The sequence below is a fragment of the uncultured Aquabacterium sp. genome, assembly GCF_947366995.1.
Classification (GTDB): Bacteria; Pseudomonadota; Gammaproteobacteria; order Burkholderiales; family Burkholderiaceae_C; genus Aquabacterium.
In genome coordinates this window covers 1-98,777 of record NZ_CANBCC010000005.1, presented here as the reverse complement: position 1 = coordinate 98,777, position 98,777 = coordinate 1, and the positions used below count along the sequence as shown (strand labels likewise).

The 98,777-nt window shown below is 68.1% G+C and carries 84 protein-coding genes, 1 tRNA gene and 1 riboswitch; of the genes, 41 read left to right on the top strand and 44 right to left on the bottom strand.

All coding sequences use genetic code 11. From position 1 onward, the window contains the following. Both Q0Z44_RS03100 and Q0Z44_RS03095 read left to right on the top strand, forming a co-directional pair. Positions 1-1,614 (top strand): FAD-dependent oxidoreductase (locus Q0Z44_RS03100; protein WP_298010123.1); only part of this gene is annotated, 1,614 nt, incomplete at its 5' end. Between the two features lie 28 nt (positions 1,615-1,642). Further along, entirely contained in the window at positions 1,643-2,488 is an 846-nt protein-coding gene (locus tag Q0Z44_RS03095) for a crotonase/enoyl-CoA hydratase family protein (RefSeq protein WP_298010118.1), read from the top strand. On the opposite strand, the gene Q0Z44_RS03090 is transcribed toward Q0Z44_RS03095, so the two are convergent. The 5 genes from Q0Z44_RS03090 to Q0Z44_RS03070 are packed head-to-tail and all read right to left on the bottom strand — an operon-like array spanning position 2,478 to position 7,606. Further along, entirely contained in the window at positions 2,478-3,002 is a 525-nt protein-coding gene (locus Q0Z44_RS03090) for a hydrogenase maturation protease (protein ID WP_298010114.1), read from the bottom strand. The two genes, Q0Z44_RS03095 and Q0Z44_RS03090, sit on opposite strands and share 11 nt — an antisense overlap. Then, complete coding sequence (locus Q0Z44_RS03085) at positions 2,999-4,501, bottom strand: Ni/Fe hydrogenase subunit alpha (protein WP_298010111.1); 1,503 nt, start codon at positions 4,499-4,501, stop codon at positions 2,999-3,001. The genes Q0Z44_RS03090 and Q0Z44_RS03085 overlap by 4 nt, the downstream gene beginning before the upstream one ends. Before the next feature lie 6 nt (positions 4,502-4,507). Then, positions 4,508-5,077, bottom strand: a complete 570-nt coding sequence (locus Q0Z44_RS03080; RefSeq protein WP_298010106.1) for an NADP oxidoreductase — start codon at positions 5,075-5,077, stop codon at positions 4,508-4,510. A 7-nt stretch (positions 5,078-5,084) separates the two neighbouring features. Beyond that, positions 5,085-5,825, bottom strand: coding sequence for a 2Fe-2S iron-sulfur cluster-binding protein (locus tag Q0Z44_RS03075; protein ID WP_298010103.1), 741 nt, complete (start codon positions 5,823-5,825; stop codon positions 5,085-5,087). Continuing rightward, on the bottom strand, positions 5,822-7,606 hold the full coding sequence (locus Q0Z44_RS03070; protein WP_298010099.1) for an NAD(P)H-dependent oxidoreductase subunit E: 1,785 nt from the start codon (positions 7,604-7,606) through the stop codon (positions 5,822-5,824). The genes Q0Z44_RS03075 and Q0Z44_RS03070 overlap by 4 nt, the downstream gene beginning before the upstream one ends. A gap of 84 nt (positions 7,607-7,690) precedes the next feature. On the opposite strand from Q0Z44_RS03070, the gene Q0Z44_RS03065 reads away from it, so the two are divergent. From Q0Z44_RS03065 to Q0Z44_RS03040, 6 genes are all read left to right on the top strand, one after another. Beyond that, positions 7,691-8,122 (top strand): hypothetical protein, encoded by a 432-nt coding sequence (locus Q0Z44_RS03065; protein WP_298010095.1) that lies wholly within the window; start codon positions 7,691-7,693, stop codon positions 8,120-8,122. A 124-nt stretch (positions 8,123-8,246) separates the two neighbouring features. Beyond that, on the top strand, positions 8,247-9,545 hold the full coding sequence (locus Q0Z44_RS03060) for a TolC family protein (RefSeq protein ID WP_298010092.1): 1,299 nt from the start codon (positions 8,247-8,249) through the stop codon (positions 9,543-9,545). Next, positions 9,542-10,183, top strand: a complete 642-nt coding sequence (locus Q0Z44_RS03055; RefSeq protein ID WP_298010087.1) for a hypothetical protein — start codon at positions 9,542-9,544, stop codon at positions 10,181-10,183. Before Q0Z44_RS03060 ends, Q0Z44_RS03055 begins: the two co-directional genes overlap by 4 nt. Positions 10,184-10,186: 3 nt before the next feature. Further along, a complete protein-coding gene (locus Q0Z44_RS03050; protein WP_298010082.1) occupies positions 10,187-11,329 on the top strand; it encodes an HlyD family efflux transporter periplasmic adaptor subunit in 1,143 nt (380 codons plus the stop codon). 9 nt (positions 11,330-11,338) lie between these two features. Continuing rightward, the gene (locus Q0Z44_RS03045) at positions 11,339-14,443 is read left to right on the top strand and encodes an efflux RND transporter permease subunit (protein WP_298010079.1); all 3,105 of its coding nucleotides are present in this window, start codon (positions 11,339-11,341) and stop codon (positions 14,441-14,443) included. A 33-nt stretch (positions 14,444-14,476) separates the two neighbouring features. Continuing rightward, a complete protein-coding gene (locus tag Q0Z44_RS03040) occupies positions 14,477-14,974 on the top strand; it encodes a hypothetical protein (RefSeq protein ID WP_298010076.1) in 498 nt (165 codons plus the stop codon). A 3-nt stretch (positions 14,975-14,977) separates the two neighbouring features. Here Q0Z44_RS03040 and Q0Z44_RS03035 read toward each other — a convergent pair whose 3' ends face one another. After that, on the bottom strand, positions 14,978-16,189 hold the full coding sequence (locus Q0Z44_RS03035) for a PHB depolymerase family esterase (protein ID WP_298010073.1): 1,212 nt from the start codon (positions 16,187-16,189) through the stop codon (positions 14,978-14,980). A gap of 33 nt (positions 16,190-16,222) precedes the next feature. Continuing rightward, entirely contained in the window at positions 16,223-16,642 is a 420-nt protein-coding gene (locus tag Q0Z44_RS03030) for a CopG family transcriptional regulator (RefSeq protein ID WP_298010070.1), read from the bottom strand. Between the two features lie 134 nt (positions 16,643-16,776). Between Q0Z44_RS03030 and Q0Z44_RS03025 the strand changes: the two genes are divergently transcribed. Then, complete coding sequence (locus Q0Z44_RS03025; protein WP_298010067.1) at positions 16,777-17,337, top strand: DNA-3-methyladenine glycosylase; 561 nt, start codon at positions 16,777-16,779, stop codon at positions 17,335-17,337. Positions 17,338-17,403: 66 nt separating this feature from the next. Here Q0Z44_RS03025 and Q0Z44_RS03020 read toward each other — a convergent pair. Both Q0Z44_RS03020 and Q0Z44_RS03015 read right to left on the bottom strand, forming a co-directional pair. Beyond that, positions 17,404-17,479 (bottom strand) — tRNA-Ala (locus Q0Z44_RS03020). A gap of 37 nt (positions 17,480-17,516) precedes the next feature. Beyond that, complete coding sequence (locus Q0Z44_RS03015) at positions 17,517-18,404, bottom strand: NAD(P)-dependent oxidoreductase (RefSeq protein WP_298010063.1); 888 nt, start codon at positions 18,402-18,404, stop codon at positions 17,517-17,519. A 259-nt stretch (positions 18,405-18,663) separates the two neighbouring features. Here Q0Z44_RS03015 and Q0Z44_RS03010 point away from each other — a divergent pair, with 259 nt between their 5' ends. Further along, complete coding sequence (locus tag Q0Z44_RS03010) at positions 18,664-19,656, top strand: sensor domain-containing diguanylate cyclase (RefSeq protein WP_298010060.1); 993 nt, start codon at positions 18,664-18,666, stop codon at positions 19,654-19,656. 348 nt (positions 19,657-20,004) lie between these two features. On the opposite strand, the gene Q0Z44_RS03005 is transcribed toward Q0Z44_RS03010, so the two are convergent. Together Q0Z44_RS03005 and Q0Z44_RS03000 are read right to left on the bottom strand one after the other, a co-directional pair. Beyond that, a complete protein-coding gene (locus Q0Z44_RS03005) occupies positions 20,005-20,340 on the bottom strand; it encodes a cell division protein ZapA (RefSeq protein ID WP_298010057.1) in 336 nt (111 codons plus the stop codon). Between the two features lie 4 nt (positions 20,341-20,344). Then, on the bottom strand, positions 20,345-20,584 hold the full coding sequence (locus Q0Z44_RS03000) for a DUF904 domain-containing protein (RefSeq protein WP_298010054.1): 240 nt from the start codon (positions 20,582-20,584) through the stop codon (positions 20,345-20,347). Positions 20,585-20,649: 65 nt separating this feature from the next. Next, a riboswitch (cobalamin riboswitch) is annotated at positions 20,650-20,895 on the top strand. Between the two features lie 77 nt (positions 20,896-20,972). Between Q0Z44_RS03000 and Q0Z44_RS02995 the strand changes: the two genes are divergently transcribed. The 13 genes from Q0Z44_RS02995 to Q0Z44_RS02935 are packed head-to-tail and all read left to right on the top strand — an operon-like array spanning position 20,973 to position 34,282. Beyond that, on the top strand, positions 20,973-22,865 hold the full coding sequence (locus Q0Z44_RS02995; protein WP_298010051.1) for a TonB-dependent receptor: 1,893 nt from the start codon (positions 20,973-20,975) through the stop codon (positions 22,863-22,865). A 29-nt stretch (positions 22,866-22,894) separates the two neighbouring features. Next, the gene (gene cobU / locus Q0Z44_RS02990) at positions 22,895-23,452 is read left to right on the top strand and encodes a bifunctional adenosylcobinamide kinase/adenosylcobinamide-phosphate guanylyltransferase (RefSeq protein WP_298010049.1); all 558 of its coding nucleotides are present in this window, start codon (positions 22,895-22,897) and stop codon (positions 23,450-23,452) included. Between the two features lie 47 nt (positions 23,453-23,499). Then, positions 23,500-24,384, top strand: a complete 885-nt coding sequence (locus tag Q0Z44_RS02985; RefSeq protein ID WP_298010046.1) for a helical backbone metal receptor — start codon at positions 23,500-23,502, stop codon at positions 24,382-24,384. A 20-nt stretch (positions 24,385-24,404) separates the two neighbouring features. Then, complete coding sequence (locus tag Q0Z44_RS02980) at positions 24,405-25,364, top strand: iron ABC transporter permease (RefSeq protein WP_298010150.1); 960 nt, start codon at positions 24,405-24,407, stop codon at positions 25,362-25,364. After that, positions 25,361-26,143, top strand: coding sequence for an ABC transporter ATP-binding protein (locus tag Q0Z44_RS02975; RefSeq protein WP_298010043.1), 783 nt, complete (start codon positions 25,361-25,363; stop codon positions 26,141-26,143). Before Q0Z44_RS02980 ends, Q0Z44_RS02975 begins: the two co-directional genes overlap by 4 nt. 1 nt (position 26,144) lies before the next feature. Continuing rightward, the gene (locus tag Q0Z44_RS02970; protein WP_298010040.1) at positions 26,145-27,461 is read left to right on the top strand and encodes a cobyrinate a,c-diamide synthase; all 1,317 of its coding nucleotides are present in this window, start codon (positions 26,145-26,147) and stop codon (positions 27,459-27,461) included. 15 nt (positions 27,462-27,476) lie between these two features. Continuing rightward, entirely contained in the window at positions 27,477-28,046 is a 570-nt protein-coding gene (gene cobO, locus Q0Z44_RS02965) for a cob(I)yrinic acid a,c-diamide adenosyltransferase (protein WP_298010037.1), read from the top strand. A 7-nt stretch (positions 28,047-28,053) separates the two neighbouring features. Then, positions 28,054-29,025 carry an adenosylcobinamide-phosphate synthase CbiB gene (gene cbiB / locus Q0Z44_RS02960; RefSeq protein WP_298010034.1) on the top strand — a complete coding sequence of 324 codons (972 nt, stop codon included), beginning with the start codon at positions 28,054-28,056 and terminating at the stop codon, positions 29,023-29,025. Beyond that, positions 29,018-30,175, top strand: coding sequence for an aminotransferase class I/II-fold pyridoxal phosphate-dependent enzyme (locus Q0Z44_RS02955; protein ID WP_298010031.1), 1,158 nt, complete (start codon positions 29,018-29,020; stop codon positions 30,173-30,175). Before cbiB ends, Q0Z44_RS02955 begins: the two co-directional genes overlap by 8 nt. Then, positions 30,172-31,659 carry a cobyric acid synthase gene (locus Q0Z44_RS02950; protein WP_298010029.1) on the top strand — a complete coding sequence of 496 codons (1,488 nt, stop codon included), beginning with the start codon at positions 30,172-30,174 and terminating at the stop codon, positions 31,657-31,659. The genes Q0Z44_RS02955 and Q0Z44_RS02950 overlap by 4 nt, the downstream gene beginning before the upstream one ends. 35 nt (positions 31,660-31,694) lie before the next feature. Beyond that, positions 31,695-32,753, top strand: coding sequence for a nicotinate-nucleotide--dimethylbenzimidazole phosphoribosyltransferase (cobT, locus tag Q0Z44_RS02945; RefSeq protein WP_298010026.1), 1,059 nt, complete (start codon positions 31,695-31,697; stop codon positions 32,751-32,753). Positions 32,754-32,780: 27 nt separating this feature from the next. Further along, the gene (locus Q0Z44_RS02940) at positions 32,781-33,650 is read left to right on the top strand and encodes an adenosylcobinamide-GDP ribazoletransferase (RefSeq protein WP_298010024.1); all 870 of its coding nucleotides are present in this window, start codon (positions 32,781-32,783) and stop codon (positions 33,648-33,650) included. After that, a complete protein-coding gene (locus tag Q0Z44_RS02935) occupies positions 33,647-34,282 on the top strand; it encodes a histidine phosphatase family protein (RefSeq protein WP_298010021.1) in 636 nt (211 codons plus the stop codon). Before Q0Z44_RS02940 ends, Q0Z44_RS02935 begins: the two co-directional genes overlap by 4 nt. Here the strand turns inward: Q0Z44_RS02935 and Q0Z44_RS02930 are convergent. From Q0Z44_RS02930 to Q0Z44_RS02860, 15 genes are all read right to left on the bottom strand, one after another. Next, positions 34,195-35,286 (bottom strand): ligase-associated DNA damage response exonuclease, encoded by a 1,092-nt coding sequence (locus tag Q0Z44_RS02930; RefSeq protein ID WP_298010018.1) that lies wholly within the window; start codon positions 35,284-35,286, stop codon positions 34,195-34,197. The two genes, Q0Z44_RS02935 and Q0Z44_RS02930, sit on opposite strands and share 88 nt — an antisense overlap. A 20-nt stretch (positions 35,287-35,306) precedes the next feature. Beyond that, on the bottom strand, positions 35,307-36,608 hold the full coding sequence (gene clsB, locus Q0Z44_RS02925) for a cardiolipin synthase ClsB (protein ID WP_298010015.1): 1,302 nt from the start codon (positions 36,606-36,608) through the stop codon (positions 35,307-35,309). A 6-nt stretch (positions 36,609-36,614) separates the two neighbouring features. Beyond that, a complete protein-coding gene (locus tag Q0Z44_RS02920; protein WP_298010011.1) occupies positions 36,615-37,427 on the bottom strand; it encodes an endonuclease/exonuclease/phosphatase family protein in 813 nt (270 codons plus the stop codon). Between the two features lie 17 nt (positions 37,428-37,444). Beyond that, positions 37,445-37,921, bottom strand: coding sequence for a dihydroneopterin triphosphate diphosphatase (gene nudB / locus Q0Z44_RS02915; protein ID WP_298010008.1), 477 nt, complete (start codon positions 37,919-37,921; stop codon positions 37,445-37,447). Positions 37,922-37,933: 12 nt separating this feature from the next. Beyond that, positions 37,934-38,260 carry a P-II family nitrogen regulator gene (locus Q0Z44_RS02910; protein WP_298010005.1) on the bottom strand — a complete coding sequence of 109 codons (327 nt, stop codon included), beginning with the start codon at positions 38,258-38,260 and terminating at the stop codon, positions 37,934-37,936. Between the two features lie 18 nt (positions 38,261-38,278). Further along, positions 38,279-41,368 (bottom strand): CusA/CzcA family heavy metal efflux RND transporter, encoded by a 3,090-nt coding sequence (locus Q0Z44_RS02905; RefSeq protein WP_298010002.1) that lies wholly within the window; start codon positions 41,366-41,368, stop codon positions 38,279-38,281. A 4-nt stretch (positions 41,369-41,372) separates the two neighbouring features. Beyond that, positions 41,373-42,566: an efflux RND transporter periplasmic adaptor subunit gene (locus Q0Z44_RS02900; protein ID WP_109037140.1), complete on the bottom strand. Its 1,194-nt coding sequence runs from the start codon at positions 42,564-42,566 to the stop codon at positions 41,373-41,375. Between the two features lie 12 nt (positions 42,567-42,578). After that, complete coding sequence (locus Q0Z44_RS02895; protein ID WP_298009995.1) at positions 42,579-43,922, bottom strand: TolC family protein; 1,344 nt, start codon at positions 43,920-43,922, stop codon at positions 42,579-42,581. A gap of 116 nt (positions 43,923-44,038) precedes the next feature. After that, on the bottom strand, positions 44,039-44,416 hold the full coding sequence (locus Q0Z44_RS02890) for a hypothetical protein (RefSeq protein ID WP_298009992.1): 378 nt from the start codon (positions 44,414-44,416) through the stop codon (positions 44,039-44,041). A gap of 249 nt (positions 44,417-44,665) precedes the next feature. Beyond that, positions 44,666-46,468 carry an aspartate--tRNA ligase gene (gene aspS, locus Q0Z44_RS02885; protein ID WP_298009989.1) on the bottom strand — a complete coding sequence of 601 codons (1,803 nt, stop codon included), beginning with the start codon at positions 46,466-46,468 and terminating at the stop codon, positions 44,666-44,668. Between the two features lie 74 nt (positions 46,469-46,542). Continuing rightward, complete coding sequence (locus tag Q0Z44_RS02880) at positions 46,543-47,217, bottom strand: DUF502 domain-containing protein (protein ID WP_298009985.1); 675 nt, start codon at positions 47,215-47,217, stop codon at positions 46,543-46,545. 143 nt (positions 47,218-47,360) lie between these two features. Beyond that, a complete protein-coding gene (locus tag Q0Z44_RS02875; protein WP_298009982.1) occupies positions 47,361-47,696 on the bottom strand; it encodes an FmdB family zinc ribbon protein in 336 nt (111 codons plus the stop codon). Between the two features lie 100 nt (positions 47,697-47,796). Next, positions 47,797-49,245, bottom strand: a complete 1,449-nt coding sequence (locus Q0Z44_RS02870; RefSeq protein ID WP_298009979.1) for a sodium:solute symporter family protein — start codon at positions 49,243-49,245, stop codon at positions 47,797-47,799. A gap of 129 nt (positions 49,246-49,374) precedes the next feature. Continuing rightward, the gene (gene ubiB, locus Q0Z44_RS02865) at positions 49,375-50,937 is read right to left on the bottom strand and encodes a ubiquinone biosynthesis regulatory protein kinase UbiB (protein WP_298009976.1); all 1,563 of its coding nucleotides are present in this window, start codon (positions 50,935-50,937) and stop codon (positions 49,375-49,377) included. An 8-nt stretch (positions 50,938-50,945) separates the two neighbouring features. Further along, positions 50,946-51,488: a hypothetical protein gene (locus tag Q0Z44_RS02860; protein WP_298009972.1), complete on the bottom strand. Its 543-nt coding sequence runs from the start codon at positions 51,486-51,488 to the stop codon at positions 50,946-50,948. A 189-nt stretch (positions 51,489-51,677) separates the two neighbouring features. On the opposite strand from Q0Z44_RS02860, the gene Q0Z44_RS02855 reads away from it, so the two are divergent. The 4 genes from Q0Z44_RS02855 (at position 51,678) to Q0Z44_RS02840 (ending at position 56,903) form a co-directional block, all read left to right on the top strand. After that, the gene (locus tag Q0Z44_RS02855) at positions 51,678-53,072 is read left to right on the top strand and encodes an undecaprenyl-phosphate glucose phosphotransferase (RefSeq protein ID WP_298009969.1); all 1,395 of its coding nucleotides are present in this window, start codon (positions 51,678-51,680) and stop codon (positions 53,070-53,072) included. A gap of 29 nt (positions 53,073-53,101) precedes the next feature. After that, the gene (locus Q0Z44_RS02850) at positions 53,102-54,349 is read left to right on the top strand and encodes a hypothetical protein (RefSeq protein ID WP_298009966.1); all 1,248 of its coding nucleotides are present in this window, start codon (positions 53,102-53,104) and stop codon (positions 54,347-54,349) included. A 5-nt stretch (positions 54,350-54,354) separates the two neighbouring features. Further along, positions 54,355-55,386: a UDP-glucose 4-epimerase GalE gene (gene galE, locus Q0Z44_RS02845; protein ID WP_298009963.1), complete on the top strand. Its 1,032-nt coding sequence runs from the start codon at positions 54,355-54,357 to the stop codon at positions 55,384-55,386. A gap of 62 nt (positions 55,387-55,448) precedes the next feature. After that, complete coding sequence (locus Q0Z44_RS02840; protein WP_298009960.1) at positions 55,449-56,903, top strand: mannose-1-phosphate guanylyltransferase/mannose-6-phosphate isomerase; 1,455 nt, start codon at positions 55,449-55,451, stop codon at positions 56,901-56,903. A 70-nt stretch (positions 56,904-56,973) separates the two neighbouring features. Here Q0Z44_RS02840 and gph read toward each other — a convergent pair whose 3' ends face one another. The 3 genes from gph to Q0Z44_RS02825 are packed head-to-tail and all read right to left on the bottom strand — an operon-like array spanning position 56,974 to position 60,463. Further along, positions 56,974-57,675, bottom strand: coding sequence for a phosphoglycolate phosphatase (gph, locus tag Q0Z44_RS02835; RefSeq protein WP_298009955.1), 702 nt, complete (start codon positions 57,673-57,675; stop codon positions 56,974-56,976). A gap of 11 nt (positions 57,676-57,686) precedes the next feature. Then, complete coding sequence (gene ubiG, locus Q0Z44_RS02830; protein ID WP_298009952.1) at positions 57,687-58,391, bottom strand: bifunctional 2-polyprenyl-6-hydroxyphenol methylase/3-demethylubiquinol 3-O-methyltransferase UbiG; 705 nt, start codon at positions 58,389-58,391, stop codon at positions 57,687-57,689. A gap of 44 nt (positions 58,392-58,435) precedes the next feature. Then, positions 58,436-60,463 (bottom strand): sigma-54-dependent Fis family transcriptional regulator, encoded by a 2,028-nt coding sequence (locus tag Q0Z44_RS02825; RefSeq protein ID WP_298009949.1) that lies wholly within the window; start codon positions 60,461-60,463, stop codon positions 58,436-58,438. A gap of 430 nt (positions 60,464-60,893) precedes the next feature. Here Q0Z44_RS02825 and Q0Z44_RS02820 point away from each other — a divergent pair, with 430 nt between their 5' ends. The 3 genes from Q0Z44_RS02820 to Q0Z44_RS02810 all read left to right on the top strand — a co-directional run bounded on the left by Q0Z44_RS02820 (position 60,894) and on the right by Q0Z44_RS02810 (position 63,319). Then, a complete protein-coding gene (locus Q0Z44_RS02820; protein ID WP_298009945.1) occupies positions 60,894-62,417 on the top strand; it encodes an aldehyde dehydrogenase family protein in 1,524 nt (507 codons plus the stop codon). 81 nt (positions 62,418-62,498) lie between these two features. Then, positions 62,499-62,897: a DUF779 domain-containing protein gene (locus Q0Z44_RS02815; protein WP_298009942.1), complete on the top strand. Its 399-nt coding sequence runs from the start codon at positions 62,499-62,501 to the stop codon at positions 62,895-62,897. Positions 62,898-62,959: 62 nt separating this feature from the next. Beyond that, positions 62,960-63,319, top strand: a complete 360-nt coding sequence (locus Q0Z44_RS02810) for an ArsC family reductase (RefSeq protein ID WP_298009938.1) — start codon at positions 62,960-62,962, stop codon at positions 63,317-63,319. A 3-nt stretch (positions 63,320-63,322) separates the two neighbouring features. Here Q0Z44_RS02810 and acnA read toward each other — a convergent pair whose 3' ends face one another. Further along, entirely contained in the window at positions 63,323-66,061 is a 2,739-nt protein-coding gene (acnA, locus tag Q0Z44_RS02805) for an aconitate hydratase AcnA (RefSeq protein ID WP_298009935.1), read from the bottom strand. A gap of 159 nt (positions 66,062-66,220) precedes the next feature. Here acnA and Q0Z44_RS02800 point away from each other — a divergent pair, with 159 nt between their 5' ends. Both Q0Z44_RS02800 and Q0Z44_RS02795 read left to right on the top strand, forming a co-directional pair. Further along, positions 66,221-67,249, top strand: coding sequence for a bile acid:sodium symporter family protein (locus Q0Z44_RS02800; RefSeq protein ID WP_298009933.1), 1,029 nt, complete (start codon positions 66,221-66,223; stop codon positions 67,247-67,249). A gap of 4 nt (positions 67,250-67,253) precedes the next feature. After that, the gene (locus tag Q0Z44_RS02795; protein WP_298009930.1) at positions 67,254-67,970 is read left to right on the top strand and encodes an RluA family pseudouridine synthase; all 717 of its coding nucleotides are present in this window, start codon (positions 67,254-67,256) and stop codon (positions 67,968-67,970) included. An 18-nt stretch (positions 67,971-67,988) separates the two neighbouring features. Here the strand turns inward: Q0Z44_RS02795 and Q0Z44_RS02790 are convergent, their stop codons facing one another. Continuing rightward, a complete protein-coding gene (locus tag Q0Z44_RS02790; RefSeq protein WP_298009927.1) occupies positions 67,989-71,420 on the bottom strand; it encodes a response regulator in 3,432 nt (1,143 codons plus the stop codon). Positions 71,421-71,656: 236 nt separating this feature from the next. Here Q0Z44_RS02790 and Q0Z44_RS02785 point away from each other — a divergent pair, with 236 nt between their 5' ends. From Q0Z44_RS02785 to Q0Z44_RS02775, 3 genes are all read left to right on the top strand, one after another. After that, on the top strand, positions 71,657-72,778 hold the full coding sequence (locus Q0Z44_RS02785; protein WP_298009924.1) for a beta-ketoacyl-ACP synthase III: 1,122 nt from the start codon (positions 71,657-71,659) through the stop codon (positions 72,776-72,778). Positions 72,779-72,877: 99 nt separating this feature from the next. After that, positions 72,878-74,347: an exodeoxyribonuclease I gene (gene sbcB, locus Q0Z44_RS02780; RefSeq protein WP_298009921.1), complete on the top strand. Its 1,470-nt coding sequence runs from the start codon at positions 72,878-72,880 to the stop codon at positions 74,345-74,347. A 51-nt stretch (positions 74,348-74,398) separates the two neighbouring features. Further along, positions 74,399-74,893 (top strand): YgjP-like metallopeptidase domain-containing protein, encoded by a 495-nt coding sequence (locus Q0Z44_RS02775; protein ID WP_298010147.1) that lies wholly within the window; start codon positions 74,399-74,401, stop codon positions 74,891-74,893. 16 nt (positions 74,894-74,909) lie between these two features. On the opposite strand, the gene Q0Z44_RS02770 is transcribed toward Q0Z44_RS02775, so the two are convergent. Further along, complete coding sequence (locus Q0Z44_RS02770; protein WP_298009918.1) at positions 74,910-77,264, bottom strand: PBP1A family penicillin-binding protein; 2,355 nt, start codon at positions 77,262-77,264, stop codon at positions 74,910-74,912. Positions 77,265-77,399: 135 nt separating this feature from the next. On the opposite strand from Q0Z44_RS02770, the gene Q0Z44_RS02765 reads away from it, so the two are divergent. Then, the gene (locus tag Q0Z44_RS02765) at positions 77,400-78,002 is read left to right on the top strand and encodes a 2-hydroxychromene-2-carboxylate isomerase (RefSeq protein WP_298009914.1); all 603 of its coding nucleotides are present in this window, start codon (positions 77,400-77,402) and stop codon (positions 78,000-78,002) included. A gap of 115 nt (positions 78,003-78,117) precedes the next feature. On the opposite strand, the gene acnB is transcribed toward Q0Z44_RS02765, so the two are convergent. The 9 genes from acnB to prpB form a co-directional block, all read right to left on the bottom strand. Further along, positions 78,118-80,709 (bottom strand): bifunctional aconitate hydratase 2/2-methylisocitrate dehydratase, encoded by a 2,592-nt coding sequence (gene acnB / locus Q0Z44_RS02760; RefSeq protein ID WP_298009910.1) that lies wholly within the window; start codon positions 80,707-80,709, stop codon positions 78,118-78,120. Positions 80,710-80,969: 260 nt separating this feature from the next. Beyond that, the gene (locus Q0Z44_RS02755) at positions 80,970-81,509 is read right to left on the bottom strand and encodes a hypothetical protein (RefSeq protein ID WP_298009908.1); all 540 of its coding nucleotides are present in this window, start codon (positions 81,507-81,509) and stop codon (positions 80,970-80,972) included. A 176-nt stretch (positions 81,510-81,685) separates the two neighbouring features. Beyond that, a complete protein-coding gene (prpF, locus tag Q0Z44_RS02750; protein ID WP_298009906.1) occupies positions 81,686-82,873 on the bottom strand; it encodes a 2-methylaconitate cis-trans isomerase PrpF in 1,188 nt (395 codons plus the stop codon). Positions 82,874-82,893: 20 nt separating this feature from the next. Further along, the gene (locus Q0Z44_RS02745; protein WP_298009903.1) at positions 82,894-83,592 is read right to left on the bottom strand and encodes an RNA ligase family protein; all 699 of its coding nucleotides are present in this window, start codon (positions 83,590-83,592) and stop codon (positions 82,894-82,896) included. Further along, positions 83,589-84,137, bottom strand: a complete 549-nt coding sequence (locus Q0Z44_RS02740) for a hypothetical protein (RefSeq protein ID WP_298009901.1) — start codon at positions 84,135-84,137, stop codon at positions 83,589-83,591. The genes Q0Z44_RS02745 and Q0Z44_RS02740 overlap by 4 nt, the downstream gene beginning before the upstream one ends. Further along, positions 84,134-84,970: a DUF3696 domain-containing protein gene (locus tag Q0Z44_RS02735; RefSeq protein WP_298009897.1), complete on the bottom strand. Its 837-nt coding sequence runs from the start codon at positions 84,968-84,970 to the stop codon at positions 84,134-84,136. Before Q0Z44_RS02735 ends, Q0Z44_RS02740 begins: the two co-directional genes overlap by 4 nt. Before the next feature lie 109 nt (positions 84,971-85,079). After that, the gene (gene acnD, locus Q0Z44_RS02730) at positions 85,080-87,701 is read right to left on the bottom strand and encodes a Fe/S-dependent 2-methylisocitrate dehydratase AcnD (protein WP_298009894.1); all 2,622 of its coding nucleotides are present in this window, start codon (positions 87,699-87,701) and stop codon (positions 85,080-85,082) included. A gap of 141 nt (positions 87,702-87,842) precedes the next feature. Then, positions 87,843-89,006 carry a 2-methylcitrate synthase gene (gene prpC, locus Q0Z44_RS02725; protein ID WP_294636298.1) on the bottom strand — a complete coding sequence of 388 codons (1,164 nt, stop codon included), beginning with the start codon at positions 89,004-89,006 and terminating at the stop codon, positions 87,843-87,845. A 63-nt stretch (positions 89,007-89,069) separates the two neighbouring features. Next, the gene (gene prpB / locus Q0Z44_RS02720; protein WP_298009889.1) at positions 89,070-89,954 is read right to left on the bottom strand and encodes a methylisocitrate lyase; all 885 of its coding nucleotides are present in this window, start codon (positions 89,952-89,954) and stop codon (positions 89,070-89,072) included. Positions 89,955-90,195: 241 nt separating this feature from the next. Here prpB and prpR point away from each other — a divergent pair, with 241 nt between their 5' ends. Then, complete coding sequence (gene prpR, locus Q0Z44_RS02715) at positions 90,196-92,232, top strand: propionate catabolism operon regulatory protein PrpR (RefSeq protein ID WP_298009886.1); 2,037 nt, start codon at positions 90,196-90,198, stop codon at positions 92,230-92,232. Here prpR and Q0Z44_RS02710 read toward each other — a convergent pair. From Q0Z44_RS02710 to Q0Z44_RS02700, 3 genes are all read right to left on the bottom strand, one after another. Beyond that, on the bottom strand, positions 92,229-92,669 hold the full coding sequence (locus Q0Z44_RS02710; RefSeq protein WP_298009883.1) for a hypothetical protein: 441 nt from the start codon (positions 92,667-92,669) through the stop codon (positions 92,229-92,231). The two genes, prpR and Q0Z44_RS02710, sit on opposite strands and share 4 nt — an antisense overlap. Positions 92,670-92,879: 210 nt before the next feature. Further along, positions 92,880-93,893: an aldolase/citrate lyase family protein gene (locus Q0Z44_RS02705; protein ID WP_298009881.1), complete on the bottom strand. Its 1,014-nt coding sequence runs from the start codon at positions 93,891-93,893 to the stop codon at positions 92,880-92,882. Between the two features lie 227 nt (positions 93,894-94,120). Further along, on the bottom strand, positions 94,121-95,107 hold the full coding sequence (locus Q0Z44_RS02700) for a malate dehydrogenase (protein WP_298009878.1): 987 nt from the start codon (positions 95,105-95,107) through the stop codon (positions 94,121-94,123). A 198-nt stretch (positions 95,108-95,305) separates the two neighbouring features. On the opposite strand from Q0Z44_RS02700, the gene Q0Z44_RS02695 reads away from it, so the two are divergent. The 4 genes from Q0Z44_RS02695 to sdhA all read left to right on the top strand — a co-directional run. Continuing rightward, positions 95,306-96,145, top strand: coding sequence for a GntR family transcriptional regulator (locus tag Q0Z44_RS02695; protein WP_298009875.1), 840 nt, complete (start codon positions 95,306-95,308; stop codon positions 96,143-96,145). Positions 96,146-96,292: 147 nt separating this feature from the next. Beyond that, positions 96,293-96,712, top strand: coding sequence for a succinate dehydrogenase, cytochrome b556 subunit (sdhC, locus tag Q0Z44_RS02690; RefSeq protein ID WP_298009872.1), 420 nt, complete (start codon positions 96,293-96,295; stop codon positions 96,710-96,712). 22 nt (positions 96,713-96,734) lie between these two features. Beyond that, on the top strand, positions 96,735-97,097 hold the full coding sequence (gene sdhD / locus Q0Z44_RS02685) for a succinate dehydrogenase, hydrophobic membrane anchor protein (protein ID WP_294636289.1): 363 nt from the start codon (positions 96,735-96,737) through the stop codon (positions 97,095-97,097). 3 nt (positions 97,098-97,100) lie between these two features. Continuing rightward, the coding region (gene sdhA, locus Q0Z44_RS02680; RefSeq protein WP_298009867.1) for a succinate dehydrogenase flavoprotein subunit at positions 97,101-98,777 on the top strand (1,677 nt) is incomplete at its 3' end.

The window sequence follows — 98,777 nt, the reverse complement described above, 5'->3', positions numbered from 1 at the left end:
GAAGTCGAGCAGACGATTGCCGACTTCGTGCGCTGCGCCCAGCTGGCCCAGCAGGCCGGCTACGACGGTGTCGAGATCATGGGCTCCGAGGGCTACCTGATCAACGAGTTCATTGCCGCGCGCACCAACCAGCGCACCGACGCGTGGGGCGGCAGCTACGAGAACCGCATGCGCTTCCCGGTGGAGATCGTGCGCCGCACGCGCGAGGCCGTGGGCCCGAACTTCATCTTGATCTACCGCCTGTCGATGCTGGACCTGGTGGATGGCGGCTCGAGCTTCGACGAAGTGGTGCAGCTGGCCAAGGCCGTCGAGGCGGCCGGCGCCACGCTGATCAACACGGGCATCGGCTGGCACGAGGCCCGCATCCCGACGATTGCGACCAGCGTGCCGCGCGCCGCCTTTGCCTGGGTGACGAAGAAGCTCAAGGGCCAGGTCGGCATCCCGCTGGTCACCACCAACCGCATCAACACGCCGGAAGTGGGCGAGCAGGTGCTGGCCGAGGGCTGCGCCGACATGGTGTCGATGGCCCGCCCGCTGCTGGCCGATCCCTTCTTCGTGGTCAAGGCCGAAGCCGGCAAGGCCGATGAAATCAACACCTGCATTGGCTGCAACCAGGCCTGCCTGGACCACACCTTCAGCGGCAAGATCACCTCGTGCCTGGTGAACCCGCGTGCCTGTCATGAAACCGAACTCGTCATCGAACCCGCCAGCCAGCCCAAGCGAATCGCCGTGGTGGGCGCCGGCCCTGCCGGTCTGGCGTGTGCCACCACGGCCGCCAGCCGCGGCCACGATGTGACGCTGTTCGAGGCCGACGCCGATGTGGGCGGCCAGTTCAACATCGCCAAGCAGATCCCGGGCAAGGAAGAGTTCTACGAGACGCTGCGCTACTTCCGCAAGCAGCTGGCGCTGACCGGCGTGAAGGCGCGCTTCAACACGCGCGTGTCGGCGCAGGACCTGATCGACGGCGGCTTCGACGAGGTGGTGCTGGCCACGGGCGTGGCGCCGCGCACGCCGGCCATCCCGGGTGTGGACCACCCCAAGGTGCTGAGCTACCTGGACGTGCTGCGTGACAAGAAGCCGGTGGGCAAGACGGTGGCCGTGATCGGCGCGGGCGGCATTGGTTTCGACGTGTCGGAGTACCTGACGCACGAAGGTGAGAGCCCCTCGCTGGTGCCCGAGAAGTTCTATGCCGAGTGGGGCATCGACACGAGCTACGCCGAGCGCGGTGGCATCAAGGCGCCGAAGCTGGACACGCCGCCGCGCCAGGTGTACCTGCTGCAGCGCAAGACGAGCAAGGTGGGCGACGGCCTGGGCAAGACGACGGGCTGGATCCACCGCACTTCGCTGAAGAACCGCAATGTGGAGATGATCGCGGGCGCCACCTACGAGAAGATCGACGACCAGGGCCTGCACATCACGGTGGGCGGGCAGCAGACCGTGCTGCCGGTGGACAACGTGGTGCTGTGTGCCGGCCAGGAGCCGTTCCGTGCGCTGCAGGACGGCCTGCAGGCAGCGGGCGTGAAGGTGACGCTGATCGGCGGGGCCGACGTGGCCGCCGAGCTGGACGCCAAGCGCGCGATCAAGCAGGGCACCGAAGTGGCCGCGGCGCTTTGATGTTGCGCGTGAAGAACAGGATCACACCATGAGCCAGAACACCGTGGACACGACCCCGCCGCAGCTGGAGACGCTGCGCGTGACGCTGAGCGACCACATCGCCACCGTGACGTTGAATCGGCCGGACAAGGCCAATGCGATGAACTGGGCGATGTGGCAGGACATCCGCAGCGCCATGCAGTGGGTGGACCGCACGCCCGAGGCCCGGGTGGCCATCATCGAAGGGGAGGGGCGCCTGTTCACCTCCGGCATCGACCTGTCGATGATGATGGGGCTGCAGGGTCAGATCAAGGACGACTGCGATGGCCGCATGCGTGAGAAGCTGCGTCAGCTGATCCTCGAACTGCAGGACACGCTGACCAGCATCGAGCGATGCCGCAAACCGGTGATCGCCGCGATCCACGGTGGCTGCATTGGCGGTGGCGTCGACCTGATCAGCTGCACCGACATGCGCTATTGCTCGGCCGATGCCTACTTCACGATCAAGGAAATCGACATCGGCATGGTGGCCGACGTGGGCACGCTGCAGCGCCTGCCCAAGCTGATCGGCAACCAGGGCATCGTGCGTGAGATGGCCTACACGGGCCGCCGCGTGGAGGCCACCGAGGCGCGCGAGATCGGGCTGGTGAACCGCGTGTTCGACAGCCGCGAGGCGCTGCAGGCCGGTGTGCGTGAGGTGGCGGCCCAGGTTGCGGCCAAGTCGCCGCTGTCGATCCGTGGCACGAAGGAGATGCTGAACTACAGCCGCGACCACTCGGTGGCCGACGGGCTGAACCACATCGCCACGTGGAACGCGGCCATGCTGATGTCGACCGACCTGACGGCGGCGATGATGGCCGGGATGGCCAAGCAGACGCCCCAGTTCAAGGACTGAGTGCGGTGTTCGTGGGGTGCGCGAGGTGCGGGGCCAGCCAGGCCTGCAGCGCGCGCCATGCGAGGTCGACCTGAAGGCGTGCGGCCTCGGACAAGGGGGCGCCCAGCGTGAAGTCCGACCCGGGCACCGACAGCACGGTGCAGGGCGGCGGTGCGGTCTGCAACAGCCGGGTGTACAGGCTCAGCAGGTGCGCCGGTGTGAGGTGGTGGCTGGTCCAGGCCGGGCCTTCGGGGGCGGCCGTCACGGCGGTCCATTCGGGATGCGGGGACGGGGTGGCTTGGGCGTCGATCACCAGCACGTGCGTGCGGTCGGTCAGGTCCAGCACATCTTCTGCCGAGAGTTGCATGGTGGTGATCTCCTCGATCTGATCGGACAGCGTGGATGGCTGTGAAGCGAGCCACGCCTGCAGCCGATCGGCCAGCGCCGGGCCGATGCCGTCGTCGCCCCGCGCAGGGTTGCCGATGGCAATGACGAGCAGGGGCGCGCGATCGGGAGGCTGATCCCACAGGCTCATTCGGCGAGCTCCGGTCGTTCCAGGTTGCCGTCCTCGTGCTTGAGGAGCACGTCCTGAAGGGCGCCGTCGGCATCGCGCAGTTCCAGCCGCATCGGCATCTTGCCCAGCGCATGGGTGGCGCACGACAGGCAGGGATCGTAGGCGCGGATGACCACCTCGATGCGGTTGAGCAGGCCTTCGGTGAGCTCGCGCCCATCGAAACACTGCGCGGCCACCTGGCGCACGGCCTCGTTCATCGCGGTGTTGTTGTGCGTGGTGGAGACGATCAGGTTGGCGTGGGTGATGAGGTCGTCTTCGCCGATGCGGTAGTGGTGGATCAGCGTGCCGCGGGGCGCCTCGATCACGCCCACGCCTTCGCGCAGCGGCGTGCCGGTGGCCATGAGGTCGGTGCCGAGCAGCGCCGGGTCATCCAGCAGGTGGGCGATGGTTTCGGCGCAGTGCAGCGTGTCGATCATGCGGGCCCAGTGTTGGGCCAGCGAGGCCGTGACCGGCCGCCCGCCGCCCCAGGCCTTGAAGGCCTGCCTGGCCGCTTCGGCCCGTGGGGTGTCGAGAAAGGTGGCGTTGTTGATGCGGGCCAGCGGGCCCACGCGATACCAGCCCGTGTCCGGGCCGTGTGCGCGCAGGAAGGGGAACTTCATGTACGTCCACGGCTTGACCGCCTCGCCGATCAGGGCGTCGTAGCCGCGCACGTCCACTTGGTCGACCACCAGGTTGCCTGCCGCGTCGGTCACGCGCAGGGCGCCGTCGTACAGGTCGGCCGCGCCGTCCGCACGCACGAGCGACATGAACATCGACGGGAAGTCGGCGAAGGTGCCGTGCTCGGGCAGGTGCTGCACGAAGAGGTCGCGCGCCAGGTCGACGGTCTGCGCGCACCAGTCGATCACCTGGTCGATGTCGGCGCGCATCAGGTCGCGGTCAGCGGCCGACAGGGGCTTGTTGAAGCCGCCGGGCACCGAGCCCGTGCCGTGGATGCGCTTGCCCGTCAGCAGTCGGATCACCTCCTGGCCATACTTGCGCAGGCGGATGCCCTGCAGGCCCAGCTCGCGGTGGTCCTGCAGCACGCCCATCACGTTGCGGTGGGGCACGGCGTCGTCGAAGCCGAACAGCAGGTCGGGCGAGGCGAGGTGGAAGAAGTGCAGCGCGTTCGATTGCAGCACCTGTGCGGCATGCAGCAGGCGCCGCAGCTTCTCGGCGGTGGGCGTGATGCGCGCGTGCCCGATCACGAAGGCATCGCAGGCCTTGCTGGCGGCCAGCAGGTGGCTGACGGGGCAGATGCCGCACAGGCGCTGCACGAGCGTGGGCACCTCCCAGTAGGGCCGGCCCTGGATGAAGCGTTCGAAGCCGCGGAACTCGACGATGTGCAGGCGCGCCTGCTGCACGCGGCGGTGTTCGTCGAGCAGGAGGGTGACCTTGCCATGGCCCTCGACGCGGCTGACCGGGTCGATCACCACGCGGCGCAGGCCGTCGGGCTGAGAGGCGGTTTCAAGCGGGTGGGGCATGGTGGGTCAGTCGAAGCGGCGGGCGTGCAGCGGCAGCTCGGTCGCGATGTCGGGCGTGCGCCGGGCGAGTTCGGCCAGCACCAGGGCGCGAAAGGCGTCGGCCGGAGGGGGGCAGCCAGGCAGGGTCAGGTCCACGGGCACGACCTCGTGCACGGGCAGCACCTTGTCGAGCAGCGGCGGCAGCTCGGGGTCGCGGGGCAGTTGCGGATCGTGCAGCCCCTCGGCCAGGTAGGCGGTCTGCATCAGCTCGGCCACCGGGATGCCGTTGCGCAGGGCCGGCACGCCGCCGTACATGGCACACGCGCCCACGGCGACCAGCACGCGGCAGCGGGCGCGGAAGGCGCGCAGCACCTCCACGTTCTCGTGGTTGCACAGGCCGCCTTCGATCAGGCCGATGTCGATGCCGTCTTCGGACAACGTCTTGATGTCGGTGAACGGGCTGCGGTCGAAGGTGACGAGGTCGACCAGATCGGCCAGGGTCTCGTCGATGTCGAGCAGCGACATGTGGCAACCGAAGCAGCCGGCCAGCGAGCAGGTGGCGATGCGCAGCGGGCGCGGGGCGAGGGGCTGTGACATGGGCGCCTCAGGTGTCGGCCTGCCGTTCGGCGATGTCGGCGTGGTCGTAGGGGCGTGCGCCGATGGGCACGGCAAAGCCCTGGCGTTTGGGCATCAGCGCACCCACGGGGCAGAAGGACAGGGCGCGGTCGGTGGCGGCGACGGTGCTGTCCTTGAGCAGGCCGCTGGCGCTGTTGACGAGCAGCGTGGTCCGGGCCCCGCGGCCGCCGATGGCAAACACGTTCTTGCCGTCGACGTCGCGGCTGGCGCGCACGCACAGCTCGCACAGGATGCAGCGGCTGCGGTCGAGCCACACGTCGGGGTGCGAGGCGTCGACCGTGTGCGGCGTGGTGGCGTGCACGAAGTGCGTGTCGACCATGCCGACGTGGTAGGCCACGGCCTGCAGGTGACACGCACCGCTCTTCTCGCAGAAAGGGCAGTGGTGTTGTCCTTCGACGAACAGCATCTGCACGAGGCGCTGGCGGTCGTGCTGCACGGCCGGGGTTTCGCTGTGCAGCACCAGGCCTTCGCGCGCGGGCAGGGTGCAGGCGGTGACCATGCGGGGGGCTGTCGATGTGTCGAGCTGCATGCTGCACACCTTGCAACTGCCGACGGGCTCGAAGTCGGCGTGGTGGCACAGGTGTGGAACGTAGATGCCGGCGGCGGTGGCAGCCTGCATCACGGTCTGGCCGGGCGTGAAAGGGATGCTGCGGCCGTCGAGCATGAAGGTGGATGTGGCGGCTTCCGCGGCGGGGGGCAGGGCGTTCATGGCGTGGGAACGGTGGGAGGCCGCGTGGCGGGCAGGTGGACGGTGGCCGCATCCACGTCGAATGCCTGGGCATCGGGTACCAGCCGGCGGTGCACCTGGTCCGGGAAGTGCGCGAGGACGTCGAGCAGCGGGTGGGCCGCGGTCTGGCCGAGGCCACAGTGGCTGAGGCGCTGCATCAGTGCCCCGGTTTCCTGCAGCCGGGCGATGTCGCGGGGCCCGGCGCGGCCGGCCAGCAGGCGGTCGGCCGTGTCGGCCAGCTGCACGCAACCTACGCGGCAAGGGGTGCAGAAGCCGCACGATTCATGGGCGAAGAAATGCGTGTACTGCCGGGCGATGTCGAGCATGTCGCGGCGGGTGTCGAACACGGTGAAGGCGCCGCCGGTGGGCAGGTCTTCGAAGGCAATCTGGCGGCCGAGCTGGCTGGCGTCGATCAGCTTGCCGGAGGGGCCGCCCACCAGCACGGCCTGCACGTCGGTGGCGCCGGCATCGGCCATCACCTCGGCCACGGTGATGCCCCACGGGACCTCGTAGAGGCCGGGCCTGGCCACGTCGCCCGCGACGCTGAGCAGCCGCGTGCCGGGCGAGTGTGCCGTGCCGTGGGCGCGGAACCAGGCCGCGCCATGCACGGCGATCTGCGCCACCTGCACGAAGGTTTCGACGTTGTTGTTGACGGTGGGCAGGCCGAGGTAGCCGCGGTCGACCGGGAAGGGCGGTCGGGTGCGCGGGATGCCGCGCTTGCCTTCGACAGACTCGATCAGCGCGGTCTCCTCGCCGCACACATAGGCACCCGCGCCCAAGTGCAAGGTGATGTCGAAAGGCTGGCCGCTGCCGGCGACGTCGGGCCCGAGCCAGCCGGCAGCGCGGCGTTCGGCCAGCACCTGGGTGAGGTGGTGCGCCATGAAGGCGTACTCGCCGCGCAGGTACACGAAGCCATGCGACGCGCCCACCGTGAGGGCGGCCAGCGTCATGCCTTCGATGACCTCGTGCGCCCAGTCCATCAGCAGCAGGCGGTCCTTGAAGGTGCCGGGCTCGCCCTCGTCGGCGTTGCAGGTGATGGCCTTGGTGCCCGGCGCCTGCTGGCAGGCGAGCCACTTCTGCCAGGTGGCAAAGCCGGCGCCGCCGCGCCCGCGCAGGCCGGCATCACGCAGGGTGGCGATCATCTCGGCGCGACCCGTGTCCAGACCGCTGACCAGCATGCGTTGCAGCGCGGTGCCCGGCGCGATGGGGTGGCTGAGGGTCTGCTGGTGGCGCCACACGGGGTTGTCCACCTCGAAAAAGTCGGGGGGCCAGGCCTCGAGCGGGGTGGCGGTGCGGATCAGGTGGGCGATCTCGTCGATGCGGCGGGGCGTCAGGCGCACGAGGGGCCGGTCGTTGACCAGGCCGGCCGGGCCCTGGTCGCACATCCCGGTGCAGGCGGTGCGGTGCACCGACACCAGCCCGTCGGCGCGTGTCTGCTCGGGTGTCACGCCAAGTTGCTCGCACAGGCGGGCCAGCAGCGCTTCACTGCCCTGCATGCGGTCGGTGGGGCTGTCGCTGAGGTAAACGGTGTAGCGGCCGCGCGGCGTGGCGCTGAGGAAATGGTAGAAGCTCACCACGCTGCGAATGGCGGCGTGACCCATGCTCCAGCGGTGCGCGAGCGCATCGACGACCCACTCGGGGACGTGGTGAAGGCGCGCCTGCACCTCACGCAGCACCTGCAGCAACGCGCCCGGCCCGGCGGGCCATGGGGCCAGCAGGGCATCCAGATCCAGCAATTGGGGCGGGGCAGTGTTCGGCGGCATGCGCGGGGGCTTCTGGCGTTCTACAATGAACCCATTCACCGCATCCTGACAAGCCCTGTGCGTCGCTTTCTCGCGATCTTCCTGATGTGCCTGCTGCCCCTGCAGTCGTTGCTGGCTTTTGCCGCACCGACATGCGGGTTGCTGCCTGCTGCATCGGCGCAGACAGGGGCGGGTCATGGCGAGGGGGGGCACGATGCCCACCACGGACACCACGCGGTGATGGCCCACCACGCCGACCACGGTGGTGCGGCCGCCTTCAGTCTGCACGGTGAGCCTTGCCCGCACGCCGGCTTGCATCCGTCAGACAGTGGCAGTTCAGGGCAAGCGTCCGATCAGGCCGATTGTGACGGCCTGCTGCATTGCATGGGATCGCACCTGGTGCCCTTCGCCCGTGTGCTGGACGTGCAGACCGCTGCGCTCACCGCGCGCGACCTGCTGGTGCCTGGCCTGGCCAAGTCGTTCCGCTCGGCCCTGACCGAGCCGCTGCACCGTCCGCCGATCGCCCGCGCCGCCTGAAGCGGTGGCCGGGGTGTCTTCCCGCGTGCCCGACCCTGACTGTTGAACCTGGGCGCTGCCCGGGTCGGTTGGTGCGCCCACCGCTTCCTCGCCGTTTGCGCTTGAGACGCTTTCGAGGAAGCCCATGAAATCATCTGTTTTTTTGACGGGGTGCGCGTGTGCCCTGTCCAGTGCGGCCGTGCTGCTCGCGCGGCCGGTGCTGGCCGCGTCGCCCGCGGGCGCCGAGCCGGCTGTCACGGTGGCTCGCAATGCGTGGCCCGCCGAAGCCGCCGGCCCGCTGCTGCTGCGCCAGGGCGTTGAAGCCGCGTGGCAGCGCCATCCCTGGGCCCAGGCCCTGGCCACCCGCCAGACCGAGCAGCAGGCCGACCTGTCGGTGGCGGGCGCGTGGGTGTCATCCCCGCCGACCGCCAGCCTCGGGCGGCTGAGCGACCGTGCGGGCACGCGTGCCCCGCGCCAGGAGTGGGAAGCCGAGCTGAGCGTGCCGCTGTGGTGGCCGGGTCAGCGGGGAGCCGGTCGCACGTTGGCCGAGCGCAGCCAGGCGCAGCTGGAGGCGGAAGCCGCCGCGCAGAAACTGCTGGTGGCGGAAGCCGTGCGGACAGCCTGGTGGACCGTGCTGAGCGCGCAGGACCAGGTCGCCGTGCTGCAGGGCCGGGTGGAAGCCGCCGAGGCCTTGCAGCAGGATGTGGAGCGCCGCCATCGTGCTGGTGAGCTCGCCCGGGTGGACGCGCATGCGGCCTCGGCCGAGTGGCTGGCTGCCCGCAGCGAACTGGCGGAAGCGCGGCAGGCTCTGCGGGCCGCCGAAGGGCGGTGGCAGGCCCTGACCGGGCTGCCGATGGCGGCCCAGGTACCCAGTGCCACGTGGCCGTCGGCCCAGACGGAAGAGGTAACCGTGGACGCGCACCCCGCGTTGCAGGCCGCACAGCTGGAGACAGCGGTGGCCGAGGCCCGCGTGGACGTGGCTGCCGCGGCGGCGCGCGAGGCCCCGGAAGTGGCGGTGCGCGTGGTGCGCGAGCGGCGTGACACCACCGAGTCCTTCGACAACACCGTGGGGGTGCGCGTGAGCGTGCCCCTCGGCTCCACACCGCGCACCCTGCGGGCGAGCGCCGGCGCGCGGGCGGAATGGATTGAGGCCGATGCGCGGATGGCGCAGCTCACGGCGCGACTCCACGCGGCCCTCACCGAGGCGCGCGAGGCCCTGGCCACCGCACGCACGCGGCTCGGCCTGGCCCGCGAGCGAGCCGAACTGGCTGCCGACAGCGAGCGGCTGCTGCGCAAGGCCTTTTCACTGGGCGAGGTCGACCTGGCCACGCTGCTGCGGGCGCGGGCCGGGGCGTTCGACGCCGACCGCGAACTGCGCCGTCAGCGCCGGGCGCTCGATGCGGCCCAAGACCAACTTCAGCATGCCCTCGGGAGGCTGCCATGACCCTGAACAAGATGCCTCACCCCCTGATGTCCTTTCTGTGTGAGCGCGTGCGGCGTCCCGCGATGGCGGCGCTGCTCGCCTTGACCTGCATCGGCGCCGTGGGCCCTGCATGGGCGCATGGCGGCGAAGACCATGGTGACGAGGCTGCCACGCCGGCCACATTGCCGGGTGTGCTGCCCCGCGCGGTGACCCGCACCGACGAGGTGGAATTCGTGGCGGTGCTCGAGCCCGGGCGCCTGCGCGTGTACCTCGACCAGGCGGCGACCAACGTGCCTCTGGCGGGCGCGCGCGTGGAGGTGGAGGGCCTCGGCGCCACGGCCGTGGCTGCCGAGAGCGAACCAGGCGTGTACGACCTGAAGCTCGCCCAAGCGCCGAAGCCCGGGCACCACCCTCTGACCGTGTCGGTTCAGTCGGGTGACACCGAGGACTTGCTGACGGCCGAACTCGACGTGCCGGAGGCGCCCGCCGCTGCGGACCACGATCACAGCGACCACGACCACCCGGAAGCGGCGAGCGGGTGGACGACCGCCTTGTGGGTGCTGGCCGGGGCTGTGTTCGGCGCCTTGGCGGCCACGGCGCTGCGCGCGCTGAACCGCCGGCGTTTGGCCGCATCGCCAAACGTGAACACCGGGAGCTGACACATGGACCGAAAGATTCTTCCCGTGCTTGTGGGCGCCCTGGTGGTGTCCCTGAGCCTGACCGCCCCTGCGTGGGCCCATGGTGGTGAAGACCACGCCCACGACACCCCGGCGACAGCGCAGGCCACCGTGCCGAACGGCGTGGCCGCCCGCGAGCCGGCCCGGCGGCAACCGGATGGCAGCGTCTTCGTGCCCAAGCCGGTGCAACGGCAGTGGTCACTGCGCACGCAGGCCGTGCAGCCTGGCCCGCTGGCAGGCACCGTCACCTTGCATGGCCGTGTCGTGCCGGATGCGGCCGCCGGCGGGCGGGTGCAGGCCGTACAGGGCGGCACGATCGAGCCGGCCGGCAAGGGCTTTCCGGCGCCCGGACAGCGCGTGCGCCGCGGTGAGTTGCTGGCATGGCTGGTGCCCACAGCCACCGCACTGGAACGTGGTGATCGGCAGGGCGCGCGTGCCGAGTTGGCCGCGCAGGTGGCGCTCGCCGAGCGCCGCGCGGCCCGCCTGGCACAGCTGGACGGCTCCGTGCCGGCCAAGGACATCGAGGCCGCCGGCATCGAGGCGCAGGCGGCCCGCCAGCGTCTGCGCGCCATTGAAGCCAGCCTGGATGCACGGCTGCCTTTGCGTGCTCCGGTCGACGGCATCATCGGTGCCGTCTCTGTCGTGGCAGGCGAGGTCGTCGATGCCCAGGCGCTGCTGTTCGAGGTGCTCGATCCCGCACGCCTGGTGGTCGAGGCGCCGGCTTATGACCTGAGCCTGGCGGGCCAGATCGCGTCTGCCGAAGGCGAGGCGGGTGGGCGGGCCATCGCCCTGGTCGCGCTGCCCACCGGGCGGCAGCTGCAGGGTCAGGCGGTGCCCATGCGCTTCAGGGTGACGGATGCCGGACAGCCGCTGTCGGTGGGCCAGCCCGTGCGCGTGATGGTGCGCCGCCAGGCCGCGGGCGAGGGGGTGGCCCTGCCGGCCTCGGCCCTGACGCGCGACAGCGCCGGCCGCACCATCGTGTGGGTGCACACCGAGCCCGAGCGCTTCGTGCCGCGCCCGGTTCAGCACGAGCCGCTCGGTGCCCGCGACGTGGCGATCCGCCAGGGGCTGGCTGCCGGCGACCGCATCGTCACCCAGGGCGCGAGCCTGCTGTCCCAGGTGCGCTGAGGAGTCCGCATGTTCGATTTCCTCATCCACCTGAGCCTGCGCCAGCGGCTGGTCGTCGCCGGCATGGCGCTGCTGCTGATCGTCTACGGGACCTTCAGCGTGCAGCGCATGCCGGTCGATGTGTTTCCCGACCTGAACAAGCCCACCGTGACGCTGATGACCGAGGCCGGCGGCATGGCGCCCGAAGAGGTCGAGCAACTGGTGACCTTCCCGATCGAGGCCAGCATGAACGGCATGCCGGGCGTGACCCGCGTGCGCTCCACGTCGGGCGTGGGCCTGTCGGTGGTCTACGTCGAGTTCGACTGGGGCACCGACATCCTGCGCAACCGCCAGTTGGTCAACGAACGGCTCAACCTCGTGCGCGAGAACCTGCCGCCCGGCGTGCTGCCCCAACTCGGGCCCATCTCGTCCATCATGGGCGAGGTGCTGCTGCTGGCGCTGCCCGCCGATCCGGGCCAGGTCAGCCCGATGGTCGTGCGTGATTACGCCGACACGGTGGTGCGCCCGCGCCTGCTGACACTGCCCGGTGTGGCGCAGGTCATCACGATCGGCGGGCAGGTGCGGCAGTTCCGTGTCGAGATCGACCCCGTGCAGTTGCAGGCGCTGGGCGTCGAGCGCGACGAGGTCGAGCGCGCGCTGCAGGATTTCGGCAGCAACACCAGTGGCGGCTTTCTGGAGGCACAAGGCCGCGAATGGCTGATCCGCCAGCTCGGGCGCACCACCGATATCAACCACCTGCGCAAGCTTGTGGTGGCGGTGCGCAATGGCCAGCCGGTGCTGCTGCAGCAGGTGGCGCGGGTGCTGGAGGCGCCCGCCGTGCGCCGCGGTGATGGTGGCTACAACGGCCGTCCGGCGGTCATCATGTCGGTGCAGAAGCAGCCCACGGCCGACAGCGTGAAGCTCACCCGCGAGGTCGAGCGCGCCATGGAGGAGCTGGCACGCAGCCGCCCCGCCGGCATCGATGCCCCAGCCTTCCTGTTCCGTCAGGCCGATTTCATCGAGCGGTCCATCGGCAACGTGGTCGAGGCCCTGCGGGATGGCGCCATCATGGTCGGCATCGTGCTGTTCGCCTTCCTGCTGAACATGCGCACCACGCTGATCTCGCTGACGGCCATTCCGCTCTCGCTGCTGACCACGGCCGTGGTGTTCCGCTGGTTCGACCTGTCGATCAACACGATGACGCTGGGTGGCCTGGCCATCGCGATCGGCGAGCTGGTCGACGACGCCGTGGTGGACGTGGAGAACGTGCTGCGGCGGCTGAAGGAGAACCGCGCGCTGGCCGAGCCACGACCCATCATGGAGGTGGTGGCCGATGCCTCCCGCGAGGTGCGATCGGGCGTCGTGTACGCGACCCTGATCGTGGTGCTCGTCTTCATCCCCCTGTTCGCGTTGCCGGGCATCGAAGGGAGGCTGTTCACGCCGCTGGGCGTGGCCTACATCGTGTCCATCCTGGCCAGCATGCTGGTGGCCACCACCGTCACGCCGGTGCTGTGCTACTGGCTGCTGCCGCGGCTCAAGCGGCTGGACCATGGCGACAGCCCGCTGGTGCGGCGCCTCAAGGTCTGGGACACGCGCCTGTTGGGTTGGTCGTTCCGGCACGCGAGGGCGCTGCTCGGCGTGGCCGTGGCGGCGGTGGCGCTCGCGGCGCTGGCGGCAACGCAGTTTCCGCGCAGCTTTCTGCCGCCGTTCAACGAGGGCACGCTGACGGTCAACGTGCTGCTCAACCCCGGCACCTCACTCGAGGAGTCGGCCCGCATTGCGGCGCTGGCCGAACAGATGGCCAGGCAGGTGCCGGAGGTGCACAAGGTGGGCCGTCGCACTGGCCGGGCCGAGCTCGACGAGCATGCCGAGGGCGTGCACTACACCGAGATGGACGTCGACCTGAGGCCGTCCGATCGCCCGCGCGAGGCCGTCATCGAAGACCTGCGCGCGCGGCTGGCGGTGCTGCCGGCGTCGGTGAGCATCGGTCAGCCGATCTCGCATCGGCTGGATCACCTGCTGTCGGGTGTACGGGCGCAGATCGCGCTCAAGGTCTATGGCGATGACCTCGATACCCTGCGTGCCACGGCCGAGCAACTGCGAGCCCGGCTGGCCGCGGTGCCGGGTGTGGCCGACCTCCAGATCGAGAAGCAGGTGCTGATCCCGCAGCTCAAGATCCGGCTGGACTACGACGCGGTGGCGCAGTACGGGGTGGCGCCCGGTGCGGTGCTGCGCAGCTTGCAGCAGCTCATCGAAGGCGAGCGCATCACTCAGGTGATCGATGGCCCGCGCCGCATCGACCTGGTGGTGCGGCTGTCGGATGCGGCGCGTGAGCCGGAGGCCCTGCGCCAGTTGCTGGTGCCCACGCCGCGCGGGCCGGTGCCGCTGTCCCGGCTGGCGTCGGTGGAAGAGGGCGACGGCCCCAACCAGATCGGCCGCGAGAACGGGCGCCGTCGCATCGTGCTGTCGGCCAACGCCGAAGGGCGCGCGCTGTCGGATGTGGTGGCCGACATCCGCCGCACCGTGGCCGACACCGCGCTGCCCACGGGCTACTTCACGGCGCTCGAGGGGCAGTTCCAGGCGCAGGAACAGGCGGCGCGGCTCATCGCCTTGCTGGCCTCGGTGTCGCTGACGCTCGTGTTCATCGTGCTGTACGGGCGCTATCGCTCCACGGTGCTGGCACTCATCATCATGGGGAACATCCCGCTGGCGCTGGTGGGCAGCGTCATCGCGCTGGCCGTGGCGGGGCAGCCGCTGTCGGTGGCCGCGCTTGTGGGCTTCGTGACCCTGGCCGGCATCGCGACCCGCAACGGCATCCTCAAGATCAGCCACTACATCAACCTGTGCGCATACGAAGGCGAGCGCTTCGGGGATGCGATGGTGGTGCGCGGTTCGCTCGAACGCCTCACGCCGGTGCTCATGACCGCACTGGTGGCCGCCTTTGCGCTGGTGCCGCTGCTGCTGGCGGCCGATGCCCCGGGCAAGGAGGTGCTGCACCCGGTGGCGGTGGTCATCTTCGGCGGACTCATCAGCTCGACCCTGCTCGACACCCTGTTGACCCCGGTGATGTACCGCCGCTGGGGTGAGGCGGCCACGCGCCGTCTGGTGGAAGTCCGCACGGGCGAACGTTTCTGACTTCCTGAACCTGAGAGAGAAAGGACCATGACCATGACTTCACTGATTCGTTCGTGCCTGCTGGCCGCCTCGATGCTGCTGGCGGCCCAAGCCGCTTTGGCCCATGACGATGCCACGCTGGATCGCATGAAGGCGCCGCATGGCGGCCAGCTGCGTGCGGCCGGTTCATTGCACTACGAACTGGTGCTGGCGCCGATGGACGCCAGGGGTGCCGCGCTGCCGGTCGCCGTCTACCTGACCGACCATGGCGGCAACGCCGTGCCGAGCGCGGGCGCCTCGGGCACCGTGACGCTGCTGGCACAGGGCAGGAAGACGCAGGTGAAGCTCGTGCCGGCGGGCGACAACCTGCTCAAGGGCGAGGGGGCCTACCAGCCGGGGGCCACACTGAAGGCGATCGTGTCGGTGACCCCGAAGGGCTTGCCTGCCGCCCAGGCCCGCTTCACACCGTATGCCGCGCCGGCGGCACAGCACGTGCATGACCACGGCCACGACCATGCCGGGCACGGCGCCCACGGCACGCACAAGCACTGAGCGTTACCGCTCCGGCAGGGCGTGCCCCGAGAAGAACCGCAGCATCTCGGTGCTGGCATCCGGGCCGCCCGCATCGGTGTACGACCCCCGCGCACTGCCGCCGGACCACGCGTGCCCAGCGCCGTGCACGACCCAGTGCTCGGCCAGCGGGCGGCCTGCGGCATCCGCGTGCAGCCGCCGCGTGTACGCGCGGCCGTTGGGGCTGCGCACGCATTCCTCCGAGGTGCACGCGGCCTCGTCGTTGGCAGCGGGCTGGGTGCAGGCGGCCACAATGTGCTCCCCATTGACCGGGTGCACGGTCTTGTCCCGGTCGCCGTGGAAGACGATGGTGGGCGTGCGCCGGCCGGCGGCCCGGGGCGCGCGCTTCTTTTTCGGTGCAAGGCCTTGGGCGAAGGTCTCCAGACCCGGCAGGTCCGCCAGGCCATGCGACAACGGGCCGTTCGCCGCATCGCCCTTCATGGCGGCGAGCGCCGAAGGCAGGTCGTCGGCTGCGCCCGCCGCCAGACCGGAATGCACGCCGACGGCCGCATACAGATCGGGGTAGGCCTCACCCAGAATGGCGGCCATCGCGCCGCCGGCAGACAGGCCGGCCACATAGACCCGGCGCGGATCGATGGCGTGTCGGGCCATCACATCGTGCGTCATGCCGGCCAGCAAGGCCGGCTCGCCCTTGCCGCGTTGCTGGTGATTGTGCTTGAACCAGTTCCAGCAGCGCTGGGGATTCGCGCTCTGGGCCTGCGCGGGATACAGCACGTAGAAGCCCTGCGCGCGCGCGGCCTCGTCCATCGCCGTGCCGGCCGCGAAGTCGTCGGGGTCCTGCGTGCAGCCATGCAGCATCACCACCAGCGGCCGCGGCGCCGCGGTGTCTCCGGGCGGCACATACAGTCGCCAGTCGCGTTGGCCGGTTGAGCCGGCGTAGGTGCCGCGAAGCACCTCCCCCTCGGCAGGCACCGCGGGTGCGGCCTCTGGTGGGCGTGCCGGGCTGCGCGAAGCGGCCGTTGCCGTGGCCACCGGCTTGGCAGACGCCGGTACTTCGCGCGCCTGGACGTCGATCACAGCGTCGTTGGCCGATGCGTCGTGCGCGGCGCGTTGGCCAGGCGCGCGAAAGGCCGCGGCGCCGAGGGCCTCCTGGATGGCCGCCGTGGCGCGTTGCAGATCGCCCCGGCTGGTGAGGCGGGCCGCCTGGCCCATCAGTTTCTGAAACAAGGGATTCATGAGGTGCTTTCGCAGGAAGGAGGGGAGGACACTTCAGCGCATGCGGCTGGACAGCGCCTGCTTGACCGGGGCGCTGGCCTGCAGCGCACCCAGAACGGTCACAGAGTCGATCGCCGCGAGGGCGAGTTCGGGCGTCACATCGGGGGCGATCACAGCCAGGCCCAGCACGCGGATCTCGAGCTTTTCGCCAGCGGCCTGCACGGCCTGCAGTTGCGCCACGCCGAAGTGATGGATGCCGAGCACGAGCGTTCGCCTGGCCACCGCCTGCCTGACCACCTCGGCGTGTACCGCCAGCTGGTTGCGGATCGCCGTGCGAATCAGGTCGGTCCGGTTGGCATAGAAGCCTTCCTGAACGAGCAGATCGATCTGGCCAAGATCCACCAGGCCGACATTGATGGTGATCTTCTCGTCGGAAGGGCGAGAGGCTGCGGCGGAAGGGGTGAGGGCAGGCACGGGCTCATGTTGATGCCATCCACTTGGATGGCGAAATCGCGAGGTCGTAACCTCCTGACCGTCATGGTCATCACCGTGAGCGGTGACTCGCGCTACCTTGTGCCCAGCCCATCCTCCCCAAGCGCGCTTTGCTCATGCACCTGGCTGGCATCGATTTCTCGGCGGCCGCGCCCGACGTGGCGTACGCCCTCATCGGCACCACGCTGAGGATCGACGGCGTGGGCGGCCTGATCATCGAAACCGAGGCCTACGAGGCGGACGATCCCGCGTCTCACAGCTTCAACGGCCCCACCTTGCGCAACGCGGCCATGTTCGGCGAGCCCGGGCGGGCTTACGTGTACCGCACCTATGGCCTCCACTGGTGTCTGAACTTCGTGTGCGGTCCGGCCGGCCACGGTGCGGCCGTCCTCATCCGGGCGATCCTGCCCGAGCGGGGGGTGGACACCATGCGCGATCGCCGTGGGCTGCAGGAAGCCCATCTGCTGTGTGCCGGCCCCGGGCGCCTGTGCCAGGCCCTCGCGGTGCATGGCGGCATGAACGGGCTGCCGCTGGACGCGCCGCCGTTCGAGCTGCTCATGGCGGACCAACTCCATCCCATCGGCAGCGGCGCCCGCATCGGCATCTCGAAGGCGGTGGCCGTGCCCTGGCGGTTCGGCCTCGCGGGCTCGAGTTACCTGAGTCGACCCCTACGCTGACGATGCGAGGGTGAGGTCCTCGTGGTGCCCGCTACGCCGCCTGATCTTCAAGGATGGTGCACGAGATGGTGGACCGAAGGAGGATCGAACTCCCGACCTCCGCATTGCGAACGCGGCGCTCTCCCAGCTGAGCTATCGGCCCGTGCTGCAAAGTCTAGCAAAAACCTCAGGGGTCGCCATCAGGCGCCGCCCGACTGCTGGCGTGCCTGCAGTTCTTTGAACAGGGCCGACTGGTCCAGCTCGGCCAGCCCATGGTCCACCCCCTGCTGGTACAGCGTGGCCAGCAGGCGGGTGATCGGTCCTTCGAAACCCAGCCGGGCACCCGCGTGCAGCGCGTTGTTGAGGTCCTTGAGCTGGATCGCCATCGACCCGCGCTTGGCGAAGTCGCCCTCCACCATGCGCTGGCCATGCACCTCCAGAATGCGGCTGTCGGCGAAGCCCCCGCGCATGGCTTCTCTCACCTTGGCCGGATCGGCGCCCCCGCGTTCCGCTAGCAGCAGCGCTTCGGCCACGGCGCCGATGGTGATGCCCACGATCATCTGGTTCGCCAGCTTGGCCAACTGGCCGGACCCGGCCGGCCCCACGTGCACCGGCCGGCCCATGGCCTCCAGCACGGGCCGGGCGCGTGCGAAGGCCGCCTCATCGCCACCGGCCATGATCGCCAGCGTGCCGGCCTCGGCGCCCAGCGTGCCACCTGACACGGGCGCATCAAGCGCGGCCGCGCCCGCCACCACCAGGCGTGAGGCATGGGCCTGCGCCTGCTCGGGCAGGATCGAGCTCATGTCGATCACCAGGGCGCCGGCGCGCAGGCCGTGCACGGCCGCATCGGGCCCGTCGAACAGCACGCTCTGCACCACCCCGCCATGCTCCAGCATCGTGATCACGATGTCGGCCCGGGCCGCGGCTTCGGCCGGCGTGTCGGCGACCTGCGCGCCCGCCTCGACCAGTGCGTCGGCCTTGAGGCGCGTGCGGTTCCAGACGGTCAGGGGATATCCCGCGGCAAGCAGACGGCGGGCCATGGGCGCGCCCATGAGGCCGCACCCCAGCAGGCAGATGTGGGTGTTCATAGAAGACAAAGGCCAAAGCCACGATTCTGACCCAGCCCCTGGTCGCCCCAAGGGCTTGAGCACGGTTGTAATCTGCGGACACCCCCGTCCTGCGGAGTGTGAAAAATACCGCGAGGGAGGGGTAAAGTCGCCTTTCATCCCATGTTTGAAGGGCGGCGTCGCGGGTCCTTTTCGGCGAACATTCGCCCGGACCCCCCGTCCATGGCGTGCCGCCTGGCGCCCGTTCATTCCAATAACGACTTCTCCCCTGCAACACACCATGGCCGATTCCCCAGCAACCGGAGAGAGGACCGGTGGCGACCTCGTCGACGCCCTGTTCCAGGCCCTGGACCAGATGGGTCATGGGGCGCTGATCAAGGACCCGACCTCGGGCCGCTACGAGCGGGCCAACGAAGCGGCCGCGCGGCTGCTGCTCCAGCCCGGTCAGCAATGGGTGGGGGCCGCAGACGCCGAGTTGTTCGATGCGGGGCAGGCCGTGGCCTTGCGGGCCGCCGATCAACAGGCCGTGGCCCAGACCGCAGGCGTACGGGCCGAGCACCGGCTGGAGTTGGGCGGTGAGCGCCGCGACTTCGTGGCCTGGCGGCAGATTGCCTCCACCCCGCAGGGGCCCCGCCTGCTGTCCGTGTGGCAAGACCTGACCGAGCAGCGCCGCAAGGACGCGCAACTGCAGACCGCGCTGGCCCAGCTCGAAGAGCAGCAGAAGGCCAATGACGCCCTGCGCCGCGATGTGCAGGACAACCAGGTGCGCGACTCCGTCTCGGGCCTGTATCACCGCGCCCACTTCGAAGAGCAGCTGCGCCGCGAGGCCGACCTGTCAAGCCGCGAGCAACGCGAGTTCGCGCTGGTGGCCGTGGCCATCGACAACCTCGAAGAGATCCTGCGCCTGCATGGGGCAGAAGCCTGCGAGCGCGTGGTCGAGTCCCTCGGCCGGCTGCTGCGCGCCGGCACCCGTGCAATGGATTCGCCGTGCCGACTGGGCGGGGACCGTTTCATCGTGCTGCTGTCGGGCGTCGGGCTCGCCACGGCACATTCCCGCATGGAACAGTTGCGGCGCCAGTGTGCGCAGCACATCGTGGCCTACAACGGCCAGCAGATTCCCTTCACCGTGTCGCTGGGCATCTCGAGCTTCCCGCACACCGCCGGCGTGGTCGACGAACTGATGCGCAGCGCTGACCGCGCGCTGTCCAGCGCACGCGAGAAGGGTGGCAATCGCATCGCGCTGGCGAGCATCCAGTTCGTGCCGGTCACCTGAGCCGCCGGGCGGTCGTGTGCGGCACCGCACCGCGCCTAAGAAAACGGCCAGTTCACCGAGAGGTGACTGGCCGTTGTGATGTAAGGGTCCGTCGCAGACTGGTTGCCGCATTCCTGAACCCAGGGGGATTCAGGTGGGCGAGGTCAGCAGCACTTCGGGTTCATCTGACGCGAGACGATCACACCTGCGCTGCAATGTTCCAAGCCCTGGCTCCAAGAGCATCGGTTCAAGGAAATAAAAGCAACCACGAACGCGACGAACGATTTCATTCTAAGCGTTGCCGCCGCATGCGCCCGTGCAAAAGCACCACGGCACGGGGTTTCATCGCACGATGCTTGACAGCCCGTTTCAGATGAGGTGACCGTCGTTGTCGAGCGCGTGGTCGAGGCGCTGAATCAGGTTGTCGATGTACTCGGGGGGAGGCAACCCCGCGGCCTGAGGCGCCGCGCCCTCGCCAGAAGCCGGCGCGACCGCGGGGGCAGCGGGCCGGTCGGTCAGCACATAGGCAAGGTTCAGCGCCGCCAGCACGGCGATGCGCTCGCGGGCCTTGAGCTTGCCGCTGTCGCGGATGGCGCACATCTCGCGGTCGACCTGGGTCACGGCCTGTCGCAGGCGTTCTTCGCCGCCGTCCGGGCAGCCGAGCAGATAGCTCTGCCCCATGATCGAGACTTCAATCTGCTTCATGCGTTCAGGCCTCGGACGAGGAGGAGGGCGTGTGGGATTCTGCCGCGTCGGTCGGTGCCTGCGGCAGGCGGTCGATCAGGGCGTCGATGCGGGCGCGGGCGGCCGACAGGCGGGCACGCAGCGAGTCGCGCTCTTGAAGCGTGACAGCCAGTTGCTGCTCGAGCAGCGCGTTGGTGCGACGCAGTTCCTCGTGGCGCAGCAGAAGGCGCTCGATGCGTTCCGTGAGTTCGTCGATTCTGGACATGGCGGGAGCCCGCGGGTGGGTGGTGGCCCGGTGCACAGGCCCAGCAGGCATTGTAGGGGGCTTACCTTACAATCGGCCGCGTTGGTGCTCGTGCCGGGGTTCTCTCCGGCGCAGTTAAACGGGAAGCAGGAAGGCTCAGACATCTCCGATGTCGGCCCGACCTGCGCTGCCCCCGCAACGGTCGGCGATCGGGTTCGTCAGGCAACTGCCGCGAACCCCGCTTGTGTTCTCTGCCACTGGGCGCTTGCCTGGGAAGGCCGCACAGGTCGCATCGCCCAGCCCGGATACCGGCCAACAGGGGGACAGCCGTGCACCGCGTGTGCGGCTGGCCATTCCGCCCGGGGCCTGCGGGGACGCTGGCTGGGGCTTCTGTCCTGTTGATCTTTTCATGTCTTTCCTGAACTCGGTGCCGCGTGCACCCGGGGTGCGCTCGGCTTTGGCTGTGGCGTGTGGTTTTGTCCTCGTTGCGCCGTTCGGGGTGCGGGCGGCCGACGCCGACCATGTCGAGCAGGTGGTGGTCACCGCCACGCGCAGCCCGACCCGCATCAGCAACCTGTCCGCCGATGTGACGGTGATCGAGCGCGACCAGATCGCCGCTTCGGCAGGCCGTAGCCTGGCCGACCTCCTGTCGGGCAGCCCGGGGATCCAGTCGGCATCCAACGGGGGGCTGGGGAAGAACAGCAGCGTGTTCATCCGCGGCGGAGATGCCAAGCAGTCCATCGTGCTGATCGATGGCGTCCGCTACGGATCGGCGACCACGGGCGCTCCCTCCATCGACAACATTCCGCTTGACCAGATCGAACGGATCGAGATTGTGCGCGGTGCGCTGGCATCGCTGTATGGCGCGGATGCGGCCTCGGGTGTGGTGCAGATCTTCACGCGCAGGGAAGCCGCCGGCAAGCCGCTTGTCACAGGCAGCGCCACGCTGGGCTCGGACCGCTATCACGGTCTTTCTGTCGGCGTATCGGGCGGTGCCGACCAGCTGACTTACAGCGTGCGGGCGCAGACAGTCGGCACAGCGGGGTTCAGCGCGACCAATCCTCGCGTCGGTGCCAGTTCGTACAACGCGGACCGTGATGGCTTCCGGCAGCAGTCCCTGAGCGCCAACCTCGGCCTCGGATTGAGCAAGGGGTGGCGTATCGAGGGCAATCTCCTGCGCTCCGATGGGGTGAGCCGGTACGACGACGGTGTGGCCGCGTCCGGGGTTTCAAAGGACACCCGAGCCGAGCTGACCACGCAGGTGGCGGGCATCAAACTGCTGGGTCAGCTGGCGCCGGGGTGGAAGTCCAGCGTGCAGGCCAGCCACACGCTGGACGTCTCTGACACAACCGTCGCGAACAAGAGCAGCTATCTCGGGCGCATCGCCACGGCGCAGCAGCAACTGATCTGGGAAAACCAGATCGGCACGCCGCTGGGAACCGCGCTGGTCGCCGTGGAGAGTCTGCGACAGTCCATCGAGAACTCCACGAAGCAGTTTCCAGTGACGCAGCGGCGGATCGATGGTCTGGTGCTCGGGCTTTCGGGTCACCGGGGGGCGCACGACTGGCAACTGAGTGCGCGGCGCGATCGCAACTCGCAGTTCGGTACGCAGGACACCGGGTCAATCGGGTATGGCGCTCACCTGGGTGAGGCCTGGCGCCTTGGCGGGGCCGTAGGCACCAGCTTTGTGGCGCCATCGTTCAACCAGCTTTACTGGCCCGGTTACGGCACGCCAGATCTGCAGCCCCAACGCGGGCTGAACAAGGAGCTCAGCCTGGCGTGGGAGGCCGGAGAGCACGCTGCCCGGCTGACGCGCTACGACAACCGCATCCGGGACTTCATCCTGATCAGCCCGACCTCGGCCAGCAACATCAAGCGGGTAAGCTTGAGCGGCTGGACGCTGTCTTACCAGACCGCCACGCAGACCGGGATCGGTCAGCTGTACGGTGTGGGCAGCCTCGACTGGCTGGATGCGCACAATGAGGCCGACGGGAGCAAGCTGGTGAGGCGAGCCGACCGTTTCGGCACCATCCGGGTGGGCCTTGATCGCAGTGTAGTGAAGTACGAGGTGTCCCTCAAAGGCAGCGACGGTGCGGTTGACACCAATGCGAGCTTTGTGCGGGATCACTTGCCGGGTTACGCGCTCTGGGGCGCTTCCGTGGCATGGCGAGTCCATCCGGATTGGAAGTTGAGCCTGCGTGCCGACAACCTCGGCGATCGGACCTACGAGAAGGTCTGGGGCTACAACCAGGCCGGTGCGCAGGTGTTCCTGACGCTGGCCTACACGCCCGGATCCCGCTGACAGCCCGCCATTTTCACGAGAGGTTGCTCATGTCATCTCATCACCTCGTTGTGGGTGGACAGCGCAGCGGCAAGTCGCGCCATGCCGAGCGGCTGGCGCACCGCTGGCTGGCGGCCGACCCGGCCCACCGTGTCACGGTGGTGGCCACGGCAGAAGCCTGGGATGACGAGATGCGGGAACGCATCGCGCGGCATCGCCTTGAGCGGCCAGCAGGCTTCGACACCGTGGAGGCGCCGCGTGCCTTGTGCAAGGCGCTGCAAGACGAGGCGAAGCCAGGCCGACTCATGGTTGTGGACTGTCTGACGCTGTGGCTCACCAACTGGTTGATGCCGGCGTCCGGGGCGCCCGATCTCGACGCGTGGCGCGCCGAGTGTGACGCCCTGCAGGCCCTGTTGCCTCAGCTCGCGTCGCCCGTGGTGTTCGTGTCCAATGAAGTGGGATGGGGCATCGTTCCCTTGTCTCGCGAGGTGCGGGACTTCGTCGACGAACTCGGCAGGCTGAACCAGGCGGTGGCACGCTGCTGCAGTGACGTCACCCTGATGGTCGCGGGACAGCCGTGGACGCGGCCCGTGATCGAGGAAACGTGATGGCGGCGTGGCGCGTTCGTGGTGGGAGGGAGTCACAGGCTCAACGCATGAGCTTTGTCGCCACGATGCTGCTTGCTGTCGCGTGCGTGGGGTCGCTGGCGCGCGCGGCCGACTTCACGCTGGTGGACGACCGCGGTGCGCGCACGGTGTGGTCAGCGCCCCCGCAGCGCATCGTGAGCCTGTTGCCCTCGCTGACGGAAACTGTGTGCGAGCTCGGGCAGTGCGCCCGGCTGGTGGGCACGGACCGCTATTCCAATCACCCTGCCTCGGTGAAGTCCCTGCCCAAGGCCGGAGGGCTGGACGACGCCAACCTCGAGCAGATCGTGGCCTTGCGGCCGGATGTGGTGTTGCTGGCGCTGTCGGCCCGCGTGACGGACCGCCTGGAGGCGCTCGGCATCCGGGTGGTGGCGCTGGAGCCGCGCACCCACGACGACGTGCGCCGTGTGGCGGGCAAGCTCGCGCAGTTGCTGGGGCAACCTGCAGCCGGAGAGCGCTTGTGGGCCCGCCTTGAAGGGGAGATCGATCAGGCGGCCAGCACGGTGCCGGCCGGCTGGCGCGGGCAGCGCGTGTACTACGAGGTGGACAGCGCGCCCTATGCGGCGGGCACCGCCTCCTTCATCGGCCACACGCTGGCGCGCCTGGGGCTGAAGAACATCGTGCCCGAATCGCTGGGCCCGTTCCCGAAGCTCAACCCGGAGTTCGTGGTGCGCGGTGATCCGCTGCTCATCATGGTCTCGGCCCGCAATGCGGCGGCCTTGCCCGCGCGGCCTGGCTGGTCGCGCATCCAGGCGGTGCAGCACGGTCGGATCTGCACGTTCTCAGCGGAGCAGGGCGATGTGCTGTCGCGGCCAGGCCCACGCATGGGCGAGGCGGCGCGCATCATGGCGGCCTGCCTGCAACGCATGACGCCGCCTGTCGGGAGCGCGCGGTGAGTGCGTGGCGCTGGGGCGGGATGCTGGTGGGGCTGACGGTGGCGCTGTTGGGTGTGAGCCTGATGGCGGGCAGCACCGGGTGGTCCGTGCCGTTCGGCGCGGAGGATGACGCGCTCGTCCGTCAGATCCTGTGGGACATCCGCGCGCCACGCGGCGTGGGGGCGTGGCTGGCCGGTGCGCTGTTGGGGCTGGCAGGTGCGGTGGCGCAGGGCCTTTTTCGCAACCCGCTGGCCGATCCCTACCTGTTGGGCAGCTCATCCGGGGCGGCCCTGGGTGTGGCGGCCTGCCTGGCCGCGCTGGGCGTGGGGCCCGCGGCCACGGGCTGGGCCGTGCGACTCGGGTTGACGGGGGCGGCGTTTGCGGGCTCGGTGCTGGCCGTGCTGCTGACCCTCACTTTGGCGCGAGGCGTGCAGCACACGCTGCGCCTGCTGCTGGCGGGCGTGGTCGTCGGGGTGGTGCTCGGCGCGTGCAGCGCGCTCACCATGCTGCTGGTGCCGGACATCATGCGCGCCATGCAGGCCTTCATGCTGGGCACCACGGGCTTTCTGGGCTGGTCGGCCGTGCAGGTGATGGCGCCGGTGTGCGCGCTGACCCTGTGTGTGGCCTGGGGCGGCGCGCGTGCGCTTGACGCCCTGAGCCTGGGCGATGCCACAGCGCGCAGCCTCGGCGTGCGCATGGGGGCGGTGCGGGTGTGGCTGGTGGGCGCGATGGCACTGGCCACCGGCACGGCAGTGGCACAGGCGGGCCTCATTTCGTTCGTGGGGCTGGTGGCGCCGCACCTGGTGCGGGGGCGGGTGCCAGGTACCCAGGGCGCGGTGTTGATGCTGTCTGCGCTGGCAGGTGGTCTGCTGCTGCTTGCAGCCGATACCGTGGCACGACTGGTGATCGCGCCTCAGGAGCTGCCCGTGGGGGTGTTGACCGCGGTGCTGGGCGGCATCTACCTGCTGTGGCGCATGCATCGCATGGAGGCGTCCGCGTGACCCCGGTGCTGCAGGCCCGCCTTGAACGCGTGCAACTGGGGCGTGTGCCGGTGTTGCACGAGGTCGATGTGGCCCTGCACGCCGGCCGCTGGATCGCGGTGGTGGGCCCTAATGGCGCGGGCAAGTCGACGCTGCTGCGAGCCCTGGCCGGGCTGGTGCCTGTGACGGGCGAGGTCATGCTGCATGGCCGCCCGCTGTCGGCCTGGCCTGCTGCCGAGCGTGCACGCAGGCTGGCGTGGCTCGGACAGGCGGAGTCGGGTGGGGAAGACCTGCGCGCGCAGGACGTGGTGATGCTGGGGCGCCTGCCATATCAGGCATGGCTGGCTGCACCCGACGCCGCCGACCACCTCGCGGTGCAGGCCGCCATGCAGCAGACGCAGTGCTGGGCCTGGCGCGCACGGCGCATGGGCGAGTTGTCGGGTGGTGAGCGGCAACGGGTGCTGCTGGCCCGGGCGCTGGCCGTGCGTGCGCCGGTGCTGTTGATGGACGAGCCCCTGGCCCACCTGGACCCGCCACACCAGGCCGACTGGCTGGACACTGTGCAGGCACTGCGCGGGCAGGGCGTGACCGTGGTGAGCGTGCTGCATGAACTCAACATGGCGCTGCAGGCCGACGAGTTGATCGTGATGGCCGATGGCCGCGTGCGGCACCATGGCGCGGCTTGCAGCCCGGATGCGCAGCAGTCGCTGTGCGCAGTGTTCGATCAGCGTGTGCGGCTGGTGCAGGTGGACGGCCACTGGGTGGCGCTGCCCGTCAGTGGGCGGCATCAAGGATCATGACGTGAGCGCCCTCACTTCCGTTCAGTGCCCCGCACTCCTCATCAGCGCCCCGGCTTCCGGCCAGGGGAAGACGACGGCCACGGCCGCCCTCGCGCGCTGGCATGTGCAGCAGGGTCGGCGTGTGCGCGTGTTCAAGACCGGCCCGGATTTTCTGGACCCGATGATCCTGTCGCGCGCCTGCGGCCTGCCTGTGCAGCAGCTCGATCTGTGGATGGGTGGCGAAGCCCATTGCCGGCAGCTGCTGTGGGAGGCGGCCCAGGATGCGGACGTCATCCTGGTGGAAGGGGTCATGGGCCTGCATGATGGCACCCCGTCGTCCGCGGACCTCGCGACGCAGCTGGGCCTGCCCGTGCTGGCGGTGATCGACGCGGGTGCCATGGCGCAGACCTTCGGTGCGCTGGCCCTCGGCCTGGCCGCCTACCGCCCCGCTTTGCAAATGGCAGGGGTGCTGGCCAACCGCGTGGCCAGTGCAGGCCATGCGCAGATGCTGCGCGAAAGCCTGCCCGCGGGCATGACATGGTTTGGCGGGCTGCCCCGTGATGAGGCCATTGGGTTGCCATCACGCCACCTGGGCCTGATGCAGGCCGACGAAGTGGCCGACCTGGATGCGCGCCTCGACCGCGCGGCGCAGGCGCTGAGTGCGCTCCATCCCGCGATGCCCGCGCCGGTGACCTTTAGATCGCCACCCGAGGTGCCACCCGAGGCCCGCCTGCCAGACGACCGGCCCTTGAGCGGTGTGCGCATCGGCGTGGCGCAGGACGAAGCCTTTGCCTTCCTGTATCCGGCCAACCTCGCCGTGCTGCGCGCGCTGGGCGCCCATGTGGTGATGTTCTCGCCGTTGCACGACGAGACACCGCCCGCCGTGGACGCCCTCTACCTGCCGGGCGGGTATCCCGAACTGCACCTGAGCCGCCTGGCTGGTCACCACGCCATGCGCGAGGCCGTGCGCCACCACCATGCCGAGGGCCGGCCCATTGTGGCGGAATGCGGTGGCATGCTGGCGCTGCTCGACGCCCTGTGCGATGCCGAGGGGCAGCGCGCGCCGATGTGGGGCCTGTTGCGGGGCGAAGGGGCCATGCAGGCCCGCCTCGTGAACCTCGGGCTGCATGCGCTGGCCCTGCCGGAGGGTACCGTGCGCGGACATACCTTTCACCACGCGGCGGTTTCGGGCGACGAACCGGTTGTGTTGCACACCACCGCGCAGCGGCACCATGGTCGGCCCGAGCCGGTGTACCGGAACGGGCGCCTGTTTGCGTCCTTTCTTCACCTCTACTTCCCCTCGAACCCGGCAGCCGTTGCGGCCCTGTTTCAACCCTGATCCCCGAGGTCCCTCATGCAGATTGAAAACCCCCCGGTCGACCGTCAGGTCGAGAAGCCCGACGGCGACCGCCGCGGCCTGGTCCTCATCCACACCGGCGATGGCAAGGGCAAGAGCACAGCCGCCTTTGGCCTGGCCCTGCGCGCCCACGGCCGTGGCAAGGCCGTCAAGATCTACCAGTTCATGAAGGTGCCCTCGGCGCGCTTTGGCGAGCACCGCGTGTTCGAGCGGCTCGGTGTGCCCATCGAGGGCCTGGGCGACGGCTTCAGCTGGAAGAGCAAGGACCTTGAGCACTCGGCGCAACTCGCCCGCGACGGCTGGGCCCGGGCAGCCGCCACCATCCAGGCTGGCGAGCACTTCTTGGTCGTGCTCGACGAGATCACCTACCCGATCCGCTACGGCTGGCTGGACCTGCAGGCCGTGGTCGATGTGCTGACGAGCCGCCCCTCTCACGTCAACGTCGTGCTGACCGGCCGCGGCGCCCCCCAGGAGTTGGTGGACGTGGCCGACACCGTGACCGAGATGAAGTTGGTCAAGCACCACTACGACGCGGGCGTGCCGGCCCAGCGCGGCATCGAGGACTGAGTTGCAGATGGAGGGCCTTGCCGCTTTGCCAGGCACCGTGACGCTGGCGACCGCCCTCGGCGTGGCGCTGGCCATCGACCGCGCGTGGGGCGAGCCGCCGGCGTGGGCGCACCCGGTGGTCGCCATGGGGCGTTATCTGGGGGCACTGGGCCCGCGCCTGTGTGCCTTGCCGACTGCCACGGCGCGGTTGGGCGGGGCGCTGGCCTGGTGGCTCGGGGCCGTGCTGGTGCTGGCGGTGGCACTGGCACTCGACATCGGCGTGGTGGCGCTGACGGCGGACGACGCGCCGCTTGAACAGGCAGTGCTGCGCGGAGCCCTGCTGGGGGTGCTGCTCAAGCCCTTGCTCGCGTGGCGGATGTTGCGCGACGAGGTGGATGCGGTGGATCACGCCTTGAGCCAGTCACTGGAGGCCGGGCGATCCCGGCTGGGCTGGCTGGTGAGTCGGGACACGGCCCTACTGAGCGAGACCGAGGTCCGTGAAAGTGCGATCGAGTCGCTGGCCGAGAACCTGAACGACTCGGTGGTGGCGCCGCTGTGCTGGTTTCTGGTGGCCGGCCTGCCGGGTGCGGCCCTGTACCGTTTCGCGAACACCGCCGATGCCATGTGGGGCTATCGCGACCACCGGCGCTGGATGGGGCAGTGGGCCGCGCGGGCCGACGATGTGCTGTCGTGGGTGCCGGCGCGCCTGACGGCGCTGATGCTGTACCTGGCTGCGTGGCGCTGGCCGGACTGGCGAGCCTTGCGCGCCGAGGCCGTGCGCACGCCATCGCCCAACGGTGGCTGGCCGATGGGGGCCATGGCGCTGCTGCTCGGCGTGAGGCTCGGCAAGCCGGGTGTCTACACGCTCCACGTCCAGGGGCGCCCGCTTCTGGCGCAGGACACCCCGCAGGCCCTGCGCTGGGCCGGCAGGGCCGTGGTTCTGACCGCGGCACTGCTGACGATGGGATACGGGTTGTACGAGGGATACACGCATGTCTGATGGGACCGTGGAGCACGGCGGGCCGGACGCCGGGCCGGCGATTCACTGGGATTTTTCGACCAACGCCAATCCGCTGCCGCTGCCGGATGCGCTGGTGCTGGCATTGCAGACGGCGGACCGGCGCCGCTACCCGGATCCGGCGTATGCCGCGCTGCGGGCCCACCTTGCTGCGCAATGGATGTGCGAGCGTGATGAGGTCCACATCACGGCAGGCAGCTCGGAAGCCATTCGCCGGCTCACGCTGGCGGCTTCGCTTCAGGGCGTGCGTCGGGTGTGGGTGCCCGAGCCGGGCTATGGCGACTACCGCGCCGCGGCCGAAGCCCTGGGCATGACAGTGTGGGGCTGGCGTGACGAGGGAGCGCTGTTCGAGGCAGCGCAGCGGGCGGCCCAGCTGGGCGAGCCGGCGCTGTGCTGGCTGTGTGATCCGAACAACCCGACCGGGGCCAGTCTGGCGGCCGAAACGGTGCACGCCCTGGTGGCCGCGCTCGATGCGGGCGCGCCCCTCATCGTGGCGCTGGACCGGGCCTACACACCGCTGCGCCTGCGGGGGGAAGACCCGGTCGTCACGCGCTGCGCATCGCGTTTCTGGCAGCTGTGGTCGCCCAACAAGGCACTCGGCGTGACGGGCGTGCGCGCCGGGGCGATGCAGGCGCCCGGGCTGCCGGCCGGCCTCGCCACGTCCTCATGGCAGGCGGGGGTGGTCCAGTCGGTGGCCGTGCTGGCGCCGAGCTGGGTGCTGTCGGCCGAGGGCGTGGCCCTGCTGCATGCCTGGCACACCGAGCCGGTGCAGAGCTGGCTGGCCGATGCCCGCCTGACGCTGGCCGAATGGGCGGCGATGCAGAAGGCCATGCTGATCGAGCGGGGCTGGCATTGCGCGCCGTCCGACACGCCGTTCTTTCTCGCCACGCCGCCGTGGTTGCATCACCGCGCCACCGAAGAGGCGGGGCAGGACTGGTCTGCGCAGCTGAATACAGGGCTGCGCGCACGCGGCATCCGGCTGCGCGATGCCACCGGCTTCGGCCTGCCCGGCGTGTTCCGGCTCAGCGTCCAGGCGCCCGTGGCGCAGCGGGTGCTGCGCGATGCGCTGGCCAGCTGGCGCCCGACCCAGCCCGACAGCCATCGCGGCGTGGACAAGGACCGACCGGCATGACTGCCAGGACCGTGATGGTGCTGGGCACCACCAGTGGCGCCGGCAAGAGCTGGCTGGCGACCGCGCTGTGCCGCTGGTATGCCCGCCAGGGGCTGAAGGTGGCACCCTTCAAGGCGCAGAACATGAGCAACAACGCGCGCGTGGTGCCCGGCCTGCGGGGCGCCCCGGGCGAGATCGGCAGCGCGCAGTACTTCCAGGCGTTGGCCGCCCGCACCGTGCCGGATGTGCGCATGAACCCGGTGTTGCTCAAACCCGAGCATGACACCGGCAGCCAGGTCATCGTGATGGGCGAGGTGCGCGACGACCTGCGTGCCATCCCGTGGCGCGAGCGCAGCGAGGCCCTGTGGCCGCACGCCCGGCAGGCGCTCGATGCGCTGCGTGCGTCCCACGACGTGGTGGTGATCGAAGGCGCGGGCTCGCCGGCCGAGATCAACCTGCACAGCAGCGATTACGTCAACATGCGCACCGCCCGCCATGCCGATGCGGCCTGCCTGCTGGTCACCGACATCGATCGGGGCGGCGCGTTCGCCCACCTGTATGGCACACACCAGCTGCTGCCGGCGGACGAGCGCGCGCTGATCCGGGGCTTCGTGCTCAACCGCTTCCGCGGGGATGCGTCGCTGCTCGCGCCGGGCCCCGAGCAACTGCAGGCCCTCACAGGCGTGCCGACCGTGGGTGTGCTGCCCATGTGGCGCGGCCATGGCCTGCCCGAAGAGGATGGCGTGTTCGATGATGCGCCCTCAGGCGCCGGCGTGCCGGGCGTGCAACGCGTGGCCGTGGTGGCCTATCCGCGGCTCAGCAACCTCGACGAGTTCCAGCCCCTGCGCGGCGCCCCCGGCGTGCGCCTCAGCTGGGCGCGGCATCCGCGTGACCTGGACGGCGTCGACTGGGTCATCCTGCCCGGCTCCAAGCACACCCGGGCCGACCTGCGCTGGCTGCGCACACAGGGCCTGGCCGACGCCATCGTGGCCCATGCGCGCGCCGGCCGGCGTGTGCTCGGTATCTGCGGTGGCCTGCAGATGCTCGGGGCGGCCGTGTGCGACCCCGATGGCATCGAGGGCGAGCCCGTGGCCCGCGAGCCCGGCCTGGGCCTGCTGGACCTGGACACCACCTTCGACCACCGCAAGCTGCTCAGCGAGACCCCCGCGCATTTCGTGGCGGATGCGGTCAAGTCCGGGCCGTGGTCGGCGCTGCAAGGCCTCACCGTGCACGGCTACGAGATCCACCATGGCCGCACCCGCCTGACGCAGGCAAGCGGCCCGACCACCGCCGTGCTGCACGACCCACGCGGCCAGGCCCTCGGCTGGCAACAGGGCCCCGTGCTCGGTCTGTACCTGCACGGCCTGTTCGAAGATGCCACCGCAATGCGCGCGCTGTTGGGGCAGGATGCACCGGTGCTCGACCACGTGATGGATGGCCTCGCCGATTTCATCGATCACCACATGGCGCCCGGCGCCTTGCGCCGCCTGCTCGACGCCCGCTGAACCGCGCAGCCCTTCCTTTCTCTTTGGCTCATTCCATGATCCTCACCCGCCTCGACGCCATTGCCGATCTCGCCCAGCCCGCGCTGGCAACCCGCCTGCAACACTTGCTTGACCACAAGACCAAGCCGCTGGGCTCGCTGGGGCAGCTCGAAGCACTGGCCCGCCAGATCGGCCTGGTGCTGCACAGCGAACAGCCCCGCCTGGTGCAGCCCCAGATGGTGGTCTTTGCCGCCGACCATGGCCTGGCCGCCCGCGGCGTGTCGGCCTTTCCCAGCGACGTGACCTGGCAGATGGTGGAGAACTTCCTCGCCGGTGGCGCGGCCGTCAGCGTACTGGCCCGCCAACATGGCCTGGCGCTCACCGTGGTCGACGCCGGCGTGGCCCGCGACATCGCGCCGCGCCCCGGCCTGCTGGTGCGCAAGGTCGCGCCCGGCACGGCCGACAGCACCCAGGGGCCCGCCATGACGGCCGCGCAGTGCGAAGCCGCGATGCAAGCGGGTGCGGAGGTCGTGCGCAGCCTGCCGGGCAACACGCTGTTGCTCGGTGAGATGGGCATCGGCAACACCTCGGCCGCCGCGTTGCTGATGGCGAAGCTGACCGGCCTGCCGCTGACCCGCTGCGTAGGCCGTGGCACGGGCCTGGACGAAGCCGGCGTCGCACGCAAGCTGGCCGTGCTCGAAGCCGCGCTGAAGCGCCATGCCGATGTTCAGGAGCCGCTTGCGGTGCTGGCCGCCGTGGGTGGCTTCGAGATCGCCGCAATGTGTGGCGCGGTGCTCGAAGCGGCAGCGCTCCACCGTGTCATCGTGGTCGATGGCTTCATTGCCAGCAGCGCCGTGCTGGTGGCCCGGGCCCTGCAGCCGCGCGTCCTGCAACGCTGCGTGTTTGCGCACCAGTCCGACGAGAGCGGTCACGCCGACATGCTGGCCCACATGGGTGTGCAGGCCTTGCTCAAGCTCGGCCTGCGCCTGGGCGAAGGCTCGGGCGCGGCGCTGGCCTGGCCACTGCTGGAGTCTGCCTGCCGCATCCTGTGCGAGATGGCGAGCTTCGACTCGGCCGGTGTCAGTCAGGCGGACGACGTCGCGCCTGCCGCATGATGTGAGCTCCGCCACACCCTGGTCCGCATGAAAGCCCTCGTCCACCAGTTGCGCCTGTTCTTCGTGGCGCTGCAGTTCCTCACCCGCGTGCCCACGCCCGCGTGGGTCGGCTTCGAGCCCGCGTGGTTGCAGACCTGTCTGCGCTACTTCCCGCTGGTGGGCGCACTGGTCGGCCTGGCCGGGGCGCTGGTGCTGGCGGTGGCCATCGGCTGGTGGCCGCCGGCGGTGGCCGTGGTGCTCAGCATGACCTTCACGGTGTGGCTTACCGGCGGCTTCCATGAGGACGGTTGGGCCGACACCTGCGATGCGCTCGGCGGCGCGGTCGACCGTGATCGCGCGCTGGTCATCATGAAGGATTCGCGCCTGGGCAGCTACGGCGCGCTGGGCCTCATCGGCCTGCTGTGGCTCAAGGCCACGGTACTGTCGGCGCTCGTCACGCCGCTGCACACCGAACTGGGCAGTGCCGATACCAGCCACATCCGCACCGTGCTGCTGGCGTGGTCGATGATGGCGCTGGTGTGGTGCCATGCGGCTTCGCGCCTTGTGCCCGTGCTGCTGATGACCGTGCTGCGCTACGCCGGCGACCTCGAACACGCCAAGGCCAAACCCCTGGCGCTGCAGGTCGACCGCGCGACGGTGATCGGGGCCGTGATCAGCACGGCGCTGGTGGCGCTGGCCCTTTGGCTCAATCTGTGGGATGCCGCCTGGCCCACGGGCACGCTTGGCACCGCGCTGGCCCGCAGCCTGCTGGCCATGGCGCTGGTGCTGGGCTTCTGCTGGCACTGGTTCCGCCGGCGGCTGGGCGGTTACACGGGTGACACGCTGGGCGCCAGCCAGCAACTGGCCGAGGTGGCCGGGCTGCTCGCCTGGCTCACCGTCGTGCACCCGGTGACATGACGGCGCCGCTGCATGCCTGGGTGGTGGCCTGGCGCCACCCCCGCCCGCACGGCGCGGAAGGCTGTTGCATCGGCCACACCGACCTGCCTGTCGACCGGCGCAAGGCGCGTCGCCTGGCCCATCGGATTCGCCGGGCCGCGCGTCACCACGGCTGGCCGCCGGTCGTCTACACCTCGTCGCTGCAGCGCTGCGCGGCCGTTGGGCGGGTGCTGCGCCGTTGGGGCTGGCGCCATGTGGTCGACGACGCGCTGATCGAAGCCGGCTTCGGCACCTGGGACGGCCAACCCTGGTCCGCCATTCCGTGGGCTGAGGTGGACGCCTGGTGTGCCGATTTCGCCGACCATGCGCCCGGTGGAGGCGAAGCCTTGCGCGCGGTGCTGACCCGGGCGGCTCAGTGGCCTGTTGCATCGCAGCCGGCCGATGCCGTTTCGTCGGGCGCACCTCGGCTGGTGGTGGCGCACGCGGGCTGGATGCTGGCGCGCCGCTGGCAACTCGAGCAGCCGCAGCCGCCCGTACAGGCCGCGCAATGGCCCCGCGCGCCGCGCTACGGGGCCTGCTGGTCGCTGGGCGCAGGTGCTTCGGCTGCCGGTGCCACCGCGTCGGTCGTGTCGTTGGCGGCTTCGTCGCCGTAATCGGTTTCCATCGAGCTCGCGTCGAGGCCCTGCTCCTGCAGCCAGCGCACCAGCACCGCTTCCTGCCCGTGGGTGACGATGACCCGCTCGGCCCCGGTGGCCCCGATGGCACCCACGAGGCCCGGCCAGTCGGCATGGTCCGACAGCACGAAGCCGCGGTCCAGGCCAGCCCGTCGGCGTGCGCCCCGCAGTTGCATCCACCCCGATGCCATCGCATCCGAGGCACCGCTCAGCGTGCGCGACATCGGCCCGCGTGCGGCGCTGGGCGGTGCCACCACCACGGCCTGGCGCCACAGGGCCTTGTCCTTCACCTCGCTGAACCGCAGGGTCGGCGGCAGCGCCACGCCCTCGGCCCGGTAGGCTTCGTTGAGCGGCTCCACTGCGCTGTGCACGACGATGGGGCCGATGGAGGGATCCAGCCCGGCCAGCAGCCGCTGGGCCTTGCCGAAGCTGTAGCCCAGCAGCAGGGAAGGGCGGCCGGCCGCGACATTGCCCTGCCACCACGCATTGATCTCGGCAAACACTTCGGCCGAGGGGCGCCAGCGGTAGATCGGCAGCCCGAAGGTCGATTCGGTGATGAAGCAGTGGCATCGCACCTGTTCGAAGGGCGCGCACGTGCGGTCGGGCTCGGTTTTGTAATCACCCGACACCACCCAGACCTGCCCGCGCCAGGCCAGGCGAACCTGCGCCGAGCCCAGTACATGCCCGGCCGGGTGCAGCGAGACCGTCACGCCCTGCACGTGGATCGTCTGTCCGTACGCCAGCGTCTGCAGGCGGATGTCGCCCAACCGTGCGCGCAACACCCCTTCGCCCGGCGCGGCGCACAGGTAGGCGCCATGGCCGCCCCGCGCATGGTCGGCATGGGCGTGCGTGATGATGGCGCGTGGCACGGCCCGCCACGGGTCGATGTAGAAGTCGCCCGGCGGGCAGTACAGCCCCTCGGGGCGCCGCACAACCAGGTCGCCCGCAGCGGCGGCAGAGGGAAGAGGGGGCGGCATCGGCATGGCGGCCTCGCGTCTTCGGCTCAGTACCGGCCGGTGGCACCGGAAAGCCGCAGATAGGCCTGCGCCAGCCAGGCCACCGCGCGCCGGCGCAGCCGCCCGTGCCATCCCGGGTCGTGATCGGGCCAGGCCGGGACCTCGCGGCTCAGCGCGAAGTCCCGGGCGAGCTCGGCCGACAGGTGGCTGACGAAGGCGCGGTCGCGCACGATGAGATTGGCCTCCAGGTTGAGCACCAGCGACAGCGGGTCGAGGTTGGACGAGCCGACCGTGGCCCACACGCCGTCCACGCACAGCACCTTGGCGTGCAGGAAGGCAGGCTGGTACTCGTGGATGTGCACGCCGTGTGCCTGCAACTCGGCGTACAGCACCTGCGCGGCCACGGCCGCGATCCGGAAATCCGGCCGGCCCTGCAACAGCAGTCGCACCGTCACGCCGCGTGCGGCCGCCTGGCTCAGCGCCAGCCGGAAGGCCTTGCGCGGGTAGAAGTAGGGCGTGACCAGGTCGATGCGCTCGCGGGCCTGGTGGATGGCCTGCAGGGCGGCGCGCTCGATGGTGCGCCGCTGGCGCAGGTTGTCGCGCATCACGAAGGCGCAGCGCACGGGCTCCTGTCGGGTGGCCGCGTGGGCCAGTCGCCCCTGCTCGCTCGGGCGCAAACGCAACCGGGCGTCCTGCCACAGCTGCCGCAAGCGGGCCACGCGGCCGGGGCCCTGCGCCCATTGCAGCAGTTCGTCACGCCAGTCCCGGCCAAACCGGGCGCGCGTCCACATCGCCATGGCCGTGTGCTGGATCGGGATCACCGCAGGTCCCTGCACGGCCAGTGCATAGTCCAGCCGCGGCGTGTGCTGCCACCCGTGGTGCCCATCGTAGCGATCGTCAATCAGGTTGATGCCACCCACAAAGGCGTGTGAGTCGTCCACCGCAAACAGCTTCATGTGCATGCGGCGCCAGGCGCCCGGATCGCTCAGCCCCCAGACGCGGTGCAGCGGGCGGAACTGGGTCAGCTGCACGCCGGCCGCTTTCAGCTCTTGCCACAAGGTGTGAGGCGCGAGGTTGGAGCCCACTGCATCGACCACCATGTGGACCTGAACACCGCGGCGCGCCGCACGCATCAGGGCGGCCAGCACCTGGCCACTGCGCCCCAGGGGCGACACCATGTAGCACGCCACCCAGACCTGCTGGCGCGCCGCATCGATCGCTTCACGCAGGGCCGGGAACAGGGTCTCGCCGCCGCGCAGCAGTTGCACGGCATTGCCGCCTGTGAAGACCGGCCGGCGCTGCGCATACCAGGCCAGCCGCTCCAGTGCCTGGTCGTGGACGGGCGGCATCGGGCGTCAGTCCGCCAGTTCGAGCTCGGCGACCAAGGGCAGGTGGTCGGACAACCGCGCCCAGGTCTGGCCACGCGGCACCATCACCGACAGGCAGCGCATGCCGCGCGTGTAGACGCGGTCCAGGGCCAGCACGGGCACCACGGACGGGTAGGTCGCCACGCGGGGCTCACGATCGCGCCCGGCCCGCTGCAGGCCCACGCCATGCAGGATGTCGTCGAGCTTTTCGTTCCAGTCGTTGAAGTCGCCGGCCACCACCACCGGAGCGCCGGCCGGAATGCGCCCGGCCACCAGCTCGGCCACCTGCTCGGCCTGCCGCACACGGCTGGCGTGGATCAGGCCCAGGTGCACCACGACCACATGCACCTCGATGCCCCGCCACTGCACCGGCACGTGCAACAGCCCACGCTGCTCGAAGCGGTGGTCCGACACGTCGTGGTGCCCGATGTCGCCGATGGGCCAGCGCGCCAGCAGTGCGTTGCCGTGCTCGCCCTGGCGGGTGACGGCGTTGGTGCGGTAGGCCACCTCATAACCGTCGGGGGCGAGGTACTCGGCCTGGGGTTGGTCGGGCCAGGCGCCCGACCCGAAGCGGGTGTGCGAGAACCGGCGCGCTTCGGCATGGTTGAAGCGCCGCACCTCCTGCAGGCACACGATGTCGGCATCCAGCGCCTCGACTGCCAGGGTCAGGTTGTGGATCTCCAGGCGCTTGCCGGGGCCCAGGCCTCGCACGCCCTTGTGGATGTTGTAGGTGGCCACACGCAGGCCGCCTTCGCCCAGGCTGGACGGGGGCAGGTGGGTCGAGTTGAGCGGGTTGAGCACAGTGGAGCTCCGGCGGGTCAGCGGGCGGACTGCCGTTGAGGCAGTTGCAGGATGGCTTCCGCGTTCGACGGCGAGAAGCAGCGATCGGCCGCTTCGCGCCAGGGCAGCCAGACGTGGGCCGTGTGTTCGCCGGGGTCCAGCGTGACGGCCACCTCGCGCGGCACGCACAGCCCGAACACCCGTTCGGTGTTGTGCGTCACGCCCGGTGCATAGCGGTGGCGCCACACCGGGTAGATCTCATAGACATTCTCGATGCCCCAGTCCACCAGCGCCGAGGGCGGCACCGCAGGCGAGCCCACGAGGATGCCGGTCTCTTCCTGCACCTCGCGGATGGCGGTCTCCCGCCAGGGCTCATCCAGTGTGTCGAGCGACCCGGTCACGCTCTGCCAGAAGCCGGGTTGCTTCGCCCGCTCGATGAGCAGCACATCGAGGTTCGGCGCGTGGATCACCACGAGCACCGACTGCGGGATCTTCGGGACGGCGGAGACAGGCATCCGCCTAGTTTGTCACAGCTGTGCGCGGTCCCGGATGCGGTGGATGTTCCCGATGTCGACGGTCCACACCAGCCCGTCGCCAATGGCGCCCGTGCTGCAGGCTTCGATGATGGCGTTGCGGATCGGGTCGACCATCTCGTCGCTGGCCAGCACGCACACCATGAGCTTGCCGGTGAAGTCGGTCAGTTCGTCCTTCACCGTGCGCTTGTCCACCGCGGCGGGGGCCGTGAAGCCCTCCGCCTTGAAGATGGTCACGCCCGGGAAGTTCGGGATGGCACGCAGGGCCTCGCGCAGTCGGTCGAGGCGGTTGGGGCGCACGATGGCGCGGATTTCCTTCATGACGGTCTCCTTGACGGCTCAGGCCTCTGTGGGCTTTTCATCGAACCAACGGTACAGCGTGGGCAGCACCACCAGTGTGAGCAGGGTGGACGAGATCAGGCCACCAATGACCACGATGGCCAGCGGGCGTTGCACCTCGGACCCCGGCCCGGTTGCGAACAGGAACGGCACCAGACCCAGCAGGGCCACGGTGGCCGTCATCATCACCGGGCGGAAGCGCTGCACGCAGCCCTCGCGCACGGCTTCGGCCACGCCCATGCCGTCTTCCCGCAGGCGGCGGATGCAGGTGACCAGCACCACGCCGTTGAGCACCGCAATGCCCCACAGCGCGATGAAGCCCACCGAGGCCGGCACGCTGAGGTACTCGCCCGTCACGAACAGGCCGATGACGCCACCCACCGAGGCGAACGGCAGCACCAGGATGATCAGGCTGGCGAGCTTGACCGAGTTGAACAGCAGGAACAGCAGGAAGAAGATGGCGGCAATCGTCAGCGGCACGATCACCGACAGCGTCTCCATGGCGCGTTCCATGTTCTCGAACTGACCGCCGTACTCGAAGTAATAGCCTTCTGGGACCTTGATCTCCTTGTCCATACGCTGCTGCACCTCGGCCACGAAGCCGGCCAGGTCGCGGCCTTCCACGTTGGCGCCCACCACCACGCGGCGCTTGCCGCCCTCGCGGCTGATCTGCGCCGGGCCGTCCACCAGCTGGATCGTCGCCAGCGACGACAGAGGCACCTGCGCGCCATCCTGAGCGGTGAGCAGCGTGCGGCCGATCGACTCGGGCGAGCCCCGGGCCGATTCGGGGAAGCGCACCACCACGCTGTAGCGGCGTTCACCTTCGTACAGCGTGGTCACGTCCTTGCCGCCAATGGCTGTCTCGATCAGCGACTGCACGTCGGCGACGTTGATGCCGTGGCGGGCAATGGCCTTGCGGTCGATGTCCACCGTCAGCGCCTGCTGCCCCGACAGTCGCTCGATGCGGATGTCCCGGCTGCCCTCCACGCTCTTGAGCAGGCGGGCCACGTCTTCGGACACTCGGCGCAGCTCGCCGAGTTCATCGCCGAACACCTTGATGGCGACCTGCGAGCGCACGCCCGTCACCATCTCGTCCACGCGCTCGGAGATCGGCTGCGACAGCACGATCTGCACGCCCGGGATGGTCGACAGCCGCTGGCGGATGTCCTCGTCGATCTCGTCCTGCGTGCGCTCGGACTTCGGGTCCAGCAGCACGATCGGATCGGACTCGTTCGGCCCTGCCGGGTCGGCCGGCGATTCACCGCGACCCAGCTTGGACACCACCATGCGCACGCCGGGCACCTCGGAAATGGTCTTCATCGCGGCCATCTCCATGCGGATCGATTCGTCGAGCGAGATGCTCGGCACGCGGTTGATCTGCGGCGTCAGCGCACCCTCCTTCATGGTCGGCATGAAGGACTTGCCCAGCAGCGGGAACAGGGCCAGCGAGCCGAACAGCAGCGCCACCGAGGCGGCCAGCGTCACACGGTGGCTGCGCGTCGCGCCGTCGAGCAGGGCCAGGTAGTGGCGCTTCAGGAAGGCGATCAGCTTCGTGTCGTGGTCCGCGCCGCCCTTCAGGAAGTACGAACACAGCACCGGCGACAGGAACAGCGACACCGCCAGCGACACGGCCAGGGCCATGGCGATGGTCAGGGCCAGCGGCGCGAACATCTTGCCCTCGATGCCCTGCAGCGTCATCAGCGGCAGGAACACCAGGATGATGATCACGATGCCGAAGATCGTCGGCGTGGCCACCTCGGTCGTGGCCTGCAGCACGGTCCGCACGCGCGCGCCCATGCTGTCGCCTGCCTGGCCGAGCTTGTGATACACGTTCTCCACCACCACCACGGTCGCGTCCACCATCAGGCCGATCGCGATGGCCAGGCCACCGAGCGACATCAGGTTGGCCGAAATGCCGTAGCGGTTCATCAGGATGAAGGTGGTCAGCGGCGCGATGATGAGCGTGGCCACCACGATCAGGCTGGAGCGCACATCCCCCAGGAACACGAACAGGATCACGACCACCAGGAAGATGCCCTCGATCAGCACCTTGCCCACCGTCCACAGTGCCGCGTCAACCAGGTCGGTGCGGTCGTAGTACGGCACGATCTTCAGGCCATCGGGGAGCATCCCCTTGCTGTTGATCTCGTCGACACGTTCCTTCACCCGCGTGACGATTTCCTTGGCATTGCCGCCCCGCATCATCAGCACGATGCCCGACACGCCCTCGGTGTAGCCGCCCTTGATGATGGCGCCCTGACGCACCTCGCTGCCGATCTTCACCTCGGCCACGTCCTTCACGTACACCGGCACGCTGCCGTCTTCCTTGACGACGATGTTGCCGATGTCCTCCAGCGTGCGGATCAGGCCCACGCCGCGGATCAGGTACTGCTCGGTGACCTGGGGCAGGATGCCGCCGCTCGTGTTCGCGTTGTTCGAGGCGATCGCGTGCACGATCTGCTGCACGGACAGACCATAGTGACGCAGGCGGCTCGGATCCACCAGCGCCTGGTACTGCTTCACGTAACCGCCCTGCGAGTTGATCTCGGCCACACCGGGGATGGAACGCAGCAACGGTCGCACCACCCAGTCCTGCACGGCACGCCGGTCCGCCAGCTCCTGCGGTGTCAGGGCCCGCTTGCCGTCGTCTTCTTTCTCCAGGGTGTACTGGTAGACCTCACCCAGACCGGTCGACACCGGCCCCAGCACGGGCACGATGCCCTCCGGCATGCGGGTGGACACCTCGATGAGCCGCTCGGTGACGAGCTGCCGCGCGAAGTAGACATCGGTGGTGTCGGTGAACACCAGCGTGATGATGGACAGCCCGCTCTTGTTGAGCGAGCGCATCTCCACGATGCCTGGCAGGCCGGTCATCGCAATCTCGAGCGGCACCGTCACGAAGCGCTCGATTTCCTCGGGCGAACGGCCCGGGGCTTCGGTCGCGATCTGCACCTGCACGTTGGTCACATCAGGGAATGCGTCGACCGACAGCTTCATGGCGGCGCGCAGGCCGAAGCCGCACACCACCAGCGCCAGGACGACCACCACCAGCCGCTGGCTGAGCGCGGCCCGGATCATGGATGCAATCATGGGCTTACTCCAGCTCGGCGCGCTTGCGCTCGTTGTTCAGGTGGAAGGCGCCCTCGATCACGATCGGCGTGCCTTCACTCAGGCCCTTGAGCACGGGTCGCTTCCCGCCGCTGGCCGGGCCGAGTTCCACAGGCGTGAGCCGGAACCGGTTCGCGGCCGTCTGCACATACACATGGTCGCGGTCGTTGTCGCGCACCACCGCCCCGGACGGGATCGCCAGGGTCTCGCTGGCCTGACCTGCAATCAGCATGGTCGCCAGCATCTGCGGCTTCAGGGCCTGATCGGCGTTGTCCACCTGCGTGCGGATCGGCACGGTGCGTGTCTCTGGCGACACCGTGTCCGCCACGTACACCACGCGACCGGACAACTGCTTGCCGATGGCCGGCACATCGATCTCGACCGACTGCCCGGCCTTGGCATTGCGCGCGGCCTGCTCGGGCAGCGAGCCCACCACCCACACGGTGTTGAGGTCGGCCACGGTGAACAATGGATCGCCCGGCTGGGCCACCTGGCCCTGGCTCACCTTGCGCTCGATGACCACACCGGCTTGCGTGGCCAGCACGGCTGCGTGCGGGAACAGGCTGCCCGATTCACGCAGCTTGGCCACCGCATCACGCGGGATGCCGACCAGGGCGAGCTGGTCGCCGGCCGCGCGCAGTTCGGCACGGGCGATGGCCAGTTCCGACTCGCGGCGGAGCAGCTCGGCCGACCCGATGACGTCAGCCTGGATCAGCTGACGGGCGCGTTCCACGGCGCGCTCGGCCAGTTGGGTCGACGCGTTGGCGCGCAGGTAGTTCAGCTGGGCGGTGGAGAGCTCCGGGCTGGCGACGTGGGCGAGCACCTGGCCGGGACGCACCCGGTCGCCCACTTCGGCCAGCACCTGGGTCACGCGGCCTGTCACGCCCGCCCCGATGCGCGCCACCTGGCGCTCGTTGGCCTCGATGCGGCCACTGACTTCCAGGATCTGGGCCATCTCTGCGCGGCCCACCTTGTCGACCTTGAACTGACTGACCATGCCGGCAGGCACGTTGACCACCATCGGGTCTTGCGCGGCGGCAGCCGACGCGGCAGAGGCCGCTGCCGCCGGCTTCTGGGCCTCGGCATCCTTTCCGGCATCACCACAAGCCGACAGCGTCAGCGCCAGGACCGAAACCAGGGCGGCAGACCAGGTCAGAGGAAAAGTATGAAGCGTCTTCATGGTGCGTGGAAATCAGGGTTGTGGGGTAGGCGCAGTCGCGAAGCGGCCGGCCAGGGTGTCGAGTTCGATGCTGGCGGCCTGCACCTGGAATCGGGCCAGGAGCAGGTCGGCCCGTGCGGAACGCAGCACACGCTGCGCGTCCAGCACGTCCAGGATCCCGCGCTCGCCGAACTGGTAGGCGGCCTGGGCCACCCTCAAGGCGGCTTCAGCGTCCTTCACGACGCCCTCGCTCAGCGCTTGCACACGCAAGGTGGCGATCTCAAGCGACTGCCATGCCAGGCGGACTTGCTGGCGCAGTTCGGCACGACGGCCTTCCATGCGTCCCCGCAGGCGTTCCAGGTCGGCCGCGGCTTCACCGATAACGCCATCCCGTCGGTCGAACAACGGCACCTGCAGGTTGAGCCCGACGGTGGATTGCCGCACTTCCGGCTCGTTCGTCTGCCCCACCCGCACCTCCACGCCGGGCAGGCGGCTGGCCCGTGCGCCACGGAGCTGGGCTTCCGCGCGGTCGACCTCGGTCTGCAAGGCGCGAAGCTCCGGGTTGGCTTCGTCCGCCTGTTGCTGCAGGTCGGCCAGCGAGGGGCGGGGGGCGCCATCTTCCAGTGACCCCGTGAGGGTCCAGCGCGCCGGGAGCCTGCCCGCCGCCAGCCGATTCAGTGCGATGAGCACTTGTTCTGCATGCAGTCGGGCGGTTTGCAGCCGTTCACGGGCGTGCACGATTTCGGCATCCGCCTTGATCAGCTCGTAACGTGCGGCTTCTCCGCTGCGAACTCGCAGCTGAACCCGTTCGCGAACCTGCTCCAGCAGAGCGAGGTTTTCTGCGCTGACCGTGGCCTCGGCCCTGCGCAGTTGATATTCGCTCGCGCGCAGTCGGGTCTCGCTGATGAGCGCGTTGCGGGTCAAGGCGATCGCATGCTCGGAGCCGCGGGCAAAGGCGTCTGCCGCGTCGATCCGCGCACTGCGGGCCGACGGGTTCTCGATCAGCTGCGAGACCCCCCAACCCTGGACGTTGCCGGCGGCGGTGCCGGGCATGCGGGCCTGGTTGCGACCCGTCTGCCACTCGACCCGTGGGTTCGCGTAGGCCGAGGCGGTCCGCACGCCCGCCAGCGCCCCCACGCGGGCCTGCTCGGCAGCCCGAAGCTCGGTGTTGTGGGCCACCACCGTCTGGATCAGTTCGGTGAGGGTGAGCGGCTGCGCGCGCTCGGACGCATCACGGTCGCCGGTGGCGGGCGGCGCGGCAGACAGGAGGAAATCGGTCGTCTGCGAAGTCTGTGCCCGAAGCGTCGTCGCCGTCGTCAGCAAACACAACGAGACCAGACCCGCCATCAAGGAGGGGGACAGGACAGGATGAGACATGAAAGGAGGGCACCGCGGATGCGGTGAAAGAGCTGAAAACTTGCTCGGCAAGCAATCGTGCGCGGGCCGTCACGGACCGCGGAACCTGCGCGCGCACACTTCGCCCCGAAGGGCGATCAGATTGCGAGTGCGTGCTGCGGCGGGCGCAACGGCAGGCGGAGCCAGGGCCCTGGCTGGGCCAGCGCGGGCGCGGGACGGTGGCGGCCGGACGCCACGGCGTCGGGCCAGCGGCACGATTGCACCGGATAGGGCTCACCGCGGTCTTCGTCTCCGCAAGGGAGATTGGCCGGGCTGTCAGGAAGGCGGTTCTCTTCTGCAGAGGCGCTGTCCGTCTCGGTCAGTTCCGACAAGACCACCGAGGCCATGGCGGCTTCCGCAGGGAGCTGCCCTGCGAGGTCGGCGCCGGTCGTCGGAGTCCACGCGTGCGCGGCCATCACGAGGAACGTGAGGTGGGCCAGCAGCAGGAACTTCAGCCACGACGTGACAGCGCGCATGAAACTGAGAAGAGGTAGAGGGTGATCCTAGGGTAAATCAGCTTGTTCAACCCTGGGAACGAGAGTTTGCAGTTGTAGCCTATTTTTGACACGAGAGCGGGGTCTCGCGCCCCTGGAACACGGGTGCTTTACCTTTGGAAAACAAAGGCGGGCCGATTTGCTGCGCCAAGTGGCTGCCGGCATCGCGAAATGAAAAAAAAGCCACCCGGAGGTGGCTTTCTCGTCCGCAGCCCACATGGGGCGCCGGGATCAGGCCGCAGGGGCCTGGCCCGCCATGGTGTTGCGCAGGCGGATGTGCAACTCGCGCAACTGCTTCTCGTCGACGTTCGACGGGGCGCCAGTCAGCAGGCACTGGGCACGCTGCGTCTTGGGGAAGGCGATCACGTCGCGGATGGACTCCGCCTTGGTCATCAGCGTCACGAGGCGGTCCAGACCGAAGGCCAGGCCACCGTGCGGCGGCGCACCGTACTGCAGCGCGTCCAGCAGGAAGCCGAATTTCACCTTGGCGTCTTCTTCGGTGATCTTCAGGGCGCTGAACACCTTGGACTGCACCTCGGCGCGGTGGATACGGATCGAGCCGCCACCCAGTTCCCAGCCGTTGAGCACCATGTCGTAGGCCTTGGCGATGCACTTGCCCGGGTCGGTGTCCATGTAGTCCTCATGGCCGTCCTTCGGCGCGGTGAACGGGTGGTGCACGGCGTTCCAGCGGTCTTCCTCGTCGTCGTACTCGAACATCGGGAAGTCGACCACCCACAGCGGGGCCCAGCGGTCTTCGAACAGACCGGCCTTCTTGCCGAACTCCGAGTGGCCCACTTTCAGGCGCAGCGCGCCGATTGCGTCGTTGACCACCTTGGCCTTGTCGGCACCGAAGAAGATCAGGTCGCCGTCCTTCGCGCCGGTGCGCTCCAGGATCTTGGCGATGGCCGCATCATGCAGGTTCTTGACGATGGGCGACTGCAGGCCGTCACGGCCTTTGGCGACCTCGTTCACCTTGATCCAGGCCAGACCCTTTGCTCCGTAGATCTTGACGAACTCGGTGTACGCATCGATCTCGCCGCGCGACATGGCGCCACCGCCCGGCACGCACAGGGCCACCACGCGGCCGCCCTTGGTGGTGGCGGGGGTCGAGAACACCTTGAAGTCGACGTCGCCCATCACGTCGGTCAGCTCCGTGAACTGCAGCTTGACGCGCAGGTCGGGCTTGTCCGAGCCGTACAGGTGCATGGCGTCGGCGTAGGTCATCACCGGGTAGGCGCCCAGGTCGACGTTCAGCGCCTTCATGAAGACGTGACGGATCATGCCTTCGAACATGTCGCGGATTTCCTGCTCGGTCAGGAAGCTCGTCTCGATGTCGATCTGCGTGAATTCGGGCTGGCGGTCGGCGCGCAGGTCCTCGTCACGGAAGCACTTGGTGATCTGGTAGTAGCGGTCGAAGCCGGCCACCATCAGCAGCTGCTTGAACAGCTGGGGCGACTGCGGCAGCGCGAAGAACTGGCCGTCGTGCACGCGCGAGGGCACCAGGTAGTCGCGGGCGCCTTCCGGCGTCGACTTGGTCAGCATCGGTGTTTCGATGTCGACAAAGCCGTGCTCGTCCAGGAACTTGCGCGCTTCCATCGCCACGCGGTAGCGCAGCATCAGGTTCTTCTGCATGTAGGGCCGACGCAGGTCCAGCACCCGGTGCGTGAGGCGGGTCGTCTCCGACAGGTTCTCGTCGTCGATCTGGAACGGGGGCGTCACCGAGGCGTTCAGCACCTCCAGCGTGTGGCCCAGGATCTCGATCTTGCCGCTGGTCAGGCCGGCATTCTCGGTGCCGGCCGGGCGGGCGCGCACGACGCCGGTCACCTTCAGGCAGAACTCGTTGCGCACATCCTCGGCCACCTTGAAGGAGTCGGCGCGGTCCGGGTCGAACACCACCTGCACCAGGCCTTCACGGTCACGCAGGTCGATGAAGATCACGCCGCCGTGGTCGCGGCGACGGTGGGCCCAGCCCATCAGCGTCACGGTCTGGCCCATCAGCGCTTCGCTGACCAGACCACAGTAAGTGGTGCGCATTGTCGTGTTCTCTTTCGGAGGTGGATCGGGTGGGGCGCGGCGCGGTCACCGCGTCCCGAACCCTCGATTGTCGTTCAGGATTGGCGTGTCGGCGCGCTGGTCGAGGCCGCTGTGGGGCCGGCCGGGCGGGCCGGTGTCGCGGGCGGCGCCACGACCCCCATCGAGATGATGTATTTCAGGGCTTCGTCGACCGACATGCCCAGCTCGCGCACGTCGGCGCGGGGCACCAGCAACATGAAGCCCGAGGTGGGGTTGGGGGTGGTCGGCACGTACAGCGTCAGCATGTCTTCCGGGAGCTTGTCTGCCACTTCGCCGGAAGGGCGGCCCGTCACGAAGGCGATCGTCCAGGAACCCGCGCGGGGGTACTGCACCAGCACCGCTTCGCGGAAGGCCTGCCCGCTGCTGGAAAACAGCGTGTCCGACACCTGCTTGACCGAGCTGTAGATGCTCTTGACGATGGGGATGTTGGAGAACAGCCGGTTGGACTGGTCGACCAGCCACTGGCCGGCCATGTTCGACACCGCCATGCCCGTCAGCAACAGCGCTGCAACGACCATGATGACGCTCAGCCCGGGAATTTCGCGCAACTGCTGCAGCGCCGGCCGCAGGCTTTCTGGCAGCACGGTCTGAGCCGCGACGACCAGCCAGGCAAACACGCCATCGAGGGCGCCGACGACGCTCATCAGCACCCAGATGGTGATGGTCAGCGGCAGCCAGACGAGCAGGCCGGTCAGGATGTATTTCTTCACGTGTGGAACGGATGAGGGTGGAAAACGGGCCTGCGCATCATGCCCGACAAACGGCCGCGGGCCGCCCGCTGGACGGCCCGAGCAGGGCTTGCTGCCCGGCGGGCGCCCCGAGCGAGATGCCCGGAAGCGCCTTCAAGGACAGATCAATGGCAGGCGCAGGCGCTGCCGCAGCCGCCTGCGGCCGGCGTGTCGCCCCCGCTGCTGCTGCCGCTGTCGCTAGAAGCCGCTGCAGCAGCGGGCGCTGCAGCCGCGGTCGCAGCGCCGCCCGCCGTGGCCGGGGCGCTGGTCCCACCGGAGCCGCCGCGGAAGTCGGTCACGTACCAGCCGGACCACTTGAGCTGGAAGCCGGCTGCGGTCAGCTGCTTCTTGAACGTCTCGGCCCCGCAGGCCGGACAGGTGCTCAAGACCGGGTCGGAGATTTTTTGCAGAACGTCCTTGGCGTGGCCACAGGACTCGCAGCGATAGGCGTAAATGGGCATCTTGACTACCTCGGGCTAACCCGTGAAAACACCATTTTAAATGGGGTCATCGTGCACCGCTTTCAAGGGGCAGGGCGCCCCGCGAAATCGGACGCGGGGTTCAGCTTGCCTCCACCGGGCGGGGGCGCTTGTTGGCGAGCAGTTGTGGCCCCAGCGAGCCCAGCAGCATGCCGAGCAAGGCCATTCCCAGGCCGGCCAGCTGGCCCGGGAAAGCTTCTCCCAGGCCGCTGTGCAGCGTGAACAACGCAAGCGTGCCGATGCCCAGGGTGATCGACAGGAAGGCGCCCTGCGTGGTGGCGCGTTGCCAGTACAGCCCGAAGGTCAGCGGAATGAAGGCCCCCACCAGCGGGATCTGATAGGCGGCCGACACCAGATCGTAGATGGCTGTGCCCTGCATCACGATGGCGTAGGTGAGCACCAGTGCCGTGAAGACGAACAGCGTGATCCGCATGGCAAGCAGCACCTGGCGGTCGCTCATGCCGGGGCGCAGGTGCTTCAGGATGTTTTCCACGAAGCTGGTGGATGGCGCCAGCAGCGTGGCCGACGAAGTCGATTTGATCGCCGACACCAGGGCGCCAAAGAAGAAAATCTGCGCGACCAGCGGCATCTTGGTCAGGATCAGCGTGGGCAGGACCTGTTGCGGGTCGTGTGCGAGCAGCGCCTGGGTCTCGGTCGGCATGACGATCAGGGCGGACGCCACGATGAACATCGGCACGAAGGCGAAGGCCAGGTAGCCCAGGCCGCCGATGATGGCGCCCTTGCGCGCAGTGGCGCCGTCCTTGGCCGACATCACGCGCTGGAACACGTCCTGCTGCGGAATGGAGCCGAACATCATCGTGATCGCAGCCGCAATGAACCACACCCAGCCATGCGGCGTGGCCTCGGGCAGGATGCGGAACCAGTCGCGCGCCTCGGCCAGAGCCAGCACCTGACCCGCGCCACCAGCCTGGTCGGCCGCCATGTAGGCGATCAGCGAGAGGCCCACCACCAGCACGATCATCTGCACGAAGTCGGTCCACGCCACGGCCAGCATGCCGCCCACCAGCACATAGGCCAGCACCAGGGCGGTGCCGATCACCATGCCAGTCGATGTGGCAATGGCACCGCCGGACAGCACCGAGAAAACGAGGCCGAGCGCCGTGATCTGGGCGGCCACCCAGCCGAGGTAGCTGAGGATGATGGCGATGGAGCAGAAGATCTCGACCCCGGGACCGTAGCGGTCACGGTAAAAATCGCCGATCGTCATCAGGTTCATCCTGTACAGGCGCGTGGCGAAGAACGCCCCCACCAGCACCAGACACATCGAGGCTCCGAACGGGTCTTCGATCACCGCATTGAGGCCGCCCTCCACGAACTTCGCTGGGATGCCCATCACCGTTTCGGCGCCGAACCAGGTGGCGAAGGTGGTGGTGATCACCATGGCCAACGGCAGGCTGTGGCCGGCCACCGCAAAGTCGGTGGCGTTCTTGACGCGTGTGCCCGCGTACATCCCGATGGCCATCGTCCCCACGAGGTAGAGGACGACGAAGGCGAGCAAGGTCGTGTTCATGTTCGGCAGAACCTTTCAACTGACAGGCCGAAGAACAAGGGGCGGCCGTAAGGCCGTGTGGAGATCCGGGGGCGGAGTGTAGTGCCCGCGAGGGTGCCTGGCGCGGCGAGCGGGGGGAGAACCTGTGCCTTACAGGGCGCCGGTCCCGTGCAGTTGCAGCAAGAGGCGGGCCACCAGCAGGCCCATCACGAAGCCCAGCCCGATCCACAGCACGGCTGACAGGATGCGGTTGGTGCGACGCTGTTCGATCAGGATGGCCATCAGGTCGCGACGCAAGGCGGTGTCGCCCCGCTCGAGGTTATGGTGAACCAGCCGGGGCAGCTCGGGCAGCAGCTTGGCGTAGCGGGGCGCCTCGCGCTTGAGGCGGTGCAGCAGGCCTCGCCAGCCCACCTGCTCGTGCATCCAGCGTTCCAGGAACGGCTTTGCCGTGCTCCACAGGTCGAGGTCCGGGTCCAGGTCGCGCCCCAGGCCCTCGACGTTGAGCAGGGTCTTCTGCAGCAGCACCAGTTGCGGCTGGATCTCGACGTTGAACCGCCGCGAGATCTGGAACAGGCGCATCAGCACCTGGCCCAGCGAGATCTCCTTGAGCGGCCGGTCGAAGTACGGCTCGCACACGGTGCGCACGGCGCCTTCGAGTTCGTCCACCCGCGTGGCGGCCGGTACCCAGCCACTCTCGATGTGCAATTCGGCCACGCGCTTGTAGTCGCGGTGGAAGAAGGCAATGAAGTTCTGTGCGAGGTAGTCCTTGTCGACCTCGGTGAGCGTGCCGATGATGCCGAAGTCCAGGGCGATGTAGCGCCCGAAGGTTTCGGGTGCCAGGCTCACCTGGATGTTGCCCGGGTGCATGTCGGCGTGGAAGAAGCCGTCGCGGAACACCTGGGTGAAGAAAATGGTCACGCCGTCGCGGGCGAGCTTCTTGATGTCGACGCCGGCCTCGCGCAGCCGTGCCATCTGGCTGATGGGCACACCCTTCATGCGCTCCATCACCATGACAGTGGGGGTGCACAGGTCCCAGATCATCTCGGGCACGAGCACCAGGTCGAGGCCCTGCATGTTGCGGCGCAGCTGGGCCGCGTTGGCCGCCTCGCGCACCAGGTCCAGCTCGTCGTGCAGGTACTTGTCGAACTCGGCCACCACCTCGCGGGGCTTGAGGCGCTTGCCATCGGCCCAGAGCTTCTCGACCCAGCCGGCCAGGGTTCGCATCAGGGCCAGGTCGTCGTCGATCACGGCCAGCATGCCCGGGCGCAGCACCTTGACCGCGACCTCGCGGCCATCGTGCAGCACGCCGAAGTGCACCTGCGCGATCGAGGCGCTCGCCACGGGCTGCACCTCGAAGTCGCGGAAGACGGTGGCGATGGAGCGTCCCAAGGCCTTCTCGATCAGCAGGACCGACTCTTCGCCAGGGAAGGGCGGGACGCGGTCCTGCAGGCGCGCCAGTTCGTCGGCGACATCGGCGGGAATCAGGTCGCGTCGCGTGGACAGCATCTGCCCGAACTTCACGAAGATGGGGCCAAGGCGTTCCAGTGCTTCGCGCAGGCGCTGACCGCGCGGGTCATTCAGTCGACGGCCGGTGGCCAGCACCCGGCCCAGCAGCGACAGGCCCGGGCGGCGCAGGCTGTCGAGCATCAGGCCGTCCAGGCCGTAGCGCAGGACGATCAGGCCAATGAAGACCGGGCGAAACAGGGCACGCATCGGAACCGTCAGCGTGGCATGCCAGGACGCCAGCGCTGCAGCGCCTGTCTCACGGCGCCGCCCAGCATGCGCAGCATTTCTGCGGGGGCCGTGCCCATCCAGCGGGCCACGTCATCCTGGACGTCCCAGCGCAGATTGTTCATCAGCCAGGAGGCGACTTCGGCGAGCGCGGCGTCGCCCTCGATCGCCACGTCGGGCCGTTCACCGCGCAGGGCCTTGCGGGCCAGTGTCAGGGGATCCGGGAGGGCCACCGTCATCAGCAAGCCGGCCGTCACGTCGGCTGGGGCATCGGCATCGAACAGGCCGGCGGGGGTGATCTGCAGCCGCACGGGTGGCGGCAACCAGCTGTCGGCGGCCGGTGCGATGCGGCTCAACAGCCCGGGCAGGGCCGCATCTGTCACCGCGCTGCGCCAGCGAATCTCGATCGTGCGCCCGGCGTGTGGCTGCAGGCGGCTCACCGCTTGCGGTTCGCTGGACACGATGTGATTGAGCAGCAGGACCAGGCGCGGCAGGGCCAGCGGTCCGATCCACGAGAGCGGGGAAGCAGTCATGCCCCCGATTGTAGGGGGGGGCCGACATTCCGGCGGAACTCGCCCCCATGTAGGGTGGTCGCACCCGGCGCCTCAGGGGTTTTGCGCCACAATGATCTGAACCCGGGTCCGCCCGTTGGCGCACGCGATCCGGTGCCCTCCCGCCGGCTCCGTTTCATCCTGTCGACCCTGGGAAAGTCCCCGGCGTACATGTTTAACAACCGCAACTACAACCGTACGTTCTTCAACGCGCCGCAGTCGGTCACCTCGTTCGTGGCGGCCTTCCTCGAGCCCTCCATCACGGTGGCGTCGCTGCTGGCCACCATGGCGTGGTACGGCGAGCCCGTGCAGCGGGCTGCCATGGCCTTGTGTCTCCTGGTGTTCGCGCTGACGTTCCCGGGGCGTAACCGATTTGTCGATTCGCGTCTGGAAGCGGCCATCGACATCCTCGGCTCGTGGGTGTCGATGCTCGCCATCCTTTGGCTGTGCGGTTACGCCACCAACAGCCTGATGTTCTTCGACTTCCGGGTGATGCTGGTCTGGGCCGTGCTGACCCCGGTGCTGCAGTGGCTGGCGGTGTTGCTGGGCAAGGCGGTGATCAAGCACCGGTCAGCCCAGCCGCATGCGCGGCGGCGTGCCATTGTCGTGGGTGCGGGCCCGCTCGGCGGCAAGGTGGCGCGGGCGCTGCAGGGGCACCCCGATCAGGCCACCGAGTTCGTCGGCTACTTCGACGACCGCACCGATTCGCGCGTGCTGACCGAGGCCGTCAGCATGCGGCTCGGCGGCCTGCGCGACGTGGCCAACTACGTCTACGCGCACGGCATTCACGAGGTCTACATCACATTGCCGCTCGGCTCGCAGCCCCGCATCGTGGAACTGCTGGAGGCCGTGCAGGGCACCACCGCCTCGCTGTACTTCGTTCCCGACGTGTTCGGCATCAGCATCATCCAGGGGCGCCTGCAGGACATGAATGGGGTCCCGGTGGTCGGCATTTGCGAGACCCCCTTTACGGGCACCAACGAACTGGTCAAGCGGGTGTCCGACATCGTCCTGGCCGGCATCATCCTCGTGCTGATCTCGCCGATCCTGCTGGCGCTCGCGATCGGGGTCAAGATGAGTTCGCCGGGCCCGATCATCTTCAAGCAGCGTCGCAACGGGCTGGACGGCGAGGAAATCATCGTCTACAAATTCCGCTCGATGCGCACCCAGGACAACGGTCCGGTGGTGAAGCAGGCAACCAAGGGCGACCCACGCATCACGCCGTTCGGCGCCTTCATCCGCAAGACCTCGCTGGACGAACTGCCGCAGTTCATCAACGTGCTGCAAGGGCGCATGAGCATCGTGGGCCCCCGCCCGCACGCGGTCGCGCACAACGAGGAATACCGTCGCCTGATCAAGGCCTACATGGTCCGGCACAAGGTCAAGCCGGGCATCACGGGCTGGGCCCAGGTGCACGGGCTGCGCGGCGAAACCGAAACGATCGACAAGATGCAGGCGCGGGTCGAGTACGACCTCGAGTACCTGCGCAACTGGTCGCTGGCGCTCGACCTGCAGATCATCATCCGCACGGTTCGCGTGATGGTGTTCGACCGCAACGCCTACTGAGCCGAATTCAACTGAACACCGAGGTGACCATGACCCAGAGGTACCGGCACGCTTTTCCCCTGGCCCGCAGCGTCGTGATGGCGGCTGTGGCACTGGGTGCGTCTGGCGCGCACGCCAATGACGAAGATCTGCCGCTGTTTCTGACACTGAGCCAGTCGGTGCGGCAGGATTCGAACTTCTCCCGGAATGCGGCCGAGGCGTCCGAAACCGTGAGCACGACGTCCGTCGGCGGGGGGTTCAGCAAGAGCTATGGTCGTCAGACCTACCGGCTCGCCGGCACGCTGGGGGCGCAGCGCTATCGCAACTTCGAGTACCTCCGCAATGACACCAAGCGGCTGGACGGGCAGTTCACATCAGAGTTCGGGCGCAATTTCAAGTTGTCTCTGGGCGGGCAGTACAACCAGGGCCTCAACCCGATCCAGAACAACAACAACGGCGAGCTGCGTGTGGTGCGCAACATCCGCACGCTGTCGGGCACTTCGGCCTCATTGCAGTACGGTTTGGGCGGCCGGTTCAGCCTGGTGGGCTCGGTCGAGAACAACAAGCAGACCTTCTCGGAGCCTGCCTACCGGACGCTCAACCTTGATCAACAGGCCAGGGCCGCCCGCGTGCTCTACAACGTGACGGACACGCTCCAGTGGGGGGTAGGTCTGCGGCGCGTTGAAACCGACTATCCGTATCGCAACAACGAGCAGGTCCGCGACAACAACATCGACTTCCAGGTGGGGTGGCAGGCCACGGGACAGAGCAGCCTGGATGCAGTGCTGAGTCGCCGTGACAGCCGCTACTCGATCACCGGCCGGAAGCTCAACAGCTGGGTGGGCTCGCTGAACTGGGAGTTCACGCCGCGGGGGCTCATCGTCTACCGCGTGGGCCTGTCGCGCTCGACGGGCAGTGACCGTTACACGCAGCGACAGTCGTTCCTCGGTTCCGGGTTCGACGCCAACTTCGACTACAACACGATCACGACCGGGGTGAACATGTCGGCGCGCTACCAGCCGACCGCCAAGATCGGGCTGACGGCCGCCTACTCGTACGCCAAGTACGACGTCAACCGTGCGGCAACCTCGCGTTTCGACAACGGTGCGGTGGTGGACGCGGGCAGCACGCAGCGCAGCAGCCATTTCTCGGAACTGTCGCTGGCAGGTGATTACGCCGCCATGCGGTCGCTGAAGCTTGGTTGCAACGTGTCGCGCTATGACCAGACCGCGGACTTCTTTCGTCGGGCCTTCAGCGGTCACGCGTACGGCTGCACCGCCACCTTCACCCTCGATTGATGCCCATGCCCGCTGTTCTGTTGACCGGTGCGACCGGCTACATCGCATCTCATACCTGGCTGGCGCTCCAGGAAGCCGGATTTGACGTCATCGGCGTCGACAGCCTGGTGAACAGCTCGGCGCGGGTGCTGCCGCGGCTGCAGCAACTGTCCGGCAGAGAGCCAGCCTTCGTGGAAGGCGACGTGCGCGACGCAGCCGTGCTCGACCGGTGTTTTGAATTGGGGCAGGCCCGGTTCGGCGGCATCTCCGCGGTGGTCCACTTTGCGGCGCTGAAAGCCGTGGGTGAGTCCACCGAAAAGCCGCTCGACTATTTCGAGAACAACATCGGCGGCCTGCTGTCGGTGTGCCAGGCGATGAAGCGCCATGACGTACACGATCTCGTGTTCAGTTCGTCGGCCACGGTGTATGGCAAGCCCGAGTCGCTGCCCATCACCGAAGACGCGCCGCTGCGTGCCACCAACCCCTACGGACAGACCAAGCTGATCGGCGAGGAATTGCTGCGCGAACTCGAGCGGTGCGATCCTCGCTGGCACATCGCCTGCCTGCGCTACTTCAACCCGGTTGGCGCGCATCCGAGTGGTCTGATCGGCGAAGACCCACGCGGCGTGCCCAACAACCTGATGCCCTATGTGGCCCAGGTGGCGGTGGGCAAGCGCGCCCACCTGAACGTGTTCGGCAACGACTACGACACGCCGGATGGCACGGGCGTGCGCGACTACATTCACGTCTGCGACCTGGCCGAGGGCCACGTTGCGGCCTTGCGATACCTGGCGCAGCAACAGCGTTCGCTGACCGTCAACCTCGGCACCGGCCGGGGCTACAGCGTGCTGGAGCTGGCCCGCGCCTATGGCGACGCCGCCGGCCGCGAGATCCCGCTGGTGTTCGCACCGCGGCGCCCCGGTGACGTCGACGCCTGCTATGCCGACCCCCGTGCGGCGCTGGAAACCATGGGGTGGCGTGCCACCCGTGGCCTGCCGGACATGTGCGCCGATTCATGGCGCTGGCAATCCCTCAACCCCCTCGGTTTCGAGGGCTGACCCTTTCATCCTCCTGCGCCTTGCGTGTAACCTGCCGTGGCGCCTACTCGCATCTCTGACTCATGACCCACGCACTGCTTCCCGTCATCATGGCCGGTGGCTCCGGCACCCGCCTGTGGCCGCTGTCGCGCGCGCTGTACCCCAAACAGTTTCTGGTGCTGCAAGGCACGCAGAGCCTGTTCCAGCAGGCCCACCTGCGCCTGCAGTCGCTTGCGGCTGATGACATCGCGGTGGGCAAGCCGTGCATCGTCGGCAACGAGGAGCACCGCTTTCTCGTGCTCGATCAGTTGCGCGAGTTGAAGGGCGAGCCATCGTCTCTGCTGCTCGAACCCGTGGGGCGCAACACCGCGCCAGCCGTGACGCTGGCCGCGCTGCAGGCCACGGCCGAAGGGGCCGACCCGATCCTGGTGGTCACTCCGGCCGATCAGACCGTGACCAACGAGCGCGCGTTCACGCAGGCCGTGCAGACCGCCGTGCGTGCGGCGGCCGAGGGTGACATCGTGATCCTCGGCATCACGCCGGATCGCCCCGAGACCGGGTTTGGCTACATCCGCACGAGTGACGCCGACGCGGTGGGGGTGCGCGGTGTGGACGCCTTCGTCGAGAAACCCGACCTGGAGAAGGCCAAGGCCTACGTGGCTGACGGCGGCTACTTCTGGAACAGCGGCATGTTCGTGATGCGGGCCTCGCGCTGGCTCGCGGCGCTGGGGCATTTCCGTCCGGACATCCTCGCGGCCACGCAGGCGTCGTTTGCCGCGCGCGGCACCGACGCGCAGTTCGTGCGCCCGGGCAAGGCCGAGTTCGCGGCCGTGCCGTCCGAGTCGGTGGACTACGCGGTGATGGAGCAGTGCCCGAGCCACCCGGAGGCCGGCTTCAAGGTGCGCATGGTGCCGCTGGACGCCGGCTGGTCCGATCTGGGCGCCTGGGATGCCGTGTGGCAGGTCAGCGAGCGCGATGCGAACGGCAACGCGGCCCAGGGCGATGCGCTGTTCCAGAGCAGCACCAACACGCTGGTGCACGCCACCAGCCGGCTGGTGGCGGCAGTTGGCCTCGACAACGTGGTGGTGGTCGAAACGCCGGACGCCGTGCTGGTGGCCGACCGCAACAGCAGCCAGGACGTCAAGAAGATCGTCGCCACGCTGGAGAAGCAGTCCCGATCGGAAGGCACCCTGCACCGTCGAGTGCATCGCCCGTGGGGCTGGTACGACTCGATCGACATGGGCCCGCGCTTCCAGGTCAAGCGCATCATGGTGAAGCCGAAGGCCTCCCTGAGCCTGCAGATGCACCACCACCGTGCCGAGCACTGGATCGTGGTCAGCGGCACGGCCGAGGTCACCAACGGCGACCAGGTGCTTCTGCTGGGCGAAAACCAATCGACCTACATCCCGCTGGGCACGGTGCACCGCCTGGTGAACCCCGGCGCGATCCCGCTGGAAATCATCGAAGTGCAGTCTGGCAGCTACCTCGGTGAGGACGACATCGTGCGCTTCCAGGACAACTACGGCCGGTCGGCCTGATCGGTCAGCGCGCCATGAAGAAAGCCACCGCAGTGCGGTGGCTTTTTTTCTTGGTGGAGCCCGGCGCGGTTCAGTCGAGGAAGTGCAGCAAGTCGAGCGGGGTGGTGGCGATCACGTCGGCGCCCCAGTCGGCGATGTCGCCGTTGTGGCCGATGTAGCCCCAGCGGGCGGCGGCGCTTGGCATGGCGGCTGCCTGGGCGGCCTGGATGTCGCGCAGGTCATCGCCGACGTAGAGTGCGCGGGTCGGCGGCACGCCCAGTTGCTCGCATGCGGTGAGCAGGGGGAGCGGGTGGGGCTTGGCGTGGGCCGTGCTGTCGCCGCTGATGACCACGCCTGCGCGGGCCATGAGGCCGAGGCCGTCCATCACCGGCACGGTGAAGCGGTGCGGCTTGTTGGTCACCACGCCCCATTTCAGCCCTCGCGCCTCCAGCTGGTCCAGCAGTTCGGCCATGCCCTCGAACAGGACGGTGGTCTCGCTCAGGCACTGTGCGTAGGCAGCCAGAAAGGCCAGGCGCAGCGGCTCGAACTCGTCATGACCCGGATGGATGTCGAGGCCTGCGCCGAGGAGGCCCCGTGCACCCGCCGAGGCGTAAGGGCGCAAGGTTTCCAGCGGCATGGGCGGCAGGCCGCGCTGCACACGAAGGCGGTTGAGTGCACCGACGAGGTCACCCGCGGTGTCGGCCAGCGTGCCATCCAGGTCGAACAGCACTGCTTGAGGCGGGGCAGACCAGCGGATACGGCTGGGAGCGTGGTGCGCGTGCAGGGCGGTCATGGGCGTGGGCCTCAGGCGGCCGGCTTGCGGCAGGCCACCAGGTAGTTCACGCTGGTGTCCTGGTTGAGGCTGTAGATGCGGGTGAGCGGGTTGTAGCCCATGCCCTTGAACTCGCGGTGATCGAGGCCCGCTTCCCGGATCCAGCGCGACAGCTCGGCCGGGCGGATGAAGCGCGAGAACTCGTGCGTGCCCTTGGGCAGCAGCTTGAGCAGGTATTCGGCGCCCAGGATGGCGAACAGATACGACTTGGGGTTGCGGTTCAGCGTCGAGAAGAAGACCCAGCCGCCAGGTTTGGCCATCTGCGCGCAGGCGCGCACGACCGCAGACGGGTCCGGCACGTGTTCGAGCATCTCCATGCAGGTCACGACGTCGAAGTGGCCCGGCTGTTCGGCAGCGAGGGCCTCGGCGGCCACCGCGCGGTAGGTCACGTTGGCCACGCCCGCTTCCATGGCGTGCAGCATGGCGACCTTCAAGGGCCGGTCGGCCAGGTCGATGCCCAGCACCTCGGCACCACGGCGGGCCATCGATTCAGCGAGGATGCCGCCACCACAGCCCACGTCCACCACGGTCTTGCCCTTGATTGAGGCGAGTTGGTCGATCCAGTCCAGGCGCAGCGGGTTGATCTGGTGCAGCGGCCGGAATTCGCTCTCAGGGTCCCACCACTTGTGGGCCAGGTCGCTGAATTTGGCGAGTTCTTGGGGGTCGGCGTTCGTCATGGACGAGATGCTAACCCGAGCAGACGCCCCGCCCGGGATCGCCCTCAGTCACTGACCTGTTTGAGACGCCGGTACAGCGTATTGCGGCTGATGCCCAGCTTGCGGGCGGCCTCGGACATGTTGCCGTTCGAGGCCTGAATGGCGCGTTCGATGGCGCTGTGGGAAAGTCGCCGCAGGTTGACCTCGGCGGCCTCTTCCGCGCTGGCCAGGGGCGGCGGGGGCAGGCTGTCCGCGCGGGGGGCGGCGGGGGCATCGTCGCGGTAGGGGCGCGAGAACACGTCATACCAGAGGTCTTCGCTGAAGTGCTCCCAGTGCAGTTCGTCTTCGTGCGGGCCGAGCAGCGCGCAGGCCGTGCGCAGCACCGCGTGCAGTTGGCGCAGGTTGCCGGGCCAGGGATGCTGCAGGAGGGCTTCGACGACCTCGACGGTGATGCGGGGCGGCTCCACCCGCTTCATGTCGAGTGCGATGGAGGCGAGCATGTCGTCGATGAGGTCGGCGGTGTCGCCACGCTCGCGCAGCGCGGGGATCTGGACGGTGAGGCCGTTGACCCTCCAGTACAGGTCTTCACGGAAGCGGCTTGCGGAGACGGCGTCGCGCAGGGCCTGGTGTGTGGCGCAGACGAGAACGAAATCGACGGGTTCGGGATGCAGGGCGCCGACGGGCACGACCTGCTTGTCCTGCAGCACGCGCAGCAGCCGCACCTGCAGCGCCGGGGCGAGCTCGCCGATCTCGTCGAGAAACAGGGTGCCCCCCTCGGCCTGACGGATGCGGCCGGGTGACCCCTCGGGGCGCGCCCCAGGGAAGGCGCCGCCGACGTGGCCGAACAGTTCGACTTCCATGAGTGCCTCGGGCAGCGAGGCGCAGTTGACGGCGACAAAGGGCTTGGTGGCGCGATCGCCCTCGGCGTGCAGCGTGCGGGCAAAGACCTCCTTGCCCGTGCCCGCCTCGCCCTGAAGCAGCACCGGGATGCCCTGGGCCTGGACGCGCAGCGCGCGCGTCAGGGCCTGCACCATGCGGCGGTCGTCACGGCGGTCCTGGGCCATCGGCGGGCGCCCACGGGCGGCGGCCGCAGCTGCCGCGGCAGACGGCGCTGCGGCACCGGAACGCGAGCGGGTGTGGCTGACGGGCGTGGCCGCCCAGACGCGACGGCGGCGGTCGGGTTCGTCGCGCACATACAGGGTGTGGCCCTGCATGGTGGTGACGCGGGTGGGCTGGCCGGTCGCAGGCAGGGACTGGAGCCGCAGGGCCTGGGGGCCGAAGACGCGGTCGAGCGTGATGGCGCCGATCTGGCTGGCGCTGAGGTTCAGCCAGTGCTGTGCGATCGCGTTGGCGCCCATGATCCAGCCGTCTTCCGAGACGGCCAGGAGGCCCTCCCCGACGGCGCCGAGGCCTTCGACGTGCGGGTGCAGGCGCAGCAGCGGGTCGTTGATGTGCCGTGCGTGGAAGAGGCGGTCTTCGATCATGCGCGCGGCTGAGCGCACCAGCGCAAAGGTGTGCGGGTGGTAGCCGCTCTGGTCGACCGAGATGTCGAGCACGCCGCGGAGCCGGCCGTCGGGCGCCATGACGGGTGAGGCCGAACAGGTCAGGAAGCTGTTGCGCTCGAGGTAATGCTCGGCGCCGTGGATGACGGTGGGGCAGCCGTTGGCGATGGCGGTGCCGATGGCGTTGGTGCCGCGGTGCTCTTCGCGCCACAGCGCGCCCGGGGCCAGCGAGACGCGCTCGGCCCGGGTGAGGAAATCGGCGTCGCCCAGGCTGTGGAGCAGCAGGCCCTGGGAATCGGCCAGTACGATGACGCTGCCGCTGTCGCGCATCTGGTCGTGCAGGAACTCCATCACCGGGCGCGCGTGGGCCAGCAGGTCGTACTCGCATGCGAGGGCGCGGCGCAGGTCGGCAGCCGAGGTGATGGGCGGGGCGACCGGGGGCTCGACGGGCGAGAGGCCGGCCATCTGGCTGCGTTGCCAGGACAAGGAGACCTGCAGGCTGACGACGCCTTCCGGTACTTCGCCGGTTTCAAGCAGACAGCGACGTGCATGGCGCAGTTGGTCGGCGGTGGCTTGCGGAGTCAGTTGCATGGGCGCCTCGGGGAGCAGTGTTTTCGGACGCCAAACCCCCTGCAGGAACGGGGCCCGTCCGAATTCCGTTAACGGGTCGCAGTATGGTCCCTGTCGCGGTCTGTCACATGCGGGTTCCCCCTGTGTCAACGCGGAGCATCGTCACAAAGCGTCGCAAACCGTGGAGCAAGTGGCCTGAATGCATCGAGTCGGGTCTGAGCGGTACCGACACGCCCTGCATCGCGATTTTCTCCAGCAGCCAAAGGGGTTTGGCGCGTTCTGCCCGGTTGCGGCAGCGGGCCCGCACGGTGACGGAATCTCGGTGGAAACCCGCGTTGGCACGGGCCATGCCCTATTGGCCCCGGTAGCCGACACCTGTGACACCCGCAGGCCGAGGCGACTCACAAGCTCAACCGCTGACATACCCGGCAGACCTCTGAAGGAGACCCCCATGACTGTTTACGCCGCACCTGGCGCCGCTGGCGCACCCGTTGCGTTCAAGCCCCGTTACGACAACTTCATCAACGGCAAGTTCGTGGCGCCGGTGGGTGGCCAGTACTTCGACGTGATCACCCCGATCAGCGGCAAGGTGTACACCCAGGCTGCCCGTTCCACCGAAGCAGACGTCGAGCTGGCGCTGGACGCCGCCCACGCCGCCAAGGACAAGTGGGCTGCCACCTCGCCCACCGAGCGTTCGAACATCCTGCTGAAGATCGCCGACCGCATCGAGCAGAACCTGGAAAAGCTGGCCTACGCTGAAACCGTCGACAACGGCAAGCCGATGCGCGAAACGCTGAACGCGGACATCCCGCTGTCGGCCGACCACTTCCGCTACTTCGCTGGCTGCCTGCGTGCCCAGGAAGGCGCCATCTCCGAAATCGACGGCAACACCGTTGCTTACCACTTCCACGAGCCCCTGGGCGTCGTCGGCCAGATCATCCCCTGGAACTTCCCGCTGCTGATGGCCGCCTGGAAGCTGGCCCCGGCCTTGGGCGCTGGCAACTGCGTGGTCCTGAAGCCCGCCGAGTCGACCCCGATCTCGATCCTCGTGTTCGCCGAGCTGATCGCCGACCTGCTGCCCCCGGGCGTGCTGAATATCGTCAACGGTTTCGGCCGCGAAGCCGGCATGCCGCTGGCCTCGAGCAAGCGCATCGCCAAGATCGCCTTCACCGGTTCGACCGCCACCGGCAAGGTCATTGCCCAGGCTGCTGCCGGCAACCTGATCCCCGCCACGCTGGAACTCGGCGGCAAGAGCCCGAACGTCTTCTTCGAAGACGTGATGGCCGAAGACGATGCCTTCCTGGACAAGGCCATCGAAGGTCTGGTGCTGTTCGCCTTCAACCAGGGTGAGGTCTGCACCTGCCCGTCGCGCGCCCTGATCCAGGAATCGATCTACGACCGCTTCATCGAGCGCGCCATCAAGCGCGTGGCCGCCATCAAGCAGGGCAGCCCGCTGGACACCGAGACCATGATGGGTGCCCAGGCTTCGCAGATGCAGATGGACAAGATCCTGTCGTACCTGGAAGTGGGCAAGCAGGAAGGTGCCGAAGTGCTGATCGGTGGCGAGCGCGCTCAGCTGGACGGCGACCTGGCCGACGGCTACTACGTGAAGCCGACCCTGTTCAAGGGCCACAACAACATGCGCATCTTCCGTGAAGAAATCTTCGGCCCGGTGCTGGCCGTGACGACCTTCAAGACGGAAGAGGAAGCCCTGCAGATCGCCAACGACACCGTTTACGGTCTGGGCGCTGGCGTGTGGAGCCGTGACGGCAACCGCGCCTTCCGCATGGGCCGCGCCATCCAGGCTGGCCGCGTGTGGACCAACTGCTATCACGCCTACCCCGCGCACGCTGCCTTCGGCGGCTACAAGGAATCGGGCATCGGCCGTGAAACCCACAAGATGATGCTGGACCACTATCAGCAGACCAAGAACCTGCTGGTGTCCTACAACCCCAACAAGCTGGGCTTCTTCTGATCCCAGGGGTTTTTTGAGTTCGTTCAGTGACAGCGTTTGGGGGCGGCTTCGGTCGCCCCCTTTTTTCTTTTCACATCCGACATGGAAAGCGAGCACCGCATGATCCACCGTGTGACCGCCACCGACGCCGCCCTGGCGCTGGTGCAGCAGCTGAGGCAACGCCACGGGGCGATCTTCTTCTACCAGGCCGGGGGATGCTGCGAGGGCAGCTCACCGATGTGCTACGCCGAGGGCGACATGACGCTGATGCCCGACGACGTGCAACTGGGCGAGGTGGGAGGCGTGCCGTTTCATGTGAGCCGCTCGCAGTGCGAGTACCTGCTGGGCTCGCAGCTGACGCTGGACGTGGCGCCGGGCAGCCTGGGAACGTTCTCGCTGGAAGACGCGGACGGCCACCATTTCGTGAGCCGCACCCGGCTGTGGACCGATGAGGAGTGGCACGAGCTGGAAGCCCAGGAGGCGGCCGCCAAGGTACGCTAAGCGGGTCGGTCGGCTGTGCGACAGTTCAGGCCGTGTTTTCTGCTTCCCGAATCGAACCGACCATGAGCCTGATCGTCTACGGCATCCCGAACTGCAGCACCGTCAAGAAGGCCCGCGCCTGGCTGGAAGAGCGCGGCGTGGCCTACACCTTCCACGATTACAAGAAGCAGGGCGTGCCGGCCGAGCGGCTGGACGCCTGGATATCGGCGGTGGGTTGGGAGAAGCTGGTCAACCGGCAAGGCACCACCTGGCGCAAGCTGGATGAGGCCACGCGCGAGGGCGTGGCCGACGCCGCGAGTGCCAAGGCCGTGATGCTGGCTCAGGCCAGCGTGATCAAGCGCCCCGTGATCGAGCAGAACGGCCGCGTGCTGACCGTCGGTTTCGACGCGGCCGCTACGGAGGCACTGGCCGCGTCGGTCTGAGGCTCAGGCTGCCAGGAGTTGCCGCAGCACGAAGGGCAGGATGCCGCCGTGCTGGTGGTAGCTGACCTCGATCGGTGTGTCGATGCGCAGGCGCACCGGCACCGTGTCCGTCTGCCCGTTGTCGCGGGTGATGCGCAGCGTGACTTCGGCCTGCGGTTCGATGGTGGCGCCCAGCGCGATGTCGATGCGTTCGCTGCCCGTCAGGCCGAGCGACTGCCACGAATCCTTGCCCATGAACTGAAGCGGCAGCACCCCCATGCCGACCAGGTTGGCGCGGTGGATGCGCTCGAAGCTGCGGGCGATCACGGCCTTGATGCCCAGCAACTGCGTGCCCTTGGCCGCCCAGTCCCGGCTGGAGCCAGTGCCGTATTCCTCGCCGCCGAAGATCACAGTGGGCGTGCCGGCTGCGATGTAACGCATGGCCGCATCGTAGATGGTCAGTCGTTCGCCACCCGGTTGGAACAGCGTCCAGCCGCCTTCTTCGCGGCTGCCGTCGTCGCGCGCAGGCAGCATCAGGTTCTTGATGCGGACGTTGGCAAACGTGCCGCGCATCATCACCTCGTGGTGGCCGCGACGCGAGCCGTAGCTGTTGAAATCGACCGGCTGGACGCCGTGGGCCACCAGATACAGCCCCGCCGGGGATGACGGCTTGATGCTGCCCGCCGGCGAGATGTGGTCGGTGGTGATGGAGTCGCCGAACAGCGCCATGATGCGCGCGCCCTGCACGTCGTGCACCCGCTCGGGCGGCGTGGTCTCGAAGCCATCGAAGAAGGGCGGCCGGGCGATGTAGGTGCTCTCAGGCCAGGTGTAGACCTGGCCGCTGCTGCTTTCGATCTCGCTCCACAGGGCGCCGGGGTTGCTGCGCACCTGCGCGTAGTTCGCACGGAAGGCGTCGCCGTTCATCGCGTGGTGCATCAGCGCGTTCACTTCGTCCGAGCTCGGCCAGATGTCGCGCAGGTAGATGGCCCGGCCGTCGTCGGACTGGCCCAGCGGCTCGGTCAGCAGGTCACGCGTCACGTTGCCGGCGATGGCGTAGGCCACGACCAGCGGCGGGCTGGCCAGGAAGTTGGCCTTGATGTTGGGGTGGATGCGCGCCTCGAAGTTGCGGTTGCCGGAGAGGACGGCCGCGCACACAAGGTCGTTCTCGACGATGGTGGCGTTGACGTCGGTGGCCAGGTCACCGGCGTTGCCGATGCAGGTGGTGCAACCGTAGGCAGCCACGTGAAAGCCCAGTTGCTCGAGGTAGGGCAACAGCCCGGCCTTGGTCAGGTACTCGGTGACGATGCGCGAGCCGGGCGCCAGCGAGGTCTTGATGTGCCGGGGCACCTTCAGGCCCGCTTCCACGGCCTTCTTGGCCAGCAGGCCGGCCGCGAGCAGCACACCCGGGTTCGAGGTGTTGGTGCAGGAGGTGATGGCGGCAATCAGCACGTCGCCGTTGTGCAGGGGCAGGTCCGAACTGGTGGTGAAGGTCTGCCCCAGCTTCTCGGCCGGCTGGTTGAAGCCGTTCTCGGCCGTGGGCCGCGCATACAGGGCCTGGAAGGTGCTCGCCAGCTGGCCCAGCTCGATGCGGTCCTGTGGGCGCTTGGGGCCGGCCACTGAGGGCGTCACGGTCGACAGGTCCAGCCGGACGGTGCTCGAGTAATGCAGCTCGCCGGCCTTCGGGATGCCGAACAGCCCCTGGGCACGGAAGTAGGCCTCGAAAGCCTCGATCTCGTCTTCGGTGCGGCCTGTACCGCGGAAGTAGGCCAGCGTCTGCTCGTCGACCGGGAAGAAGCCCATGGTGGCGCCATACTCGGGCGCCATGTTGGCGATGGTGGCCCGGTCGGGAATGGCGAGCGAGGCGGTGCCTTCGCCGCAGAACTCCACGAACTTGCCGACCACCTTTTCCTTGCGCAGCATCTCGGTCACGGTCAGCACCAGGTCGGTGGCCGTCACGCCTTCACGCAGCTGGCCGGTCAGCTCGAAGCCCACCACGTCCGGCGTCAGGAAGTACACCGGCTGGCCCAGCATGGCGGCTTCGGCCTCGATGCCGCCCACACCCCAGCCCACCACGCCGATGCCGTTGATCATCGTGGTGTGGCTGTCGGTGCCCACCAGCGTGTCGGGGTAGGCGACGCCATCGGCACCCACGTGCACGCCGCGCGCCAGGTATTCCAGGTTGACCTGGTGCACGATCCCGAAGCCTGGAGGCACCACGCGGAAGGTGTCGAAGGCCTGCATGCCCCACTTCATGAAGCGGTAGCGCTCGGCGTTGCGCTCGAACTCGATCCGCATGTTGAGGTCGAGTGCCTCAGGGCCGCCGTAATGGTCGATCATCACCGAGTGGTCCACCACCAGGTCGACGGGCACGAGGGGCTCGATGCGCTTGGGGTCCTGCCCCTGGTCGGCCGCCACGTTGCGCATGGCGGCCAGATCGGCCAGCAGCGGCACGCCGGTGAAGTCCTGCAGCACCACGCGGGCCACGACGAAGGGGATCTCTTCGAGGCGCGCGGCGTTGGGCTGCCAGTTGGCAAGCTGGAAAACGTGCTCGGGCGTCACCTTCTGGCCGTCGCATTGCCGCAGCACGGCTTCCAGCACGATGCGCAGCGACACGGGCAGCTTGTTCACATTGGGGTGCTTGCAGGCCAGCTCGGGCAGCGAGAAAAAGCCCAGGCTGCGGCCGGAGGCCGTCTGGAACGGCTTCTGCAGGGTGGCAAACGGGTGGGCGGCGCTGGTGGGCACTGCAGGCGTGGTGGCGGCCATGGCGGCTCCTGTGTGAAGTGAATGGTGGGCGTCTCGGGCGCGTGACACGGCCGCGGTGTGCCGGACCCGCCTGGAACCATTGGGCAGGCAGCGTGCCTGTCTGTCCAGCGACCCGGCGTGCAACTGCGATAGGCTCGGGGTTTTGCCGATCTTGTTGTCATGTTTCTCCCGACCTCCCGTCCACCCCGTGCTGTCCGCGCCCGCCAGTCAGGCGTCATCGACTGGTTTCTGGTAGCCATGATGGTGGCCGTGGCCGTCGCCTCGTTCGCACCGCAGTGGGGCCGCAGCGAGGGGCCGCTGCGCCTGGGGCAGGTGACGGACATCGGCGTGTTCCTCCTCTTCTTTCTGCATGGCATGGGCTTGTCGACCGACAGCCTCAAAGCCGGCGCCACGCGCTGGAAGCTGCACCTGCTGGTGCAGGGCTGCACCTATGTGCTGTTCCCGCTGTGGTGGGCCGTGCTGGCGCTGCTGGTGGGGCGCTGGGTGCCGCACGACCTGCTGATGGGTTTCTTCTATCTGGCAGTGTTGCCGTCGACGGTGTCGTCGTCGGTCGCGCTGACGGCCGTGGCGCGCGGGCATGTGGCTGCGGCGGTGCTGAACGCCACGCTCTCGACGCTGCTGGGCGTCTTCCTCACCCCCTTGCTTGTCAGTCTGGTGATCGGGCAGAGTGCCACCGGTGCGGGGCTGGAGGTTGGTCCGACCATGCTGAAGGTCGCGCAGATGCTGCTGCTGCCGTTCGTCGCGGGCCACCTGCTCCGCCCGGTGCTGGGGGCGTTCTTCGCGCGCATCAAGCGCTACACCACCGTGTTCGACCGAGGCGTCATCGTGCTGCTGGTGTGGTCCGCCTTCAGTGATTCGGTGGCCGATGGCCTGTGGTCGCGCCATGGGGTGGGCCTGTTGCTGCAGGCGGCGGTCGGGGTGGTGCTGTTCCTGATGCCGATGCTGTGGGTGACGCGCTGGCTGGCACGGCGGCAGGGCCTGCCGGTGGAAGACGAGATCGTCGCCGTGTTCTGCGGCTCGAAGAAAACGCTCGCCTCTGGCATGCCGATGGCCAAGCTGCTGTTCGGCGGCAGTGCGGCCATGGGCGTGCTGGTGCTGCCCATCATGCTGTACCACCAGCTACAGCTGTTCGTGTGCGCGGTGATGGCCCGGCGCTATGCGGCCCGCAGCACACAGCGGGTGGTCTGAATCCATGGGTCGTTATCGCGGGCTGCCCCCGCCGAGCGCGCCGTCGCTGTGCCCGCCCATCGTCTATGCACCGCCGCCCGCAAGCCCCTTGCGGCCGGTCTACGAGGATGCGTGCCTGCTGGTGCTGGACAAACCTTCCGGGCTCCTCACGGTGCCGGGTCGCGGTGAGGCGCACCAGGACTGCCTGCTGCATCGCGCACAACAACGGTGGCCGGATGCGGATGTGGTGCATCGGCTCGACCTGGCCACATCCGGGCTGGTGGTGTTCGGGCGCGGCGAGGCGGCACAGGCGGCCTTGAGCGCCGCCTTTCGGGCGAGGGCGGTCAGCAAGCGCTACGAAGCGGTGCTGCACGGCGTGTTTTCCGTCGAGCTCGGTGATGCCGGCGAGGTGGGGCTGCCGCTGGGCACCGACTGGGACTGGCGGCCCATGCAAAAGGTGGACACCGAGCACGGCCGCCCCGCGCTGACACGGTGGCGGGTGCTGGCGCGGGATGCAAACCGGGCGTGCACGCGCGTCGAACTCGAGCCGGTCACCGGGCGCTCGCACCAGTTGCGTGTGCACATGCTGGCGCTGGGGCATCCCATCCAGGGGGATCCGCTCTATGGCCCGCCCGAAAGCCAGGCGGCCGCGCCCCGGCTGCTGCTGCACGCCCGGTCACTGGCGCTGGATCACCCTGTGACCGGGCAGCCGCTGCACTGGACAAGCCCGCCGCCTTTCTGAACCGTCGTTCGCTCGGCATCACGGTGTGACCGGTCGGCGCTGGCCCACGCCCACCCAGCGACGGATCACGCTGAACATCTGCTGCACGTCCAGCGGCTTGCTGACGTGGTCGTTCATGCCGGCATCGAGGGCCGCCTCGCGGTCGGTGGCCAGCGCGCTGGCCGTCATCGCGATCACCGGCAGCATGGCCCAGCGCGCATCCGCACGGATGTGGCGCGTGGCCGTGTAGCCATCCATCTTCGGCATCTGGCAGTCCATCAGCACGCAGTCGAAAGGGCCGTCGCGCTCAATGCGCTGCAGGCTCTGTTCTCCGTCTTCAGCCACCACAACTTCGGCGCCCGCCCGCGACAGCAGCTCGCGCGCCAGCTCCTGATTGAGCAGCTGGTCCTCCACCAGCAGGATGCGCAGGCCGTCCAGCGGCTTGTCGGGCATCCCGGGGGGCGACAGCGCGCGCTCGGGCGGGGCCATCCGTGCCGGGCTCCCGGCCGGCTGTTTGATCGAACGCGACAAGCTGTCAAACAGGGTGGAAGGGCTGACCGGCTTGATCAGGATGTCGGCCAGCGCGAGGCCTTCGGCCGCTTTCAGCGCGTCGTCGCGGTTGAAGGCGGTGACCAGCAGCACACACGGCTCCACCAGCGGAAAACGCTCCAGTGAGCGGGCCAGCACATGGCCGGCACACGTGACGCCGTCCATGCCGGGCATGTGCCAGTCGATCAGGATCCAGTCATACGGCGCGGCACTCGCCTCCAGCTGATGCAGCGCGTCTTCGCCATTCATGGCGTGGTCGACCAACAGGCCCAGCTCCGAAGCCATCTGGCCGATCACTTCGTGCACATCGGGGTGGTCGTCCACGAGCAGCATCCGCTTGCCGACCCACGCCTCGCGCTGCACCGCCATCGGCGCGGGGTCGGGTGGCAGGCCCAGCCGCACGTTGAAGTGGAAGGTCGACCCCTGGTGCAGCGTGCTTTCAACCCACAGCTGCCCGCCCATGCGCTCGGTGAGCTGGCGGGAGATCGTGAGCCCCAGCCCGGTGCCACCAAAGCGGCGGGTGTTGGAGGCATCGCCTTGCGAGAAGGGTTGGAAGAGCCGCGCCTGCTGCTCGGGTGTCATGCCCATGCCGGTGTCGCGCACCCAGCCATGCAGCCGTACTTCGTGGTCGTGCCGGTGTGCCACCTCCAGCCCGATCACGACGCTGCCCTGGTCGGTGAACTTCACGGCGTTCGAGCCCAGGTTGACCAGCACCTGCCGCAGCCGGGTCGGGTCGCCACGCAGTTGGGCGGGCAGGGTGGTCGGCACGTGAAACAACAGCTCCAGCCCCTTGCGTTCGGCCTGCAAGCTCAGCATGTCGGCCACCTGGTCCAGCACATCCTGCACGGTGAAATCGATCTCCTCCAACTCCAGATGGCCCGCCTCGATCTTCGAGACATCGAGGATGTCGTTGATGATCTGCAGCAGGCTGTTGGCGGCCTGGTGTGCCTTGCCCACATAGCCCCGCAGTTGCTCGGGCGTGCCCGCCTGCAGGGCAAGGTGCGTCATGCCGATGATCGCGTTCATCGGCGTGCGGATCTCGTGGCTCATGTTGGCCAGGAAGGCCGACTTCGCGCGGCTGGTGGCCTGCGCCGATTCGCTGGCCTCGCGCAGCGCCTCTTCGGTCAGGCGGCGCGCAGTGACATCCTCGGTGATCGCGAAGTAGAGATCGCGGTCCTCGTGTCCGAGCCAGATCAGCGTGACCTCGCACTCGCGCAGTTCACCGTCCAGCTTGCGGTGTCGCCACGGAAAGCGGACGGGCTCGGCGTTGTCTCGGTAGCGTTCCAGCAGCCGCGCTGCCACGTCGGCACTGAGCTGGCCGTCGGCCTGACGCTCGGGGCTCAGCGAGGGTTCCCATGGACGCAGGGCGATCAACTCGCTTTCCCGCGTGGCACCGAACAGCCTTGCGGTCTCCGGATTGCAGCGCTGGATGCCGCGTTCGCGATGGAAGAAGAAGTAGGCCGTGGGCGCGTGCTGGAACGCCGCCTCGAAACGGTGCTCGGCCTGCCGCCGCGCCGTCACATCGAGCCAGTAGCCGTCGTACACCACGCTGCCGTCGGGGGCCTGCACGGCCGTGCTGTTCACGCTGATCCAGTGCTGCTGGTTGTCGCGGTCGATGGCGAACTCGACCGGCTCGGTGGGCGGGCGCCCGCCCGCAACGCCGGCCAGGGCCCAGCACTGCTCCGGCTGGGCCTTGAGCGTGGCTTCGTCCACACCGAACAGGCTCTTCACGCCCGGACCCAGGTAGCTGAAATGACCGCGCCCCTGTGCCTGCACGCGGTAACGGAACAGCGTCAACGGCAGGGAGCGCGTCATCTCGAGCGTTTCGCGCCGTACCTGCTCCACCACCTCGGCGCGCTCGCGGCGGCGCCACCGCAGCCACATCGTCAACCAGCCCAGCGCCACCAGCCCAACGGCACTGGCCGTGCCCCCGGCCACCAGCGACCGCTCCTGCCCGAGCGGGGCCAGCACCCACAACGAGAACGGGAAGCCCGTCAGCGGTTGCGTGCGCACCAGGTACGGCGTGCCTTCGACGTCAAGGGTGGCGTGTCGTTCGCCTGCGATCCGGACGGAACTCGTTTGCCAGGGCAGCTCGCGCTGCGGGGTGCGCGGGGCATCCGGCTCGCCGTCTGCCGTGCGCGCTTCGGCGACCACACCGCGCGGGACGTGGCGCTGCTCGAGTGTGGTGTCGTTGCTGGTCACGACCACACCGCGTGTGCTGACCATCATGTTGATGCCGTTGGTGCTGGAGGCGAACAGGCGCGCCATGCGCTGCGGATTGGTCACCAGCATCAGCACGCCCTGCGTGCCCCGGCTGTCGCCGACCCGCGTGGCAATGACGAAGCCCGGCTGCCGATTGAGTCGGAATAGGATGAACTGAAACCCTTCACCGCGCTCCATTGCATCGATGAAATAAGGGCGGTTAGCGACATTGAGCCCGAGGGCATCTCCGCGCTGCTCGGCCAGTGCACTGTCGGCCACCACGGTGCCGAAGGGGTCGAGCAGCATCGCCTGGCTGATCTGGAAGTCGCGCACAAGCTGGGCCAGCAGATCGCTCATGCCTCGCACCTGGGGGTTGGCGGACAGCCTGCGCTGCAGCGCCTGGCGCTCCGGCAGGTTCAGGCGCACGCTGTCGTGGCCGCCTACGTCCTGCATGAAGGAGACCATCTGAGATTGCCGCGACAGCACCTTGGCCAGCGCCGTCAGCGAGGCGAACTGGTTGGCCACGTTCTCGTCCAGCGAGCCCAGCCGCCGTTCAGCCGCCTGGGCTGTCTCGACCCGCAGGCTGCCGATGCGCCACGCCACCACCGCACCGCACGCGCCCACCACAAGCAGCAGCCACACCAGGGCAGCTGTCAGCCAGCGCCTTGCATCCGGGCGATGCCACACGGTGGCCGCAAAACCGCCTGCCCCTCGAACCATTCCGTTCTCCGTGACGCGGTACCACCCGGCGCATGGCCAGCACTCAGGAAGAAGATGGACCGCGCGCCATCCTGAACCTTGACCCTGGTTCTAGCAGAGCCTCCAGCACGGGGCAAGCGCGGCACCCTGTCCCCGTCCCGAAAGGGGGTTGACGCGCATCACCTCAGGGCGAAGCCCCATGGGGCCAGCAGGGGATCGGTGGCAAAATCGCAGGTTTTCCTGTGGAGTCATCCTCGATGAGCGCTGTCGTCATCTCGGGTACCGGTCTTTACCAGCCGCCCAATATCATCACCAACGCCGAGCTGGTGGCCTCGTTCAACGCCTACGTGGCCAAATACAACGCCGAGCACGCCGCAGAGATCGAAGCCGGCACGCTGACCGCGCTGTCGCCCTCCAGCGTCGAGTTCATCGAGAAGGCCTCCGGCATCAAGCAGCGTTACGTGATCGAGAAGGAAGGCATTCTCGACATCAACCGGATGTACCCTCGCTTCGAGCCGCGCCCGGATGACCAGCTCTCGTTGATGGCTGAAATCGCCGTCGACGCCGCGAAGAAGGCCATGGCCGCCGCCGGCAAGGAAGGCAAGGACATTGACGCCGTCATCTGCTCGTCGGCCAACATGCAGCGCGCTTACCCGGCCATGGCCATCGAGATCCAGCAGGCCATCGGCGCCCGTGGCTATGGCTTCGACATGAACGTGGCCTGCTCGGCCGCCACCTTCGCGCTGGAGCAGGCCGTCAACGCCGTGCGTTCGGGCTCTGCCAGTTGCGTGCTGGTCGTCAACCCCGAGATCACGTCGGCCCACCAGGAATGGAAGGACCGCGACTGCCACTTCATCTTTGGTGACGTGTGCACCGCCGTGATCGTCGAACGCGCCGACACCGCCACCTCGAAGGACCAGTGGGAAGTGCTGGGCTCGCAGCTGGCCACGCAGTTCTCCAACAACATCCGCAACAACTTCGGCTTCATGAACCGCGCCGAAGACAGCGATCCGGAAGCCCGCGACAAGACCTTCCGCCAGGAAGGCCGCAAGGTGTTCAAGGAAGTGGTGCCCATTGCCGCGGCCCACATCGAAGGCCAGCTGACCCAGCTGCACATCCAGCCGACCGACGTGCGCCGTTATTGGCTGCACCAGGCCAACTCGGGCATGAACCAGCTGGTCATCAAGAAGCTGATCAACGCCGAACCCACGCAGGACGTGGCGCCCATGATTCTGGACGAGTACGCCAACACGGCGTCGGCCGGCTCCATCATCGCCTTCCACCTGCACCACGCCGATCTGAAGTCGGGTGACCTGGGCGTGATCTGCTCGTTCGGCGCGGGCTATTCCGTCGGCAGTCTGGTGCTGCGCAAGCGGTAAGCCCGCTCACCCCACCCTTGCCCAGAACGCCCGCCGCAGCGGGCGTTTGTGCTTGTGCCGCCCCAAGGAGGGAGCCCGGCTTCCTGTATCGTGACGCCCATGTCTTCAGACACTTCCTACACCTTCTACTGGCACGACTACGAGACCTTCGGCCGCGTGCCGCGCCGAGACCGCCCCTCGCAGTTTGCCGGCATCCGCACCGACGCCGACCTCAACGAGCTCGGCGCCCCGCTGATGCAGTACTGCCAGCCCGCGCCTGACTATCTGCCCGACCCCGAATCGTGTCTGCTGACCGGCATCGTCCCGCAGACCTGCCTGGCGCAGGGCGTGCCCGAGCACCGCTTTGCCGAGGCCGTCGAGCGCGAACTGGCCGAGCCCAACACCGTGGGCGTCGGCTACAACACCATTCGCTTCGACGACGAGGTGACGCGTCACCTCTTCTGGCGCAACCTCATCGACCCCTATGCCCGCGAATGGCAGAACGGCTGCGGTCGCTGGGACCTGATCGACCTGGTGCGCACCACCTGGGCACTGCGCCCCGAGGGCATCGAATGGCCCCGTTACGACGACGGGCGCCCCTCGTTCAAGCTGGAGCACCTGACGGCCGCAAACGGTCTGGCCCACGAGGCCGCGCACGATGCGCTGTCCGACGTGCGTGCCACCATCGCCGTGGCCCGGCTGATCAAGACCCGCCAACCGCGCCTGTGGGACTTCTGCCTCAAGCTGCGCAAGAAGGACGCCGTGTTGGCTGAAGCGGGGCTCGACAAGCCGCGTAGCCAGTGGAAGCCCTTCCTGCACATCACCAGCCAGTTCGGTGCCGAGCGCGGCTTCATGGCGCTGGTGTGGCCGCTGGCCCAGCACCCCACCAACAAGAACGAGATCCTGTGCTGGGACCTGGCGCACGACCCGAGCGAGCTGTTCGGCCTGAGCGCCGACGAGATCCGTCTGCGCCTCTTCACCCGGCGCGACGACCTGCCCGAAGGCGTGACGCGCCTGCCCATCAAGGGCGTGCACATCAACAAGTCGCCCGTGGTGATCGGCAACCTCAAGGTGCTGACGCCGGAAGTGGCGGCGCGCTGGGGCGTGAACATAGAGCAGGCGATGCAGCGGGCAGAGGTGGCCGCAGCCCACAGCGTCAGCATGGACGGCATCTGGGCCGAGGTGTATGGCGGCCGCGACCGCGATGCCCGCCAGGCTGCGGCGCCCGACGTGGACGAAGACCTGTACGGCGGCTTTGTCGGCAACGACGATCGCCGCGTGCTGCAACGCCTGCGGGGCCTCAGTGGCGAGCAGCTGGCCGAGAAGCGTCCGGGCTTTGTCGACGAGCGGCTGGAAGAACTGCTGTTCCGCTACCGCGCCCGCAACTTCCCTGACACGCTGAACGAGACCGACCAGGCACGCTGGCAGGCGCTGCGCCGGGCGCGGCTGCACGAGGGCGTGGGCGGGATGTCGCTGCAGGCATTCTTTGACCGCATCGACGCGCTGGGCGAACAGCTGCCCGAGGACGACGAGCGCGGCCAGGAAATCCTCGGCCTGCTCTACGAGTACGCCGAGCAGATCGCGCCCTGAACCGTGTCCCGCGTCGTTCACCTTGCCCCGCCGCCGGTCCAGCCGGCCGTGCTGCGCTACCTGGGCGGCTACCCGCCGCATTTGCTGGCACAGGCTCAGTCCCTGATCTACCAGGGGCGCCTGGGTGAGATGCTGCACAAGCGCTACCCGCAACGCCACGAGGTTCGCACCGACAAGCTGTTGTACGAGCACGTGATGGCGCTCAAGCAGCAGTACTTGCGCAGCAGCGAGCCGCTCAGCAAGGTGGCCTACGACGGGCAGATCCAGGTGATCCAGCAGGCGCTGGGTACCCACACCGTGGCCTCACGCGTGCAGGGCGGCAAGCTCAAGGCCAAGCGCGAGATCCGCGTGGCCAGCCTGTTCAAGGACACGCCGCCCGAATTCCTCCAGATGATCGTGGTGCACGAACTGGCTCATCTGAAGGAGAAGGCGCACGACAAGGCCTTCTATGCGCTGTGCTGTCACATGGAGCCGGCCTATCACCAGTACGAGTTCGACCTGCGCCTGTGGCTCACCGCCCGGGACATCGGCCAGCTGACAGCCTGAAGGCCGCCAGCCTCGGTCAGAACAGGCGGTCGATGAAGGCCTTCAGGCGGTCTTCCACATTGCCTTCGCCCTCGGCCGACGACGGCGCCGAACCCGGGGGCACCGGCGGGGCCGGGATCAGGCTCGGGTCGATCGGGGCGTCGTCCATGCCAAGCTCCGTCAGGAAGCCGCCCTCCGCCCACTCGCTGTAGCGCCAGCCTGATTCCAGCCGCACCACGCCGTCCGGCACGGGCATCGCCACCACCGGCTCGCGTTTGAGCGCCGTGGCCATGAACTGGATCCAGGCCGGCAGGGCCAGCGAACTGCCGGAGGCGTGGCTGCCGAGGCTGCGCGGGGTGTCGTAACCCAGCCAGACGACCGCCACCAGATTGGGCTGGAAGCCGGCAAACCACGCGTCGAACACGTCGTTGGTCGTGCCCGTCTTGCCGAACAGGTCGGGGCGGCGCAGCTGGGCCTGTGCGCGGGCGGCGGTGCCGGTGCGGGTCACCTCATTGAGCAGCGTGCCCGTCAGGAAGGCATTGCGTGCCGGCACCACGCGGTCGGCCTCCTCGGCCCTCTTCAGCGTGGCGTCGAACACGACCTTGCCGTCGCCGTCGGTGATGCGGCGGATCACCACAGGTGAGACCTTCAGCCCGCCGTTGGCAATGACGGCGTAGGCGCTGGCCATCTGCATCGGCGTGGTCGAGCCCGAGCCCAGGGCCAGCGTGAGGTTGTCGGGCTGCTTGCCCACCTCGAAGCCGAAGTGCCCCGTCCATTCACGTGCCTTCTGCGTGCCCATCAACTGCACCAGTCGGATGCTCACCAGGTTCTTCGACTTGGCCAATGCGGTGTGCAGCGGGATGGGGCCATCGGCGCTGCCATCCGAATTCGAGGGCGTCCAATCGCCCACATTGGCCAGCGGGGCGTCGTTGATGAGCGTCTCGGGCATCACGCCGTTTTCCAGCGCGGCGGAATACAGAAATGGCTTGTACGCCGAGCCCGGCTGGCGCCACCCCTGCGTGACGTGGTTGAACTGGTTGCGCTGGAAGTCGAAGCCGCCGACCAACGCCCGCACCTGGCCATCATGCGGGTCCATGGCCACCAGCGCCCCTTCGGCTTCCGGCCATTGGGTCAGGCGCCATTCGTCATTCAGCTCCACCAGTCGCACGACGGAGCCGCGGCGCACACGCAGTTTGTCGCTCGCGTTGCGGGCGAGACCTGGCTGTGCCTGGCGCAGGCCCTTGCCGCTGATGCGCACCACATCGCCGCTCGCGAGCACCGCGCGCACTTCCTTCGCGCTGGCCGCCGTCACGATGGCCACACGGAGCATCTCGTCGTCGTTGTAGTCGGCCAGCACCTGCGACACGGCGGGGTCCTCGTCCTTGAGGTCGCTGTCCAGGTCTTCCCAGGCCTCGGGGCCACGCCAGGGCAGGCCGGTCTCGCGGTCGATCAGTGTGCGGCGCAAGGCCTTCCAGGCGGCCTGCTGATCGGCGGCGCGCAGCGTGGTCACCACCTTCATGCCGGTGGTGTAGGCCGACTCGCCGTACTGCGCATAGACCTGGGCGCGCGCCATCTCGGCCACGTACTCGGCGTGTACCTCCATCTCGCCGGGCGGGCGCACTGCGAGTTTCTCGGCTTTTGCCTTTTCATAGGCCGCGTCGTCCAGCACGCCCTCGGTGTGCATGCGCGACAGCACCACCAGCTGTCGGGCCCGCGCACGCTGCGGGTTCTTGATCGGGTTGGCGTTGGCCGGGTTCTGTGGCAGGCCGGCCAGCATCGCGCATTCGGCGGGCGACAGCGCACTCAGCGGTTTGCCGAAGTAGGTCTGGGCCGCTTCGGCGAAGCCGTAGGAGCGCGCGCCCAGATAGATCTGGTTCATGTAGAGCTCGAGGATCTGGTCCTTGCTCAATTGCCCCTCGATCTTCAGCGACAGCATGGCCTCCTTGATCTTGCGCGTCATCGTCTTCTCCCGCGTGAGGAAGAAGGTGCGCGCCACCTGCTGCGTGATGGTCGAGGCACCCTGCGTGCGGCCGCCGGTCACGTTCGACACGATGGCGCGCAGCACGCCGATCACGTCGATGCCGGGATGCTCGTAGAAGCGCGAGTCTTCGACGGCCAGCAAGCTGTCGCGCATCAGCTTGGGGATCTGCTCCAGCTTCAGATACTGCCGCTTCTCACTGCCAAAACCACCGATTTCGACGCCATCGGCCGTGTACACGCGCAAGGGCTGTTTCGGCTGGTAGTTCGAGAGCGAGCTGGTGTCCGGCAGGGAAGGGTAGAGCACCGCCGCCGTGACGAGCAGCGCCACCACCATGGCGGCCACCGCGCCCAGGGCGGCGAGGAGGATGAAGCCACGTGCACCGTGAGGGCGGGCAGGGAAGGTCTTGCGCATGGAACGGGCGGCCCAGCCGGGCGCCGTCAGAGTCCGAAGAGCGCGATTATCCGATGCGGCGCGCGCTCCTGCCGCCGGCCTTCCCAGGGGCACCCATGCTAGGCTGGCGGCGTCCTCATTCTTCGCCCCCTCGCCATGTCCGCTGCCATCGACTTCTACTTCGAGTTCTCGTCCCCCTACGGCTACTTTGCCGCCGAACGGATCGAGGCCCTGGCCGAGCGCCACGGTCGAACAGTCGACTGGCACCCGGTGCTGCTCGGCGTGATTTTCAAGAGCACCGGCATGGCACCGCTCACGCAGGTGCCCATCAAGAAAGACTATGTGCGCCGCGACTGGGAGCGCATCTCGCGCCTGACCGGCATCCCGTTCAAGATGCCCAGCGTGTTCCCGATTGCCTCGCAGAACCCGGCGCGCGCGGTGCTGTTCGTGGCGCGCAGCGACGAGGCCGCGGCCAAGCAACTGGCCCTGGCGCTCTATCGCGCCTATTTCGTCGACAACAAGAACATCGGCGAGGTGGACGTGGTGCGCGAGGTGGCCACCGCGCAGGGCCTGGACGCCGACGCCATCACCGAAGGCATGGCCGACCCTGCCGTGAAGGACCAGCTCAAGCACGAAGTGGGCGCCGCCGAAGCCCGTGGCGTGTTCGGCAGCCCCTTCGTCATCGTCGACGGCGAGCCCTTCTGGGGCTTCGACCGCTTCGACATGGTGGACGACTGGTTGAAGCGCGGCGGGTTCTGATTCGCGCGGGGGCCGGTAGCAAGCCAGGCCCGGCCATGAAAAAACCCGCCAGGTTTCCCGGGCGGGTTTCGTGTCAGCCGGCCCGGGATGGGCGCGGCTGTGACGCGGTCAGGCTTCAGGCCTGCACGGTCTTGGCGGTCTCCACGTACTCTTCAATCTGGTTGAAGTTCATGTACTTGTAGATCTTGTCGGCGTTCTGGCTGATCACGCCGGTCTCGGCCAGGTACTCGGCCGGGGTCGGCAGCTTGCCCAGCTTGGAGGCGACAGCCACCAGTTCGGCAGAGCCCAGGAACACGTTGGTGTTCTTGCCCAGACGGTTCGGGAAGTTACGCGTCGACGTGGAGATACAGGTCGAGCCTTCCTTGATCTGAGCCTGGTTGCCCATGCACAGCGAGCAGCCGGGCATTTCGGTGCGGGCGCCAGCGGTGCCGAAGGTGTTGTAGAAGCCTTCCTTGGTCAGCTCGGCGGCGTCCATCTTGGTCGGCGGGGCCACCCACAGACGCACCGGGATGTCCTTCTTGCCTTCCAGCAGCTTGCCGGCGGCGCGGAAGTGACCGATGTTGGTCATGCACGAACCGATGAAAGCTTCGTCGATCTTGGTGCCAGCGACTTCGGACAGGAACTTGGCGTCGTCCGGGTCGTTCGGGCAGCAGACGATCGGCTCCTTGATCTCGTTCAGGTCGATCTCGATCACGGCCGCGTATTCGGCGTCCTTGTCGGCTTCCAGCAGGTTCGGGTTGGCCAGCCAGGCTTCCTGGGCTTCGATGCGGCGCTGCAGGGTGCGGGCGTCCTGGTAGCCGTCGGCGATCATGTTCTTCATCAGAACGATGTTCGACTTCAGGTACTCGGCGATCGGCTCCTTGTTGAGCTTGATCGTGCAGCCGGCAGCCGAGCGCTCGGCCGAGGCGTCGGACAGTTCGAAGGCCTGTTCCACCTTCAGGTCGGGCAGACCTTCGATTTCCAGGATGCGGCCCGAGAAGATGTTCTTCTTGCCGGCCTTGGCCACAGTCAGCAGACCAGCCTTGATGGCGTACAGGGGGATGGCATGCACCAGGTCACGCAGGGTGACGCCCGGCTGCATGGTGCCCTTGAAGCGGACCAGAACCGATTCCGGCATGTCCAGCGGCATCACGCCCGTGGCGGCGCCGAAGGCGACCAGGCCCGAACCGGCGGGGAAGGAGATGCCGATCGGGAAGCGGGTGTGCGAGTCACCACCGGTGCCGACGGTGTCGGGCAGCAGCAGGCGGTTCAGCCACGAGTGGATCACGCCGTCGCCCGGACGCAGGGCCACGCCGCCGCGGTTCGAGATGAAGGCGGGCAGCTCGCGATGCATCTTCACGTCCACGGGCTTCGGATAGGCCGCGGTGTGGCAGAACGACTGCATGACCAGGTCGGCCGAGAAGCCCAGGCAGGCCAGGTCCTTCAGCTCGTCACGGGTCATCGGGCCGGTGGTGTCCTGCGAACCGACGGTGGTCATCTTGGGTTCGCAGTACGTGCCGGGACGCACGCCCTGGCCTTCCGGCAGACCGCAGGCGCGGCCGACCATCTTCTGGGCCAGGGTGTAGCCCTTGCCGGTGTCGGCCGGGGCCTGGGGCAGGCGGAAGGCGGTCGAGGCGGGCAGACCCAGGAATTCACGGGCCTTGCCGGTCAGCGAGCGGCCGATGATCAGGTTGATGCGGCCGCCGGCGCGGACTTCGTCCAGCAGGACTTGCGACTTCAGTTCGAACTTGGCCGCTTCCGCGCCGTTCTTCTCGATCTTGCCGTCGTACGGGTAGATGTCGATCACGTCACCCATTTCGAAGTTGGACACGTCCACTTCGATGGGCAGCGAGCCGGAGTCTTCCTGCGTGTTGAAGAAGATGGGGGCGATCTTGCCGCCCAGGGTGACGCCGCCGAAGCGCTTGTTGGGCACGAAGGGGATGTCTTCGCCGGTGGCCCAGATCACGCTGTTGGTGGCCGACTTGCGCGAAGAGCCGGTGCCGACCACGTCGCCCACGTAGGCGACCAGGTTGCCCTTCTTCTTCAGGTCTTCGATGAACTGCATCGGACCGCGCTTGCCGTCTTCCTCGGGCTTGAAGGCCGCGTCAGGACGCGTGTTCTTCAGCATGGCGAGGTAGTGCATCGGGATGTCCGGGCGGCTCCAGGCGTCCGGGGCGGGCGACAGGTCGTCGGTGTTGGTTTCGCCGGGCACCTTGAACACGGTCACGGTGATCTTCTTGGCGACTTCCGGACGGCTGGTGAACCACTCGGCGTCGGCCCACGACTGCATCACGGCCTTGGCGTTGGCGTTGCCGGCCTTGCACAGTTCCGCCACGTCGTGGAACGCGTCGAACATCAGCAGGGTCTTCTTCAGGGCTTCGGCGGCCACGGTGCCGACTTCGGCATCGGACAGCAGGTCGACCAGCGGCTTGACGTTGTAGCCACCCACCATGGTGCCGAGCAGCTCGGTGGCCTTGGCCTTCGAGATCAGCGCGACGCTCACGTCACCGTGGGCCACGGCGGCCAGGAAGGAAGCCTTCACCTTGGCAGCGTCGTCCACGCCCGGGGGCACGCGGTGCGTCAGCAGGTCGAGCAGGAATGCATCTTCACCGGCCGGCGGGTTCTTGATCAGCTCGATCAGCTCGGCGACTTGCTGGGCCGACAGGGGCAGCGGGGGGATACCCAGCGCGGCGCGCTCGGCAACGTGTTGGCGGTAGGCTTGCAACATGGTGATCACCTTTGTGGGGCGGGGACTGAAAAGAATTCACCGCGGGGCGGGGCCGCACGGGGAGGTGCGGCTCGACCTGGGGGCAGGAAGTCTTCTATAAGACTTCGCACAATTGGCTATTTTCGCCCAGGAGCGGACGGAATGCCACAGGGGGGAGCGAAAAACTGTCGAACTCGTGCGCACGCGCGGCCGTGGCGCGTCAATCAGGACCCCAAAAAGACAACAGCCGGACGGGTGTCCGGCTGATGCGAGGGGGAAGGTCAGCGGTTGCCGTCGGCCGGCGTCTCGCTGTTGAGCCCGAAGACTGAGGGACGCGGGTTGCGCTTGAGGTCTTCGTCGGCCGCGCGTTGCGTGTCGTGCATGCAGCCGTCGACCAGACGCTGGCCGCGCTTGGGATCCATCAGCATCGACTTGGTCAGGATCTGGATCATGAGGGCGGCACCCTTGACGTCTTCCAGGCGCACCGCACCGGTCGACGACAGCACGGGCTTCATCGTCCATGATTGCTGGCCGAGGCGCAGGTCGAAGTAGCCGTTGTTGCGCGCGTGGCGGTCGATGGACACGGCCTTGCCGAATTCGCACTGGTACTTGCCGATCAGCACGCGCTCGGCGGCCTGCAGTTGTTCGACGGTGGCTTCCGGCAGGGCCACGATCTTCTCGGCCAGCGTGCGCTTGGTCTTCTTGACCTCTGCGGCGTGTGCGAACTGCGGGCCGAAGGTGGTGGCCGCCATGCCAAGCATGACGCCGGCCGACAGGGCGAGGGTACGGATGCGTTGGGTGTGGCGGAGGGTGTGGCTCATGGCAGTAGGCGGGTGTCGCGGCAAACGGTGAATCGGTCAGACGAGCAGGCGTCAAGTTCGAATATTGCCACTGATCTGCCGGGCGTGGACACCGGAACTGACCCGGGGTGTGAGCCCGTCACGGTGGATCGCCGCAGGGCGGCCCCTTCACCGGGGGCCGTGCCCTGACCAGCGGATCAGAACGTGTCGCCCGGCACGCGCACCCAGCCCTCCATGAGGATGCGGGCGCTGCGGCTCATGATGGCCTTGGTGACCGTCCACTGGCCGTTGACCTGTGCGGCCTGGGCCCCCACACGCAGCGTGCCGGAGGGGTGGCCGAAGCGCACGGCTTCGCGCTCGCCGCCGCCAGCGGCCTGGTTGACCAGCGTGCCGGGGATGGCGGCTGCCGTGCCGATCGCCACCGCACAGGTGCCCATCATGGCGTGGTGCAGCTTGCCCATCGACAGCGCGCGCACCAGCAGGTCGACGTCCACCGCTTCGATGGTCTTGCCGCTGGACGCGGTGTAGGTGGTGGGCGGTGCCACGAAGGCGATCTTGGGCGTGTGCTGGCGCGTGGCGGCTTCTTCGGGTGTCTTGATGAGGCCCATGCGCAAGGCGCCGGCCACGCGGATGGCTTCGAAGCGCTTGAGGGCCTCGGCGTCGCTGTTGATGTGCTCGCGCAGTTCGGTGCCGGTGTAGCCGATGTCCTTGGCATTGACGAACACGGTGGGGATGCCGGCCGTGATCATCGTGGCCTTCAGCATGCCGATGCCGGGCACCTCAAGGTCGTCCACCAGGTTGCCGGTCGGGAACATCGAGCCGCCTTCGTCGCCATCGTCGGATGGGTCCATGAACTCGAGCACGATCTCAGCGGCCGGGAAGGTCACGCCATCGAGCTCGAAATCACCGGTTTCCTGCACCTGGCCGTTGGTGACGGGCACGTGCGCGATGATGGTCTTGCCGATGTTGGCCTGCCAGATGCGAACCACGGCCGTGCCGTTCTGCGGGATGCGGGCCGGGTCGACCAGGCCGGCGTGGATCGCGAAGGCGCCCGCGGCGGTGGACAGGTTGCCGCAGTTGCCGGACCAGTCCACGAAGGGCTTGTCGATCGAGATCTGGCCATAGAGGTAGTCCACATCGTGGTCGGGCTGGCTGGCCTTCGACAGGATCACGCACTTGCTGGTGCTGGACGTGGCGCCGCCCATGCCGTCGATGTGGGCCGCGTACGGGTCGGGGCTGCCGATGACGCGCAGGAACAGCTTGTCGCGCGCTTCGCCGGGCACCTGGCAGGCTGCGGGGAGGTCCTGCAGGCGGAAGAAGACGCCCTTGCTGGTGCCGCCGCGGATGTAGGTGGCCGGGATCTTGACTTGGGGTGCGTGTGCCATGGCTGTGTCCGGTGGAGAGGTCAGTTGCGGTAGGCCGCATCGTGGTCGACGCGGTTCCATTCGATGGCGCGTTTGCGCCAGTGGGTGTCGATGGCCTGGGTGAAATCGGGGCGCACGAGCTTGGCGCGGTTTTCACACCAGGTTTCGGATTCGTGGCGGATCACCATGCCTTCGAGCGGGCCGTTGCGGTAGCGACTCGGGGTGCTGGACACCATGAGCTTGAGCGCGTCCAGTGTGGTGTGGCCCTCGAACAGGCGGGGCACGGTGACCAGGCCGGCGCGGGCGGCCAGCGCATTGCGGCGGGCGGTGCTCCAGAAGCGGCCCTGGCTGCGTTCGTACACGTCGAACAGCAGGAACCAGTCGGGCAGGGCGCCATAGTCCAGCGAGTGGCGCGCGGCGCACCATTCGCCGAAGAAGATGAGGTCCGGTGTCAGCTCGGCCAGCAAGGCGTCGCCATGCTGCTGCAGCCACATCGGGATGCGGGCGAACTGGCCGGCGTGCGGATCGCTCAGATACTGCCCGCGGTTCTGCGCACGCAACTCGCCGTGCTCGTCGAGCGAGAAGCCGAGGTTCGCGCCGTCGAGCTTCTCTTCGACCACGACATCATGGGCCAGCAGGTCGCTGACTTCGGCGGGCGACATCACCTTGTCCTCGCGCGGTTCGCCGGCAGCCAGCCAAGCGATGTGCGGGGTGTGCGGAAAGCGAAAGAAATCCGTCATGCTGAGGTGGCCGGTGCGCGAGGCAGCGGCGGAAGCGGGTGGTCCGGAAACTTCTTGCGGTAGAAGTCGCACGTGTCTTCGGGGCAGAGAAACTCGACCTGCACGCCGCAGGCCTTGAGGGCCGGCCACCAGTCCAGCCACTTGCTGTCGGCGGCTTCCCAGATGGGCGGCTTGTCGGGGTGGGCGTGGGCGACGGCGGCGAACTTGCGGTCGGATGGGTCGAAGCGGGGTTGCAGGGCGGTCGATGGGAACTCGGCGTAGGTCTGCTCGCCGGTCTCCGTCAGTGGCACCTGTTCGACGCGCTGAGGATTGGCCACCTGGCGAAGCAGCCATTTCAGGAACACGTCGCCGACGCCCTTGGGGCGGTTGACCTGGGTCTTGTGCAGGTACTCGTCCAGGATGCGATGGCCGTCGTCGATGACCGTCACGCCGCCGGACTGCATGGCTTGCAGTCGCTCTACACAGGCGGCCACGCAGCCGGGCGAAACGTCCGCATGCTGGCCATTGGCCACCAGCAGCACGTTGGTGTCGATCACCGCCTTCATGCCCGGGGCTCCCCGGTGTCGGCCTGGCGGCGGCGCAGGGCGGCCAGCGTGCGGGCGGTGATGTCGGTCATGTCGTGGCCGAAGAGGTCTTCGGGCCAGTTCTCGATGTCGCCATAGGCGTTGAGCCGCAGCGCTTCCAGTTCGGCATGCGGGCCGCGCAGGCGGCACACGTACAGCGCGAGGTCGTCGGGCGGGATCACCGCTTCGGCCACGCGGCGCTGCAGGCGGTTGAGCAGGGCTTCGGAGTGGCTCTCGACGATGCACTGAACGCCCGGGCGATCCCCTGTGGCCGTCGCCTGGACCGCCGCAATCAGGGCGTCGGCCAGCACGGCCTGGGCCTTGGGATGCAGGTGGGCCTCGGGGTGCTCGAGCCACACCGTGCCACCGTGCGGGGTGTCGAAGAGGTTCGCCAGCAGGTGCCGCGCATGGCGGGCACTGCGGCCGGTTTGCGAGGCCGTCGAGGGCGCATCCAGGCCCATGGCGTGCAGCCAGTGCGACGCGGCCGGGTCGCCGGCCGAAGGCAGCGGGATGCGGCTTCCCTGTGCCTCGGTGTCGACAAAGGTGAGGGTGGCTGGCGTGGGCTCAGGCGCCGATGCCGCGGAAAGGTGTCGACTGACACGCAGACCGCCGGCTTGCCACACCGCATCCAGCGCAAAGCCAGCCTGCTGGTCAGACACCGCCGCGTGGGCGTGCCGATCCAGCAGGGCCAGTGCATGGCCCAGGCTGCTCTTGCCGGTGCCGTGCTCACCGAAGAACACGGTGAGCGGCGCGAGCCGCACGGGCCCGGTGTCTTGCCAGGCTCGGAAGTGACGGATGCGCAGAGAAGTCAGCATGGTTTCGGGTTTGCGAACGGGGCCCGGCCACCGCCAGGCAAGCAAAGCCTCGTGGACTTTGCTTGCCCGGGCTCCGCCTCCTTGTGGGAGGCGAAGGCGCTCGGAGAGGTCACTTGTTCGCCGCCAGGAAGTCCTGGGCGAAACGCTGCAGCACGCCACCGGCTTCGTACACCGACACCTCTTCGGCGGTGTCCAGGCGGCTGGTCACGGTCACGCGCTCGGTCTGACCGTTCTTGCGGTGGATCACCAGGGTCAGGTCGGCGCGGGGCTTGAGGTCGCCTTCGACGTCGAAGGTTTCGGTGCCGTCCAGGCCCAGGGTCAGGCGGGTGGTGCCCGGCTTGAACTCCAGCGGCAGCACGCCCATGCCGATCAGGTTGGTGCGGTGGATGCGCTCGAAGCCTTCGGCCACGACGGTTTCCACACCGGCCAGACGCACACCCTTGGCGGCCCAGTCACGCGACGAGCCCTGACCGTAGTCGGCACCGGCGATGATGATCAGCGGCTGGCGGCGGTTGAGGTAGGTCTCCATGGCCTCCCACATGCGCATCACCTGGCCTTCGGGCTCCACGCGGGCCCACGAGCCCACCTTGATGCTGCCGTCTTCCTTGCGCACCATCTCGTTCTTGAGCGTGGGGTTGGCGAAGGTGGCGCGCATCGCGGTCAGGTGGTCGCCGCGGTGGGTGGCGTAGGAGTTGTAGTCCTCTTCCGGCAGGCCCATCTTGTGCAGGTACTCGCCCGCCGCCGAGTTCGGCAGGATGGCGTTCGACGGCGACAGGTGGTCGGTCGTGATGTTGTCCGGCAGGATGGCCAGCGGGCGCATGGCTTTCAGCGTGCGCGGGTTGGCGGCCAGGGCGCCGACGCCTTCGGTATCCCAGTAGGGCGGGCGACGGATGTAGGTCGACATCGGGCGCCAGTCGTACTGCGGGCTCACCTTCTCGCCCTTGTCGGCTTGAATCGCGAACATGGGCTCGTACACGGCACGGTACTGCTCGGGCTTCACGGCGGCCTTCACCACGGCGTCGATCTCTTCATCCGAAGGCCAGATGTCCTTGAGGCGGATTTCCTTGCCGTCGACCACGGTCAGCACGTCGTTTTCGATGTCGAAGCGCACGGTGCCGGCGATGGCGTAGGCAACGACCAGCGGGGGCGAGGCCAGGAAGGCCTGTTTGGCATACGGGTGGATGCGGCCGTCGAAGTTGCGGTTGCCCGACAGCACGGCGGTGGCGTAGAGGTCGCGGTCGATGATCTCCTGCTGGATCTTCGGATCGAGCGCGCCCGACATGCCGTTGCAGGTCGTGCAGGCAAAGGCGACGATGCCGAAGCCCAGCTTTTCCAGGTCGCCCAGCAGGTTGGCTTCCTTCAGGTACAGCTCCACCGCCTTCGAGCCAGGGGCCAGCGACGACTTCACCCAGGGCTTGCGCGTCAGGCCCAGCTTGTTGGCGTTGCGGGCCAGCAGGGCGGCCGCGATCACGTTGCGCGGGTTGGAGGTGTTGGTGCACGAGGTGATGGCCGCGATGATCACGGCGCCGTCGGGCATGGTGCCTTCACCGGCAGCCGGCATCTGCCATTGGCCGGCAATGCCCTTCGAGGCCAGATCCGACGTCGCCACGCGGGCGTGCGGGTTCGACGGGCCGGCCATGTTGCGCACCACGCTCGACAGGTCGAACTCCAGGTTGCGCTCGTACACGGCGTTCTTCAGCGAATCCGACCACAGGCCCGCGGTCTTGGCATAGGTCTCGACCAGCTTGACCTGTTCGGCGGTGCGGCCGGTCAGCGTCAGGTAGTCCAGCGTCTGCTCGTCGATGCTGAACATGGCGGCGGTCGCGCCGTATTCGGGGGCCATGTTCGAGATGGTGGCACGGTCGCCAATCGTCAGCTTCGACGCACCTTCGCCGTAGAACTCGAGGTAGGCGCCCACCACCTTGTTCTTGCGCAGGAACTCGGTCAGGGCCAGCACCACATCGGTGGCGGTGATGCCGGGCTGGCGTTGGCCGGTCAGCTTCACACCGACGATTTCAGGCAGGCGCATCCACGAGGCGCGGCCCAGCATCACGTTCTCGGCTTCCAGGCCGCCCACGCCAATGGCGATCACGCCCAAGGCGTCCACGTGCGGGGTGTGCGAGTCGGTGCCGACGCAGGTGTCCGGGTAGGCCACGCCGTTGTCGGCATGGATCACGGGGGACATCTTCTCCAGGTTGATCTGGTGCATGATGCCGTTGCCTGCGGGGATCACGTCCACGTTGGCGAAGGCCTTCTTGGTCCACTCGATGAAGTGGAAGCGGTCTTCGTTGCGGCGCTCCTCAATCTCGCGGTTCTTCTGGAAGGCTTGCGGGTCGAAGCCGCCACATTCCACGGCCAGCGAGTGGTCCACGATCAACTGCACGGGCACCACCGGGTTCACCTTGGCCGGGTCGCCGCCTTCCTTGGCGATGGCGTCACGCAGGCCAGCCAGGTCGACCAGGGCGGTCTGGCCCAGGATGTCGTGGCACGCCACGCGGGCCGGGAACCAGGGGAAGTCCAGGTCGCGCTTGCGCTCGACGATCTGCTTGAGGCAATCGGTGACGATGGCCGGGTCGGCCTTGCGCACGATGTTCTCGGCGTGCACGCGGGCGGTGTAGGGCAGGGTGGCCCAGGCGCCGGGCTGGATCGCCTCGACCGCGGCTTGCGTGTCGAAATAATCGAGGTTCGTGCCGGGCAGCGGCTTGCGGTATTGGGTGTTGATGTTGCTCATGGCCGTGGGGCAGTCAGCAAAGTGGGGCGGACGATCGGGGCGTCGGGGCCGACGTCGGTTCGGGGTGGCAGCGAGGCGCGGCCACAAGGCAGAAAGGCGCCACATCACCGCGTGGCAATGTGGCGCCTTCCTCTGGCCTGCTTACTTGCGGTCCTTCAGCGGCACGAAGACCTGGTCTTCGGGGCCGACGTAGTTGGCGCTCGGGCGGATGATCTTGCCGTCGATGCGCTGCTCGATGATGTGGGCCGACCAGCCCGAGGTGCGTGCGATCACGAACAGCGGGGTGAACATGTCGGTGGGCACGCCCATCATGTGGTAGCTCACCGCGCTGAACCAGTCGAGGTTCGGGAACATCTTCTTGATGTCCCACATCACCGATTCCAGGCGCTCGGCGATGTTGTACATCTTCATGTTGCCCTGTTCCTTCGACAGGTCCTCGGCCACCTTCTTGATGACCACGTTGCGCGGGTCGCTCACGGTGTAGACGGGGTGGCCGAAGCCGATCACGACTTCCTTGCGTTCCACGCGGGCGCGGATGTCGGCCTCGGCCTCATCCGGGTTGTCGTAGCGCTTCTGGATCTCGAAGGCCACTTCGTTGGCGCCGCCGTGCTTGGGGCCACGCAGGGCACCGATGCCGCCGCACAGCGCCGAGTACATGTCCGAACCCGTGCCGGCCACCACGCGCGAGGTGAAGGTCGAGGCGTTGAACTCGTGCTCGGCGTACAGGATCAACGAGGTGTGCATCGCGCGCACCCAGCTGTCACGCGGCTTCTCCCCGTGCAGCAGGTGCAGGAAGTGGCCGCCGATCGAGTCGTCGTCGGTTTCCACCTCGATGCGCTTGCCGTTGTAGGCAAAGTGGTACCAGTACAGCAGCATCGAGCCCAGCGAGGCCATCAGCTTGTCGGCAATGTCGCGGGCGCCCGGGTGGTTGTGGTCTTCCTTCTCGGGCTTGACGCAACCCAGCACCGACACGCCGGTGCGCATCACGTCCATCGGGTGGCTCGAAGGGGGCAGCTGCTCCAGTGCCACCTTCACGGCGGCGGGCAGGCCGCGCAGCGACTTCAGCTTGGCCTTGTAGCCAGCCAGTTCGGCCACGTTGGGCAGCTTGCCGTGCACCAGCAGGTGGGCGATCTCCTCGAACTCGCAGGTCGTGGCGACGTCCAGGATGTCGTAGCCGCGGTAGGCCAGGTCATTGCCGGTACGGCCCACGGTGCACAGCGCGGTGTTGCCGGCCGCGGTGCCCGACAGGGCAACGGACTTCTTGGGCTTGAAACCGGGCGTGGTGGTCTCGGGCGTGGCGCTCATGGATGGGATCTCCTGGTCAGAGGTTGATTCAGCAGTCAAACGGTCGGGGTCGTCGATGACGACTCACTTCTTGGTGGCAAACAGCGCGTCCAGCTTGCCTTCGAAGGCGTGGTAGCCGATGCGGTCATACAGCTCCTCGCGGGTCTGCATGATGTCGACGACATTGCGCTGGTGGCCGTCACGCCGGATCGCGGTGTAGACGGTCTCTGCGGCCTTGTTCATGGCCCGGAAGGCGCTCAGGGGGTAGAGCACCATGCCCACGCCGGTGGGACGCAGGTCGTCGGTCGAGAACAGCGGGGTCTTGCCGAACTCGGTGATGTTGGCCAGCACGGGCACCTTCACGGCGTCCACGAACTTCTTGTAGGTCTCCAGATCGTACGCCGCTTCGGCAAAGATGCCGTCGGCGCCGGCTTCCACGCAGGCAATGGCGCGCTCGATGGCTGCGTCCACGCCATGCACCTGGATCGCGTCGGTGCGGGCGATCAGGAAAAAGTCCTTGTCGGTCTTGGCATCGGCGGCGGCCTTCACGCGGTCGACCATCTCCTCGGTCGACACGATTTCCTTGCCGGGGCGATGGCCGCAACGCTTGGCCCCGACCTGGTCTTCGATGTGGCAGGCGGCGGCGCCGGCCTTGATCAGGCTCTTGACGGTGCGCTCGATGTTGAAGGCGCTCGGGCCGAAGCCGGTGTCGATGTCGACCAGCAGCGGCAGGTCGCACACGTCGGTGATGCGGCGCACGTCGACGAGCACGTCGTCCATCGTGTTGATGCCCAGGTCGGGCAGGCCCAGCGAGCCCGCGGCCACGCCGCCACCCGACAGGTAGATCGCCTTGAAGCCGGCGCGCTTGGCCAGCAGGGCGTGGTTGGCGTTGATGGCGCCGATCACTTGCAGCGGGGATTCTTCCTGGAGAGCCTGGCGGAAACGGGCGCCGGGGGTCATGTTGGCCATGTGTGCTCCTTGGTGGGATGCGGGTGAACCGGTGTGTGGAAGAAACAGCGCAACGTGCGTGCCAGCCCCAACTGCCGGGCCTGTCACCACCGGCCGATCGGTTAAGTCGTTGAATTCAGAGCGCTTCTTGTTCTTGATGTCGACGGGATGTTGCACCATGTTTCATTCGCGTTTCGCCAATGAAACAGATAGACTGCTGTTTCATGAAACACGAAACAGCTCATCGGAAACGGCGCGGCCCATGTCCCTGTCGCTGACACCCCGCGCCGGGCTGACCACCTTGCCGCGCATTGTGGCCGTGGGTTTCCGGCGCATCAACAAGATGTTGCAGGAGCTGGCGCCGCAATTCGCCGACCGGGCCTCGGTCGAGGTGCTCGACGTTGGCTTCGAGCACGCTGTGACCCGCCTGCGCGCCCTGCAGGCGGTCCGGCCCGTCGACGTCGTGGTGGCGGCCGGCTCGAACGGCGATTACCTTCGCCAGCGTCTGGAGACCCCGGTGGTCCTGGTCAAGGTCGGCGGCTTCGACCTGATGCGGGCGCTGGCCCGGGCCAAGCAGGTGTCCCACCGCGTGGGCTTGGTCACCTACGAAGGCATGGCGCCCGACGTGGCGCAGTTCGACGGCCTGTTCGAACTCGACATCGTTCAGCGCAGCTACCAGACCGAGGAAGAGGCCCAGGCCAGCGTCCGCGCGCTGCAGCAGGAGGGGGTGCCGGTCGTCGTGGGCACCGGCGTGGTGGCGGACATGGCCGACCAGATCGGCTTGACCGGCGTCTTCCTCTACTCGCGTGACGCCGTGCGCGAGGCCCTCGAAGATGCGGTCGAAGTGGCCCGCGCCGCCCGCATCGAGCAGGCGAAGCGCGAACGCCTCAACACCATCCTCGCTCAGCTCAGCGATGGCGTGATCGCGGTCGACCTCGATGAGCGCATTCAAACCCTGAACCCCGCCATGGCCCAGTTGCTCGGGGTGGATCCTGGGCAGTGGGTGGGCCAGCGGCTCAGCGAGGTCTGCCCCGATCTCAGCCTGCAGGGCACCTTGCGGCTCGCGCTGCCGGACCTGGAAAAGATCGAACGCATCAAGGCCAAGGCCCTCATCGTCAACCGCATGCCCATCCTTGAGCAGGGCGTGCTGACGGGCGCGGTGCTCAGCTGCCAGGATCCGATCAGCATCCAGCGGGTCGACCGCCACATCCGCACGCGCATCAAGCCGGTGGCTTCTGCCACGCGCCACGAACTGGACGCCTTTCTCGGCGACAGCACCGCAGCGCGCCAGCTGCGCGACACGGCCTGTGCGTGTGCCCGCAGCCAGGCCACGGTGCTGCTGATCGGCGAAAGCGGCACCGGCAAGGAGCTGGTCGCTCAGGGCATTCACATGGCCAGCGACCGTCGGGACATGCCTTTTGTGGCGATCAACTGCGCGGCGCTGTCCGAATCGCTGCTGGAAAGCGAGCTGTTCGGCTATGAAGAGGGCGCTTTCACCGGCGCGCGCAAGGGCGGCAAGATCGGGCTGTTCGAAGCTGCGCACAACGGCACGCTGTTCCTCGACGAGGTCGGCGAGATGCCGCCCTCCCTGCAGGCCCGTCTGTTGCGGGTGCTCCAGGCGCGTGAGGTACTGCGCGTCGGCGCCACCGAGCCCACCCCCGTCAACGTGCGCGTGATTGCTGCCACGCACCGCGACCTGCTGGCCCATGTCGGGCAGGGCCTGTTCCGGCTCGACCTTTACTACCGCCTCAACATCCTCCGGGTCGACGTGCCCCCGTTGCGCGCCCGGCTGGCCGACATCGACGTGATCGCCCGCACGCTGGGGCAACAGGTCTGCCGACGGCTGCACCTCGATCCGAATGCAGCCCAGCCGCTGCTGGCCGCCCTGGTGGCGCAGGCGCCGCACCACACGTGGCCCGGCAATGTGCGCGAACTGGAAAACCTCATTGAGCGCCTGATGGCCTATGCCGCCGCAGACGCTCCCACGTTGGCGCGGGATCGGGCTGCTGCGCAGCGCCGCCTCCGGCAAATCGTGCCCGAACTGTTCTCTGCGACAGACGGTGAGCCGCTGCGTGCCGAGCGCCTTCTGCCCTCGGCCGGGCCAGTCCTGCCTGTCGCCTCACCCGCACGCGGGCAAAGGCCACGTGCCGGGGCCGCGGCCTCGCCCCCAGACGTGTGGGCGGTGCTGCGCGCCTGCGGTGGCGACCGTCAATTGGCCGCGCAACAGCTGGGCATCAGCCGCACCACGCTCTGGCGGTGGCTGCGGGAGACCGAACCGCCGGCCGGCGGCGCCCGCTAGCAGGCCCACGATTCGATCAGGCGCGAATCGGGCAGCAAGAGCAGGGCGACGCTTCGGCACCGCACGACGAGGCTGCCGCCTTGCCGCCAGGCCAGCGTGAGCGTCAGCAGGTTGCCGCTGCCTGCGGCGTCGATCCGACCCGGTACGGGCAGCATGCGGCGCACGGCGGTGCCATCGTGCAGCGCGCCCTCGCTGAGCGCCCGTGGGTGCTCTGCCGCCACGGGCCAATCGGCCACCGCGTCGCAACGCACAAGCAACGGAATCAGGTTGGCGTCCACCGGCCCGGTTTGTCCATCGAGCGTGCCCTGCGCCGCTGCCACGGCCAGCCGAATCAGCAGCGCATCGCCCTCGCGTTGCCAGCCCGACACCTCCGATCCGGCGAAGGTCCAGACCAGGTCGGGCGGCATCCGGGCGGGCGAGGGCGGTTCGGAAGGCATTCCAACACTGTATCGCTTGGGGATGCGGACATGGTTGTCCACGGATCCTGTGGACAAGTTTGTGGGGAAGCCCGGGGGAAGCCGTCCCCGCCCCAGTGCCCCCGTTTCCCTGCTCAAAAAATGGGCAGATCCAGATCAGGCGCCCGGAGCCGTTGTCCCACCAGCTGTCTTTTTGCTCTGCGGTTTCTGGAGTTCAGAGCCCGCACCGCGTCAGCTGAAGAACGCCTGTTCGATCTCGGCGGGCAACGGCTGCCCGGTCAGCCAGGCTCGTTCCAGCACGTGCCAGTAGTGGCGGTAGCTGGCGCGGTCGTGCAGCACCTTGCGGTGTGCGGTTGGCGCCCAGTGGGCCGCCTGCGCCGCCAGCAGAATTTCGATCGCGTCATCCACCTCGGCCGTCACCGGGGCAAACGCCTCGATGATGACCGGCACCTGATCCGGATGGATGCTCCACATGCGCGTGTAGCCCAGCTCCCGCGTGGCTTTCTCGGCCGCCTGGCTGAGCGCGCGCGTGTCCTTGAACTCGGTCACCACGCAGTGCGACGGCGTGATGCGCGCCGCATGGCAGGCCGCGGAAATCTCCAGCTTGGCCCGCACGATCAGCGGGTGGCTGAACTGCCCCTGCACGCTCATCGCCGAGGCCGGCACTGCGCCGCGGTGTTCCGAGACGAAGTCCATCAACCCGAATGACAGCGATTCCAGCCCCGGCAGGGCTGCAATCTCGGCCACCTGCTGCACGGCACGGTGGGTTTCGATCAGCCCGTGTACGGGGAGCGCACGCCCGATGTTGTGCCGCACGCGCGCCTGCCGAATGGCCTCGATGGCCCCCCGCGCGTCGTCCACATTGGCGAGCTTGGGCACCATCACGTAAGCCAGTCGCTCGCCTACTCGGCTGATCAGCGTGTCGATGTCATCCTCGAACCGCTTGTGCCGGTAGTCGTGCACCCGCACGCCCACCCGGTCGTGGGCGTTCGCGGTGCTGCCCACCAGCTCGGCCACCAGCAGCGCGTGCTCATGCTCGCCACCCACGGGGGCGCCGTCCTCCAGGTCCAGCGTCACATCGAACACCGGTCGACCCGCGTCGGCCGCCATGTCGGCCTGCAGCTTCAGGCTCTTGTGCATGCGCTCCTCGACGCCTGCATAGTGATCGCACACCGGCAGCATCGGAACGGGTTTCTCGGCGCCGAAAAGGGCGTGGCGGGGATGGATGGCAGTCAGGTTCGACATGGTGATCTCGACAAGGTTCGCCAGAAGCAGGCCTTCACAGGACGCAGTCTCACCGAAAAAATGCCCCTGATGCCCGGCGGGTTGCACGCTGAGCGCACAAATTGACGTGGGCAAAACACGCGCCGGGCTGGCGGCCGCGATGGCATCAGCCAAAGAAAAACCGGCCTCGTGTTGCCACGGGCCGGTTGTGTTGCGCGAGGGCCGCCCCGATCACCGGGGCGTTCTCATCACAGCAGGTGCTTCACGCCGTCCTGCTCGCCCTGCAGCTCGGCCAGGGTCTTGTTGATGCACTCTTGCGAGAAGGCGTCGATGGGCAGGCCCTCGACGATCTTGTACTCGCCGCCTTCGCAGGTAACCGGGTAGCCGAACATGACGTCCTTGGGGATGCCGTATTCGCCGTTCGACGGGATGCCCATCGTGACCCACTTGCCGTTGGTGCCCAGGGCCCAGTCGCGCATGTGGTCGATGGCGGCGTTGGCGGCCGAGGCAGCCGACGACAGACCGCGAGCGGCAATGATGGCGGCGCCACGCTTGCCCACGGTCGGCAGGAACACGTTGGCGTTCCAGTCGTGGTCGTTGATGGTGTCCTTGACCGACTTGCCGTTCACGGTGGCGAAGCGGTAGTCAGCGTACATGGTCGGCGAGTGGTTGCCCCACACGGCCAGCTTCTCGATGTCACCCACGGCGCAGCCGATCTTGGTGGCGATCTGCGAAGCAGCGCGGTTGTGGTCGAGGCGCAGCATGGCGGTGAAGTTCTTGGCCGGCAGGTCCGGAGCCGACTTCATGGCGATGTAGGCGTTGGTGTTGGCGGGGTTGCCGACGACCAGCACCTTCACGTTGCGCGAAGCCACGGCGTTCAGGGCCTTGCCCTGGGCGGTGAAGATCTGGGCGTTGGCGGCCAGCAGATCGGCGCGCTCCATGCCGGGGCCGCGGGGGCGGGCGCCGACCAGCAGGGCATAGTCGGTGTCCTTGAAGGCGGTCATCGGATCGCTGTGGGCTTCGATGCCGGCCAGCAGCGGGAAGGCGCAGTCTTCCAGCTCCATGATCACGCCCTTGAGCGCGTTCTGGGCCTTCTCGTCAGGGATCTCCAGCAGTTGCAGGATCACGGGCTGGTCCTTGCCCAGCATTTCGCCAGAGGCAATGCGGAACAGGAGGGCGTAGCCAATCTGGCCAGCAGCGCCGGTGACGGCGACGCGAACGGGTGCTTTGCTCATATGCAACTCCGAAGGGAAGGTGACGGACGGGTGGAACAAACCCGCAAGTGTAGCGTTGCCGGGGGCGTTATGGCGAGTCTCCGTTAAATGGCTTTGTCTTATGTCTTATATAAGACATCATTCGTCAGATTGGTTGCGTGCCTGCCTCAGTTGTGGTGCAATACCGCCCGGCCTGGCCTTATCCGGCCTGACCAATGCATGACCGATCGCACGAAGATCGCTTTCAAGACGAGCCGACACGCTGTGGTGACCCCTCCGCCTAACAATGCTGCCGATGCCGCCCTGCCTGCAGGTGGCGCATCCGCATCTGCGTCGGGGCCGTCCTTCAGCCCGCTCTACCAGCAGATCAAGGCCCTGATCTTGCGCAGCCTCCAGTCCGGCGAATGGCGCCCGGGCGAGGCCATCCCCAGCGAGATCGAGCTCGCGGCCCGGTTCAAGGTCAGCCAGGGCACCGTGCGCAAGGCTGTCGATGAACTGGCCGCCGAGAACCTTCTTACCCGCCGCCAAGGCAAGGGCACGTTCGTGGCCACGCATGCGGAAGAGCAGGTCCAGTACCGCTTTCTGCGACTGATGCCGGATCAGCCCGATGCCGACCCGGCCGGCTCTCGCCGCGAGTTCCTGGATTGCCGCCGCCTGCGCGCCCCCGCCGACGTGGCGCGGGCCCTGCACCTCAAGCCGGGCGACATGGTGGTCGAGATCCGCCGTGTGCTGCACTTTTCCGGCTGCCCTGTGGTGTTCGACGACATCTGGCTGCCTGGCCGCCTGTTCAAGGGCCTCACTGCCGATCGGCTCAGCGAATACCGCGGGCCCATGTATGGCCTTTTCGAGTCCGAGTTCGGGGTGCGCATGATTCGCGCCGAAGAAAAACTGCGCGCGGTGGCCGCCGATGCGGATATCGCACAGGCTTTGCAGGTACCGCAGGGCACCCCGCTGCTCAGTGTCGAACGCTTGTCCCTCACTTACGGCGACCAGCCGGTTGAGCTGCGCCGTGGTCTCTACCGTACGGACCGGCATTACTACCGCAACGAACTCAGTTGACCGCCACACATTCACGAGTCCCCCGTTCTGCTTTGGGCCTGACCCAGTTTTGACCAAAAGCAGAACGAGTCCGTCGGGCTGGGGATTGCCCTAAAATCCCGTGTTCTCTTGACAGATTAATGACGCTCGGCAGGAGCCCCACACAACATGGCTGACAACGCGAAAACCCCACGCCCCGTCTACCGGAACATTCATGTATCGGACATCATGACCTACCGCCTCCCCGCGGCCGGCATCGTGTCGATCCTGCACCGCATCAGCGGCGCGATCATGTTCCTGCTGATGCCCTTCATCATCTGGATGTTCGACAAGAGCGTCTCGTCCGAGATCTCGTACGACGAGTTCACCGCCGTCTTCACCGGCCAGGCTGGCTGGTTCTTCAAGCTCGTCGTTCTTGGCCTGATCTGGGCCTACCTGCACCACTTCTGCGCCGGCCTCCGTCACCTGCTGATGGAAGTGTCGCATTCCTACTCCAAGGAAACCGGCAAGTCGACCGCTGTGACGACCCTGGCAGTCAGCATCGCGCTGACCGTCGTGCTGGGCGCCAAGCTGTTCGGTCTGTTCTGATCACTGTTTCAGGAAAGCAAGCATGTCCCAAAACTACGGAACCAAGCGCATCGTCACCGGTGCCAGCTATGGTCTGCGCGACTGGTTGGCGCAGCGCATCACGGCCGTTCTGATGGCCCTGTTCACCATCGTCCTGCTGGTGCAGGTCATCTTCGGCGGCCCGCTCGGCTACGACAAGTGGGCCGGCATCTTCTCCCAGCAGTGGATGAAGACCCTGACCTTCGTCGTCATCATCGCCATGCTCTACCACGTGTGGGTCGGCATGCGTGACCTCTTCATGGACTACATCAAGCCGGTCGGCATCCGCCTGACGCTTCAGGTGTTCTCGATCGTGTGGCTGGTCGGCTGTGCCGGCTGGGCCATCCAAGTGCTGTGGAGACTGTAAAAAATGACCGCTATCGCTACCTCTCTTCCCACCCGCAAGTTTGACGTCGTCATCGTGGGTGCCGGCGGCTCCGGCATGCGTGCCTCGCTGCAGCTCTCCCTGGCCGGCCTGAACGTCGCCGTCCTGTCCAAGGTCTTCCCGACCCGCTCGCACACCGTGGCCGCACAGGGCGGCATCGGCGCCTCGCTGGGCAACATGTCGGAAGACAACTGGCACTATCACTTCTTCGACACCGTCAAGGGTTCCGACTGGCTCGGCGACCAGGACGCCATCGAGTTCATGTGCCGTGAAGCACCGAAGGTCGTCTACGAGCTCGAGCACTTCGGCATGCCGTTCGACCGCAACCCCGATGGCACCATCTACCAGCGTCCGTTCGGCGGCCACACCGCCAACTACGGTGAAAAGCCCGTGCAGCGCGCCTGCGCCGCGGCCGACCGTACCGGCCACGCCCTGCTGCACACCCTGTACCAGCAGAACGTCAAGGCCCGCACCCAGTTCTTCGTGGAGTGGATGGCCCTCGACCTGATCCGCGACGCCGACGGCGACGTGGTGGGTGTGACCGCCCTCGAAATGGAAACCGGCGACGTGCACATCCTGCACGCCAAGACCGTGCTGTTCGCCACCGGTGGCGCCGGCCGCATCTACCAGGCTTCCACCAACGCCTTCATCAACACCGGCGACGGTCTGGGCATGGCGGCACGGGCCGGCATCCCGCTGGAAGACATGGAGTTCTGGCAGTTCCACCCCACCGGCGTGGCCGGCGCGGGCGTGCTGCTGACCGAAGGCTGCCGTGGTGAAGGCGCCATCCTGCGCAACGCCAACGGCGAGCGCTTCATGGAACGCTACGCCCCGACCCTGAAGGATCTGGCTCCGCGTGACTTCGTGTCCCGCTCGATGGACCAGGAAATCAAGGAAGGCCGTGGCTGCGGTCCCAACAAGGACTACGTGCTGCTGGACATGACCCACCTGGGTGCCGAGACGATCATGAAGCGTCTGCCCTCGGTGTACGAGATCGGCCACAACTTCGCCAACGTCGACATCACCAAGGAGCCGATCCCCGTGGTGCCGACCATCCACTACCAGATGGGTGGCATTCCGACGAACGTGCACGGCCAGGTCGTCGTGCCCGCCAACGGCAAGCCCAACGAGATCATCAACGGCCTGTACGCTGTGGGTGAGTGCTCCTGCGTGTCGGTGCACGGCGCCAACCGCCTGGGCACCAACTCGCTGCTCGACCTCGTGGTGTTCGGCCGTGCCGCCGGCAACCACATCGTCGACTTCAACCTCAAGACCAAGAACCACAAGCCGCTGCCCAAGGACGCTGCCGACTACACCCTGTCGCGTCTGGCCCGTCTGGACAACCAGAAGAGCGGCGAGTACTGCCAGGACGTCGCCAACGACATCCGCTCGACCATGCAGAAGCACGCTGGGGTGTTCCGCACCCAGGCTTCGATGGAAGAAGGCGTCAAGAAGATCGCCGAGGTCCGCGAGCGCGTGAAGAGCATCGGCCTGAAGGACAACTCCAAGGTCTTCAACACCGCCCGCATCGAGGCGCTGGAAGTCGAGAACCTCATCGAAGCCGCCCAGGCCACGATGGTGTCGGCTGCCGCCCGTCCGGAATCGCGTGGCGCCCACGCCCACATCGACTTCCCGAACCGCGACGACGACAACTGGATGAAG

Bases quoted from the DNA above. Each gene is read 5' to 3' on its own strand.
- Q0Z44_RS03095 (WP_298010118.1), top strand. From the start codon at position 1,643: ATGAGCCAGAACACCGTGGACACGACCCCGCCGCAGCTGGAGACGCTG.
- Q0Z44_RS03090 (WP_298010114.1), bottom strand. From the start codon at position 3,002: ATGAGCCTGTGGGATCAGCCTCCCGATCGCGCGCCCCTGCTCGTCATT.
- Q0Z44_RS03085 (WP_298010111.1), bottom strand. From the start codon at position 4,501: ATGCCCCACCCGCTTGAAACCGCCTCTCAGCCCGACGGCCTGCGCCGC.
- Q0Z44_RS03080 (WP_298010106.1), bottom strand. From the start codon at position 5,077: ATGTCACAGCCCCTCGCCCCGCGCCCGCTGCGCATCGCCACCTGCTCG.
- Q0Z44_RS03075 (WP_298010103.1), bottom strand. From the start codon at position 5,825: ATGAACGCCCTGCCCCCCGCCGCGGAAGCCGCCACATCCACCTTCATG.
- Q0Z44_RS03070 (WP_298010099.1), bottom strand. From the start codon at position 7,606: ATGCCGCCGAACACTGCCCCGCCCCAATTGCTGGATCTGGATGCCCTG.
- Q0Z44_RS03065 (WP_298010095.1), top strand. From the start codon at position 7,691: ATGTGCCTGCTGCCCCTGCAGTCGTTGCTGGCTTTTGCCGCACCGACA.
- Q0Z44_RS03060 (WP_298010092.1), top strand. From the start codon at position 8,247: ATGAAATCATCTGTTTTTTTGACGGGGTGCGCGTGTGCCCTGTCCAGT.
- Q0Z44_RS03055 (WP_298010087.1), top strand. From the start codon at position 9,542: ATGACCCTGAACAAGATGCCTCACCCCCTGATGTCCTTTCTGTGTGAG.
- Q0Z44_RS03050 (WP_298010082.1), top strand. From the start codon at position 10,187: ATGGACCGAAAGATTCTTCCCGTGCTTGTGGGCGCCCTGGTGGTGTCC.
- Q0Z44_RS03045 (WP_298010079.1), top strand. From the start codon at position 11,339: ATGTTCGATTTCCTCATCCACCTGAGCCTGCGCCAGCGGCTGGTCGTC.
- Q0Z44_RS03040 (WP_298010076.1), top strand. From the start codon at position 14,477: ATGACTTCACTGATTCGTTCGTGCCTGCTGGCCGCCTCGATGCTGCTG.
- Q0Z44_RS03035 (WP_298010073.1), bottom strand. From the start codon at position 16,189: ATGAATCCCTTGTTTCAGAAACTGATGGGCCAGGCGGCCCGCCTCACC.
- Q0Z44_RS03025 (WP_298010067.1), top strand. From the start codon at position 16,777: ATGCACCTGGCTGGCATCGATTTCTCGGCGGCCGCGCCCGACGTGGCG.
- Q0Z44_RS03015 (WP_298010063.1), bottom strand. From the start codon at position 18,404: ATGAACACCCACATCTGCCTGCTGGGGTGCGGCCTCATGGGCGCGCCC.
- Q0Z44_RS03010 (WP_298010060.1), top strand. From the start codon at position 18,664: ATGGCCGATTCCCCAGCAACCGGAGAGAGGACCGGTGGCGACCTCGTC.
- Q0Z44_RS03005 (WP_298010057.1), bottom strand. From the start codon at position 20,340: ATGAAGCAGATTGAAGTCTCGATCATGGGGCAGAGCTATCTGCTCGGC.
- Q0Z44_RS03000 (WP_298010054.1), bottom strand. From the start codon at position 20,584: ATGTCCAGAATCGACGAACTCACGGAACGCATCGAGCGCCTTCTGCTG.
- Q0Z44_RS02995 (WP_298010051.1), top strand. From the start codon at position 20,973: ATGTCTTTCCTGAACTCGGTGCCGCGTGCACCCGGGGTGCGCTCGGCT.
- cobU (WP_298010049.1), top strand. From the start codon at position 22,895: ATGTCATCTCATCACCTCGTTGTGGGTGGACAGCGCAGCGGCAAGTCG.
- Q0Z44_RS02985 (WP_298010046.1), top strand. From the start codon at position 23,500: ATGAGCTTTGTCGCCACGATGCTGCTTGCTGTCGCGTGCGTGGGGTCG.
- Q0Z44_RS02980 (WP_298010150.1), top strand. From the start codon at position 24,405: ATGCTGGTGGGGCTGACGGTGGCGCTGTTGGGTGTGAGCCTGATGGCG.
- cobO (WP_298010037.1), top strand. From the start codon at position 27,477: ATGCAGATTGAAAACCCCCCGGTCGACCGTCAGGTCGAGAAGCCCGAC.
- cbiB (WP_298010034.1), top strand. From the start codon at position 28,054: ATGGAGGGCCTTGCCGCTTTGCCAGGCACCGTGACGCTGGCGACCGCC.
- Q0Z44_RS02955 (WP_298010031.1), top strand. From the start codon at position 29,018: ATGTCTGATGGGACCGTGGAGCACGGCGGGCCGGACGCCGGGCCGGCG.
- Q0Z44_RS02950 (WP_298010029.1), top strand. From the start codon at position 30,172: ATGACTGCCAGGACCGTGATGGTGCTGGGCACCACCAGTGGCGCCGGC.
- cobT (WP_298010026.1), top strand. From the start codon at position 31,695: ATGATCCTCACCCGCCTCGACGCCATTGCCGATCTCGCCCAGCCCGCG.
- Q0Z44_RS02940 (WP_298010024.1), top strand. From the start codon at position 32,781: ATGAAAGCCCTCGTCCACCAGTTGCGCCTGTTCTTCGTGGCGCTGCAG.
- Q0Z44_RS02935 (WP_298010021.1), top strand. From the start codon at position 33,647: ATGACGGCGCCGCTGCATGCCTGGGTGGTGGCCTGGCGCCACCCCCGC.
- Q0Z44_RS02930 (WP_298010018.1), bottom strand. From the start codon at position 35,286: ATGCCGATGCCGCCCCCTCTTCCCTCTGCCGCCGCTGCGGGCGACCTG.
- clsB (WP_298010015.1), bottom strand. From the start codon at position 36,608: ATGCCGCCCGTCCACGACCAGGCACTGGAGCGGCTGGCCTGGTATGCG.
- nudB (WP_298010008.1), bottom strand. From the start codon at position 37,921: ATGCCTGTCTCCGCCGTCCCGAAGATCCCGCAGTCGGTGCTCGTGGTG.
- Q0Z44_RS02910 (WP_298010005.1), bottom strand. From the start codon at position 38,260: ATGAAGGAAATCCGCGCCATCGTGCGCCCCAACCGCCTCGACCGACTG.
- Q0Z44_RS02905 (WP_298010002.1), bottom strand. From the start codon at position 41,368: ATGATTGCATCCATGATCCGGGCCGCGCTCAGCCAGCGGCTGGTGGTG.
- Q0Z44_RS02900 (WP_109037140.1), bottom strand. From the start codon at position 42,566: ATGAAGACGCTTCATACTTTTCCTCTGACCTGGTCTGCCGCCCTGGTT.
- Q0Z44_RS02895 (WP_298009995.1), bottom strand. From the start codon at position 43,922: ATGTCTCATCCTGTCCTGTCCCCCTCCTTGATGGCGGGTCTGGTCTCG.
- Q0Z44_RS02890 (WP_298009992.1), bottom strand. From the start codon at position 44,416: ATGCGCGCTGTCACGTCGTGGCTGAAGTTCCTGCTGCTGGCCCACCTC.
- aspS (WP_298009989.1), bottom strand. From the start codon at position 46,468: ATGCGCACCACTTACTGTGGTCTGGTCAGCGAAGCGCTGATGGGCCAG.
- Q0Z44_RS02875 (WP_298009982.1), bottom strand. From the start codon at position 47,696: ATGCCCATTTACGCCTATCGCTGCGAGTCCTGTGGCCACGCCAAGGAC.
- Q0Z44_RS02870 (WP_298009979.1), bottom strand. From the start codon at position 49,245: ATGAACACGACCTTGCTCGCCTTCGTCGTCCTCTACCTCGTGGGGACG.
- ubiB (WP_298009976.1), bottom strand. From the start codon at position 50,937: ATGCGTGCCCTGTTTCGCCCGGTCTTCATTGGCCTGATCGTCCTGCGC.
- Q0Z44_RS02860 (WP_298009972.1), bottom strand. From the start codon at position 51,488: ATGACTGCTTCCCCGCTCTCGTGGATCGGACCGCTGGCCCTGCCGCGC.
- Q0Z44_RS02855 (WP_298009969.1), top strand. From the start codon at position 51,678: ATGTTTAACAACCGCAACTACAACCGTACGTTCTTCAACGCGCCGCAG.
- Q0Z44_RS02850 (WP_298009966.1), top strand. From the start codon at position 53,102: ATGACCCAGAGGTACCGGCACGCTTTTCCCCTGGCCCGCAGCGTCGTG.
- galE (WP_298009963.1), top strand. From the start codon at position 54,355: ATGCCCGCTGTTCTGTTGACCGGTGCGACCGGCTACATCGCATCTCAT.
- Q0Z44_RS02840 (WP_298009960.1), top strand. From the start codon at position 55,449: ATGACCCACGCACTGCTTCCCGTCATCATGGCCGGTGGCTCCGGCACC.
- gph (WP_298009955.1), bottom strand. From the start codon at position 57,675: ATGACCGCCCTGCACGCGCACCACGCTCCCAGCCGTATCCGCTGGTCT.
- ubiG (WP_298009952.1), bottom strand. From the start codon at position 58,391: ATGACGAACGCCGACCCCCAAGAACTCGCCAAATTCAGCGACCTGGCC.
- Q0Z44_RS02825 (WP_298009949.1), bottom strand. From the start codon at position 60,463: ATGCAACTGACTCCGCAAGCCACCGCCGACCAACTGCGCCATGCACGT.
- Q0Z44_RS02820 (WP_298009945.1), top strand. From the start codon at position 60,894: ATGACTGTTTACGCCGCACCTGGCGCCGCTGGCGCACCCGTTGCGTTC.
- Q0Z44_RS02815 (WP_298009942.1), top strand. From the start codon at position 62,499: ATGGAAAGCGAGCACCGCATGATCCACCGTGTGACCGCCACCGACGCC.
- Q0Z44_RS02810 (WP_298009938.1), top strand. From the start codon at position 62,960: ATGAGCCTGATCGTCTACGGCATCCCGAACTGCAGCACCGTCAAGAAG.
- acnA (WP_298009935.1), bottom strand. From the start codon at position 66,061: ATGGCCGCCACCACGCCTGCAGTGCCCACCAGCGCCGCCCACCCGTTT.
- Q0Z44_RS02800 (WP_298009933.1), top strand. From the start codon at position 66,221: ATGTTTCTCCCGACCTCCCGTCCACCCCGTGCTGTCCGCGCCCGCCAG.
- Q0Z44_RS02795 (WP_298009930.1), top strand. From the start codon at position 67,254: ATGGGTCGTTATCGCGGGCTGCCCCCGCCGAGCGCGCCGTCGCTGTGC.
- Q0Z44_RS02790 (WP_298009927.1), bottom strand. From the start codon at position 71,420: ATGGTTCGAGGGGCAGGCGGTTTTGCGGCCACCGTGTGGCATCGCCCG.
- Q0Z44_RS02785 (WP_298009924.1), top strand. From the start codon at position 71,657: ATGAGCGCTGTCGTCATCTCGGGTACCGGTCTTTACCAGCCGCCCAAT.
- sbcB (WP_298009921.1), top strand. From the start codon at position 72,878: ATGTCTTCAGACACTTCCTACACCTTCTACTGGCACGACTACGAGACC.
- Q0Z44_RS02770 (WP_298009918.1), bottom strand. From the start codon at position 77,264: ATGCGCAAGACCTTCCCTGCCCGCCCTCACGGTGCACGTGGCTTCATC.
- Q0Z44_RS02765 (WP_298009914.1), top strand. From the start codon at position 77,400: ATGTCCGCTGCCATCGACTTCTACTTCGAGTTCTCGTCCCCCTACGGC.
- acnB (WP_298009910.1), bottom strand. From the start codon at position 80,709: ATGTTGCAAGCCTACCGCCAACACGTTGCCGAGCGCGCCGCGCTGGGT.
- Q0Z44_RS02755 (WP_298009908.1), bottom strand. From the start codon at position 81,509: ATGAGCCACACCCTCCGCCACACCCAACGCATCCGTACCCTCGCCCTG.
- prpF (WP_298009906.1), bottom strand. From the start codon at position 82,873: ATGGCACACGCACCCCAAGTCAAGATCCCGGCCACCTACATCCGCGGC.
- Q0Z44_RS02745 (WP_298009903.1), bottom strand. From the start codon at position 83,592: ATGACGGATTTCTTTCGCTTTCCGCACACCCCGCACATCGCTTGGCTG.
- Q0Z44_RS02740 (WP_298009901.1), bottom strand. From the start codon at position 84,137: ATGAAGGCGGTGATCGACACCAACGTGCTGCTGGTGGCCAATGGCCAG.
- Q0Z44_RS02735 (WP_298009897.1), bottom strand. From the start codon at position 84,970: ATGCTGACTTCTCTGCGCATCCGTCACTTCCGAGCCTGGCAAGACACC.
- acnD (WP_298009894.1), bottom strand. From the start codon at position 87,701: ATGAGCAACATCAACACCCAATACCGCAAGCCGCTGCCCGGCACGAAC.
- prpC (WP_294636298.1), bottom strand. From the start codon at position 89,006: ATGAGCGCCACGCCCGAGACCACCACGCCCGGTTTCAAGCCCAAGAAG.
- prpB (WP_298009889.1), bottom strand. From the start codon at position 89,954: ATGGCCAACATGACCCCCGGCGCCCGTTTCCGCCAGGCTCTCCAGGAA.
- prpR (WP_298009886.1), top strand. From the start codon at position 90,196: ATGTCCCTGTCGCTGACACCCCGCGCCGGGCTGACCACCTTGCCGCGC.
- Q0Z44_RS02710 (WP_298009883.1), bottom strand. From the start codon at position 92,669: ATGCCTTCCGAACCGCCCTCGCCCGCCCGGATGCCGCCCGACCTGGTC.
- Q0Z44_RS02705 (WP_298009881.1), bottom strand. From the start codon at position 93,893: ATGTCGAACCTGACTGCCATCCATCCCCGCCACGCCCTTTTCGGCGCC.
- Q0Z44_RS02700 (WP_298009878.1), bottom strand. From the start codon at position 95,107: ATGAGCAAAGCACCCGTTCGCGTCGCCGTCACCGGCGCTGCTGGCCAG.
- Q0Z44_RS02695 (WP_298009875.1), top strand. From the start codon at position 95,306: ATGACCGATCGCACGAAGATCGCTTTCAAGACGAGCCGACACGCTGTG.
- sdhC (WP_298009872.1), top strand. From the start codon at position 96,293: ATGGCTGACAACGCGAAAACCCCACGCCCCGTCTACCGGAACATTCAT.
- sdhD (WP_294636289.1), top strand. From the start codon at position 96,735: ATGTCCCAAAACTACGGAACCAAGCGCATCGTCACCGGTGCCAGCTAT.